The organism is candidate division KSB1 bacterium, assembly GCA_034506255.1.
Classification (GTDB): Bacteria; Zhuqueibacterota; Zhuqueibacteria; order Zhuqueibacterales; family Zhuqueibacteraceae; genus Coneutiohabitans; species Coneutiohabitans thermophilus.
Genome location: JAPDPX010000006.1, coordinates 403,701 through 500,788, shown reverse-complemented (window position 1 = coordinate 500,788; position 97,088 = coordinate 403,701). Strand labels below are relative to the sequence as shown.

The 97,088-nt window shown below is 58.4% G+C and carries 67 protein-coding genes and 1 CRISPR repeat array (1 of these 68 only partly in view); of the genes, 25 read left to right on the top strand and 42 right to left on the bottom strand.

Annotated elements, in window-relative coordinates:
- Positions 1-244 precede the first annotated feature (244 nt).
- Positions 245-6,808: direct repeats of the CRISPR family, unit length 38 nt; unit sequence GTTTCAATCCTTGTTTTGATGGATGGGGCTCACCGACC.
- A 176-nt stretch (positions 6,809-6,984) separates the two neighbouring features.
- The 25 genes from cas4 to ONB52_14875 form a co-directional block, all read right to left on the bottom strand.
- Entirely contained in the window at positions 6,985-7,584 is a 600-nt protein-coding gene (cas4, locus tag ONB52_14995; protein ID MDZ7417444.1) for a CRISPR-associated protein Cas4, read from the bottom strand.
- A 44-nt stretch (positions 7,585-7,628) separates the two neighbouring features.
- The gene (gene cas2 / locus ONB52_14990; GenBank protein ID MDZ7417443.1) at positions 7,629-7,919 is read right to left on the bottom strand and encodes a CRISPR-associated endonuclease Cas2; all 291 of its coding nucleotides are present in this window, start codon (positions 7,917-7,919) and stop codon (positions 7,629-7,631) included.
- 83 nt (positions 7,920-8,002) lie between these two features.
- Positions 8,003-9,067, bottom strand: coding sequence for a CRISPR-associated endonuclease Cas1 (gene cas1, locus ONB52_14985; GenBank protein ID MDZ7417442.1), 1,065 nt, complete (start codon positions 9,065-9,067; stop codon positions 8,003-8,005).
- Positions 9,068-9,313: 246 nt separating this feature from the next.
- Positions 9,314-10,000, bottom strand: coding sequence for a CRISPR-associated endonuclease Cas6 (locus ONB52_14980; protein MDZ7417441.1), 687 nt, complete (start codon positions 9,998-10,000; stop codon positions 9,314-9,316).
- A 10-nt stretch (positions 10,001-10,010) separates the two neighbouring features.
- A complete protein-coding gene (cas3, locus tag ONB52_14975; protein ID MDZ7417440.1) occupies positions 10,011-12,491 on the bottom strand; it encodes a CRISPR-associated helicase Cas3' in 2,481 nt (826 codons plus the stop codon).
- 241 nt (positions 12,492-12,732) lie between these two features.
- A complete protein-coding gene (gene cas5b, locus ONB52_14970) occupies positions 12,733-13,500 on the bottom strand; it encodes a type I-B CRISPR-associated protein Cas5b (GenBank protein MDZ7417439.1) in 768 nt (255 codons plus the stop codon).
- A 15-nt stretch (positions 13,501-13,515) separates the two neighbouring features.
- A complete protein-coding gene (cas7b, locus tag ONB52_14965) occupies positions 13,516-14,427 on the bottom strand; it encodes a type I-B CRISPR-associated protein Cas7/Csh2 (GenBank protein ID MDZ7417438.1) in 912 nt (303 codons plus the stop codon).
- A 206-nt stretch (positions 14,428-14,633) separates the two neighbouring features.
- Positions 14,634-16,595 (bottom strand): TIGR02556 family CRISPR-associated protein, encoded by a 1,962-nt coding sequence (locus ONB52_14960; protein MDZ7417437.1) that lies wholly within the window; start codon positions 16,593-16,595, stop codon positions 14,634-14,636.
- 228 nt (positions 16,596-16,823) lie between these two features.
- Positions 16,824-19,325, bottom strand: coding sequence for a CRISPR-associated helicase Cas3' (cas3, locus tag ONB52_14955; GenBank protein MDZ7417436.1), 2,502 nt, complete (start codon positions 19,323-19,325; stop codon positions 16,824-16,826).
- A 115-nt stretch (positions 19,326-19,440) separates the two neighbouring features.
- Positions 19,441-20,208, bottom strand: coding sequence for a CRISPR-associated protein Cas5 (locus ONB52_14950; GenBank protein ID MDZ7417435.1), 768 nt, complete (start codon positions 20,206-20,208; stop codon positions 19,441-19,443).
- Positions 20,209-20,302: 94 nt separating this feature from the next.
- Positions 20,303-21,205: a type I-B CRISPR-associated protein Cas7/Cst2/DevR gene (gene cas7i, locus ONB52_14945; protein ID MDZ7417434.1), complete on the bottom strand. Its 903-nt coding sequence runs from the start codon at positions 21,203-21,205 to the stop codon at positions 20,303-20,305.
- A 2-nt stretch (positions 21,206-21,207) separates the two neighbouring features.
- Complete coding sequence (locus ONB52_14940) at positions 21,208-23,046, bottom strand: hypothetical protein (GenBank protein MDZ7417433.1); 1,839 nt, start codon at positions 23,044-23,046, stop codon at positions 21,208-21,210.
- Between the two features lie 92 nt (positions 23,047-23,138).
- On the bottom strand, positions 23,139-23,828 hold the full coding sequence (locus ONB52_14935; GenBank protein MDZ7417432.1) for a CRISPR-associated endonuclease Cas6: 690 nt from the start codon (positions 23,826-23,828) through the stop codon (positions 23,139-23,141).
- 467 nt (positions 23,829-24,295) lie between these two features.
- Positions 24,296-25,210, bottom strand: a complete 915-nt coding sequence (locus ONB52_14930) for a WYL domain-containing protein (GenBank protein MDZ7417431.1) — start codon at positions 25,208-25,210, stop codon at positions 24,296-24,298.
- Between the two features lie 350 nt (positions 25,211-25,560).
- Positions 25,561-25,812, bottom strand: a complete 252-nt coding sequence (locus ONB52_14925; GenBank protein ID MDZ7417430.1) for a hypothetical protein — start codon at positions 25,810-25,812, stop codon at positions 25,561-25,563.
- 222 nt (positions 25,813-26,034) lie between these two features.
- Positions 26,035-26,667 (bottom strand): O-methyltransferase, encoded by a 633-nt coding sequence (locus ONB52_14920; protein ID MDZ7417429.1) that lies wholly within the window; start codon positions 26,665-26,667, stop codon positions 26,035-26,037.
- A 325-nt stretch (positions 26,668-26,992) separates the two neighbouring features.
- Positions 26,993-29,077 (bottom strand): carboxy terminal-processing peptidase, encoded by a 2,085-nt coding sequence (locus ONB52_14915; GenBank protein MDZ7417428.1) that lies wholly within the window; start codon positions 29,075-29,077, stop codon positions 26,993-26,995.
- A 73-nt stretch (positions 29,078-29,150) separates the two neighbouring features.
- Entirely contained in the window at positions 29,151-29,453 is a 303-nt protein-coding gene (locus ONB52_14910) for a glutaredoxin family protein (protein ID MDZ7417427.1), read from the bottom strand.
- A 9-nt stretch (positions 29,454-29,462) separates the two neighbouring features.
- On the bottom strand, positions 29,463-30,002 hold the full coding sequence (locus tag ONB52_14905) for a thioredoxin fold domain-containing protein (protein ID MDZ7417426.1): 540 nt from the start codon (positions 30,000-30,002) through the stop codon (positions 29,463-29,465).
- A 118-nt stretch (positions 30,003-30,120) separates the two neighbouring features.
- Positions 30,121-34,143: a type IX secretion system sortase PorU gene (gene porU, locus ONB52_14900; protein MDZ7417425.1), complete on the bottom strand. Its 4,023-nt coding sequence runs from the start codon at positions 34,141-34,143 to the stop codon at positions 30,121-30,123.
- Between the two features lie 43 nt (positions 34,144-34,186).
- A complete protein-coding gene (locus ONB52_14895; GenBank protein ID MDZ7417424.1) occupies positions 34,187-34,378 on the bottom strand; it encodes a hypothetical protein in 192 nt (63 codons plus the stop codon).
- A gap of 1,403 nt (positions 34,379-35,781) precedes the next feature.
- Positions 35,782-36,990, bottom strand: coding sequence for an aspartate aminotransferase family protein (locus tag ONB52_14890; protein MDZ7417423.1), 1,209 nt, complete (start codon positions 36,988-36,990; stop codon positions 35,782-35,784).
- 827 nt (positions 36,991-37,817) lie between these two features.
- Positions 37,818-38,894, bottom strand: a complete 1,077-nt coding sequence (locus ONB52_14885) for a TerC family protein (GenBank protein MDZ7417422.1) — start codon at positions 38,892-38,894, stop codon at positions 37,818-37,820.
- Positions 38,895-39,208: 314 nt separating this feature from the next.
- The gene (locus ONB52_14880; GenBank protein ID MDZ7417421.1) at positions 39,209-40,423 is read right to left on the bottom strand and encodes a phosphoglycerate kinase; all 1,215 of its coding nucleotides are present in this window, start codon (positions 40,421-40,423) and stop codon (positions 39,209-39,211) included.
- A gap of 504 nt (positions 40,424-40,927) precedes the next feature.
- Positions 40,928-41,407 (bottom strand): RNA methyltransferase, encoded by a 480-nt coding sequence (locus ONB52_14875; GenBank protein ID MDZ7417420.1) that lies wholly within the window; start codon positions 41,405-41,407, stop codon positions 40,928-40,930.
- 1,316 nt (positions 41,408-42,723) lie between these two features.
- Here ONB52_14875 and ONB52_14870 point away from each other — a divergent pair.
- Complete coding sequence (locus tag ONB52_14870) at positions 42,724-43,833, top strand: leucine dehydrogenase (protein MDZ7417419.1); 1,110 nt, start codon at positions 42,724-42,726, stop codon at positions 43,831-43,833.
- A gap of 56 nt (positions 43,834-43,889) precedes the next feature.
- Complete coding sequence (locus tag ONB52_14865) at positions 43,890-45,278, top strand: DUF2851 family protein (protein ID MDZ7417418.1); 1,389 nt, start codon at positions 43,890-43,892, stop codon at positions 45,276-45,278.
- On the opposite strand, the gene ONB52_14860 is transcribed toward ONB52_14865, so the two are convergent.
- The 11 genes from ONB52_14860 to ONB52_14810 all read right to left on the bottom strand — a co-directional run bounded on the left by ONB52_14860 (position 45,268) and on the right by ONB52_14810 (position 60,502).
- The gene (locus tag ONB52_14860) at positions 45,268-47,304 is read right to left on the bottom strand and encodes a Type 1 glutamine amidotransferase-like domain-containing protein (protein MDZ7417417.1); all 2,037 of its coding nucleotides are present in this window, start codon (positions 47,302-47,304) and stop codon (positions 45,268-45,270) included. The genes ONB52_14865 and ONB52_14860 overlap by 11 nt on opposite strands.
- 219 nt (positions 47,305-47,523) lie before the next feature.
- A complete protein-coding gene (locus ONB52_14855) occupies positions 47,524-48,519 on the bottom strand; it encodes a PorV/PorQ family protein (GenBank protein ID MDZ7417416.1) in 996 nt (331 codons plus the stop codon).
- 87 nt (positions 48,520-48,606) lie between these two features.
- Positions 48,607-49,008: a four helix bundle protein gene (locus tag ONB52_14850; protein ID MDZ7417415.1), complete on the bottom strand. Its 402-nt coding sequence runs from the start codon at positions 49,006-49,008 to the stop codon at positions 48,607-48,609.
- Between the two features lie 109 nt (positions 49,009-49,117).
- Positions 49,118-51,661 (bottom strand): hypothetical protein, encoded by a 2,544-nt coding sequence (locus ONB52_14845; protein ID MDZ7417414.1) that lies wholly within the window; start codon positions 51,659-51,661, stop codon positions 49,118-49,120.
- 23 nt (positions 51,662-51,684) lie between these two features.
- The gene (locus ONB52_14840; GenBank protein ID MDZ7417413.1) at positions 51,685-54,168 is read right to left on the bottom strand and encodes a TonB-dependent receptor; all 2,484 of its coding nucleotides are present in this window, start codon (positions 54,166-54,168) and stop codon (positions 51,685-51,687) included.
- A 43-nt stretch (positions 54,169-54,211) separates the two neighbouring features.
- Positions 54,212-54,376 (bottom strand): hypothetical protein, encoded by a 165-nt coding sequence (locus ONB52_14835; GenBank protein ID MDZ7417412.1) that lies wholly within the window; start codon positions 54,374-54,376, stop codon positions 54,212-54,214.
- Positions 54,377-54,686: 310 nt separating this feature from the next.
- On the bottom strand, positions 54,687-55,562 hold the full coding sequence (locus tag ONB52_14830) for a MurR/RpiR family transcriptional regulator (protein ID MDZ7417411.1): 876 nt from the start codon (positions 55,560-55,562) through the stop codon (positions 54,687-54,689).
- Between the two features lie 81 nt (positions 55,563-55,643).
- Positions 55,644-56,786 carry a T9SS type A sorting domain-containing protein gene (locus ONB52_14825; GenBank protein MDZ7417410.1) on the bottom strand — a complete coding sequence of 381 codons (1,143 nt, stop codon included), beginning with the start codon at positions 56,784-56,786 and terminating at the stop codon, positions 55,644-55,646.
- 89 nt (positions 56,787-56,875) lie between these two features.
- On the bottom strand, positions 56,876-58,267 hold the full coding sequence (locus tag ONB52_14820) for a TIGR00366 family protein (GenBank protein ID MDZ7417409.1): 1,392 nt from the start codon (positions 58,265-58,267) through the stop codon (positions 56,876-56,878).
- Complete coding sequence (locus ONB52_14815; GenBank protein ID MDZ7417408.1) at positions 58,264-59,139, bottom strand: cyanophycinase; 876 nt, start codon at positions 59,137-59,139, stop codon at positions 58,264-58,266. Before ONB52_14815 ends, ONB52_14820 begins: the two co-directional genes overlap by 4 nt.
- Before the next feature lie 247 nt (positions 59,140-59,386).
- Positions 59,387-60,502, bottom strand: a complete 1,116-nt coding sequence (locus tag ONB52_14810; GenBank protein MDZ7417407.1) for a M20/M25/M40 family metallo-hydrolase — start codon at positions 60,500-60,502, stop codon at positions 59,387-59,389.
- 1,251 nt (positions 60,503-61,753) lie between these two features.
- On the opposite strand from ONB52_14810, the gene ONB52_14805 reads away from it, so the two are divergent.
- The 7 genes from ONB52_14805 to ONB52_14775 all read left to right on the top strand — a co-directional run bounded on the left by ONB52_14805 (position 61,754) and on the right by ONB52_14775 (position 73,953).
- Entirely contained in the window at positions 61,754-66,934 is a 5,181-nt protein-coding gene (locus ONB52_14805; protein ID MDZ7417406.1) for a choice-of-anchor D domain-containing protein, read from the top strand.
- Positions 66,934-68,853, top strand: coding sequence for a type IX secretion system membrane protein PorP/SprF (locus tag ONB52_14800; protein ID MDZ7417405.1), 1,920 nt, complete (start codon positions 66,934-66,936; stop codon positions 68,851-68,853). Before ONB52_14805 ends, ONB52_14800 begins: the two co-directional genes overlap by 1 nt.
- 411 nt (positions 68,854-69,264) lie before the next feature.
- Positions 69,265-70,599: a MotA/TolQ/ExbB proton channel family protein gene (locus ONB52_14795; protein ID MDZ7417404.1), complete on the top strand. Its 1,335-nt coding sequence runs from the start codon at positions 69,265-69,267 to the stop codon at positions 70,597-70,599.
- Between the two features lie 9 nt (positions 70,600-70,608).
- Positions 70,609-71,019 (top strand): biopolymer transporter ExbD, encoded by a 411-nt coding sequence (locus ONB52_14790; GenBank protein MDZ7417403.1) that lies wholly within the window; start codon positions 70,609-70,611, stop codon positions 71,017-71,019.
- Positions 71,020-71,028: 9 nt separating this feature from the next.
- Positions 71,029-71,436 (top strand): biopolymer transporter ExbD, encoded by a 408-nt coding sequence (locus tag ONB52_14785; protein MDZ7417402.1) that lies wholly within the window; start codon positions 71,029-71,031, stop codon positions 71,434-71,436.
- Positions 71,417-72,475 carry a hypothetical protein gene (locus ONB52_14780; protein ID MDZ7417401.1) on the top strand — a complete coding sequence of 353 codons (1,059 nt, stop codon included), beginning with the start codon at positions 71,417-71,419 and terminating at the stop codon, positions 72,473-72,475. The genes ONB52_14785 and ONB52_14780 overlap by 20 nt, the downstream gene beginning before the upstream one ends.
- A complete protein-coding gene (locus ONB52_14775) occupies positions 72,472-73,953 on the top strand; it encodes a hypothetical protein (protein ID MDZ7417400.1) in 1,482 nt (493 codons plus the stop codon). Before ONB52_14780 ends, ONB52_14775 begins: the two co-directional genes overlap by 4 nt.
- Before the next feature lie 1,042 nt (positions 73,954-74,995).
- On the opposite strand, the gene ONB52_14770 is transcribed toward ONB52_14775, so the two are convergent.
- From ONB52_14770 to ONB52_14755, 4 genes are all read right to left on the bottom strand, one after another.
- Positions 74,996-76,036, bottom strand: a complete 1,041-nt coding sequence (locus ONB52_14770; GenBank protein ID MDZ7417399.1) for a proline iminopeptidase-family hydrolase — start codon at positions 76,034-76,036, stop codon at positions 74,996-74,998.
- 89 nt (positions 76,037-76,125) lie between these two features.
- On the bottom strand, positions 76,126-76,290 hold the full coding sequence (locus ONB52_14765) for a hypothetical protein (protein MDZ7417398.1): 165 nt from the start codon (positions 76,288-76,290) through the stop codon (positions 76,126-76,128).
- Positions 76,275-76,526, bottom strand: a complete 252-nt coding sequence (locus ONB52_14760; GenBank protein MDZ7417397.1) for a nuclear transport factor 2 family protein — start codon at positions 76,524-76,526, stop codon at positions 76,275-76,277. The genes ONB52_14765 and ONB52_14760 overlap by 16 nt, the downstream gene beginning before the upstream one ends.
- A gap of 11 nt (positions 76,527-76,537) precedes the next feature.
- Positions 76,538-76,837: an ester cyclase gene (locus ONB52_14755; protein MDZ7417396.1), complete on the bottom strand. Its 300-nt coding sequence runs from the start codon at positions 76,835-76,837 to the stop codon at positions 76,538-76,540.
- Between ONB52_14755 and ONB52_14750 the strand changes: the two genes are divergently transcribed.
- Positions 76,805-77,098, top strand: coding sequence for a hypothetical protein (locus tag ONB52_14750; GenBank protein MDZ7417395.1), 294 nt, complete (start codon positions 76,805-76,807; stop codon positions 77,096-77,098). The genes ONB52_14755 and ONB52_14750 overlap by 33 nt on opposite strands.
- Before the next feature lie 115 nt (positions 77,099-77,213).
- Here the strand turns inward: ONB52_14750 and ONB52_14745 are convergent, their stop codons facing one another.
- The gene (locus tag ONB52_14745) at positions 77,214-78,776 is read right to left on the bottom strand and encodes a hypothetical protein (protein MDZ7417394.1); all 1,563 of its coding nucleotides are present in this window, start codon (positions 78,774-78,776) and stop codon (positions 77,214-77,216) included.
- A 2-nt stretch (positions 78,777-78,778) separates the two neighbouring features.
- On the bottom strand, positions 78,779-79,471 hold the full coding sequence (locus ONB52_14740) for a hypothetical protein (protein ID MDZ7417393.1): 693 nt from the start codon (positions 79,469-79,471) through the stop codon (positions 78,779-78,781).
- Between the two features lie 478 nt (positions 79,472-79,949).
- Between ONB52_14740 and sppA the strand changes: the two genes are divergently transcribed.
- The 15 genes from sppA to ONB52_14665 form a co-directional block, all read left to right on the top strand.
- Entirely contained in the window at positions 79,950-80,768 is an 819-nt protein-coding gene (sppA, locus tag ONB52_14735; protein MDZ7417392.1) for a signal peptide peptidase SppA, read from the top strand.
- Positions 80,769-80,832: 64 nt separating this feature from the next.
- Entirely contained in the window at positions 80,833-81,771 is a 939-nt protein-coding gene (locus ONB52_14730) for a DUF1460 domain-containing protein (protein MDZ7417391.1), read from the top strand.
- Positions 81,755-83,377, top strand: a complete 1,623-nt coding sequence (locus tag ONB52_14725) for a M1 family metallopeptidase (protein ID MDZ7417390.1) — start codon at positions 81,755-81,757, stop codon at positions 83,375-83,377. Before ONB52_14730 ends, ONB52_14725 begins: the two co-directional genes overlap by 17 nt.
- Before the next feature lie 78 nt (positions 83,378-83,455).
- Complete coding sequence (locus ONB52_14720; protein ID MDZ7417389.1) at positions 83,456-84,367, top strand: methylated-DNA--[protein]-cysteine S-methyltransferase; 912 nt, start codon at positions 83,456-83,458, stop codon at positions 84,365-84,367.
- A 46-nt stretch (positions 84,368-84,413) separates the two neighbouring features.
- Positions 84,414-85,715 carry a hypothetical protein gene (locus ONB52_14715; GenBank protein ID MDZ7417388.1) on the top strand — a complete coding sequence of 434 codons (1,302 nt, stop codon included), beginning with the start codon at positions 84,414-84,416 and terminating at the stop codon, positions 85,713-85,715.
- The gene (locus ONB52_14710) at positions 85,716-86,456 is read left to right on the top strand and encodes a hypothetical protein (GenBank protein MDZ7417387.1); all 741 of its coding nucleotides are present in this window, start codon (positions 85,716-85,718) and stop codon (positions 86,454-86,456) included. It abuts the gene before it with no gap.
- A 134-nt stretch (positions 86,457-86,590) separates the two neighbouring features.
- A complete protein-coding gene (gene rpmE / locus ONB52_14705) occupies positions 86,591-86,815 on the top strand; it encodes a 50S ribosomal protein L31 (protein MDZ7417386.1) in 225 nt (74 codons plus the stop codon).
- Positions 86,816-86,990: 175 nt separating this feature from the next.
- On the top strand, positions 86,991-87,956 hold the full coding sequence (locus tag ONB52_14700) for a DUF1385 domain-containing protein (protein MDZ7417385.1): 966 nt from the start codon (positions 86,991-86,993) through the stop codon (positions 87,954-87,956).
- Positions 87,957-88,025: 69 nt separating this feature from the next.
- Positions 88,026-89,093 carry a peptide chain release factor 1 gene (gene prfA, locus ONB52_14695; protein MDZ7417384.1) on the top strand — a complete coding sequence of 356 codons (1,068 nt, stop codon included), beginning with the start codon at positions 88,026-88,028 and terminating at the stop codon, positions 89,091-89,093.
- Entirely contained in the window at positions 89,094-90,068 is a 975-nt protein-coding gene (gene prmC, locus ONB52_14690; protein MDZ7417383.1) for a peptide chain release factor N(5)-glutamine methyltransferase, read from the top strand. It begins immediately after the preceding gene.
- The gene (locus ONB52_14685) at positions 90,068-91,474 is read left to right on the top strand and encodes a phosphomannomutase/phosphoglucomutase (protein ID MDZ7417382.1); all 1,407 of its coding nucleotides are present in this window, start codon (positions 90,068-90,070) and stop codon (positions 91,472-91,474) included. The genes prmC and ONB52_14685 overlap by 1 nt, the downstream gene beginning before the upstream one ends.
- A 271-nt stretch (positions 91,475-91,745) precedes the next feature.
- Positions 91,746-93,095 (top strand): phosphoglucosamine mutase, encoded by a 1,350-nt coding sequence (glmM, locus tag ONB52_14680; GenBank protein MDZ7417381.1) that lies wholly within the window; start codon positions 91,746-91,748, stop codon positions 93,093-93,095.
- A gap of 183 nt (positions 93,096-93,278) precedes the next feature.
- Positions 93,279-95,465: a ribonuclease R gene (gene rnr, locus ONB52_14675; protein ID MDZ7417380.1), complete on the top strand. Its 2,187-nt coding sequence runs from the start codon at positions 93,279-93,281 to the stop codon at positions 95,463-95,465.
- Positions 95,462-95,770 (top strand): hypothetical protein, encoded by a 309-nt coding sequence (locus tag ONB52_14670; GenBank protein MDZ7417379.1) that lies wholly within the window; start codon positions 95,462-95,464, stop codon positions 95,768-95,770. The genes rnr and ONB52_14670 overlap by 4 nt, the downstream gene beginning before the upstream one ends.
- Before the next feature lie 218 nt (positions 95,771-95,988).
- Positions 95,989-97,088, top strand: partial view of a M1 family metallopeptidase gene (locus tag ONB52_14665; protein MDZ7417378.1) — the 5' portion only. The gene runs 820 nt beyond the window's last position; the window shows 1,100 of its 1,920 coding nt (coding positions 1-1,100); it begins with the start codon at positions 95,989-95,991; its stop codon lies beyond the right edge, outside the window.

The following is a 97,088-nucleotide window of genomic DNA, read 5'->3' as shown; positions in this document are numbered from 1 at the left end:
GCGGCGCGGTACTTTCGCAGCCAGGTGAGAAACGTGGGGTAAGCCAGTTTTTCCCGCTGGCAGAATTGTTTCTGAGTCAGACCGCTGGCGAGATACTTTTTGATGAGGGCAAGACGCGCCGCGGGACGCACCCGCCGTCTGCGAGGCCACATGGGACTCCTCCTGGTGAATTTTGCGCAAAGATACGCAGCGATTCACCCAGAGGAAAGATGTGGTTCACCGAGGGGATACACTGCAACGACACGTTTCAATCCTTGTTTTGATGGATGGGGCTCACCGACCGTACGACAGCTGGTTTCTTACCAACGGACAGTGTGTGGGTTTCAATCCTTGTTTTGATGGATGGGGCTCACCGACTACAATTCCGCTCCATCCGTTCGTCCTGTCTCCAAGGTTTCAATCCTTGTTTTGATGGATGGGGCTCACCGACGACGAATTTCGGAGCATCAATCTTCTCCGCCGAAAGTTTCAATCCTTGTTTTGATGGATGGGGCTCACCGACCCTGCCGCTGATGCCGCGCGCGTCCTGCGCGTCCTGGTTTCAATCCTTGTTTTGATGGATGGGGCTCACCGACTCGTGCTGGTCACGAATTTCTCAACGTGACCACACGAGTTTCAATCCTTGTTTTGATGGATGGGGCTCACCGACCCAAAAGCACGGTGAGACTGAAGGGGGACAACGTGGGTTTCAATCCTTGTTTTGATGGATGGGGCTCACCGACTTCCTATCATTCACGCCTCCTTCTCTATCGTCCCGATGTTTCAATCCTTGTTTTGATGGATGGGGCTCACCGACTCCCCGTCAACAACGCGGAACACCTTCCCGAAGAAAGGTTTCAATCCTTGTTTTGATGGATGGGGCTCACCGACCTTCTTCCTGTGTCCCACTCCCGCCAACGCTTGTAGCGAGTTTCAATCCTTGTTTTGATGGATGGGGCTCACCGACAAACACCTATTGTCCTTCCGTACCTATCACGACCTAGTTTCAATCCTTGTTTTGATGGATGGGGCTCACCGACTCCTGCCGACGCCGCTTGCGACGACGCTGCGCGTCGTCGTTTCAATCCTTGTTTTGATGGATGGGGCTCACCGACCCGAATCGCGGGAAAGGTTGTACCGGTAGCACGAAGTTTCAATCCTTGTTTTGATGGATGGGGCTCACCGACATTTTCGAGAAGGTCGCACACAACCCAGGTTCCGTCGTTTCAATCCTTGTTTTGATGGATGGGGCTCACCGACACGAAGTGATGTCCTGAACACCGGGCGTCTCGAGATGTTTCAATCCTTGTTTTGATGGATGGGGCTCACCGACCTTCACATCCCCGCTGAAGGTGTTGTCCCGGCGGAGTTTCAATCCTTGTTTTGATGGATGGGGCTCACCGACTGCAGATCAGGGTCTCATTGTCATCCAGGTACTCGGGAGTTTCAATCCTTGTTTTGATGGATGGGGCTCACCGACAAGCTTCAAAAAGTCGTATATCTCCTTCGCCGCGGTGTTTCAATCCTTGTTTTGATGGATGGGGCTCACCGACCGGGTTCATCTTCGAGAATGTCGAACACAACCCAGGTTCCGTTGTTTCAATCCTTGTTTTGATGGATGGGGCTCACCGACTGAGTGCAAGCTGCGCCGTTCTACTCATCCCGAGTATGTTTCAATCCTTGTTTTGATGGATGGGGCTCACCGACTGATTGCCTGGGATTGCCAGGGAATGCTGTGTATAAGTTTCAATCCTTGTTTTGATGGATGGGGCTCACCGACCCGGTTCAAAGACTGCTTCTGATGTGAATGGCCCGGTTTCAATCCTTGTTTTGATGGATGGGGCTCACCGACTGTCCGCTTCCGCCAGCAGAGTGATTGGAATGCGGAGGTTTCAATCCTTGTTTTGATGGATGGGGCTCACCGACCCTCGTTTGGCCGAAACGTGCGTGACATGATTGAGCGTTTCAATCCTTGTTTTGATGGATGGGGCTCACCGACCCTCCCGCGGTCCGGAGCGGCAACTTCGTTGTTTGAAGTTTCAATCCTTGTTTTGATGGATGGGGCTCACCGACCCTTTGGAAGAAGCGGGACGGAGACGGGAAAAATGGCGTTTCAATCCTTGTTTTGATGGATGGCTGTTCGACATCAGGGAGCGGCAGATTCAGGAGCTGAGAAAAATGGCGTTTCAATCCTTGTTTTGATGGATGGGGCTCACCGACCGGGGGGACAAAATCTTCATCCGCGACTTCAAGACGTGTTTCAATCCTTGTTTTGATGGATGGGGCTCACCGACCTGGCGACTGCGACGAACGGTGCGGGTCTGTCCAGCAGGTTTCAATCCTTGTTTTGATGGATGGGGCTCACCGACCCCAGCCCCAAGTTTTATGTATATATGTTGATGACTGTTTCAATCCTTGTTTTGATGGATGGGGCTCACCGACCGGGAAAAAAGCTGCCGGTCTACAGACCGGAAAACAAGTTTCAATCCTTGTTTTGATGGATGGGGCTCACCGACCTGGAGGGAAATCAGTGAAATTGCGGAACGTGTCGGGGGTTTCAATCCTTGTTTTGATGGATGGGGCTCACCGACCTTCTCCCGCCTGAAAGACATGCTGATATGCGAACTTCTGTTTCAATCCTTGTTTTGATGGATGGGGCTCACCGACCAACTTCTCGCCGCCATGAATGGGAAGCTTTCAGAAAGTTTCAATCCTTGTTTTGATGGATGGGGCTCACCGACCAGTGTCCGGGCAATCGTGTCCGGGGAATCAAACAGGGTTTCAATCCTTGTTTTGATGGATGGGGCTCACCGACCTCCTGCCGACGCCGCTTGCGACGACGCTGCGCGTCGTGTTTCAATCCTTGTTTTGATGGATGGGGCTCACCGACCTGGCGGGAAAGGTTGTTCCGCGCGGAAGGAAGCCGTGTTTCAATCCTTGTTTTGATGGATGGGGCTCACCGACCATGAATACATGCTCAAAACACGGGGTGGATTCTACAGGTTTCAATCCTTGTTTTGATGGATGGGGCTCACCGACCTGGTGAAGTGCTGTGTCTGGCCGGTGCCGGTGCCATGTTTCAATCCTTGTTTTGATGGATGGGGCTCACCGACCAAACAACCACGGGTTTTCCGGTGCGTTTTGCCTCGTGTTTCAATCCTTGTTTTGATGGATGGGGCTCACCGACCAAAGGCAATCGGACCAAAAGAGCTGGCCGAATATCGTTTCAATCCTTGTTTTGATGGATGGGGCTCACCGACCTTAATGTAGCCCTCGAGATCGTTCCAAAAGTCCCGGGTTTCAATCCTTGTTTTGATGGATGGGGCTCACCGACCCACAAGCACCCGGTTGGCATTCGACAGATCGTATGTGTTTCAATCCTTGTTTTGATGGATGGGGCTCACCGACCTTTGTTCCTCCATTCTGTCAATCCGGTTGTTTTAAAGTTTCAATCCTTGTTTTGATGGATGGGGCTCACCGACCATCCTTTTCCTTGTTGCGATGGTGGCCATGATGCTCGTTTCAATCCTTGTTTTGATGGATGGGGCTCACCGACCACCGTGACGGCCGGCAACAAACCGGGCGCCGTGCTGAGTTTCAATCCTTGTTTTGATGGATGGGGCTCACCGACCTTGACGGCCTGCTGTTCCGCCGCCCGCTGAAAAGCGGGTTTCAATCCTTGTTTTGATGGATGGGGCTCACCGACCCCCCTGTCCCGCCACGACTGGCCGGGATGATCAGTTTGTTTCAATCCTTGTTTTGATGGATGGGGCTCACCGACCCCCGCCAGTGGTAGGCTGCACGGTGCGGCTCCGGAAGTTTCAATCCTTGTTTTGATGGATGGGGCTCACCGACCTCAAATCCATCCCGATTCTGGCCGCGGTGGGAGTGCGTTTCAATCCTTGTTTTGATGGATGGGGCTCACCGACTCCGGCGGCAGTTTGGACTTCATGATGATTTCCTCAAGTTTCAATCCTTGTTTTGATGGATGGGGCTCACCGACCCCCCTGTGCTCGCAGCCGGTCTCAAACACACCAGAGGGTTTCAATCCTTGTTTTGATGGATGGGGCTCACCGACCACCCCTGTCCCGCCACGACTGGCCGGGATGATCAGTTTGTTTCAATCCTTGTTTTGATGGATGGGGCTCACCGACCAGGTTCAGGCTTCGGCCCGAACCCGTACATGTCGTAGTTTCAATCCTTGTTTTGATGGATGGGGCTCACCGACCTGGGAAACCGGTTTGTCGTTTGTCAATGCATCAACAAGTTTCAATCCTTGTTTTGATGGATGGGGCTCACCGACCTCCAGGATGAGTGCAAGCTGCGCCGTTCTATTCATTGTTTCAATCCTTGTTTTGATGGATGGGGCTCACCGACCAAGCCTGGAGGAGGTCCGCAGGGGAGTCGAGGAGGGAGTTTCAATCCTTGTTTTGATGGATGGGGCTCACCGACCACAAGCCACACATCCCCGAACAGATTCTGATTGTAAGTTTCAATCCTTGTTTTGATGGATGGGGCTCACCGACCGGCAGGGCATGGTCAGGGTCATCAAGCCGCTCGGGGAGTTTCAATCCTTGTTTTGATGGATGGGGCTCACCGACCCATGACAGCTCCGGCAGGTTTCTGTGGCTGCTACCTGTTTCAATCCTTGTTTTGATGGATGGGGCTCACCGACCAACAATGTGGCGGCGGATGTGCATTTTGTTGAAATGCGGGGTTTCAATCCTTGTTTTGATGGATGGGGCTCACCGACCAAGATGCAACCCGGCATTCTTCCCGAGCTTTTCAAGTTTCAATCCTTGTTTTGATGGATGGGGCTCACCGACCTCGACACCTTGAAGCCCTCGCCGATCTGTCCGAAAAAGTTTCAATCCTTGTTTTGATGGATGGGGCTCACCGACCGCACATGCTTGAAGAAGAAATGCCTGGGACAGCGCAGTTTCAATCCTTGTTTTGATGGATGGGGCTCACCGACCCCAAAGTCAGCGGCCTCCGACATGCTGACCGACTATTGTTTCAATCCTTGTTTTGATGGATGGGGCTCACCGACCGTTCATTAATGCTTCGCGGCGAGAAACTCCTCTGCTTGTTTCAATCCTTGTTTTGATGGATGGGGCTCACCGACCCTCAGTACGGACGGGAGACATGGTGGAAATATCATAGTTTCAATCCTTGTTTTGATGGATGGGGCTCACCGACCTCCGGGAGGAAGTCAGGGAGGGCGAAAAATGACGGTGTTTCAATCCTTGTTTTGATGGATGGGGCTCACCGACCCCGCTGATGCCGCGCGCGTCCTGCGCGCGTCCTGCGTTTCAATCCTTGTTTTGATGGATGGGGCTCACCGACCCTGGCACACGAACTGAAAACTGTTGACACTGAACGGGTTTCAATCCTTGTTTTGATGGATGGGGCTCACCGACCTCCTTGTGTTTGGGGGTTATTCCAATTGGTTTGGGGTTTCAATCCTTGTTTTGATGGATGGGGCTCACCGACCTGAGGATGTGCGCCAAGCCTTTTTCAATCGGACGGAGTTTCAATCCTTGTTTTGATGGATGGGGCTCACCGACCAATGAAAACAATGCGAGTTCCCAAGGGCGCCAAGATGTTTCAATCCTTGTTTTGATGGATGGGGCTCACCGACCTTTGGGGGCCAGGAACAACAGGCCGATGCTGTTTTTGTTTCAATCCTTGTTTTGATGGATGGGGCTCACCGACCAATTCAACCCTGAATCCCGGCGGGGTTCTTTTGATTGTTTCAATCCTTGTTTTGATGGATGGGGCTCACCGACCGTTTTTTGGGTTTTCGCATGCGGCGGGTTTTGCGGGTTTCAATCCTTGTTTTGATGGATGGGGCTCACCGACCCAAAACGTTTGTACTGGCACACGAACTGAAAGTTGTGTTTCAATCCTTGTTTTGATGGATGGGGCTCACCGACCCTATCTCATCATCAGTCAAAACCCGGTTCCACAAAGTTTCAATCCTTGTTTTGATGGATGGGGCTCACCGACCCCACTTCGTTGATTTCCGCCAGGGACAGGCTTTGAGGTTTCAATCCTTGTTTTGATGGATGGGGCTCACCGACCCATGCATCCTGTGTGCATTGTGCATGATGAACGGCCACGTTTCAATCCTTGTTTTGATGGATGGGGCTCACCGACCCACTCGCATTGTCTTCATTGCATTTCTCCTTGTGTTGTTTCAATCCTTGTTTTGATGGATGGGGCTCACCGACCTCCTCCGGAAGATAGGTGACCATCAGTGTCTGCCGGTGTTTCAATCCTTGTTTTGATGGATGGGGCTCACCGACCCAGGACGCCAGAGCACATGCACAAGGAGCATCAGCACGTTTCAATCCTTGTTTTGATGGATGGGGCTCACCGACCTTTATTACGATCCCCTCGCCGGGCCCAATGAGCTGCGTTTCAATCCTTGTTTTGATGGATGGGGCTCACCGACCAATGCAGACTTGGATTCGAACTCATGTTCGAAAGGGGTTTCAATCCTTGTTTTGATGGATGGGGCTCACCGACCGACAACAACAGTTATTTCGCCCACAACCGTGTGGAGTTTCAATCCTTGTTTTGATGGATGGGGCTCACCGACCTGTGGGCCAGAGTCGTCGGGTTCTGGACGAGATTCATGTTTCAATCCTTGTTTTGATGGATGGGGCTCACCGACCCGGTGTGCCGCCAGGATGGCGGCGTCCTTGCGCGCGGTTTCAATCCTTGTTTTGATGGATGGGGCTCACCGACCCGCTGGCGCGAGTGGGATATGCGAAGAAGGAAAGTTGGTTTCAATCCTTGTTTTGATGGATGGGGCTCACCGACCTGCTCTGCTTGAACCAACCCCCGATTTTTCCTGGTTTAATGTCTTGTGTTTTTGCCAAGAAATCCTGCTCTCGTCTCGGCCATTTTGGCAGAATTTTACCCGTCAAAGAGCTTTTGTGCAGCAAATTCATGTGTTGCAATTCTCTTTTCAGCATGGGTTTGAAGCGTGTGTCAGTGTCATACACAGATATTTTTGTAGCAGCAGTCCAGGCAACGGTTCTTTGCAGTGGTGCGGCGCGGCAGAAATCCGTGGCGCGTAATATCGAGAATCGCCCGCAGAATTTCAACAGCTTTTTTGTAGTCCTGCGGGGTGATTTCCACTGCAACGACGTGGTTTTGGCTGCGGGTGTAGACCAGGAAGCCGCGGTTGACGGGCTTGCCATAGTTTTCCTGGATCAGCAGGCCGTAAAGGACGAGCTGGGTGCGATAGCCGCGGTACAGGCGTTCTTTCCATTCGGCAAATTTATAGTCCAGAGGCGCCATGCTGCCGTCGGCGAGGGTGAGTACTTCGTCGATCTGGCCGCGCAAGTGGTGGCGGGGGGCGGAGAGGTAGACATTGAATTCGCGTTTGAGTACGCCCAGTTTTTTGCGCAGGTAGGCGCGGTTGCGGATTTGTTTTTCGCGGTGCACTTCACGGCCGCGCAGGACTTTGTAGCGCTTTTCTTCCCGTTGCGGTATGCCCAGCACATTCATGAAATAGATGTAGCGCGGGCAGAACAGGTATTCCAGCACTTCGGAGGGGGTGAGGGTGACGGGTTCGTGGTTCAGAGATTCCATGTTGTTTTCCTGCCCAGGGTTTTGGCGCGGCAGGGCCGGCGGGGTCAGAGAAAGAGTTCGCGAATTTCGTTGGTGATCAGTTTTTTGTCGAACGCCTGTCCGAGCAGCCGCACTTTGGAAAAATCTTCCTTGCACATCGGAAAGATGTAGACGCGGTCGGTCTCTTCGTTGATGAGCGCTTTGATTTGCAAGCCGAGTTCGTCGATTTCGTTGGCGTTCAAGTCGCCGAGGAAGACCGAGTATTGCACGCGCATGATGCCGGCACGCTGGCAGAGCCTGGCGACTTGGGTGCGCGGCTTGTCTTTGACGATGTCGTAGATGACCCAGGTCAGCATACAAGGGGCAAGGGGCAAGAGACAAGGGGGGGAGTTTTTCTTGCAGCTTGCGGTGCAGCCCTCTTTCCGCCCCTTTTCTTTTTTTATTCGGTTTCCGGTTCGCGTTCCAAATCGATTTTGAGCAGTTCCTGTGCGAAGGCCTGGCAGTCGAGCTGAATGATGTTGCGCCGGGTGAGGTTGCGGCCTTTGTAACGAATCGCGGTATCGAGGCGCTCGTTGAAGGCGGCGATCACCACTTGTTTGCCTTCTTTGTTCAGCGTCATGCCGTTTTGCATTTTATCGAACATTTCTTTTTTCACCTGGCGCTGGCTGAAGAGGTAGACGGTGGTTTCTTCGGCCCAGATGCGATACGGCTCGATGAGGTCGAAGACCAGCGACTTTTTGTTGTAGTTGTCGGCATGAAAGAAGCCGAGATAAGGCTCCAGCCCGGAGAGCAGGCAGGCGCGTTCGACCAGGCCGTAGAGCACACCGTAGCAATAGTTGAGAATGCAATTGAACTCGTCTTTGGCCGGCTGGCGCGAGCGGCCGTGAAAGGGAAATTGTTCCGGCTGGATGAAGCTGAGGGCTTCGAAGTAAATGCGGCCGGCGGTGCCTTCGAGTCCGCGCAGGGCGTCGGGAGCAGAGGGCGGAGGGCCAAGAGTTGAGAGCAAAGAATCGGAAGTGCCCTGAGAGCCGGAGTGGGCGGTGCTTTTAGGTTTAATCTCGAAGTCTCTCAGCTTGTCGCGGATGGCCTGGATTTGGCTAATGTACACGCCGAGCTGCTCCTGCTTGGCCGGGCGTTTGTTGGCGAGGGTGGTGAGAAATTCGATTTGATTGTCGAGTTTTTGCTCGACCCAGCGGAGCACGTAGCCGAGGCCTTCCGCGCTCGTACTTGCCGCCAGTTGGCCGCGGCGGATGCGGGTGGTGGAGCCGAGCTTGGCATGCCAGAGGCGGCCAAAGGGGTTGCCGTGTTTGTCGAGGAAGACGACGTCGATGTTGTGTTCGACGGCCATTTGCAGGGCGGCGGAGCTGAGCTTCACCGCCGAGCTGATGAGAATGCTCTCGACTTTCTTGGGCGAGAGGAGCCTGCTTTCGTCTTCGACTTTGATGTGAAAGCAGCCGTCACGCACGCGCAGATAAGCGCCGGGGGTGTTGAGGACGAGTTGCATGGACAGAGGGCCTGGAGCTTAGAGCAGAGGGCGAAGAGCGTGAAGCGTAAAACGTAAAGCGTAAAATGTGCCCTTTGCTCGGGTTCAATCCTTGTTTTGATACCAGTCAGTTAAAAACATCAAAAACATCTTGAGGTGTAAAAAATGGAACAAGCGATTGTCATTTTGGTTTTGCTTCTATTGTTGATTATCGCAATCAAAGAAAGAAGATGAAAGAGAGCCGCGTACCCGGCACGGTTTATTGAATTACGGCAACAGTTTTTTTACGGTGCCGAAGCCACGCGCTGGCGATTTGCCGAGGCCGATGAAATCCGGCAAATGAAAATTCATCTGAAAGGAGCCTTTGAACGCCAGCATGGGCTGATCTTTGAATTTGACTTCGCACGTCTCAACGGAAATAATGGGGTGATGCCTTTGCCCGATGGTATAGCGAAGCGCCTTGGCCACCGCGATGACGTTGTTGACTAAAATGCTTTGCAGCATGTCCAATTGTATTTCATGTTGAACGGTCGCGTGCTTATCAAGATCAATCCCGAAGCTGCGAAATTTTTGATAGTTTTGCTGGTTGAGTGCCAACCAAGGTGTGACGAATTGATAGGTGACAGGCTCGCCGGCGTCGCCAAATTCGGCCTCATCATAGCTGAGTTCCATCTGAAAATTGTCATAAGACTGGTCGTTAATCTTTAGCTCCCTTAATTCGAGAAAAATCTTTTGCACCATGGGAACTCCTTCGGCCAATCCGATCACATACGGAACGCCACGAAGTACTTTATATTGCACCAACGGATATTTATACAGAACACGTCCGTCTTTGTGATTATGCAGAAGATCGAATTCCTCCCATTGACGCCCAATATAACCACGGATTTTATGCGCATCCCGCTGGGCGAATTCTTGCCCTGCTAAACGTAGAACTCCAAGAAGTACTTTCATGGATGTCTCCTTAAAAGATCATTACTTTGTCATCATCGATGCGTTTGTAGCCCGTTTGCGGGTCGTAATAATCCGCAATGGTCTCGAATTGTATATAACCAGGCTTGCTCTGGTCTCCACGTGCATGGCTCCAGAAAAATTCTTCGGTCGATTTCATTGGCGCGGAAATGATGTATTTTCTGAAATCGCTGCGCAACTGGAGATAATTCTGCTGTCTCTTTTTGAAATCTCGCTCGCGGAGCACGCCGCTCAGGTAATGCTGCCAAACATTCTCGGCTTCCGGATTTACCGCCAGAAAGACGTCCGCATAGCCAAATTTTGCGCTGATGAGCTGAAAGCGCTGCAGTGCCTCATAATCCGAGCATTGCCACCAGTCGTGGTAAATTTTCTCGCCTTCAGACAGGTCTTTGGTCTTCACCAGCTTTTCATAGTTCTCTTGTACGAGTTCGAGGAATTTGTACTCATTGATTTCTTGCTTGTCTTTCAAAAGTTCGGCAGCGATCCACAGATGAGCTTTGCCATAAATCCATCTGGCAAATTCACGATTTTCCGCATCAGCAAGCCGAACAATATGCACATGGCCTTTGCCATGAATGCCGTGGCGATTGGCCCGGCCGGCTGCTTGCACCAGCGAATCGATGGGGGCGAGATCGCGATAAATGAGGTCAAAATCGAGATCGACGCCGGCTTCGATCACTTGTGTCGAAACCAGGATGATCGGCACGCGCTGTTCCAACTTTTGCCGCATGTCCGCAATGCGCTGCCAGCGCTGATCCGGAATGATGTTGGTAGACAGATAAAATAACTCGTGGTTGGCAATGTCCGAAGCTTCCAGAAAATGAAAAAACTCCAGCGAGGATTTGATGGTGTTGAGAATCACGGCATACGACTTGTCGGGCTGCAACTGGCCGGCAAAATGCGCCGCAAACTCGCGCAATTCCTGGCGTTGATGGTGAATGTGAAAATAAATGCGATTCAATGCCTGAAAGCTTTGCTTGGGGTTCGGAACAAGCTCCATGGCTTCATGGCGAGAAAAGATCAACGGCTGAGTGGCGGTCATCATGATGATCGTGCAATTCCCAGCCTCGGCAAGCCAGCGGAGCATGTGACGCGCGAGCGGCCAGTATTCCACCGGCAGATTTTGCACTTCGTCGAGAATGATGAGGCTGCCGGCGAGGTTGTGATATTTTTTCAGCAGCCGATTTTTCGAGCTGAAGATGGTGTGGAAGAATTGTACATAAGTGGTGACGATGATTTCACTTTCCCAGCTTTCAATGAGCAACAGCGACTTGTCCAACGGCAGGCTCTCCGCGGCAGCTTCTTCAGTGACGTAACTGATATCAGCGAGATGGTGATGCTTGAGCATATAGCGCGAGCTGTTCGCGGCAAAGTCGGGCAGGAGTGAAAGCACCTTTTCAAACACGTTGTGATTTTGATCGATAATGCTGGTAAAAGGCAGGGCGTAAATGATTCTGGGCGCGGCACCATGTTCCTGCGCCAGTCGATGACGCAGCTTGAAGGCAAAATTCAGCGCCGCGAGCGTCTTGCCGCTGCCGGTGGGTGAAGTGATGGTGAAAATTTTTTGGGTCAAGGGAACTTCACTTGCCTTTGCATCCAGCGCCATAAAGAGCGCGCTGCGGATTTCGGCTACGACCGGATCGGCGGCGACAAACTGCGCTTGCCGGGTGAACTGCTGCACGAGGTTTTCGGGAATGGGCAGCCGCGTCGCTTCCAGACCAATGCGGGCGGCGTCGCGTTTATCCGAGTCGATGAGCGCCGAAAAGAGCAGGTACAATTCGAAATGCAAGCGTTCGCAGGTCGCGTCTTCCATGTGATCCTGGTAATACCATCGGGCGTTTTCCAATTGCTCGTAGAAGCCGCTTTGCGGATCTGCCAGAGCTTGCTGAAAAGCGTGTAATGGCGGCAGATTGGGAACGAGGGTGCGAAACTCCTCTTCAATGGCGGCGGCGCGCTGCAACAAGTCCGGGAGTTGCTTTTCAAACAGCGCATCAAGCGTCTGTTTGGGTTTCAAATCCAGGCTGTTACGTTTTTGCGGATCGGCATAGGCGCAAATATCTCGCAGCGTGGCGCTGAAGTTGTTCAAGTTGCCGTGGTGATAAAGAATCGCGCCAAAGCAAACCAGCATCTCATGATACTTGTCGTCGTTGGTGCCGTGGGATTGCGAAGCGAGCAGAAACGCGCTCCACACGGCGGAAATGAAGCTGTGATTTTTGGCAATGCCGTGATCCGCGTTTTCCAGCAAATAGCTTTGAAAAAAGCTGGTGTATTTGCCGAAATCATGCGCAACGCCGATGAGGAAGGCAAGCTCCGCCAATCGGTTCTTGCGCGGAATGCCCTCCGGCAGGGCCAAAATGGCTTCCCGCGCCGAGCGCGCCACTTCGGTAATGTGCGTCAACAAAGGCTTTTTGTAAATGATGCGCCCTTGCTCGTCGCGCTCAATGTGCGAGTAAAAGGATGGTTTTGTAATCATTGCCGATGTGCCATTTGAAAGCTCTGCTATAAACATTTCATCCCTAACGGGATTAAAAGCAAGCGCGCTTTGGTCTTACACTTGAGTTCACGAATAAAACGGCGCAGTTCCATGGAAAATGACGTTTGTCGTTTCGCCTTTAGGCGTCGGGCTCTCAACGGACCACGAATGCCTGCCCCGCTCCGCCTTTCCTTAGTTCGCACAAAAGATGCGGGGCGGAGAAGGCATAACTACAAACAGATTACATGAACACGACGTGGCAAACTTGCTGCCCGAGCCGCAGACGATAAACCGGCGCCTTGAATTGCGCCTGGATTTTGCCGCGGTTTTTCTCCCAAACGACGTCGATGACTTCGCCCGGTTCCCGTCCAGGTAGGAAATCACGCCGGACGTGCTCGCGAAAGAAGGCGGGCAAAATGCCATCGAGGGGCTCCATGCGAAGCGAGCGCAACTCCAGCGCGGGAAGCGGGGCAACAGTATCCACAATGACCGGCTCAGTTGAAGCAGCCGGCTCGATGGTCTCCGGCACGCCCAGCCATTCGATCCAGCTCGTGAATGGCGCGCTGCCGAGGTAGGGCAAATACCGAAACTTGGATTGCCGTAGTGCCTCTTCGAGTTCCCCGGCCAGCGCCGCCTCGGCAATTTTGATAAAGATGCGATAATGCAGCGGTGCTCGAGGAAAGGATGGAGCCACGAGTAACTCTGCCGGTATTTGTGTGTGCAAGTTATCTCCGCTCATGTTCAAATCATTGGCGCTTTTCGCAAAGATGTAATTCAGCGTCTGCACCAGCTTGCGCGGCGGCGTCACGATTTGCACGGCGATTTGCAGGTTGCTCCGATTGAAGCGCTCGTAGTATTCGTCCTTTTCAATGCCCAGCACCCCGGCCAGCATGCCGGCCACAACAGTTGGCGGCGGGAAGGAATAGCTCAGCGCGGAGGAGTTGGCGTCGAATTGACGAAAATGCGCCATGAAGCCCTTCCAGTCGAAGGCCAGAAAATGTGAATTCATGATTGACCCTCCAAATTAGAAGGTCAAGAGTGAGCCGTTCGGCAGAGCATCGAGCGCACCAACAAGCGACAGCGCGCCGTCTTTCCAGAATTTCACCTGTTGAATTTTGGCTTTGTGCTCCTGCAATTTTTCGACGAGGGAAGTAATATCGAGCTTCACATTTTGAACGGAAAATACTTCGTCATCTTTATTCGTACCTTGTGGGCTGAATTTCACCCACTTGCGCAAATCGCCGAGAACAAAGCTGTCGCTGTTATACTCGACGCGAATGTACAGACGCGGTTCCTGCCCCACTTTGCTGCGCGTGGCATGCAAGGGAATGGCTTTGACCAACGCTTGATCGAGCAAGGCAACGTCCTCTTTTTTCAGGCCGGTGTTTTTGGCATTGTATCCTGAAATAATGCCGTGAAAGGCAATCAGCGAGTATTTGACGCGGTAATCCTTGCCGATTGTGCCTTGTTCTTTGCCGGCTTCGGAGCTGAAGTGGGAAGTAATCGATTTGGTATCGAGCAGATAAACGCGATTGAGTGAATAGCCCCAGTTGAATTGCACCGGTCCGGTGAAGGCGATGGACTGGCCTTTGCCCTCCAGCTTGATGGGCATGGTGGCGCCAAAGAGGCGCACGTCAATCAGCTTGTTGAGCAGGGTTTGCAAATCTTCATCGCCCAGCTTCGCCGCTTTCTTCTGTCCCAACGCCGCTTGAATCCGTTCCGAAGCGTTGACGGTTTTACCGGCCTCGCCTTTTTGCACGTAAAGCTCATGCCCGTTTTCCTGCAAATAATCGCGAATGTAACGCTTCAACCGCACATCGCTGACCAAATTGGTCTGGGTGGGATTATCCATGCGCGGACGGTTCTCTTCGTCGGGGTCGCCGTTGGGATTGCACATGTGGGCGTCGTAAACGAACAGGATTTCAGAGTTGTTCATTGTAATCCTCCTGAGATTTGAATAGTGAAAACTTTTTGGTTATGTTCAAATGTCTGCGCTGAATGTAAATACTCAGCTATTTAAACCGGATCACGGCCAAGCTAAAGCTTTGCACTCCGATAAACCGGAGGGCGATGATTTATCATCGCAAAGCTAAAGCTTTGCACTCCGAGTTCACGCGGCGAAATGGATGCCATTGAATTTGTTCAATCCACCTCGTCTTCCACCGGTTCGGCTTCTTCTGTTTCTGTTGTTACGGCGGTTGGTTTGGTGCGCAATAAATTCATCGAGTACCCGGAAAGCAGGTAAAACACTCGTGCGTCGGCAGTCAGCTCCTCGCGCGCGCCGGTTTCGTAGAGTTTTTTGCCCAAAGCCAACCAGCGCTCGGCATAGCCGATGTGTCTGCGGTATTGGTGAATTTTCTGCGAAGCTTCGTTGAACAAGCGCATGACTTTTTCCTCACTCATTCCCTGATAGTTGATCTTGTCAAGGATCGGCTTGCTCTTGAGATTTTCTTTTTCCGACTGGACGTAAGCAATCACGCCGATGACATACCCAAGCAGCGCCAGCCCTTGTTGCGCTTCTTTGTAGTTAAGCTCGGCGAAGGCTTCTTTGACGCCATTCGGAAAATAGGCGTCGTATTCGTTTGTGATCATGGTTGATTCTCCTTCAATGATTTTCAACTTTTGCAGGAACAGCAAAAAAAGATTCCATTTCAAAGTGTCAGCCATCAAGGCATAGTCGGGATTGTTTGGCTTTTTGAATAGATAGAGGCCATAGCTTTCAAAATGATGCATGCAAGCCAATTGTTTGTAATAGTTGTAAAGCTGCTCTTTTCGCATGGGCAGCCCGCTGAAAATGCAAGAATACAGTTGGAGCACTTTCTTGTATTCCAGGAATCCTTTTTTCTTGTCCCTGCGCAAGGGGATCAGGCGATAAATCTGATCCAAATCGAAAACGATGTTGTCGGGAATCTCCAGTTTTTTCCTGCTATCGTCGGTTTCATGCGTGCGCCTTGTGATTTCCATGATCCGCGAGGGCGGCACGTCTTTGATGAGGGCCAGAACTTTGAACGCTGATTGCGCCTTGCGAAAGAAGAGAAAATTCCAAATGAAGGCATTCTGTTCGAACACGCCCATGCGTTCGGCGCGTTCTGCGGCTTTGCGCTCGGCTTCGCGCAGCGAGGCGATATTTTTGACTTCATTGAATTCGCGGGTGATCGCCTGCAAATAGCGAAACAGGCGAATGGCTTCCATCTCCGTCCAGATCATTTGCGGCATCACATAAACATCAAAGCCGCCGAGCCGCGTGCGCAGGTTCTGGTCAATCCATTTCTCCGCAATGATAATATTCTGATAGCAGGATTTGCAGGCGGTGACGGCCTTGTAGTAGTTTTTCTCATCAAAGTGAGAAGCGAAGCTCACCTTGTCGGTCATGTAGAATTTCATGACAAAGCGCGTGGTGTCCTGTGTGACCTCGGCCTCAGTTCCGCAGACGGAACAAGTTCCGGAGAAACCTCCCTCGAAGGCGCTTTCCGAATTTTGTTGCCAGAGAAAGCGCTGATAATCCGGATGCGCCGCCACCGGTTCGCCATCAACGCAAACAGTATAAATCGTCTCCTTCGCGGGCGCCGTGGTTTTTTCGGCGATCAAACCCGCCAACTCTTTGGCATAAGCGCCAATGGCGTCCTTCAACTTTTCCGGTTTTTTCGCGAAATGAAAAGAGGCATTGGGAATGAGTTTCTCGTTTAAAATAAAAGTCGATTTGTTCCCGTCTTCCTCTTGAACTTCAACGAAAAAGCGATCGCGAACTTTTTGCAGCAGCTTTTTCAATTCCGAGTCTTCCGGCAGAAAGTCGACCAGGTTTGGGAGCGTCTGAGAGATAAGATAACCCAGGTTGCTGCTGGTAGGTGAAAACTGCGGGCGATTGCCTCTTTCCGAGGCAACAAACAAATATTCTAGCAGCTTTTGCTTCGACAGGCCGTTTTCGCCGCCTTCCGCCAGCAGGTTGAAGGCCAGCGAGTTTTTGGCCATGTCGAAATCGATTCCGACGATGTAGCGCTGCTTCGCTGTTTCCGGAATGAGGAAATCCAGCAATTTGCCTTGTGAATTGCCGGAAGCGATTTTACCGATATCTGCAATCACATTGAGCATTTCGTACTCCTTCATCAGATTGCTGCTTAGTGGAACTTAGTCCAAAGGTTTACATTCTGATTCATCCAATATAGCAGTGGCTTTTTCCCAAAGTAGTCTTCGCACTTGAAAAATGTAATCCTCCCTGACCGCAGTTGTCAGTCAATTTTTTCGGCGTTGCGCCAGGTCGGATTTGCGCGCGGAGACTCTTCAAAACTTTGAAAGCCGTCCATGCGCAAGTCCGACTTCGCTCTGCTACTGATTTCAAAAAATCTCCGTGTGTTTGAGATTTTCGTGGGCCGGTTTGGGCAGTTGCAATCCCCTCTCTTCGTCGTAGGGCAAATCGACCCAGTAGAAAAATTCCAGTTTTTTGCCTTCGAACTCCAGCGGCATGGCGCTGCCCTGGCCGTGCAGGAGCTTGCGGCGCCAAAAGGGAATCTCGACGCTGTACATGGCGCGCTTGAGGGGGCTCGCGAAAAATTCGCGCTGCTCTTTTTGGCTGAAGCCGTACCAGATTTTCTGAGGAATGACTGGCACACGCTCTTCCTTGATCCAGCGGGTTTCGAGTTTTTCGTCGTCGGTGCCGTGGTCGAGCACGTAGCCCAGCCGGTGTTGTTGCTGCTTAAAGTCGCGTTCGGCTTCCTGATATTGCGGTTGGGACGGGAGGTCGGTGGCGGCATAAACTTCATTGACCCAGTCCAGCAAATCTTGCTCTGTCAGTGCGGCGGGCGTCTGCAGGCGGCGGGCCAGGGTTTCGGCGGAGCGGTCGAGAATTTTGTCGATGCCGAATTTTTCCTGATAGACCTTGTGCGAAACTTCGTCGGCGGCCAGCACCGTGATGGTGGCATTTTTCTTTCGGCGGGCGCGATTGCAGCGGCCGGCGCGCTGCACCAGGGCATCCGGCGGGCAGAGCTCGCTGACGAGGTGATCGTAGTCGATGTCGAGGCTGACTTCGACGATTTGGGTGGCGACGAGGCTGGTTTTGCTGCCGCTCTTTTCCGCTTCAAAAATGGCCTTTTCAATCTCGCGGCGATCTTTCTGCATGAAGGCGGAGTGCAGCAGACGCACCGGCGCGTCAAGCTCACGCAATTGGTCAAAAGTTTCCTGCGCGCCACGGACGGTGTTGCGCACGAGGAGAAAGCGCTCGCCCCGCATGCGGCGCGCGATTTTGCGCAGATAGGATTGATCGGCAAAATCGGTGTCACGATGAAACTGCCACTGGCCACGCGCTTCGGCGAGCAGGCTGTGGTCTTGCACCTGCTGCGTTGCCGGAAACCAGCTTTCAAAAAGCCGGCGCAGCGGTTGCGGAAACGTTGCCGAGAGCGCCAGCACCGGCACGTGCAGCAAGCGCAGTTGCGGCGCAAAGGCGCCGAGCAAGCCGAGCGTGTACGGATCGAAGGCGTGCAGCTCATCCAAAATCACCGCCGACTGTGCCAGCGCATGATTGCGAAACACCCAATATTTGCCGTGCAAGCCGGCGAGCAGCAGTTGATCCAAAGTCGCAACCGTGATGGGTGGAAAGAATGCGGCTTCGGACAACACATTTTGACGCACTTCGCCATTATCTTCTTCGGACTCGCCTTCACGATCTTCGCGCAACAACTTGGCTTTGCTGTGGGCCAACCCGACGAGCGCCGTTCCAAAAAGATCGCTCAAACGTTGGTGGATGGCGTTGGCCGTGGTGGTCGTGGGCAGCAGGTAGAGAATTTTTGAGAGGTGGGGATGCGCCCGCATGCGATTGAGCGCCCAGAGTAGTGCGGCTTCGGTTTTGCCGCTGCCGGTGGGGGCAACACAATAAGCGTAATCGCCCAAAGCCGCCACCTGTTGCTGAAAGTGGCGCCAGGAGATGATGACGGGAGCGCCGGCAGCCGCACTGTTTTTGACGGTTTCGAGTTTTTCCCTGAGCCAGTTTTGCGGTTCTTCCTGCGGTTGAATCGGCGAGGCGGGCAGCTTGCCGAGGCCGTAAATTTCGCGGCGTTGCGCCGAGGCCCACCAGTCGCAAATTTGCAAATGCGCTTTGAAACTGGCGCCGAACCAGCGCAGCAGAAAACGCGCTTCGGGTGAATTGCAGTTTTGCAGACTTTCGCGCAGCCGGTCTTTTTGCTCGACAAATCTTCCGGCGCCGCCGCTTTGCACCAGTTGCGCGCCTTCCTGCCAAAATTTGAGCGGCAAATCGCGACACGATTTCATGTCGTCGGTGAGATAAACGCTAACCCAATCCCACGCCTTGTTCTGCAATTGCGCCGGCTGCAACATGGCGAACGCCGGTTTGAACAAGCGCGTGCGTTCGCGCTCAAACAAGGTGTTGTCCAGCCGTTTGTGATGGCCCATTACCGCCACGGCTTCCCAGGGCAAATCATAAGGCAACGGTGCCAGTTCTTTCGAGAGAAGTTGCGCCAGGATTACGGTGAAGGGCAGACTCAACAGCTCGTGGCGAAAATGCCAATCCCGATTGATTGTCACTTTTTTGCCGGCTGCTTTATCGCGTTCGGCACACATGTAAAGGTGAAAGCCTTGATTGAGCTTGCCGAGGTCGTGCGTGGCGCAGGCGAGTCGCAGGCCGGCATCCACGCGTTGCAGGAACACCGTCAAGTTGCCGTTGAACAGACGCTGTGCGATCAGCAAGGTGCCGAGGTGTGACCAATAATCCCGTGTCTGCGGCCACAGTTCGAGGTGTGCCTCCAGCACGGCCTGCACGTGCCGGCGGTAGGTTTGGTGCGGCTTGGCGAGGGGTTCCTCGCTTTCGGGGAGAATCCAGAAATTCATAATTTTTCTGCGGGGTCAATTCCGCAGCTAAGAGATGGAAGCCGCCTAAAGGCGGCTCATCGAATTTGCCAGGCGGCTTGAGCCGCCTGGCGTTTCTCAGCCTGATGATTCATCATCAGGCGATCAGCCATTTGTCAAACGGCCCGAGCCACGGCAAGGCCAGGGTCTCGCCGGAGGGCCCGAGCGTCGTCTGCACACATGGGATTGGCTCTTGTAACTTCACGCCCGTCGTTAAGAAAGTGAACGGCGCGAAGACCGCTGGCAGGCGCTCGCCTTTCTTGCCGATTTGCCAGGCCAGCGGCAGGTTCCAACTGTTGGGGCCGGCCACGGTTTCGAGCAGGGAGGTGTTTTTCAAGGCCTCGGCTTCGATCTTGGCTTTGCCCCAGAGCGAGCCGGGCGCGAGGCAATGATGCAGCCGATTGCTGGGTTGCAGCGGCAGTTGCGCGACAAGGCCGGCGCGCATTGTGGCAAGCAGATCGGCCGGGCCGGCAGAAATCGGGTAGCGCGGTGCATTGACGGCTTCACACAAGGCCTGGTCCTGTTCCGCCATGGCGCATTGCACGACGATGCGGCAGGTGAGATCGACGCGCAATTCGCGCAGCAAAATGGTGGAAAATTCGCCGGCCTTGATCTTGCCGCCGGCACTTACCTTGCGGACGGTCATCAGCTCCTTGCCGCCGCCGTTGTGTTTGCCACCGATGCCGAGCTTGGGCCGGGTCAGCCGCAGCCAACGATCGATGCCGGCTTCGTCCAACCCCATGGCGGCGCCCAGCATGCCGAGCACCGTGGTCGGTGGCGGCAGTGGGAAGCTGCGGTGATAATTGTGATGCAATGGAATGCGGAAGCACGCCAGGGGGGCGGTGAGATCGATGATAACAGGCATAAACCACTCGTGGAATTGTTGTTCGTCCTGACTCCCGCAGGCGTGCAGTGATGTGGAGGAGGGCAGGCCTGAGGGTCTTGCGACGAACGTTGCTTTACTCGAACAATTTTGTCGTGATCCAGCCGGACATTTTCTCAAAAGCTTCGCCAATGGTTACCGGCTCGCATTCCGGTGGAATCAGGGGACGGTATTTTTCCGTGCCGCCAAAAGTTTTGGCCACGATAATGTCCTTGCGGTCCAGCGCAGCCTCGGCCAAGCCGTTGAGATTGAGCTTGCCGTCGCTGCTGATGAAAATTGCTTCGAGAAAGAGCGGCACTTTGGCGGTCATCAGCGCCGCGGCGACGATCTTTGGGGTGAGGTCGCCCAGGAAACGGCTTTGCCGGCCGGAGAGCCAAAGGTCGCGCGTGGCTTTCAACAACTTTTGCACGCGGTCGACGCGCTTGGTCGGCGCATCCGGTTTGTCATAACCCTCGTCGCAGCCGATGCGGTCCAGTTCGACGAGGACGGTGCCGCGATAATAGCCGCCGTCGATTTCGGTTTCAAACAAATTGGGTTTGCCGTCCACGTCCATTTTGGAAAAATTGGCGCCGAAATCGGTTTCACCCTGCCAGGGGGTGAGGCTCATCATGGGCGCGACGCGTACCGGCGCGGTGCGTTTGTTGGCGCTCTCCGCCTGGCCTTTGCGGGCGATCATGAAACCGAAGAGATCGTCATCAATGAACTCGGCCGGTTTGCCCTGGGTGTGCGCGGTTTGTTTGGAGTCCTGGCCCTCTTCCACGTGCACCAGGCTCAATTTTTCGCCCATGTCCTCCAGGCGATCACGCAAAGCGCGGCGCACGGCCTGGCCGGAGATGTAGACGTACTGGCCGTTCTGGCGGGTGATTTTCTTCAAACTTACCAAATTGTCGGCTTCCTTGTCGCCGGCATTGAAGGAGGCGAGACTGGCTTCAGCGAGCCAGGTGATGGTCAGGCAATTGGGTTTTGAGGCGGATTTCATTTTCAAGCTCCTTGTTTGGATTTGGCAAAACTCATTTTGTTGAATTTGTTCAGCGCGCTCAGCAGGCAGAAGCCGCGAAATTCGTCATAGTTTTGCGGCGCCAGCAGGCCGGCGGTCAGCTCATCCGGCACGGTGAGACCGAAACGTTCCTGCAGCGTGTTGAGTTCGCGCAGAAAATCCGGCAGCGTGAGCGCGCGGCGCAGCTTGTAGAGCCGGTTCTTGCGGCCATTGTCGTGTTGGTGCACGACGATGGCGACGTGCTCGCCCAGCTCCTTGGCTGCTTTGAGAAATTGATCACGGTTTGCGATCATGTCTTTGCTCCAAAATAAAGGTTCATAGATTTCGGCGAATTTGAGCAACTCGGAAATGGCGGCGGTTTTGCCAGACTCGCGGTTGATCGAATAGGCATGGGCAACCAGAACTGGCAGCACGCGCTTTTTGCCCAGCATGTGGCGCAGCACCAACCGCCGGGTCAGCAGGGCGGGTGGGGTGCCGTCCTGACCGCCACGCTTGTTGTAGCGCGTGGGGTCCCAAAGTTGTTGCAAGAAGCGGCTAAAGTTTAGCTGAACGTGCTGCCAGTGTTGATCATCGTTTGCGGCTTCGCCTTCTTCCCCGATGCCGGTTTGCCGGGTCTGGGGGGCACGCACATACATGCGGCTGAACAGGCGCAGCAGATAAATGGGGTCTTGGTACACTTCGGCGTGCTTGATATCCCACTTGGCGCTTTTGTGCGCTTCGATCAAAAGAAACGCGGTGGGCGCGCCATTGTTGATTTCCTGCGGCAGAGTGAAAAATTCATACTCACTGAAATCTTCCAGCGGTTCGTCGTGGCGCGTTTGCAGGGTGAGATGAAAGAGACGCTCGAAGAAGGCCACGAAGCGTTCCTCCGGCTCTTTGGAATGGCGCAGGGCTTTGAGTTTGATTTCGAAGTTGCCTTGCAGGCTGGGGTCATCATGAAGCATGCTTTGCAGATAACGCACATTGCGCTGCAGGGTGACGAGATCGCTGGCCACCGGCAGCGCGCCGATCAAATGCGGATCGCCATGGCCGCCCTGCCAGAAACCGATCACCGGCGCGAAGAGCGACAGGTAAGCGGTTTTCCAGCCGATTTTTTCGTTGGCTTGCCAGTCCGGCGTGAAATTCACGTGGCCGCTCTTGCCGACGGTGAAGGGAAAATTTTTGCCGTCGATATCATAGCGCGCACCCACCGGCTCTCCGGAAATGCTGCACACGCCTTTGGTCTTGGCGTCCTCGGCCCACACTTCAACGTCAGGAATGCGCAAATTGGGCCGGCCCCAGAGCATGACTTTGGTCCCACTTTTGGGCCGAGCCTTGCCCTTTTGCCAGAGGCCGGATTCCAGCAAAAATTCATCGAGCATGTCCTGCAAATTGCGCCGCAAGCCGGCTTTCCTGGCCCATTCGCGTGCCTCGCCGGGGTCGAGTCGGGAGGTTTCCTGGCCGCTCTTGCCGTCGCAATCCTTTTTGGGATCCCAGTTCGGGCCTTCATAGTCACGTGCGGCTGCATCAAACAACAATGCCGCCAGCCCCTTGGGCAGGGATTTGCCAAAGCGCTGGAAGCGGAAATGCACCGGGTCAAAGTAGTATCCTGACAACTCTTCTTTTTGCTTGGCGCTCGAGGCATTGTACCATTCCTGCACCAGGCGCTGGAATTGTTTCTCCAAAAAACTTTTCAGCGCCTCTTTCTCACCCTCCAGTTCCAGACGATCGGGCAGCAGGCGCAACGTTACGTCGGCCGGCATATCCAGCTCGACGAATTGCACGAAGCCGACCAGGCCGGCATCAACCCACGGGTTGTGGGTTTGTGGAAATTTGAGAATCATCGCTTTTTCTCCTTGATAAATGCCCGGCGCCTAAAGGCGAAACGACGAACTTTTTTTCAAAATCTCACGGCGCAAGTCCGATTTTGCCCTCTTCACTCCGCTTTCGCGGTCATCATCACCCCATTGCCCCGGCTCGATTGTTTGCCGAAGCCCCAAAACGCCGGGGCGGAAAAGGTGACTTCGCCGCTGGCGGCAAAGCCGGCCAGCAGGCCGCTCTGCCGTTGTTTGGCGCGCACCGGCTCGGCATACCATTGCGCAATGCTGGCCTGCAGCCGGGACAGGATGCTCAGCCCCAGGCCCTTGGCAAAGCTCAGAATGTTGCCGATGAGAATGCGCTCGAGCAGCTCGCGAATGGCCTGGTGGCGCTCATGCAGCTCATGCTCGCGATAGCGGTCGTAATTGTCCTCATTCAGTGCCAGCCAGGGCGTGGCAAAGTAAAAACGGTGCAGCGTGCTGAAATCCGGCTCATAGATGTCGGAAACCAGACGGACCTCGCTGAATTCCACCATCCGCGTGCCCAGCAACAGTCGGCGGGGCGGGTCCAAAGCAGCCAGCAGTTCCGCGCCCACGCCCAGGCCGACGACCATGGGCAGACCGTCGATGACTTTGTATTGCACCAGCGGGTGCCGGTAAAGATACTGGCGGCCATGGTGCTGGTGCATGATCGACCATTCGCGGTAGAGATTGGCAATGGCGCCACGAAGCTGATGCGCCTGAAAGGGTCCGGGCGCGGCGGGCAGCAGTTCCCAGCGCAAGTAGGGAATCACGGGGGCGACCATCATGGCTGAATCCTTTTTTTGGTGGAGAGTTTTTTTGAGAATGTCCCAAGCTGTTTTTTCACGAATCGTGACCGGCGCCAGACGAGCGGTGCCAGTGTCATTTGTCGGGGCAAGATAAGGCAAAAATCGCTGCCATACCCGCCCGGCAAGCTTGTCACAATATAGCCACTCCCCCCTGACAACTGCGGTCAGTCGATTTTGGGTTGGAGTATTGGGTGTAGCATGAAATGCCGGTTACAGGCTGCCAGCCTGCTTCGGTTGCCGGTGGGAATGCTGCGCGACGATCTTCGCCACCGACGCACCTCCCAGGCTGAGTTGCAAGACACAACTATTCTGTTCGAAAAAGTTGACTTTCAACAACGATCCCACCACGGCCTGGCCGTTGCCCCAAACCCATTGAAGTCTTCACGATCTCCGGTTGCGGGAGACCCGGTCTCCGGCCGGTTGGAACGTCTGCGGGCGGATATTGACTATGAGCCATAGCGCGCCAGGCCTGCCCGCAGCATTGCCACCGCCTTTTCGCGCATGGCCACCGGCTCCAGAATTTCGGCTTCGCCGCCAAAGCCGAGCAGCCAGCGCAACCAGAGGATTTCGCCCTGGATGGTTTTGTCCAGAATGAGGGCGTCATTTTCCTCGTGCAGTTCCGCGGGCGGGAAGCGGCCGTCTTTTTTCACGATTTCTTTGGCGAGGCCGGTGAAGCGCACGCGCAGACGCGCGGGTGCATCGACCACCGCACCGAAGGCACCGCGGAAGTATTGGTCGGCATCGAATGGCCGGGGGGTGAAGGTTTCCTTTTCCAGCCGCAGTTTGTCGATGCGGTCGAGGCGGTAGGTTCGGAAGGCGTCGCGCTTGAAGCTCCAGGCGACGAGATACCAGGCGCGATCCATGAAGCGCAGGTGGTAGGGTTCCAGCCGCAGGTTGTGCTCTTCTTCGTCGATGAGTTTGCGGTATTTGATGAAGGTGACCAGCCGGTGCTCATCAATGGCCCGCTGCAAACGGGCGAACACCCCGGGCTTGAGCGGGCCGATTTTCGCGGTTTCCAGGGTGATGCCGTGACTCTCCACCGGCTGGTCGAGCAGTTTGTTGAGCACGTCGCTGGCGATTTTTTCCAGTTCTTTGTCCAGGTTCAGCGGCAGGTTTTTGAGCGCCAAAGTGACCACCAATTGTTCGGGGCGGGTGAGATTGAGCTGCGGCAGCACGTCTTCGTTGATGACGCGATAGCCGCCCTCGCAGGCAATGGCGATGCCCATTTCGGTGAGCGCCTGGATATCGCGATAGATGGTGCGTTCATCCACATTGCACATGCGCGCCAGACGGGGCGCGGTCATCATGCGTTTGTGCCGGCAGAGCTGCCAGATCTTCAGCAGACGAATGGATTTTTTCACGGTGGGCTCCCATTTTTGGAGGAGTGCGCCGATTTGCCCGCCCAGGCTTGGGGAGAAAGTTGCCGGAGAATAGCAGCAGGGAGTCTGAAAGGCAAATGAAATTTTAGCAAGATCGTAAGCCCCGGCAACGTGTGCGGCGCAGCCAAAAACAGCTCACTCTGCCGGAGCTGTCTCCTGGCGCTGTCCCGGGATGAAAGGAAGGATAACCGGCAGTTCCGCGCATGGCAGAGATTCCACCCTCGAGGTCAAGGTCAACCCCCCAAAATCCGCCCACGCAAGCGAAGTCCCGCGGAAGAAGCCATTTCGTGGGAGGGTATTTTCGCGATGGAAAACACGAGGCAGTCACAGCATCAAATCGAAACATTCCGCGCACGAAAGCAGAGCTCCACGGAAAAAGCCATTTCGTGGTAATTTGCCATGTGCCTTTGCACACCCATCACGATGAAAATGAGCTTTCGTAGTAGTGCCTTCAGGCACCGGCACTGAGGGGTCTGCAACAAAAGTATTTTTGTGGTCATTTTTGAACAAGGATGAACGCGGATTCCCGCTGCTTTTTGGTATTTGCTTTCGCCGGAGAAAATCCGGGTTTCGAAAAATTTCACGGGCGGGATTCCTTGGGGCAATTGCCCTTTCCGTTTGCACCCCCCCCACAATGATAACACAGCGCAGACTTCCTGTCCGCCTGCCGCAACGAATTTATTCACCGCAAAGCCGCCAGGAAGCAGGCAGGGTTTTGCTTTGCATACTTGGTGGCTTGGCGCTTCAAAAAAACTTCGCGGGCGGGGAGGCTGTTCGTGGCACAGGGAGGACACCGCCGCGGCGGTTCAGTCAGAGAGTTTGAGGCTGACCGCCAGGCCGTCGCGCACGGGCAGGATGGTGGTCCACAGTTGGGGGGAGTGAAAGGCGGCTTGATTGTAGGCCAGGATGCCTGCGGTGCTGCGATTGGGATTTTCCTGTGTTACGCGGCCGTGGAACAGGGCGTTGTCGCTGATGAGCAGACCGCCGGGCCGCAAACGGGCGAGTGCCAGTTCGAGCACGCGGGGATAGTCTTCCTTGTCGACGTCGTTGAAAATGAGATCGAACGGTCCGGGGTGTTGCTGCAGGATTTTGAGTGCGTCACCTTTCAGCAATTCCACTTTGTGCCGCAGGCCGCCGGCGGCGAGATAGTCTTCAGCGAGATCGAGGTTGTTTTGCGAGGCATCGGTGCAGATGAGTTTGCCGTCTTCCGGCAGGGCAAGTGCCAGCCAAAAGGCGGAATAGCCAAAGCCGGATCCCATTTCAAACACCCGGCGCGCGCCGATGAGTTTGGCATATTGATACAGAACCCTGCCGGCTTGCGGGCCGACGATGGGGAAATTGCGCTCGCGCGCGAGGGCTTCCATCTCCTGCAATTGGGGAGGGCGTGCGGGGAGGAGGGCGTCGAGGTAGCGATGGAGGGCGGCGGAGACGATTTCCATATGTTTCTGTCCGGTTGTCATGCACGGATTTTGGTGAAGCTTTGTCGCAAGCCGGTTTGTACGATAATCCCTGGCCGTGTCCGTCTGCACGCGCCGTGTCAGGCGGCAAGGTTTTGCGTTGCGGCTTGGCAGGCATGTGCTTCAGGAAATCCTTACGATACTGAACGCCCGCTTCTGCAAGAGCAGCGACAAAAGGCAAAAACCAAACACAAAATCGCCGGGACGCCCAGTGGCAAGGCAGCCGGCAGGGTTGTCTCTTGCGGCTTGGCGAACTTGCGCTTCAAACAAGCGTTTGCCAACAGCAAACGCTTGCCGCGGGAGAGATTTATTCTTTGACAACCTTGCCTTGATAATGTGGTTGCGAGAGCAAAACCAGGTCCATCACGATGTGGGCGCATTCTTCGAGCTGGGGGTCCGGCAAATTTTCCATGGTTGGAATTTTTTCGCCTTTCTTCAACGGCGGCAGGTGGTGAATGGCGCGCCGCCGGTTGATCAGCGCCAGCTCTTCTTCTTCGCGCTCGTCCCGCTCGCGCAGGCGCCGGCTTTCCTGCAGGGAGATGGTGGTTTTGGCGTGTTCCTGGCGGTAGCGTTCGAGTTGCTCTTCCATGAGCCGGAATTCGGGATTTTGGGCCATGCGTTGCTGTGCACGGCTGCGTAATTGCGGCAGGAATTGCGCCACCAGGTTCCAGCGGCTGAAAGCGGTGGGCTGAATTTGATCCCAGGGCAGCGCATTGCGTTCCGCACTTTCGCCGGTTTCATTGTCACCCGGTTCGCCCGGGAAGAGGATATCCGGGGTCACGCCCTTGTGCTGGGTGGTGCCGCCGGCGATGCGATAGAATTTGGCGGTGGTGAGTTTGACCTGGCCGAGTTTGGCCTGCGCCGAGGGAATGAAGCGATCCAGGCTGATGAGTTGCTGCACTGTGCCCTTGCCGAAGGTTTGGGTGCCGATCACCAGACCGCGGTCATAATCCTGAATGGCGGCGGCAAAAATTTCGGAGGCGGAGGCACTGCGGCGATTGACCAGCACGGCGAGCGGGCCGTCATACACCACTTCGTTGTCGTGATCCTTCAGCACCTTCACCGAGCCGTCGCTGTTGCGCACCTGCACCACCGGGCCATTGTCGATGAACAGGCCGGTGAGCTCGACCGCTTCCTGCAGGGCGCCGCCGCTGTTGTAGCGCAGGTCGATGATCAAGCCGTCGATGTTGGCTTTTTTCAATTCCTCGATTTTCTGGCGCACGTCGCGGGTGGTGCTTTTGTAATCCTTTTCCTCGCGCGCCTGCGCCGCCATGTCGGAATAGAAGGTGGGCAGGCTGATGACGCCGATGCGATAGGGGCGGCCCTCGTGGGTGATTTCCAGGGTGTCGCTTTTGGCTTCCCGGTCGGTGAGCACGATCTTGTCGCGCACCAGGGTGAGCTTTTTGGGCGGGCTGCCGGGCGGCGCCTCGGCGGGAATGACCTCCAGGCGCACGACCGTGCCTTTTTCGCCGCGAATCATCTGCACCACGTCATCCAGGCGCATGCCGACCACATCGACCATTTTGCCGTCCAGACCCTGGCCCACGCCCACGATTTTGTCATTGGGCCAGAGCCCGCGGCTGCGATCCGCCGGGCCGCCGGGAATGATGCGCACCACCACGGTGTGCTCGCCTTCGGTGGTCAACTGCGCGCCGATGCCCTGCAACGACAGACTCATCTGAATGCCGAAATTTTCGGAGGCGATGGGCGACAGGTAGGAGGTGTGGGGATCGTAGGCCTCGGAGATGGCATTCATGAAAATTTGAAACACGTCTTCCGGCGTGTTTTGTTTGATGCGCTTTTGAAAGTTGGTGTAGCGGCTGGTGAGCGTGCTGGTGATGCCGGCGGCATCCTTGCCGGCAAGTTTCAGGCTCAGGGCTTCGCTCTTCAGACGCAGCCGCCAGATTTCATTCAGTTCGGCCACGCTTCCGGCCCAGGGCGCCCGGCTGCGGTCGGGCTGGTAGGATTCCTCGCTGCTGAAGTCGAATTTCTGATGGGCGGGATCGAGGGCGTAGGCGATGCGTTCATCGACGCGATGGACGAAGGTGTTGTAAATCGCGAAGGCCGGCTCCAGTTGTCCGCTGGTAACCGCGTCATCGAGTTGATAGCGGTATTTCTCGAAGGCGGCGAGATCGGAGGCCAGAAAGAAACTGCGATTGGGGTCGAGGGCCTGCAGATAGTAATCGAAGGAATGACTGGAAGTCGAGTCATCGATCATCATTTGGCGATAATGATGGTAGCTGAACAGACGCGCGATCACTTTGCTGACCACGGGGTGCTGCCGTTCGGGCAGCAGGTCCGCTGCCCAAGCGAGGCTCGCGTAGATGACGGTCCAACCCAGCCAGAAGATCATGTTCATGGTTGCAACCAGTTGTCGGAAAGTTCGGTTCATGCTGCCTTTGTCCTTTCACGTGCAAAGCCGCTGCCGTTGTTGCTGGGAGAGACTTCGACTTCGGGTAAAACGTTCACCGGCCCGCCCTGAGCTTTCTCAGGAAATCCCTGTCCTCCACGTGATACTTGCAGGCGAGACGTCCGTTGATCCAAACCAGGGGAATGCGGGTGCCGTATTCCGCCAGCAACCGCGCATCAGCGCTGATGTCCACCTCGCGCAGCACAAAGCCATGCCGGCGTTGCAGCCGCCGGAGCTGCGCCTTGGCTTCGTCGCAAAGGTGACACTCCGGCCTGCTGTAGACTTCGACCACGATCCCCGCAGCGCTCCGGCCCCCCCGCATCAGGCGTGCCGCCCAGTTTTTGAGAAACGCGAACACGCCCCGCCCTCAGCCCTTGCGCTTGTGCAAAAAGTCCTCATACTTCATGTTCTTGTAATGGCCCTCCGCCAAAAATTCGAGCATCGGCAGAAACTGGTCCGGCGGAATGAAGCCCGAGACCAGTGTGAGAAATTCACCCTCCGGACTGATGAAAATGGTGGCGGGATAGCCGCGCACCCCGAACGCCAGCGCCAGTTGCCGGTAAGTCAGGCTCTGGTCCTTGTAACGCGTGAGCGCACTGGATTCGGCATTGACTTTTGACAGCACCAGCCGCGCCCGGGCATATTTGATCACTTCAGCGTTGCCGTAGGTGTCGCGCTCCATCACCTTGCACCAACCGCACCAGTCCGTGTAGAAATCCACCACCAACAGCCGGCGTTCCTTTTTGGCGGTGGCCATGGCCTGCTCAAACTCCAGCCAGGTGAGACCGTTTTGTTTGCTCTGTTCCCCGGCCGGCACCCGCGCGGCTGTCAGCAGCAACAGGCTGAACGTGAGGGCGGTGCGCAGCCTTTTGCGCCATGCCGGGGTTTTCATTGGATTGAGGGCCATGATGGTCTCCTTCAGTCAGTTTAACGGGGGTGGCACCCCCCCGCGCGCTCCTGTCTGCTGTCAAACAACCGCCGTGCAGTCGGTGGATGTGGCAGGTTTTTGTGAAAATTAAAAAGGTTCAGCGCTGCACCACCAGCTTGCCCCGCTCCTCGGCATTCATGGCCGCGCTGCTGCCATTGCCGGTGTGGGTGGCGATCACTTTGTACAGATAGACGCCGTTGGCCACCTCATCGCCGTCTTGATCGCGGCCGTCCCATTCCACGCGATTGAAACCGGCGATCACTGCCGCGGGGGGCAGCTCCAGCGTGCGGATCAGGCGGCCGGCAAGCGTGTAGATTTTGATTTTTACCTGTGCCGCGGGCTGGTTGATTTCGAAAGTGAACTGCGTTTCGTTGCGGAAGGGATTGGGATAGTTCATGACTGCCCACAAGACCAGACGATCGGCGGGCGCAATGACGAATTCCGTGGTGGCGGTGTTGGAGTTGTTGGAATTGTCCCACGCCTTCACTGCCACGGTGTGGCGGCCTTCGGCCAGGCCGGCAAGGGGATATGAGAGCGTGCCGGCGGTGAAATCACCGGGATTATAATTGAAGAAATCCGTCACGTCGATCCTGTTGTCGTTTCTCCCGTCCAGGGTGAGGGTGATTTTGTGGCCGATGTCGCCGGCGATATTGATGCCAGATATACTGTCTTTCAGGGTCACTTGCAAAACCGGGTCCGGGCCGACATAACCACCGGGAGCAAAATCTGCGACACCCTGAAAGCCCACCTTGATTTCCGGGCCCTGGTTGTCCGTAAAATTCGCGACCGTGCCGCCAATGGCAATGTTGTTGCGATAGCCGTTGCCGTCGGTGGTGTCATTCCAGAAATACACGCTGAAGCGGCCGCGCGTGCCGCCGTAGGTAAGATCCTTGGGGGCGATGAATTGCAGGTCAAACCTGCCATTGGTCATGCGGGCTTCACCGCGGAACAGCGAGTTGCCGGGCAGGGTGTAGTTGATGCTGAAGTTCTGGCCATTGCGGTAGGTGACGAAGCGTTCGGAGTCGAAGGCTTCCACCCGCACCGTGCCGTTGAACTCCTGCCAGGGCTGGCCATTGCGCAAAACCGTTCCGCGCACGGTGGTGCGGGCCAGGGCCTTGATGGTGTCGGGCGTGGTCAACTGTGCACTGTAACGCGGAATCGCCAGCCGCATGCTGGGATCGCCATAGAGATGGAATTTTTCGTCATTGACGGTCTGGCGGGTTTGCACGCGGGCATAGACCAGCGCCGTTCCCAGGGCCTCGGAGGTCTGGCCGGAGCGAAACAGCGCGCCGTAATAGGCCTGGTTGAGGTTGGCATTGGCATTGGCATACACCTGGCGCGCGGTGGCGAGCACGGCAATGGCACCGCGCCCCGGCACCAGCAGCAACTGTTCGCCGAAGCTTTGGCGGTCGATCAAATCGAACTGGCCGAAGGTGCAGGTGGCGGCAATCCAGACCGCCTGCAGATCGCCATTTTGGATGCGGTCGAAATCGGAGGCATACTCCAGCAGGCGCTCATGCGCCCACACGGTGGGGTTGCCATGGCCGGCATAGTTGACGATCAAGGCACCACGGCGCAAGAGCTGCAGGAAGGCGTCGGTGGCGGCGGGTTTGCGGATGCCGGAGATCGCGGCACTTTGCACCGCGGGATATTCCGTCAGGTAGAGCTTGCGAATGTCGAAATAATCCGGCGTGCGCAGATTGATGAGATCCTCCATGTCGTTGATGTGAAACGCCTCCAGGCCGTAGGGCGAGTTCTCATCATCCGCCACCATGAGCAGGGTGTTGCGCCAGGGGCCAAACACCGGGTCGGTTTCATACTTGATCAGCTTGTTGACAAAGGCCTCGGCTTCGGCGAGGGTGCGTGCCGGAATGCGGCCAATGGCGAGATCCATCACCGCATCCGTGCCGCGCACATAGGTGAACCAGGCATCGGTCACCCGGCTGTCATCGATGTTCAGCTCGTCCGTGTGATAGCTCGGGATCCAGTTTTTGTCGCTCTTGTTGCGCAGATTTTTGGGGTCATAATCGCTGTCGCCGAACAACAGCACGTAAGCCGGCGCCTTGCGCCAGTTTTCATAGGCATATTTCAGGAAATCGCGTATTGCCACCGGGTCATACAGGCCGCAGGAAAATTCATCGAACACGTCCTGGATGTTGACGACTTCCACGCTCAGGCGGGCGGTGGCGCTGCCCGGCTGCCAGTTTTCACGCAGGCTTTCCAGCCGCTGTGCCTGCGAGAGAAAATCCGCGTGGGTGATGATGATCATGTCGGCCTCGTGCTCTGGTGAACGCCAGTTGGAAGCGGCATCCTTGACGATCGCCTGCGCTTCGAGGTTGACGAAGCCGGCGGCCGTGCTGGCCACATAGCGCCGCGGCACCGGCGTGGTGGCAAGGTCGGCAAAGGTGAGCTGGCTGCCGCTCACCTGCCAGTTCTCCGAGTTGAGCAGGGTGACGTTGCTGAAGTCGGAAATGTCGAACAGCCACAGGCCGTTGGGGTTGGCGTTCTCCAACCGGTAAGCCACGGGGCCGGCGCTCGGCGTACCCGAAAAGATCAGGCTCGGCCCCGGCAGGCGCAACTGCCGCGGGTAACTCAGCTCGAAAAAGTCGATGTACATGTTGGCGGCTTCGCCGCTGCCGGTGTAGGTGAGCAGCAGCTCGTTTTCGCCGTTCTTCAACACACCGGTGCGTTCCAGCGTGTAGGATTGGCGGCGGCTGTTGTTGCCGGGAATGATGAACTCGGTGATCGGCTGCTGGTTGAAGGTGACCGCCAGGCGGTGGGGAATGCTGGAGAAATATGGCGCATAAAAGCTGAAGGTCATGCGCGCGGTGGCATCGGTGACGGGATCGGGAAGCTGCAGCTTGTAGGTTTTGGTGTTGTTGCCGCGCGTGCTGAAATTGTAGCCGAACCACGATTGCGTGGATTCATAAAGCGGATTCTGCTCCTCTTCGACGAAGAGGTATTGCACAAAGCTGGTGGCAATGGTGGTGGCACTGGCGACCGGCAGCGGGGTGCGCGTGGCCATGCGCTTGCCGGTGCTGCCGTCGGCGGCGGGCGAGAGCGAGAGGAAATAGTAGTTCTCGTAGCCGTATTTGTTGAGATAGTGCGCCGCCGTGCCGTTGGTGGAATCGAAAGTGAAGCCGTCCACCCCGCGGCCATAGAACAAAATGTAGTCGCTCAAATCGAACCGGCCGTCATTGCCGTCGGCGACGTAGATGGCGTTCTCGATCAACCCCTGCGGGCGCGGCGCCGTCAGGCTGCGCGGCAACTCCCGGCCGCCGTTGTTGTAAATGCGGATCTGCGCCGGCTGCACGCTGGCGAGATCAATGCCGGCGCCGGCCAGGGCCTGCCCGGTGATGCGATAAATGCCCTCATTGCGAATGGCAATCTTGTAGAATGGTCCGCCGGCCATGGGCGCGCTGATTTTGCTCAGCGTCTGGCCGGGCCGGGGCGCACGCCAGGGCCGTGCTGCTTCGTAGTTGAAAATCACCCCTTGATAAAAGGACTCCTCCACCGGCGAGGCAAAGGCGCTTGCCGCCGCATTGAACGTTTCGCTGGCTGCGGTTGGAGCCGCGTGCCGCACCACCAGCCGAAGCTCCCGATACCAGCGCAGGGTCTTTTGCACGGGATTGTACTGCACCGGCGCCACTGCCACGCGCACGATGCGCTGCTGGCGCAAATACGCCGGCGGATCGACTGTCACCAAGTCCGCCGGATACCAGGCATCGCGGTCGTAAATCTCTGCTCTGGGCAAATATGCCGCGCCGGTCTCCCCTTCCCGCACTTGCGCGGTCGGAAACGGCGCAACGTTCACCTCCCGTATTTCTTCGAACGCACCGGGCACCGCCGTGGCTTCGACTGTCGCCCCCTCCGGCACCCCGAGCACGAAAATCCGCACCGGCAGGTTGGGTGCGCCCGCTTCCGCCAGGGAGAGACTGTTGGAGAATTTCGGAATGACGCTGTTTGGGCCGGCCGCGATGGTGAGCGTGTCAAATTTCAACCCCATGAGCCGGAACGTAAGGACGGTTTGGCGGGACGTGGCCTGCAGGAGTTGCGCATCGGTTTCGGCGGATAATAGTGAAGAAGCGGCAAACAGCAGAGAGCAGAGAAAGAATCGCATAAGGTAAAAGGTTAGAAAATTGGTTACAGGCTGTGACTCAGAATCATGCTTCATTACGCCGTTGGCGCAGAAGTAACGCGGTGACTGCGATGATTCCAACATAACCGGCAACGAGCGGCCAGCGCACCGGTTCGACTTTCATCAATTCATAGCCAATGCCGAACAAACTGATGGCAATGTACAGCAGTCGCAAAAACGTTCTGGCGGGAAACTTCGCGCGTACTGGATTCAGCATGCCAGTGGGGGAGCTTTTGTTCGTTGCGCCGGTTCGCGACACAGGCTGTGCCGCTGTCGCATCCGGTCATGGCACCCGCCCGCGTGACTGCGAATTGGGGATTTGCAAGCCGCGGCAGAAAACGCTGCGGTGACTTCTCCCCTTCGTAAATTGAAAGGGCGAAGTCCGCCTTGGGCAGCGGATTTTGCGAAATTCGAAAACTCGCCGCGCTCAAGTCGAACTTCACTCATGTTCTTGCGGCAGCGGACCGGTTCAAGCGCGACAGCCTTGCGGACCCTGGGTATCGCCGCGCTCAGATGCAGTTAAGTAAACAAGAATCTAATGTTAAATGTTCCGTTGCCGTTTGAGCGGCCGGGCAATATAGCCAAAATGGAAGGTTTCGGGCAAGCGAAAGTTCAACAGAGGACAACAACTTGTTGTCCTCCCAAAAATCAGGCAACCGCCGTGCACATTGCCACAAAACCGAATACGACTGGGCTGTTCATGAAAAAGCACTTTGGAATGCCTCAGTTGCGTGTGGGGACGCAGCCCGGACATTTTGTCTGCAGGCAGGGATGCCGGCGTTGCTCCAGACGGTGCTGAAGGATTCCGCACTTTGGTTGTGATGTTTCGAGATGAAGGCGGGGGCGTGGGATGCCTTCCTCAGTCCTTTACCCCTCGTGTGGCGGTCACTGGCCACGATCTGCCACAGCCGGAGGTTTTGCACACAAGTTATCCACACTCGCCGGGAAGGAGATTTTTTGCGGAAAGCGTGCTCCTGTCGTTTGCGGAAAACGAAAAGCAGAAAATTTGGACTCAGGATACATTGGGTTGTGTGTCGTTTTTATGCAACCACAACGAATAGATGTAATGCAAATCTATTGCTACAACCTATTGATTTTAAGAAAATAAACCTGTTAAAATATAATTAAAAAATGACTTGCATCATGCTGCTGGTGTTGATCAGATGGTTTTCACGAAAAGAACAGCACAATTAACTTTTCGCAACAAAAGCGATGCTGATTTCAGGAAATCACACCGCTTGAAAGTTATCCACATTCTACTCACATTTTGAATCCCCCCTGTCGTCTCTTTCCGGCTGGCCAAAAACCGAATTCCCCCGCCAGTTTTGTGTCTGTCCGAGATCGCTGGCACTCTCTGAGAAACTGCCCTTGCGATGGCCTGGCCACTGCAAGAGCACTCGGTGAAAGGTCAAGGACTTCGGGAGCCAGGTCTTTCTTGGAAACATTCCCACTCTGACTGCCCCGGGGTGCCCTAAAAGCGAGGCCCGTGAAAAATCCGGGGTATTTGAAGCAACGGCCAGGCTGTTGCAGAATGGTCATTACAAAGTCAGTGATCTCCGACGGACACCATCAAAACCGTTCATGCGGGGTGATGAGCGCGGGTGAAAGGTTTTTGAATTTCTATTTTTGCTCATCGCAGCAGGCTGCAGCTTGCAGCAGGATTTCCAGGCACTCGGCAAGCTCATCAGCAGTCATGCAGAGCGGCGGTGCGGCACGCACGATTGAGGAGTGATGCAGCGTCCAACCTATGATCAGTCCACGGGCGCGGCACTCGGCCACGAACCGTTGGGCATATGCGGCCGTGCGAAATTCGATGGCGAAAAAACTGCCCAAGCCGCGAATGTCGGCGATAAAATCGGCCTGCCGCAATCCGGTCCGCAGCTCCTGCAGGCAGCGGGTGCCAATCTGCGCGCTGTTGGCGACCATGTTTTCAGCAAGCAGGACTTCCAGGGCGGCCAGGCCGGCGGCGCAACTCAACGGATGCCCGCCGAAGGTGGTGACATGTGCCAGCGGCGGATCATGCGAGAGGGTGTGCATGATTTCGCGGCGGCCGATGAAAGCACCAAGCGGCAGGCCGCCGCCCAAAGCCTTGGCGAGACAGAGCAGGTCGGGGCGCACATCCCAATGTTCGCAGGCGAAGAGTTTGCCGGTGCGGCCAAAACCGGTCATCACCTCATCGGCAATCAGCAGGGCACCGGTTTCGGTGCAGCGCTGCCGCAGGCGGGGCAGGAAATCGGGCGCGGGAATGCGCACCCCGGCCTCGCCCTGCACCGGCTCGAACAGCACCGCGGCCGTGTCGTGATCGATGCGGTCGAGGGCGGAGAGATCGTTGAAAGGGAGAAATTCGAAATCGCGCAGCAACGGCTCGAACGGACGGCGATAGTACGGGCTTGCCATGGCTGACAACGCGCCATAGGTATCACCATGATAGCCGCCGGTGAAGGCGAGGTATTTTTTGCGGCCGGTGAATTTGCGCGCGGTTTTGAGTGCGCCTTCGATGGCTTCGGCGCCGCTGTTGCAGAAGAAAACCGTGCCCTCGCTTACCGGTGCCAGACCGGCAAGGCGCCTGGCATAATTGACTTGTGCCGCCTGCACGTATTCGCCATACACCATCACATGCAGGTGCTTTTGCATTTGTGCGGCGATGGCCGCCTGCACTTTGGGATGGCCGTGACCAATGTTGGCCACGCCGATACCGGAGATGAAATCGATGTAGCGCCGGCCCTCGGGGGTGAAGAGGTAGATGCCATGCGCCCGCTCGATCTCCAGAGCCAGCGGTGCGGGTGAAGTTTGGCAGATATAAGTGAAAAAGTCCTGCAGCAGGCTCATGGCGATAATCTGAAAATTTTTCAGGACCCTGTTTCCCGCAGATACACGCAGGTACGAAGAGCAAGCGTCAGTCCGAAGCGTTCCTGCTCCGGCTGAGGCGGAGTTTCCAAAAAGCAAGGCCCGGGAAAGATCCGGGTTGTTTGAAGCCACAGCCCGGCCGCTGCAGGAATAATCGTTGCAAAGCCGGTGGTTTTGGCCAATAATCAGCGTCAATCAGCGCTGATCTGTGTCCCCCCAATATGGGGTTGCGGTTGCTCATGAAAACGACTTTTGCAGCAGGGCCTTCAGGCGCGGTGCCCGAGGGTTCCACGACAAAATCCCGGTTTCAAAACCTCATTTTGATGACTACCGAATGTCCGGCCGGGCGGCAGTTTTTAAAAAGTCGGCATACGATCTGGTGAGAAGCAAGGCACGCCGGCAAGCTAAAAAATTAGATTATCCGACGCAAGCGTACATGGCCACATGGCTGTTCTTTGCATCTGATGAACTCCGATAGGAGTGAGAGGTTTATCGCCAAGTGCCGTTCGCCGAAATGAAACCCCAGCGGGGTGACATGTGTATCGTGCCTCCTCATTGATCTCCTCTTGCATTGAAGGCAAACGCCGTTACATGTCACTCTTAAGGGAGTTTGAAGGCGGAGGTGTTGACAATTACTCTAAACATTTCACCCCGGGCGGGGTTGGGCCGTTCGCTATCACGTTAGGGCAAGTGGCTCTCAGCAGAGAAGGCACGGAACTGATTTTGCGATTCTTTTCATCTTGTTGCCGCAAAATGTACGCAAAATTCGGATGATCCAAAAAATTTCCAGGGAAGAGGCAACGGTGGCATCAAAGCGTGGGCGGAGTGGAGGCCGGGTTGATGAGCGCCTCATCCGGCAGTTGCTGTTCGAGTCCGGCTGGTGGCGCGGACCCCGGCAGTTGGCACCTGCCGTTGAGGAGGGCGGTGTTTTGTGCGGTGGTGATCTCCGCGCTGGCCTGGCTGGTGACGGTGGGGCGGCGGCGCCACAGGGAAGCCGCGATCGCAAGGGCGAGCGTCAGGCCGATGACACTGAGCGAAACCCACTCCGGCACCTTCACCACGTCGGCGAGCAGCATTTTCACGGCGACGAACAGCAGGATGAAAATGATGCCGGGTTTGAGATATTCAAAATGCCGGGCCATGCCGGCGAGCACGAAGTACAGCGCACGCAGGCCCATGATCGCGAAAATGTTGGAGGAGAACACCAGGAAGGGGTCGGTGGTGATCGCGAAAATCGCCGGAATCGAATCCAGCGCAAAGATCACGTCCGAGCTTTCGATCACCAGCACAACCAGCAGCATGGGGGTGGCGTGCAGCACGCCCTTTTCCCGCACAAAAAAGCGGTCGCCGGTGTAGCTGGCTGTGACCGGCAGGAAGCGCCGCAACAGCCGGATGAGCCGGCTGTTGCCGGGGTCGAAGGTTTCCCCGTCGAGAAAGATCATTTTGACGACGGTGTAGAGCAGCAGGCCGCCGAAGACGTACATCATCCAGTGAAACTGGTGCAGCAAGGCCGTGCCGGTGGCAATGAACAGCCCGCGCATCACGATCGCCCCCAAAATGCCCCATTTCAAAATCCGCGGCTGGTGTTCCGGCCTGACGTTGAAATAGGCAAAGATCATGATGAACACGAAAATGTTGTCGGTGCTGAGCGATTTCTCCACCAGATAGCCGGCGAGAAACTCCGCTGCCGGCCCGGGCCCGTGCAGCAAAAAGATGCCGAGATTGAACAACAGCGCCGACGCAATCCAGATCACCGACCAGATCGTCGCCTCCTTCATCGAAGGCGCATGGGATTTGCGATTGACGATGCCGAGATCGATGAGCAGCATGACGGTGATTGCCACGCCAAAGAGCCCCCACATCAAAATGTCGGAATGTGGTGCCATGATACTTTGTTGCAGTGAGTACTCTGTTTTTCACGGTTCCGCTGATTGCAGCGCATTCAGCCCGACGGTTTGCAGCGGAAAATATACCAGCAAACGCACGAGTTGCGCCTGCCGGGCCGGTGACTGAAACTGATCGACTCTTCCGGGGCGAGGGTGCGGCCGGCGGGAAGGAGGCGGTCAGGTGATTTCTATTTTTTGCTCGTATGGAACGCGCTGCGAGAATCTCCGGCAATCCTGAAGAACCCGGTTGGGGAGAGAGCTGTGCAGTTGTTACCGCGGTGCTTGCAAACCACATTGCCTGCCGCGTGCGGCAATCACTTGGCCGGTGCCTTGGTCAATGCCACCACGCCGGGCAGGTCCTTGCCGCCGAGAAATTCCAGGGAGGCGCCGCCCCCGGTGGAAACGTGGGAAATTTTGTCGGTCAAACCGGATTGCGCCAGCGCCGCCACCGAGTCGCCACCGCCGACCACGCTGAACGCACCTTTGCTGGTGGCCTCCGCCACCGCCCGGGCAATGCCCATGGTGCCGGCCGCGAACGCGGCTTTTTCGAACACGCCCATCGGGCCGTTCCAGAGAATGGTCTTTGCCTGCAAAATCAACGTGCGGTAGCGCTCCAGCGTTTTGGGCCCGATGTCACCTGCCAGTTTGCCGGCGGGGATATCGACAGTGGCCAGCGGCGTCGCATCGTCGCCTTCCAGACTGCTGGCGATGATGTGGTCGTCGGGCAGTTCCAGGCGCAGCGGCTTGCGTGGATTGTAATATTCCGCCACCCGCAGCACGTTTTTGGCCACCGCCAGCTTGTCTTCCTCCAGCAAGGAATTGCCGATTTCGTGGCCCTGCGCTTTGAGAAAGGTATAGGCCATGCCCCCGCCAATGAGCAGATGCGAGACTTTGGTGATGAGGGTGTGAATGACGTCGATTTTGTCCGAAACTTTGGCGCCACCCAAAATCGCGACATAGGGCCTGGGGGGATCGCCCAGCATTTTGCCCAACGCGCTGATTTCGGCTTTCATCAGGTATCCGGCGACGGCCGCGTTCTTGAGGATCTTGGCCACGCCTTCGGTGGAGGCATGTGCGCGGTGGGCGGAGCCGAAGGCATCATTGACATAGACCTCCGCGAGCGCCGCGAGTTGTTTGGCAAAGGCGGGATCGTTTTTTTCCTCTTCGGGGTGGAAGCGCACGTTTTCGAGCATCAGGAGGTCGCCCGGCTTCATCGCCGCCACCATTCGCTCCACCTCCGGGCCGACACAATCCGGCGCCATTTCCACATTTCTGCCGAGAAGCTGGGTGAGGCGGTTGGCCGCGGGCATGAGGGAGTATTTCGGGTCCGGCCCGCCCTTGGGCCGGCCGAGATGCGACATCAAAAGCACTTTGGCGTTGGCCTGCAACAACTTCTGAATGGTGGGGAGGGAGGCGCGAATGCGGGTGTCGTCGGTAACCACGCCTTTTTCCAGGGGCACATTGAAATCCACCCGCACCAAAACCCGCTTTTCTCTCAGATCAATGTCATCGATCGTCAACTTGTCCATAACTTGTCCTTCCTTGCATTACCGGGGGAATCCATGCCTGGCGCATGCGCAGCACAGACCTTTTGTCTGCTAGCCAAAGCTGGCAGGGTGCCGGCGCTGTCAAATCTCCGCGGTCGTGATGGTTTTTCAAGAGCAATACTGTAACATGTCATTCGTGTCACAACCAAAATTAGGGGGAAGGCAGAGCACGGCGGTTTGACGCCGATTTTTTCCCGCAGCAGCGTTATTCCGCGAAAATCTTTGCTCTCTCCTAAATCCCTGCGGCAGTGACAGTTTCCTCGAGGTGAAATATATACCCCAGGCTTATCGCGCGATCCAGCCTGCCGGTCTGTTGCGGCAGCAAGCCCCGCGCTACAGGCTTTTGCAAAATAAGTTTTTTGGTCTGAATGTCAAGCCATTCTTCCAGCGCAAGCCGCCTCGAAGGGAGAGTCGCGACCATGCCTCCGCATACAGGTTTTTCTTTGCACTCGGGGACGTTGCAAGAGCCGGCAAGCTGCTGCGCCGTCACTTCACTTCAGGCCACAGCCGGTTGGCGATTTCATAGGCCGCGATGCCGAAGGCCACGGCCACGTTGAGCGAATTTTTTCGGCCGCGCATCGGCAGCGAGATGACACCGTCGCACTGTGCCAGAATTTCGGGGCGGATGCCGTCGAATTCATGACCGACGATCAATGCCAGCGGGGCACGCAGGCGGGCGGCGCGATAGTCAGTGCTGGCGGGCGTGTTTTCCAGCGCCAACAGCAAGTAGCCCTCGCTTTTCAACGCAGCCAGCGCCGCCGCAGTGGTGGGGAAGTATTCCCACGCCACGTATTCCTCCGCCCCCAATGCCGCTTTGCGAATTTCGGCACGCGGCGGCGTGGCGGTCATGCCGCAGAGATAGAGTTTCTGCACACCGGCGCCGTCGGCGGTGCGAAAAATGGCGCCGACGTTGTGCAGGCTGCGAATGTTGTCGAGCACCGCGACGAATTCCGGCAAAGAGTTCATGCGTGTCGGCTCCCGCGGCCGTGAGAGTTTACGGAATTCAATTTGAACAGATCGCGTTTGGTGCTATGCCGCAGAAAGGCGCGGCCATGGCCCGGCCGTGGTTGGCTATCGCCCTGCGTGAAGTCACAAGCAAAGGCCAGGCCGTTGCAGAGCTCATGAAATGAATTGTTCCCACCTGAACTTTGCATAGGTCGTGTTGCCCTTGCCGCCTGCGATGGAAATCCCAGGTGCAAAGCGCGAGCCGGCTAAAGGCTGGCTTGTCAATCAACTGGCGGGCAGCCGCCGGCAGGCGGTTTCAGCTTTGAGTCTGGGAATTTTTTTTCAGGCCAAAGCTGGCAAAAAGAAGATGCAAGATTCAGGTACCAGACGGCAGGGGTCGACGGAAACCCTCCCGCTGGCGGTAAAATAGCACAGCGCGGTCTCTGGTGCAACAAGGGCAATATAGCTGCCGGTGCACCCCGCCGGTAGCCCTGCTGTGGTGTCAGGTGGGTGGCACAGGCGTGCCTTTAGGCAGCAGGTTTGCGCTGTGATCGCGTAGCGCGGCAGTCAGGCCGCAACCAAATCTGTCAACCGCGAAGCCGAAAGCATGCGGAGGATTTCTTTGTGTTCTTCATGCTTTTCCGTGCAATCATGCGTGGCGATGATTCCTCATTCGCCGTATGCCTTCTTTCATTGGTTTGACGTTCCAGTTAAATGAGAACCCCGGGCGGCAGTCGCATCATTGCAAGCAGGTCGGTCGTTGGGCCTCGTGTGTGGGCAGCAGTTGTTGATACAACCTTCGACGAGCCTGTCCATGCGGCAGCCGGCAGCAATCTGCCGGCTGTCACACGGAGTCGGTGGCGATACTTCGCCCTCCACTCGTAAACCGCGCGCAGTTTTCAAACAGAATGCGGTTGGCAGGCCGACCCCAACGCGTGAAGCCAGCCCTGCCATTCTCTTGGTGTGCCTGGCGCGCTTGGCGGTTCAAAAAAATTTTCGCGTATGTGTGCATCCCTGAATTTTGCAGGGGTCGGGTTGTCCTTGCCGCCTGTGAGGGAAATCGCAGGTGCGAAGCGCGAGCCGGCAAGGGCTGGCTTGTCACGCGATTGACGGGCAGCCGCCGGCAGGCGCTTTCAGCTTTAAGTCTGGGAATTTATTCGCAGGCCGAGCCGGGGTGCCAGGCGGAAGCGGTGCACTCCGCAATTCAGATTGCAGGCCTGAACCAGCACCACTGCAGCCTGAGGCTGCAGACAAACCCTGCTTGACCTTTGGGCAAAGATTTTTTACACTTTGGCAAATGGCAGCAGGAAGGTCACATTCTTGAAGGGTGGATGAATATGCGATTATTTGAAAGTATGAGCAGCTACAACCATGAAGAGGTTGTCTTTTGTCACGATCGTGACACGGGTTTGCGGGCCATCATTGCCATTCATGACACCACACTTGGACCTTCACTGGGCGGTACACGCATGTGGCCCTACCAAACCGAGGAAGAGGCATTGCAGGATGTGTTGCGTCTGGCACGCGGCATGACTTACAAGGCCGCGGCGGCAGGTTTGAACCTGGGTGGTGGCAAGGCGGTGATCATCGGCGACCCCTCCACCGACAAACATGAGATGCTGTTTCGCGCTTTTGGCCGTTTCGTCGAGGGGCTGGCCGGCCGCTACATTACCGCCGAGGACGTCGGCACCGATGTGCATGACATGGAATGGGTGCGGATGGAAACGCAATGGGTGACGGGGATTTCCGAAGCATTGGGCGGCAGCGGGGATCCCTCGCCGGTAACCGCGCGCGGCGTGTACCACGGCATGAAGGCGGCCGCTGAGGAAGTGTTCGGCACGCCCTCGCTGTGCGGCCGCAAGGTCGCGATTCAGGGCGCCGGTCATGTCGGTTATTTCCTCGCGGATTTTCTCACCAAGGAGGGCGCCAAAGTTTTCATCTCGGACATCAAGCCGGAGCGCGTCCAGCGTGCCGTCAACGACTTCGGCGCCACCGCCGTGGAGGCGGATAAAATCTATGACACGGACGCCGAAATCTTTGCGCCCTGTGCCCTCGGCGCGATCATCAACGATCAGACCATCCCGCGCTTCAAATTCCGCCTAATTGCCGGCGGCGCCAACAATCAGCTCGAAGACGAAAAGCGCCACGGCAAGATCTTGATGGAGAAGAACATTCTCTACGCCCCCGATTATGTCATCAACGCCGGCGGCCTGATCAATGTCGCCAATGAGATCGAGGGCTATAACCGCGAGAAGGCGCTCAAAGACGCGGAGGGCATTTACCACATCCTGCGTCAGATTTTCGCCATTGCCAGGCGCGAACACGTGCCCACCAACGTCGCCTCCGACCGGCTGGCGGAACGCCGCATCGAACAGGTTGCCAAACTCAAACGCATGCACGTGATCAAACCGCCGCAGAAAATTCGCGGCTGGCGCTACGCCTGGTGAGGCCGGGCACGCGCCCTGTGATCACGCCGTCAAACGCCCGTTCCGGGAGGGGTGCCATGGCTGCCCCGGCAGCATTCTCTGAAGCCGCGCTGCATGCGCTGTGGCAGCGCCAGCGTATTCCAGCAGAATGGCTGAAGACGACCGCAGGCGAGGGGATCGAAGTGGTGACCCCGGGCCGGTACAATCGCGATGCCGGCCCGGATTTTTTACAGGCCACCCTGCGCCTTGCCGGCCGCCTGCTGCAGGGCGATGTCGAGCTCCATCTCGATGCCCGCGATTGGACCAACCACGGCCACCATCAGGATTCCGCCTACAACAACGTCATCCTGCATGTCGCGCTCGCGGAGGAGAACGCCGCGGCGCCGATCATCATGCGGGAAAACGGCCTGCCCGTGCCACAGCTTCTGTTGCCGGCCGCCGTGTTCTCCGCCCCCGCGCCGCCCCCGGCAACTTTGTTGGATTGCCCGCTCCGCCGCACCACCCCCGAAAAAATTCTCGCCACCGTGCGCCACGCCGGCAGTCTGCGTTTTGAGGCCAGGGCCCTGGCTTTTGCCGAACAGCTCAGAGAGCGTTCGTGGGATCAGGCGATTTATCGCGGCCTGGCAGAAGCGCTGGGCTATGATAAAAATCAGGAGCCGTTCCGCCGTCTGGCGGATTTGCTGCCGATCGATCTGATCTTCGCGGAACTGCGCGCCAGTCGCGCCCATCCGCCGGCGGTTTTGGTGGAGGCCCTGATCTTCGGCGCCGCCGGTCTGCTGGCCCGGCCGGCGGCACAGGAGGAGGCGGAAGATGCCGCCGTCACCACTTATCGCGAAACGCGCCGCGAAATTTGGGAGCAGTTGCGCCACAGCCTGCAAATTCGGCCGCTGCCTGCCGCGGGCTGGCGTTACTTTCAACTGCGGCCGCAGAATTTTCCCACCCGCCGCCTCGCCGGTTTGTGCGCGATGCTCCTGAAGTTTTATCGTCACGGCATCGTGGAGCATCTCGCCGGCCTGCTGGAGGCCTCCGGCAGCCGGCCTGCCGCCAAGGCAAAGGAACTCGTGCGCTTTCTGGTTTGTCCGGCGCGCGGCTTCTGGCAACAGCACTACAGTTTTCGCGATCGTGACACCACGCCTGCGGCCCACACAGGCGATTTGATCGGCCGCGACCGTAGCCGCGACATCCTTGTCAATCTCCTGCTGCCGGCGCTCTGGCTCTACTATCGCGAAGCCGGCAACGCCACCCGTCAAAATCAAGTCCTGGAGATTTACAGCCAACTGCCCCGGCTGCAGGAAAACCGCCTCACGCTCGCCATGCAACAGCAACTCAGCGCGATGCCTGCGCTGAGGCGCGCGCTCGCAGCCTCCGCCAGAACACAGCAGGGCTTGTTGCATTTGCAGAAGCTCTACTGCCGGCCGTTGCGCTGCGCCGAATGCCTGGCGCTCGCCGATCCACTCAGCGGATGAGCAACATTTTTCGTGAAGCCATCCGGCCGCGGACTTCCAGACGATACAGGTAGAGGCCGCCCGCAAGTGCCGAACCCTCGAAGGTTACGGCATGCCATCCGGCTGCCTGCGGCGCCTGCACCAGGGTTGCGACCTCCCGGCCCGCGAGATCGAAAACCCGCAGAGTAACGGTCGCCGGCTCGCTCAGGTGATAGCGAATGCTCGTGCGGGGATTGAAAGGGTTGGGATGGTTCTGTTCGAGCTGAAAAAGCCGCGGTGGGTTTGCAACGGCGTGCCTGCTCTCGACCTGCACGACAGCACCGTTGTTGAAATCGAATCGGCTGCCGTTGGGCAAAATGTGCAGACGGGCGCGATCGATCGCCGCTGATTGCCGCGGCCCCGCGCTGTTCGACGCGCGGTACGGTGAAAAGTCCCGCCATTGCGCCGGCCGGCTGTCGATCACCAGCGTGGGGGTGGAGCCGGCAAAACGTGCCACGCCGTTGCTGCAACTCAGATGGCTGCCGGCATCCAGCAACACGCCCAAGGCTGCCTGCGTTTGCGCCATGCCCCACAGCAAGCCGCTCAGCCGGTTTTCATGATAATCCTCCGCCTGCCAGGCGCGCGGCATGACGATCATGCTGCCGAGCAAACTCAATCCCGTGAAAAGCGTGAGGCGGCCGCGATAAGCCGCCGTGGTCGAAACTTCCGTTTGCCCGATGCCGGTGCTGCCCGCGAGTTTGGCATCATTGCCGAGAAACAACATCGCATGTCCCGCCTGCCTCGCTGCGGCGAACGCCTGTCCGGTGGCGGTGGCCGGCGCGAGATGAGGCGCAACACTGTCCGGAAAATTGCCGGCGAAGATGAGACCGGCACTCCGTTGCACCCGCGTGGCAGTAGGCTGGTCATTGCGGGTGCTGGAATCCAGCGACAGCAGGTGGGAGGAAAACCCACGCTGTGCGAGCTGTTGCGCAAGCGCCTGGGCACTCGCGCCCGCCGCCGGTGAGGCAATGATGCCGAGTGTGTCCCGGCCGGCCGTGAAACCGGCAAGAAAACCCGCAAAGCTGCCGCCGGCGGCGAACCAGTCGCCTGGCTGATCACTGCCTTCCAGCCAAATGCCGGTGCCGCTCGCTTGAAAAGGAACCGCGGAAAAATTCATCGCGGCTTCCGGCCGGTTGCGAAGGTCTCCGGATGCCAGTTCGAAGCGAAAGCCCGCGGTGAATTGCTGCAATTCCAGCTCGGAGAGCGCCAGTGGCTGATTCACTTGCACGGTGGCTGTGGTGCGCTCACCGGCGCGCAGCAGCGTCACGGCCCCGGATCCAAAAACTTCGGCGCTGCCATCCGGCGCAATCGCGAGCGCGGTGCGGTCATCGACACCGATGCCGGTGAGCCAGCGGCCGTGTTGTGCCTGATAGACGGCCAGCATCGCCGCCAGCCGGCCGAGACGGCCGCGTTCGTAGAAGTGGGTGTCGATCAGCGCATGCGGCACCAATGCGAGAAAGCCGGCCGTGAAGGTGATGCCGGCGCGCAGGGGATTGCGCAGCGCCTGGCGCGGATCGACCGAAGTCGTGCGCGCGTCGAAGACGATTTCGCTCAATACCATCGCGCCGGCGCTGGTACCGCCGATCGCGCCGCCGGCTTGAAACACCTGCTGAATCGCCTGGCTGGCGAGCGTGCCCTGCCACAACGAGACATACTGCCATTGGTCCCCGCCGCGCAGAAACAATCCACCGGCCCGCAAAATGGCGCGATAGTTGGCCGAGTCATTTGCGCTGCTGCGGCTGTTGATCACCAAATTGGCCGCATTGGCGGCACCCAAAGATTTGAAGTAGTTCGGCAGGAAGGAGGATGGGCTGTCATAATGCAGAATCAAAATTTCGCGATTGGGCGCGTGTTGCACCAGCCAGCGATAGGGTGCATCCGACCAGTCGTTGTAGTTCTCGGAGCCGCCGCCCACCAGCAGCACACTGCCCTGCGCCAACAGGTTGCGCAGCAGCAGGAGTTGAGCAAGCAGCAACCACCGGCCGGTTTGCCAAACTGATTTTAGCATGGATTAGCATCCCTGCGCCGCTTTCGTGATGCCGGCATTCTCGGACAGACACCAAATCTTTCAGGGCACCGGCCACGAGTCCCGGAATTGGTGATGAGCACATTTGGAATTCTACCACGAAACACACGAAGAACTATTTGGTGTATCTCGCATGTTTCGCGGGTTACGCACCCAAGCATAGCCGGGCAGAATGCGCATTGAGTGCCGTCATGCAAAGCCTCAGAACTCCAGCCCCACGGCAAAGCGGTGCACGTCGGGCAGCAGGTCGTGGCGGGTGTAGGCATAATCGACGGCGAGATGGCTGTTGGCCATCGGCCACGACAGGCCCAGGCCGAAGCAGAGATCTTCGTCATCGTAGTTGAAGCGATAGCCGCCGCGCAGGAACAGCCGGTCGAACACGCCCAGCTCGGTGCCGAAGTTCACGCGCTCGCTGTTGTCATTGGGATGGGTGACATCGGAGGCCAGCCGCCACGCGAAGATGCGGGAGCGCAGCAGTTCGAGCGCCAGGCCGACTTGAAAGTGCAGCGGCAGGGGATAGGCTTCGGTTTCGAGCGTGGCGGGCGCCAGGCGGTTGCGCGGCGCGTTCGGGTCGGTGTCGAATTTATACGACAGATCCCGGCCGGCCATGTGCAGGTCGCTGCCAAAGTTGGTCAGGCTCATGCCGATCACCGCTTCTTTGAACCATAGACGGTACTGCGTGCCGACGTCGAAGGCGATGCCGGAGGCCGACTCGTTCCAGATTTTTTGCTGGATATATTTCGCGGTGATGCCGGTGCTAAAGCGGTCGCTGAGCGCGCGGGCATAGCTCAGGCCGATCATCACATCCTGGGCCTCGAAGAATTCGCCGGTGCCGTCCTGGGCATACTCGGTGGTGACTTCCATGCGGTCCATCGACAGCACCGTCACCGCCACGCCGAGACTGCCGAGCTCGCCGAGGCGCAGGGCATAGGCCGCGGAATTCAATTGCATGGTGGCGCGCCAGGGCGTGTGCGCGAAGTAAACCGATTGCCGTTCAAGGCGGGCAATGCCGGCGGGATTCCAAAACAGCGCGGCGGCATTGGCTGCGCTCGCGACATATGCGCCGGCCATGCCCGTTGCCCGCGCGCCCACTGGAATTTGCAGAAATTGCGCGCCTGCCGTGCCAAGATTGGCGTTCTGCGCCTGCACCGCAAATGCGACACACCATCCCAGCAGCGAAAGTAGATGCTTTTTCATATCAACCTCGGGGTTTCGGTCTCCCTGCTCGTTGTCCTCCTCCTCCTCCTCCTGCTCTTACTCTTACTCTTACTCTTACTCTTACTCTTACTCCAGCTCCTCCCCTCCATACATCACGCCCACCTCGGCGATTCGATTCTGAGCATTGGTGCGCAGGCCAATAATAAGGCCGGCGACGCGTTTCAATATGCGTTTGCCTGCAGTGGTGTCTGGCTGTGTCAAGTACCCTTGTGCGCAAAGGACATCGAGTGCCGCGGCGCATTCCATTGTCGAGCCACTGGCGATTTCCAAATAGCGCGCGCGTTCCTTCATCGAAAACCTGGCATTGCCCTCTGCCAGGTTGAGGACAATCGAAGTGCTGGCGCGTTCGAGTTGATCGTGCATGACCCGGCATTTTTTCAAATGCTCGAGACGCGGTGCCAGCCATGCCACAAATTGAATCGCCTCCTGGTATGCCTTGAGCTTCTCGTGATCAAAGAGGTATTCCATGCCTGACCCCCATGCTTAATTGCGTGGTTCCAGTTCAGCTTTTCCTACTCCCACTCCTACTCTTACTCTTACTTTTTTTAAGAGTAAGAGTAAGAGTAAGGGTAAGACCTCACTTCACCACCGCGAAGCGGTCGAGTTTCTCCGCGTTGTCGGTTTTCACGAGATAAAGATAGACACCGGTGGCGATCTCGCGGCCGGAGGCCGAACGCATATCCCAGGTGGCGACGCCGGTGCCGTCATTATGCTCGATGGTCTTGATCAAATCGCCGTCGAGCGTGAACACATGAATCGTGCACACCGGCGGCAAATTGACGAAGCGCAGCACACGCAGCGGCTCGCGCCGCAGTTGCCCGAATTCCTCTTCGAAACTGGAGGCCACCAAGTAGGGATTGGGCACGACGCGCACCCGTCCCAACTCGCTTTTCACCGCGCTGGCATCGACACGCGGCGGTGTGGTGGAGAACTGAAAGCGATCCTTGTAAGTGAGCGGCTGAGGAGCGGTCGCCGGCGGCACGATTGTGAAGATCAGGCCGTTGCTGGTCGCATAGGGTTTGCCCAGCGCCAGGGGCCGCACCGGCAGCACCACCGCGCCTCCGCTGCTGACTTGCACCCCGGGCGCGATCACCACTTCATCGCCGGCCTCGGGAAAAAAGTCGAGCGGCTCGGTGGGGGCGGGATTGGTGATGGTGATCTGCAGACCCTCGAAGGTGAAGGCGGTGCCCGAAACGTAACTCTGGTTGCGCAACAGTGTGTCACCGGAGGCGACATCCAGGAGATGGAAAGCGGTCGCGGAAAGGAAACGCAGCGCATAGCTCCGCGGCACGGTCGCCTCCAGGTCGGCGATGGTCGCCTCGACTCTGGCGGAGAGATTGCCGGTCACCCGCGCGATTGCGGGCAGGAACTCCACGACAAAAGTCTGGCCGGCTGCGCCAGCTTGATCCGTGGCGCTGATGAGGAACTGGTAATTCGAGCTGCCGCTGCCGATCTGCCGCAGGTCGGTCACCCGCGGCGGCATACGACCGATGGCATCCTGGCGCGGCACCACCGCCACGATGTTGGGCTCATCCAAAGTGGCGCCGCGGCTGGACTCCAGGCTCTCGACGGCCTCGCTGCCACGATCGTATGCGGTGAGCGAGTACCAATATTCAAAACCGTTCACCACGTTGGTATCGACGAAACTGTATTGCAAACCGGTGTCGGCGCCGAGACCGTTGAGGACATCGAACTGTGCCAGCGGCACGGGATCCGGGCCGGCGTGGGGAAAGACGTTGCGATCAATTTGATCCCAGGTGATGCCCTTGTCCAGGCTCTTGTAGAGACGATAGCCCTCGAAATCGAAGGCATTCGAAAACTTGTCACGGCTGCGTTCGGAGCGGTCATCCCAATAGAGCGTGACGCGGCGGTTGCCCGGCACGGCACTCAGCTTGGGCGGATCCGGCGGCCGTGCCACCTCGAAATTCAGCGCCACAATGTTGTGCGCGGTGCGGGTGTTGGCGAACAGTTGCTGGCGATCCGGCCCGGCTACGATGGCGGTGATGAACGTCAGCGTGTCTCCCACCGCCAGGGTGTAGGGTCCGGAGGCCGCGATGGCATCAGTGTCGTTGCCGCCGGGATCCTGCGTGCTGAGATCATCGAAATGGAGATTCGGGGCATTGGCGCCGGGATGCAGAAATTTCGGTCCCAAAGGCGAATGGTAGAGACTGGCGGCACTCGACATCAGCCCGTATTGCACCGAGTCGATGTCGGTGACATTCAGGTCGTCGTAGAGGAACCAGTGCATGTCGGTGATGCCCAACTGCCGGCCGTTGACCGCGGGCGTGCGCAAAAACGCCACGCCCATCTCGCCGGGAATGTTGCCCGGCCATTCGCTGGTGTAGTTGTCGGCATCGTAATCGTACAGAAGCTGCAGTTCGCGATCGAAGCCGATCTTCTCGTCCGCCCATTCGGGATCGCCGCCGGAGACGTTGCCGGCATCGATGTCCATGTACATCGCAAAATAGAGACTGTCGAGACGGCGCTTGCCCTTGTTGATAATGTCGAATTTGAAGAAGATCATGTCAGCGGCGAATTTCACACCGTAGGCATACCCGGTTTGATGCACCTCCAACCCCAGAATGCCGGTTTTGCTGGTGTTGTTGGAATCGCTGTAAACGCAGTAGCTGTCCTGATCCGAGCGGATGATGGGGTTGCCCCGGGCATCCTTCACCGGCCAGCCGGTGGCCGGCCAGGTTTCCGGCCGGTCGCTGAAGGCGATCTGCGCCAGCGCCGGGTTGTGATAGCCACCCACCGCCTCCCATTCTTCATTGGTGGTGAAACGGCCCTGCACCACATTGTTGGGCACGCCCACCCAGGGGTTGATGCGGTAGATGTAATGCCGGCCGCTGCCGATGGGATACTCTCCCGACGGGCCCTGACTCAGGCGCCGCGGATAGAGCTTGCCACGGTTTTCGAAAAACAAGCCGATGTTGCTCTTGTTGTGCGTGCCGCCGGCACGATCACGAATACCGGCGGTCGCCGCCGGCGGGTGCAGGAAAAAATTCTCCCCATCGCGCTCGCGCCCCGCCTGGGTTCGCTGGGCCGGCAGGGCGGCGGGCAGCAGTGCGCACAGCAGCAGCAATTTTTTCACGCGGGTCATGCTGGTTTGGCACAACATCGTTCGACCTCCATCCGGCGAAATCACCTCTGCAACCGCAAGCCCAGCCGCACGCGGCGCGGCGGGCCGAAATTGGAAGGATCGCGAATGTACTCCGGCGAGTTGTTGCCCACCCGTGTCACATCCGGCAGGCCGGTGTCGGAATACACGGACAACACGTTTTTGTAGTTGGTGAGATTGAGCGCTTCGGCAAAAACCGTCAGCACGAAGCCGCCCAGCCGCCAGTCTTTGCCGACTTCCGCATCCAGCGAGAGTGTCCACGGCATGCGCTCGGAGTTGCGGATCACGAAGCCGGCGTCACGGCCGCCGGGTGTGTAGGGATAGCCGCTGCTGGTGCGCAGCACGACGTTCCAGTAGGTGCGCGCCAGCGGCTGCATGCCGAACAGCCGCGGCCCCTCCTTCTCTTTGAAACTCAGGCTGGTGTTGAGATTGATGACGTGCGTCTTGTCGAAATCGAGATAGTAGAGCAGCGTCGACTCCTGCGTGCCGGGGTATTGCTCGGTTTCCGAGGAGGCGCTGCCTTTGGCCACCGAGTAGGTGTAGGTCAGGCCGCCGGCAAAGTTTTTCGTGCGGCGCAAGGTCACGTCGACTTCAAAGCCCTTGATGTTGGCATAATCCTCATTGACGTACAGGGTGTAGCCCACGAAGCGGCCATCGAAATAGGGGAAATAGTAATGCGTGCCAATCAAGCCGGTCACATCTTTGTAGTAGGCGGTCAGGCTGGCGGCCAGCGTCGGGGTCAACTGGTGCGCCACCCCGACTTCATAGGCCACGGTTTTCTGCGCCTCGAGGTCGGGCTGGCCGAAGAGCGGCTCGCGCACATTCAAATCGTACTGGCTGTTTTCGTAGAGAAATTGATACTCGGGGTTCTGGAAGAAATGGCCGTAGGAAAAATGAAAGTTGGTGCGCTCGGTGATGGGGTGGGCGATGCCCAGGCGCGGACTGATCTGCCATTTCTTCGAAGCGGCCACCACCGCCTGCGGGTCGAGCGGGTTGGCGCGAAAGGGGGCGCGCTGATCGGCGAAATCCAGGCGCAGGCCGGCATTCAGGATCAACGAGGCAAACTCCATCTTGTCCTGCACGTAGGCCGCGGCCTCCACCGGCTTGCGCGTGTAATCGTTGATGTAGGGGAAATTGCGCCTGGGGTCGTAGATGCTGTACAGCCGCAGATCGTGGCGCTTCAGCTCCAGCCCGGCCTTCAACTCATGTGAGGGATGCGCCTGCCACACCCAATCGGCTCGGGCATTGAGGGTTTTGGTGTGGCTGTCGAGGTAGTCCAGCGGATGGGCGCGCGCATAGAATTCGAAGCCATTGCCGGCCGTTGGGAGGTAGACGCGATCACCGGTGGCGAGATATTGCGAAGGCGGCAGGAAGTTGTCGTTCGCATCCATCACGCCCAGGCGGTAACTTTGCCGGAAAGAGGAGAGCTTCAGGTCGTAGAAGGCCTTGTTGCTGAGCACGTGTTTGAGGGTGAGCACGGCGTGATCGCTGTGCGTGCGCGAGTGGGCGTATTGTTCAGGAATGTATTTCCAGGCGTGACTGTAGCTCTGGCGGCCGCCGCGCGTCAGACGGTAGCTCAGAGTGGCTTTCAACGCGCTGGAAAATTTTTGCGACAGCTTGCCGAGCGTGGAAAACTCACGATTATAGCCGAACGGCAGCCAACTGCCGCGCCGGTCGCTTTCCCCGCTAACGAAGAAAGTGAGATTGGGCAGCAGGGGCAGCGGCCCGCCCAGCGAGATGATGACGCGGTTTTCATCGTAGTGCGAATAGGGCGCGGCAAACTCGCTGGTGCGGCCGTCGAGCTTGGCGGTGAATTGCCCGCCGCCCTCGCGGGTGACGATGTTGACCACGCCGCTCAGCGCGTCGCCGAATTCCGCGCTGAACGTGCCGGAGAGAAACTCAAGCTGCTCGATGGCATCGTTGTGCACGCGCGTGCCCAGGCCGCCGAAGAGCGGATCTTCGATGTACACGCCATCGACGAGGTAGGCCACTTCATTGCTGCGGCCGCCGCGAATGTTGATGTTGTTGCCCTCGCCCACCACCCCGGCACGAAGCTGCAGTACCTCCACGAAATCGCGCACCGGCAGCGCCTGAATGTCATCGCGGCCGACGATGGCCACCGTGCCGGTGGCATCCTGACGCACCAGCGGCCGCTCCGCCACCACCACGACCTCCTCGCCCTCCAGCAGGCTTTCGTTCAGTTCCACGTGGAGTGTCGTGGTTTGGTTGATTGCCACCCGGACGTTGGCGATCGTCACCGGGTCATAGCCGATGAAATTGACGCGCGCGCTGTAGGTGCCCGGCGGAATGTTCAAAATGACGAACGCGCCGTTGTGATCGGCGGCCGCGCCCAGGGTCGTGCCCTCCAATTGGACGCTGGCGCCGGGCAGCGGCGCTTTGCTGGTCTTGTCGACCACCCGCCCGGCGATTTTGCCGGTGGTGCCGGCCTGCGCCGGGGCGAAGGCGAGCCACACCAGCAGGCCCGTGCTCAGGATTCTTTTGATCATGTCGTCACCCTGCATTGTGGTTTGCCCCTGCTCCACCAATCACTCAGGCATGCCATGCCGATACCGGCGGGCAGGCTTCTAGCCCAATGCTGCCAACTTTTGCGAAGCGATAAAAAAACGAAAACAAAACCCATGCAAAGCCGCAAAGAGTTTTTCTGCTGAAATTGCCAAACACCAGTCTCCTCACCGCAAAGATCACCGCGGCCATGAAGTTTGCCCTCGTGCATCGTGGTTCAAAAATCTTGCGGTGACAGTTCCGTTCTCTTTTTGATCGGTCACGGCCCGGCCGTGGCATTTCTGCCAGGCGCCTCCGCAGGATCGCAGGACAATGCCACGGTCAAACCGTGGCGGAACAACTACTCTTGGCGAAGCCTCGGCGGCTGCGCGTCCTTGCGTGCCCCGGCTTTGGATTTTATCACCTCAAAAAAACAGGTGTGAACAAGCTGTTACTCCCGGGCAGCAGCAAGCCAGCATGCAAAATGCAGGTACTGATGATGCGGGGATTCGCTTTTGCCCGGCTAGTCGTCCAGGAATTCCTGCGTCTGCTGCATGATGCGTGATGATTCCTGGAAGACTCTGCTGACCTCCTGCTTGTTGTGCAGCGCGATCTCGGTGACCAGGGCGTTGATCACCACGGAGATCGCCGAAATCGAATTGGTGTAAAGCATGTTTTTGGTGCGCACCGCCAGCACACGCGTGGCATGAAAAGTGACCGGCGCCGCCGGCTTGTCGGTGATGGCCACCAGCGCGAGGCCTTTCTCGGCGGCGTATGTCGCGGCAGCCACCGTCTCCCGGGAATAGGGCGGGAAGGAGAACGCCACCACCACATCCTCCTTTTTCGCCAGCACCAACTGTTCGACAAAGCGCATGGTGCCGCTGGCCAGCGGCCGGGCATCGATGGCAACTTGATGCAATTCATAAGCCAGAAGCTGTGCCAGCAGCTTGGAAATGCCCAGCCCCATGGTGTAGACGCGCGCCGCGCCCCGCAGCATCTGCACCACCTCGTGAAACACCTGGCGGTCGAGATGCAAAAGCGTCTGATTGATGTTCTGCACCTCGTGCCCGGCCACCAGGGTGAGCGCTTCCTCCGGCGAATGCTTTGCGAAGGCGAGCATGAAGCGGTCGGCAGGCGCCAGATTGGCCTGCAGCGTCTGCAGCACCTCGTTGCGCAGCGCCGGGAAGCCGTCATAACCGAGCTTTTGCGCAAAACGCACAATGGTGGCCTTGCTCACGTGCAGGGCCTCGGCCATGGCGTCGGTGGTGAGAAAGGAAAAATCATTGGGCTGCTGCAAAAAATAGTCGGCGACTTTTCTTTGATTCGCCGGCAGGCGCTGGTAAAGCGCCAGAATTTTTTGCGTGAGCACCGGCGCATTTTGGGGCTTGCGACTGGGCATGTGGTTTGACCAAAGCCTTCCCGGGGCGGAGCACAACGCCGGCTGGCGCTGCGCTCCGCGGTCGGGTGGTTGCCTCCTCAGTTATCGCAGCAACAGCATCTTGCGGATGGCGGTGAATTTCTCCGTGTGCAGCTTGTAGAAATAAACCCCGCTGCTCAAACCACGGGCAGTGAAGGTGATCACGTGCTCGCCCGCAGGTTTGAAGCCGTCGAGCAGGCGGCTGACTTCACGGCCGCCGGCGTCATAGACCGTCAACTGCACGCTGGCAGGCCGGGCCAGACGGAAGCGGATCTGCGTCGCGGGGTTGAAGGGGTTGGGATAGTTTTGCTGCAGGGAGAAGCCTGAAGGGACAGCGGGAGAGGAGGCCGCGACCGAAGTGAAGATGTCCTCATAGCGGGTTTGCGCCGCGGCACTGGCTTCTCTTAATTCGCCCAGAGAATTGCCATACACCACCGCATACACCAGCTCCGCCGTGTCCCCCGGCGCGAGGGTCACCAGGCCGCCGTTGTGATGATAGATGCTGCCGTTGGGCCCGGCAATCAGGGCGTTGTCGAAGCCACTGGCCGCGGTCATCGCATGGCGGGTGGAATCTGTTGCCTCATCCGAGTCAGGATTGGGGGAGTAAGCATCCCAATCCCGAATTTTCACCGAATACACCGGTTTGTTGAGCAGCCGCGTGCCCCAATAGGGTTGTTCGCCGGTGCGGAAATAGTAGGCCGTCTGGTTGGTGGAGTCGTAGGCCACGGTCTCTCCGCCATAGGTGAGGGATGGTCGCGGAATGACGGCGGCTCCCAAATGGAGATCGAGTGGACCGGCACTGGTGTTCACCGCCTGGAATCGAATAAAGACATAGGGCGTATTGCTCCAGGACATCACGGTATGCACCACGCGAATGTCCGGCGGCTCACCGGAATATTCGTTGTCGGTGATGCACTGGTAGGCGGCATCGACCCCGGGGAGGGTGATCCCGGCGGCGGTCACGCTGGTGCTGTCGCCATCTTCGTTGTAGTCGTAGACGTCCTCTTTGCCGAGGGCGGCAATGAAACTCATGCGATCGACTTCCCGCGCGCTGCTGGAGTAGGGCGATTTGCTGACGCGCAGGCGGCCATAACTGTTGAGATTGAAACCAAGCACACCGTTGTCGCCGGTGACGCTGGGCTGGGCGCCGGCGTATTCAACCCCGACAAAGGCAGCGAGGCAAACCAGTAGCGATGATTTTTTCATACGTCCTCCCGTGCGAGTGAGGGTGAAAAAGAAGAATGGATTCGTGACGATCGCAGTTTCAGACCTCGCGCCGGCGTCTTCCGCAGCTTTCAGTGCGGCCCCCACTGCAGCATCACTGCCAGCGCGATAAAAATCATCCCCACCGCGAAAAACAGCCCCTCCAGCGGCAGAATCCAGCGCACCCATTTTTCAAATGGAATTTTGGCGATGCCGAGCATCCCCATGGTCACGCCGGAAGTGGGAATGATGAGATTGTTAAAGCCGTCGCCTAATTGAAAAATGAGCACGGCGGTCTGCCGTGTCAGACCGAGCAGATCGCTGAGCGGCGCCATGATCGGCATGGTGAGCGCGGCCTGGCCGCTGCCCGAGGGCACGAAAAAATTGATGCCGGCCTGCACCGCCAGCATGAGATAACCCGCCAGCACGGGATGCGACGGCGCCGTCAGGCCGGCCAGGGCATTGAGGATGGTGTCGATGATTTTGCCGTCAGTGGCAATCACCAGAATGCCGCGCGAGAACGCGACCACCAGCGCCGCAGTCATCATCTCTCTGGCACCGGCGATGAACGCCTCCGCGGTTTGATTCAAACTCATGCCCGCCACCAGCCCGCTGAGTATCCCCATGGCGAGGAACAGCGCGCCAATTTCGGTGATGTACCAGTTGAACTCGAGCGCACCCAGCATCAAGCCCAACAGCGCGAGCACAAACACCGCCAGCACCGATTTCTGCCGCCCGCCCAGCGGCGCAGGTGCTTCGCCCATCTGCTCCTGCCGGCGCCGGCGGTCGAGTTCATACACCGGACTGGTGCGCGGGTCGCGTTTGACTTTGGCGGCGTAATGCATGATGAAAATCACGGTCAGCAGCGTGACCACCGCCCATACCGCCAGGCGAAACGGCCAACCGGAGAACAGCGGCAATTCTGCAATACCCTGCGCGATCCCGACCGTAAAGGGATTGAGAAAGGCGGCAGCGAAGCCCGCTCCCGCACCGACGAACGGAATCGCGACGCCGACGAGGGAATCATAGCCGAGCGCCAGCGCAAAGGGAATAAAGATGAGCACGAACACCAGCACTTCTTCACTCATGCCAAAGGTCGCGCCCGCCAGCGAGAACAAGGTGGTCAGCAGGGGAATGATGAGCAGGCGCAGGGAGGGACGGCGTTCGAGCGCGCGGGTGCTGGCCGCAATCGCGCTGTTGATCGCGCCGGTTGCGGCCACCACACCGAATGCACCACCGGCGATGAAGATGAAGGCAATGATATTGGCCGCTTCCACGAAGCCACGAATGGGCGCGGCCAGCATGTCCGCCAGGTCTTGCTGCTGGGGTGTCGTGCGCTGATAGGTGCCGGGCACGACCACGGTGCGGCCCTGCTTTTCGGCGCGCGCAAATTCACCCGCCGGCACCACCCAGGTGAGGGCGCCCATCAGCACGATGATGCTGAAGATCAAAACCAGCGTGTGGGGAATGGGGAGCACTTTCATCGCGGCATCAAGTGCAGGACTTTTTTGGCTTTCAAGTCATACTGCGCGCCGTGGCGCAGCACGTGCATCTGCACTCCGCTGGCGCGCAGGCCATGGTTTGCACGATCGTGCTGCAAGCGTGCCTTGCTCGCGTCATAAACGATGACGCAATGATCGCCGATCACTTCGAAGGTTTGATCCGGTTTCACCCAGATCGCGGTGCCCTCGTCGATGCCGAGACCGGCAAGCTGTGGCTGTTCCAGCACCAGGCTGATCAGGCGGTTGTGGCGCCGGCGCCGCACGAAATGTTGATCCACGATTGCGGTTTTGAGGAAGCCGAAGCCGCGCGCCGTCACGATGTTGTCCGCCTCGATTTGATTGAAGGTGGAATCTGCCACCGGCCGGCGTTCCTCGCCGGTGATCATCACCGCGCTCATCACTGCGGCGCCGGCGCTCGTGCCGCCGAGCACTGCACCCCCGGCATAAAGCTCATGCAGGCGGGCCTCGACTTTCGTTCCCTGCAGCACCGCCGTCAGGCGCGATTGATCGCCGCCGGAGAAAAACACGCCGGTAACGCCCTGCAACAGCGCCAGGACGGAGTCGGTATCTGCCTGACGGCGGTCGATATTCAGCGCGCTCACTTCACCACAGCCGAGCCGGCGCAGCTCTTCGGCCTGCTCCGGACCGACCTCATGCGCATAGCTGCTGGCCATGGCAAACACCACCACCTTTGCCCGGTCGCCGCCCGCCAGCTCCACGAACTTCTCCATGATCGCAGCCCCGCGTTTGCCGCCGCCGATGATGAGCAGATGGCCCTTCGGCCGGCCGGCGGCATCAAACGCGCTCAGCAACACCATGATGACAAGCGCGCCGCCACCCAGGCGGTGCTTCATAAGCCGAGCCTTCCCTCGTCAGGATGAGACACAGCGGTCATGCGCCGGCTTTTTGTCGAAGACGCTGACTTTTGAGAATGGCAAGCCATGCGGGTGAAACGCTCCCAAGGCAATAACAGAATGAGTCCGGGGAAAAACGTGAATCGGTTTTTCAAAAGATTCTCATGGTCGCCCGGCAAACACCAAACCTCTTTCTGCCGCGCAGCTTCCGGTCATGACTCTCTGGAAAAGTTGGCGCGGTCGGGCTTCATGTCACCAGCGCGAAGGCAATTTCAGCGGTTTTGAACAAGTCTTCCAGCAGTACGAATTCTTCGAAGCTGTGCGGCTTTTGCGCGCCGATGCCGAGGTTGACAGCCGGAATGCCCTTGGCGTTCCATACGTTGGCGTCGCTGCCGCCCATGTAACGAATCGGCTGCGGGGTAAGTTGTACCTTCTTCAAGGCCCGTTCCAGATGCTGCACCACAGGCGCCTCCGGTGTCAAAACATAGGGGGCGAAATCCGTCTGGCTTTCGAAAGGCAAGGCTTGGGGATGGGGCAGCGCCTGTTCGCAGGTTTGCCGCAGGCTGGCGAGGTGCCGGCGCAGGCGTTCGGCAGAAAAGGAGCGTATTTCCCCCTCAACCGTGACGCGATCGGGCACGACATTGGTGGCTGAGCCGCCATTGATCCTGCCGAGATTGAGCACCAGGTCGTCCTCGATGCGGCCACTGGCTACACCCGCCAGCGCACGGCAGGCCAGCGAAATCGCGTTGATGCCTTCTTCCGGTGCCACGCCGGCATGTGCCGCCTTGCCGAGAAAGGTCATTTTGAACACCGTTGATCCGGCCGCTTCACGAATGTAGATGCCCGGCCGCTTGGAGCAGTCGAATACGAAGCCGCCGCTGATGTGGTAGGGCGAGAGATCGAGTTGCGCCGCGCCCAGCATGCCCAATTCTTCGGCGACGGTGAAAGCCACCATGAAGTTTTGGTGGGGCACATTGCCGGAGGCTGTGGTCCGCAGCAAATGAACCAGTACCGCCAGGCCGAGGCGATTATCCGCGCCCAAAATGCTGTCGCCACGGGAGCGAATCTCTCGCGCTGTAACGACCGGCTGCAATTCGGCGGTCGACTGCACTGTGTCCAGATGCGCGCTCAACAGCAGGGTGGGGGAGTTCTCGTGGAAATCAGGGGGGAAACAGAGGAGGTTGCCGGCGTTGCCTTGCAAACGTCCGCCGGCGTCATCTTCGCGCACACGCACGCCCGCAGCCTGCAGCAGAGCCGTGACTTCATCGGCAATCCGGCGCTCGGAGAGCGAGACGCCGGGAATCCCGGCGAGATGCAGAAACAAATCCCGCAGGTCTCCGGCTTGTGCGCCAATGAATGACATGGAAAATTTCGTTTCGTTTTTATTTTATAAAGAAATTTTTGTTTCGTAGAAAGTAAGAAATTTTACCATTCTGTCAAGAGATTTTTTGCCAGAGGGCATTTTTCTTTCGACTCTCATGAGCACCACTGCAGCGGCCAGGTTATTAGACTCTGGCAAATTACTTTAGACTCTGGCAAATTACTGGAGAGCAAATCTGTCACTTTTTGCTTTGCATGAGTTTTTCTCTGGCTGTCCCACACTGGCTCAAAGTTTGCAAAGTGAACAGGCAGATAAAGTTGTCAGATTGAACAGACAGTAATGAGCCCAGTGAGCATTGACCTTGAGTTTATTGATTTATAAACAGACGGTTCAATCAATAAGAAACTTCCTTTCCAAGTTGTTGGTTGAAACTATCAAATGAACTCCACAAGCGGGATAAGGTGAAAATTTTTCGTGCAAGCTAGAATGTGGTGAACTTTTCACATCCTCTCATGATGAAGCGATAGACCATTTTTTTGCACCGGTTTTGATAAAAAACCGGACAAAGAGCACTGATCCTTAAAGAAAATGAAAATGTTCTTGCATTTCTCTGCAAACCAGTTAAATTTCAGGCCAGCGTTGGGTTTGACTTTCTTCTCGCCAATCATCCCCACCCAACCATGCATGACCACGCCTTTCGCATCCGTTACAATTGCCCGTCTTCTTACGGTTCAAGAGGGCGGTCATCGGTGATGGCTGCACTGCACGAGTTCCCATTTACACAACTGCCCCACACCCTCACTAAAGCTGGCTTGCTTGGGCGGCATCGGCATTGCGGGGAGCGGCTTTGATCCTTGACAGAGGGGTTTCGCACTTTTGCATTTGACTGAGAGTCGCTGCGGAAATTCTCATTCGCGAATTTTCCAGCATAGGGAGTTCATTTTCACATAATTACTGCCACCATATCGAGCGTTGCAGCCTGCGCGGCATTTTGGAAACCCGAGTTCTCAGACGTGCACGCCATTATTAAAAGAATGGGGAGAGGAATTTCCTATGGACGACATTTCGAGATCCTCGCTTACCAGCCGGAAAAACAGGTGTAATCCAACTCCGACCGCACGCCGCCCTCATAATCATTGGCTAACAACAAAGAGATTTGTTGCCAGCCTGTTCGCCCTGGCATGGTTCAATCAAGCGGCGGCGCAATCCGGTTTGGCCAGCAGCTCCTGGCCGATTGCCCGCCATGACAGTCAATTGCGTGGCCGGGCTGCGATCAAGGGGCCGTCTGCGCCCGTGATTCGTTTCGCAACTCCGGTCGGCGCGGGAGAGTTGAGTGATCCGGTAGTGGGGGAAGACGGCACGATTTACGTTGCGGGCCGTGTCGACAACAAGCTCTACGCTCTCACACCGGCGGGCGGGTTGAAATGGACCTTCACAGGTCATATTCCCCCTCCAAAAAAGGAATTCTTCATGGCGCCTCCTGCGCTCATGCGGGACGGCACCCTGCTGATCAGTTCGACCGACACCATCTGCACCAAGAACAAGCCGGGCGAATTTTTCTATGCCATCAATCCCGACGGCACTCTGCGCTGGAAAAAAGAGCTGGAAGGCGGGTCGGTGTTTGCCGCCAATGTTGGCAGCAATGACAGCATCTATGTCGTCACCGATTTTTGCTGGCTCTACTCACTCGATCCGCGCGGTTATCTCGCCTCGCCGGACACCATCGTCAACTGGCGCACCAACTTGCGCGCCCTGCCGGAAAATGCGCCAGCCATCAACCTCAGCGATCTGCCGGTGGTGGTTGCCGCCGACACCGTGATGACAATCCTGCGTTATGGCTCGTTTCGCTTCAAGCGCAACTACACCCCGGGCGACACGCTGCAAGGCCTGGTCGTGGATGAAGCCGGGAATATCTATCTGACGACGCGTGATCACGGCCGCATCCTGAGCGTGAGTGCCACCGGCGCTTTGCGCTGGCTGCGCGAGCCGGATGCGAGTTTCGGCATTCCCGCGCTGCCGGCATTGGGCAGCGACGGCACGCTTTATCTCACCAGCGTGCGGGGTGGCTGGTTGCTCGCTCTTGACACCGCCACCGGCGCAGAACGCTGGCGCAGAGAACTGCCGGGCGGTGATTTCATCTCCCCCGTCGTGATCGATGCCGCCGGCCACCTCTACGCCCTGCACAGCACCGCGGGTTTGGTTTGCTTTGCCGCGGACGGCACCCTGCGCTGGTCGCGGCCGGAAGTCCGCGGCAGCCGTGGCACCTCCCCGGCATTCGGCGCAGAGGGCACGATCTACGTCAGTGGCGACCGCATGCTTTATGCCGTTGCTCAGGGGAACACCATTCGTCTCCAGCCATCGTCGCTCGATTTCGGGCAGGTTTGTCTCAACACCGAAGCGACTGCAACGTTTACCATCGAAAACATCAGCAGCGATCCCGTGGTCCTCTCCGCGATCACCAGCGATGATTCCGCTTTGCGGGTGACCGCGCTGCTGCCGTTCACTCTGCCGCCCGGTGGCAAAGATACCGTCGCGGTGGCACTGTTGCTAGCGCAAACCGGTACTTTCACTGCGAACCTGACTGTTGCCACCGCTGACGGTGAGCAGGTCAGTCTGCCGGTCACGGCCGAAAGCGTCGCGCCGCAAATCCTGCTGGAGGCTCATCCCTCGACTTTCGGTGAAATCTGCCCGGGTGATACGGTCTTTGCCAATGTTTTGATCATCAACCCCAGCGCCACCTGCACCCTGCACGTCAATTCCTATGCCGTGTCGTTTTCCAAAGTGCCGAACTCGGGACAGGCGCCCGAGCTGCCCACGGGAGCAACGGCCACCGCCTTCTCTCTGGCACCAGGCGATACCTTCAAGCTCATCGTCCGTACGCGGCAAAACATTGTGGGCCGGTTTGAAGCGAAAGTGACGGTTTGGTCGAATGCCGGCGGGCCGGTGGAAATCACGATTCCAGGCACAGTGTTGTCGCCCCAAATTGCAGGAACCGACACGCTCGCTTTCGGCAAGGTGACACTGGCACAAACCGATACGCTTGCCGCGCAGGTTTGGAATGCTGGGACGTGTGAGTTGCAAATCAGCGAATTCCTGCTGCGCGGAGCACAGGCCGCCAGCTTCGCGCTGCTCGGTGCGACCGTGCCCCGGACGCTGTCTGCTGATGACACTCTGGGGCTGGCCGTCACCTTCACCCCTGACCGGTTGGGTTTGCACACGGCGCAACTGTTGATCATCAGCAATGCCCAGCCCGATACGCTGGTGATCGAATTGCGCGGCACGGGTGTGCCGCCCGAGCCGGACATGGCCCTCGTCCCAGCCGATTCGCTCGTGCTCACCACCTGCCTGACAGATACCGCCACAGCCGATCTCGTGATTCGCAATCAGGGTGCGGCGGTGTTGCGCCTCGATGGCGTTGTCATCGACAACCCGGTTTTTGCGCTGGTCGTGTCACCTCACTTTCCAGTTGAGATCCCGGGCGGCGGAGAATATCGTCTGGCCATCCATTTTGCGGGACCCAGCGTGGGTGAGTATCGTGGCCTGCTCACCGTGCGCAGTAATGACAGAAGAAGCGACTCCACTGTTGTGTTGCTCGGCCGGGTGGATGGGCCTGCAATCGCGCTTTCTGCCAACCCGCCGGATTATGGCGAAGTGTGTGTGGGCACAACCGGCACTACGCACGTCTGCATCAAAAATCCCAGCGACTGCCCGTTGCTGGTCGAGAGCACTGAGATCTTTGCGGTCGAGGGCGGCGTGACGCGGCCGCTCCGACCCGAGTTGCCGGTGGCCGCCGCGTTGCGCTTCGAGATAGCACCGCATGATTCGTTTTGCCTGTCGGTGAATTTCATGCCGGGAGCAGCCGGGCCTTTCAAAGTGATAGTCCTGGTCACATCCAACGCGGTCAATGCTGACAGCAGCATCGTCATTCCTGGCCAGGCCGTCTCTCCGCTCATCGCCGGGGAACAAGAGGTGAACTTTGATTCCGTCGCGGTGGGCGATTCGAAACAAAAAGACGCACGGGTTTGGAACGCGGACGCGTGCACGGTTAAAATCGACCGGTTGAGGATAACCGGCACCGACTCCAGTTTCTTTGCGGTCGGGCCGGCCAGCCTGCCGCTTGCTCTGCTGCAGGGTGACAGCGCGGCAATTCCCGTTATCTTCTCACCCACAAATATCCGGGAATACGTCGCGACTTTGCTGGTTTACAGCAACGCCCAGCCCAACCCGCTGCCCCTCGCGCTGCGCGGGAGGGGCGTGCCGCGGCCGCCGGTTCCCGATGTCAAAGTTGAACCGCTGGCGCTGGATTTTGGTGAGGTTTTTCTCACGAATGATTCCACCTTGCTCGTGACGGTGACGAATGAAGGCGGGGTGGCGCTGCCGATCAATCGCCTCACGCTTTCCGGAGACAGCGCCTTTGCTGCGCCGCTGGACACCTTCACGCTGCAACCCAATGAGAGCCGCGCCCTGCCGGTCACCTTCGCACCGGGTGATACGGGTGCTTTTTCTGCGCAGTTATGGATTGTGAGCAGCGATCCGGATGCGGAGGAAGACACCGTTGTGGTGCCGATGAAAGGCCGGGGCGTCTCGCCGGTTACAGCTCCGCCGGCGGTGCAATTTGAAAAAATCTGTCTGGGTGAGAGTGCCAGATTGACCGTCACGATCACCAATCACGGCAGCCGTGAAATTGCCGCCGATTTCTTGTCCTTTGTGCCAGGCCGGCCGGAATTCCGGGTGGAACCCGACAACGATTTCCGCGTGCCTGCCGGCGGCTCGAATACCGTCGAAATCGCCTTCACTCCGCGCACCGTGGAAGTGGTGTACGATACGCTGCGCATTCCGTGGCGCCCGGAAGCGGGGATCAGCCCCCCTGTCACGCTAATCGCAGTCTCGGGCAGCGGTTGGGCCGGTCAATTGATCGCGGGCGACAGCCTGGTGGTCTTCGCTGACACAAAAATCGGCGAGACGTCTGGCATCACCTATGTGATTCGCAACCCCGGCACCTGCGCGCTGCGGGTGGATTCTCTTGCGGTTTCCGGCGCGGGCTTCGCACTCGATTCGAGTCCCACGGTGCCCTTTGTCATTGCCGCGGGCGACAGCCACCTCCTCAAACTCGAGTTCAGTCCCGATACCACCGGCTTGCAGGATGGCGTTTTGTACATCGCTCACAACGATCTGCCGCGCCACCCCAAGCTGGTCAAATTGCAGGGCAACGGCATTTCGTTGGTTGTCAATTTCGCGCCGAATCCCAACGATTTTGGCGAAGTGGAGGTCGGCGTCTCCCGCTGTGAGTCGATCGAGGTGAGCAACCAGGGTACGGTGAGCCTGGTTATTGATTCGGTCACGACGCTGGCTTCGCCGCCGGCAACTTTCGTGGTCGAAAACGACGAGTTTGTTCTCAACCCCGGTGAGCGCCGGCAAATTGAAGTCTGCTTCACACCGCCGGATACCGGCAGGTTCGAGGGCCGTTTGCGTTTGCACAGCCGCACGGGTGAAATTCTCTCGGGAGCATTGCTCGGCAGCGGCACCGCGGTGCGAATTTCCCTCCTGCCGGCCAGGCTGGATTTCGGAAGTGTCGCGCTCAACACGACTGCTTCGCGCTCACTGACGATCAGCAACCGGGGTAACAAGACGCTTGTGATCAACGACCTCAAACTGCCAGCGCCTTACCGCATGCGGCAGACCGGTGTTCCGATCACGATTCCAGCGGTGGATGCCCGGGAAATTACGTTGGAGTTCATGCCCACGGAAGTGCGTGATTATCCGGCAGAGCTGGTGCTTTACAGCAATGCCCGCAATCAGAGGGAAGTGCGTGTTCCGGTCACCGGCCGCGGCTTCAGGGAGCAACTGCCGAGGATCAGCCTGTGCCCGTCGGATGAAGCGCTCGATTTTGGCCGGGTTCGGGTTCGCCGTGACAGTATTCGCACCATGGAACTGGTCAATTGCGGCGAAGTGCCTCTGGAGGTGGCCCGTCCCGCCGTTGCCAGCGAGCATTTCGAAATCTTGGAACCGGTGGAAGCCTTCATCATGCAGCCCAATGAAGTCAAAACCGTGCGCGTGAGATTCCACCCGCGCATCGCAGGGCCCAAGGGCGACGAACTGGTGATCCAAGCACACGAAGCCGGAAACCGTGAGCGCAGCGTGCAAGCAGACGTTGACCTCAGCGGTGAGGGCCGGCCCAATCCCAACGTGGCAGTGCGCGTGACCCCGGCGATCTTTACCCCCAATGATGACAGCTACAACGACCGCGTCAGGTTCGATTACAAGGATTTTGAAGTGACAGAGCCGGTCTTGCACCTTTTCAACATTCGCGGGGCCGTGGTGGCAACCTTCCAGTTGAAGGATAGTGGCGAATATTACTGGGATGGCCGTGATCGGGAAAGCAATGGCAAGTCACTTCCCGCCGGCATTTACCTGTGGCTGATCGAAGACGGCGGCAGGAAGTTGGGCAGTGGTTATATCAGCTTGGTACGCTAATGAAAGGTCACATTGGTCTGAACCGCCTGCTTGCTGGTTTGAGTGTCCTGCTGTGTGCCGGAGGGTCCGCAGTATTTGCCCAGCAACGGGTCACCACACCCAATCCTGCGGACCTGGGCGATGCCCGCGTGAATCTCATGAACCCGGCTGTGTTGCCGTGGCAGGATCCGATGTTTTTCGTCGGCACGAGTTTCCTGCATGCCGGGGTGGTGGACAATCTCTTTGCCGCACGCAACAACATGTTCAGTCTCACCACCACCGACAGGCGCCTGGGCGTCATGGGTGATTTAGCCTTCGGGGTGACCGGTGAATACTTGAATATCCGGTCTCTGCAAAACAATCTCACCCTGAACGGCGTGGTCAGCAGGAAATTCAGTGACTGGCTGAGCCTGGGTTTCAGCCTCGGGGTGTTGAATCAGGCGCTCGATGTTTCCGGCGTTGAGGGGCTGACGCCGGGGGACCCGGCGTTGCAGCATTCTTCCAATTGGACCTTTTTCAATCTGGGTGCGGGCGCCCTGGTCATGCCCGGTCGTCATTTGACCCTGGCATTTGCCGTCAACAACCTCAATCGCCCCGACATTTCATTCTTCAGAAACGGCAACGAGCGGTTGAAGCGTTTTTATTCCGCCGGCGCCACGGTGGGCATGAGCACTTTCCGCGGCGGTCTGGCGATGGCACAGGAAGGCGATGATTTCATCTCGCAGCTTTTTCTCGAAGCCTTCCTGGAGGAGCGCGGCTTCGTCAAACTCGCCTACGGCACCGAAGCCATCACCTTCGAAGGCCAGTGGCATGTGGGCGGTGGCGTGAGTTTGAATGCACGCTATGCCTATCCCGTCACCCAGCTCAGTCAGGCGAGCAGCGGCACACCGGAAATCAGTCTGTTGTTCAATTTCCGCAGGCACGGTTCATTGTACGCCGCGCGCTGGCTGGAAACCGACATGCCGATGGCGCCCGCCTTCAGCCTGTCGAACGCGTTTCAAGTGCAATCCCGGCTCGATACGCTGTTCATTCTTGACAAACACATCCACCGCAAAGTGGAAGCGAATGTCTCCCCCAAGGAACTGGCGGAGCTGCCCAAAGAGTTGTTCTTCTCCGCCGACAGCCTGGAGCCGGAACTGCCGGAGCGGATTTTCTCGGCACACCAGAACGGGGCACCGCCCGCCGGCCCCCACATGGGCGCCGCGCGCCTGTTGGAACGGCTGCGCAGCGAAAATACCAGCTCCGGCCGCTTCCGCATTCCCGAGGACAGCACCGGCATAGTCAAGGAAATGGAAAAGAATCACACCAAAGCCTACCTGGCTTCCTTTCGACAACTCGCGCGCCGCATGCAGGAACCCAATTTTCGCAGCAGTATCGTCATCCCCGCGGATGGCCAGCGCGCCTACCTGGTTTTACGCTATCTGGAATTGCACGGCGCGGTCAATGACCGGCTGCAGGTGATCGTCGATTCAACACGCAGCCAGGAGCACCAGAATTTGCTGGGCGCCGCCAGGATTCCGGAAAAAGTCTTTCACCGCACGCTGAGCGCGGCCGCCGACACCTTCTTTTTCAGCCTGAATATGGAAGAGACCAGACGGTGGGGACCGGTATCCGGCAGCTTTGTCATCGAAGATGCGCAGGGCAACATCGTTTTTGCAGACAGCAACATAGTCGGTCGTTCGCCGACCAACAATCAAATTCTCAGGAAACTCGCCTGGAATTGGAAAGTGCAGCGGGGGGAACACGCCGGCCGCCTGGCCCCGCACGGCAATTACTACTACTATCTCGTTTGGAAATCCGCCGACAACAATGTCTATCACTCACCCAAGAAAAGACTGACCATCGATCACAAAACCATGCCGATCGTCATCCGGGTGAGCAGGGACGGCCACGAGGCGGCGAGCGATGCCCGCTATCGCGCGACGATTCTCGTGCATTGAAGCCTGGTGTAACCGGCAGCGGCCGGTGGGCGCAGGGTGCCGCCCGGCTTGGGCGGTCCCCCCGTGTGGAAGCAGGCTTTTCACCCTGACCATTTTCACACCGGTCGCACCCAAACTCGTAAATCATCGCCGCGATCTGGAGCTATTCTTTGTGAGGAGGTTGTCATTATGTTTCGCGTCAGCATCACGAACCTTTGCCAGTGCCTGCTGGTTTGTAGCATGCTGCTGACTGCCGGATCGGGGTTTGCGCTGCAGGTCTCTGCCACGCCCCCGGCAGCGTCGTCCGCTGTCCATCCCTCGCAAACGGTCACGCCGCCGGGCAACCCGGCATCTGCGGGACTGCAAACTGAAGCGCCGCGTAGTGGCGTTGCCCGCAATTTCTCCGAGTTGACGAAGCAGGGTGGCGGGCTCATGTATCCCATCTTCCTGGTGTTCATTCTGGGCGTGAGCGTCATCATTTATCAGCTCGTGCGCGTCTATTTCGATAAACGCCATGCCAAACCGATTCAAGCCGCAGTTGACCGGCAGCTCCGGGAAGTCACTGATGAGACCAGACATGCCGCACAGGTGCGGGAAATTTGGGAGACAGTGGCGCAACATCCACGTTCGGAATTGAGCCGGCTGCTCACCCGCTTGTGCGATCTTTGGCAGCGGGACTCCGGTGCCCCGATGCTTCAGCTCGAAATCGACGGCCATATCAACGGTATGAAGGAAAAATATGAGATCGGCCGCGGCTTTGCCACTCTGCTTTCCGACACCGCCGGTGCCCTCGGCCTGCTCGGCACGGTGTTGGGCATGTATGAGACCTTTATGCCCGGCAAACTGGAATCCTCCCAAATCATCACCGGCATGGGCGTGGCGCTGGTGACCACCATCGGCGGTTTGGTGGTCAGCATCTTTTTGAACTTTGCGATTTCATGGGTACACTCGATTTTTTACCGCCATCTGGAAGGTATCGTCGAGCGGGCGGACTTGTTCCGCAACCGCTTTGGTCGCGGTCAGACGGTCTCGCTGACGCCCCCCGCACAGGCCGTCCCCGCCGGAGCGGTGATCAGTGAAGTGTCACCGGTGACTCCCATCGCGGCACCCGCAGCGAGTCGCCGCATTCCAACCACCCTGCGGCTGCTGTCGGCCAGGCGCCAGGCTGCGGAGGCCGGCGCCAATTTGTCCAAACCGCTGGAAGTGGCGGTGGAAGATCAACACGGCCGGCCCATAGAAAATCTCGTCGTCACCTTCGAAAGCAACGGCAGTCCGGTCACTTTTGACAACGGCACCAACGTCAAGGAAGTGAGCACCGACTTTCTTGGTCGTGCCAAAACTGCGGTCAAGTTGGGCACACTGGTGGGCAGGCACAAGGTGCTGGCGCGCGTCAACGGGGAAGCCAATTTGATGGAAGAGTTCGAGATCGAAACCCAGCCCGGTCCACCCGAGCGCCTGCAGATCCTCTCGGGCAACTTGTTGATCCAACCGGCGGGCACGCAACTGCCTGAGCCGCTCAGTCTGCAGCTCCTGGATGCCCACGGCAACCCCGTCCCCGAGCAGGCTGTGATGTTCGAAGTCGTGCACAACAACGGCAGCCTCGACCAGAACAAAGCGCGCGTGGAAGTGCACACCGATCAGGAGGGCATTGCGCGCGTGAACTTCCGTCTGGGCGAGATGCCCGGCGCCAACATCGTGCGGGCCTGGGTGAAAAGTAAAAATGCACGCCGCCTGGAGGCTTCTTTTGAGTCATTGGGAAAGGAGTGAGCCTCGCCCATGAGCGGCAGCGGCATGATCGTGCGCTACATCGACATTGTGATGATCCTGCTGTTCGGGTTCATCTGCAGTGCCGAATTGAGTGAAACCAGCCATATCGAACTGGCCAAAACGGTGGAATTGCCGCCCGGCAATCCCGATCCCGAAATGGTGATTTTTGTCGGCATTCTGCCGGACGGCTCCTATCTGTTCGACAACGAAAAATATCGCACCGCCGATCTGGCCGTGCTCGAACAGTATCTCCAGCAGACCAGGGTCAACCTGGAAAAAGCGCGCTACAAAATGCGCGTGCGGCTGCGCGCCAACCATGACACCCCCATCCGGTTTTTGATGAAAGCCGCCGAAGTGTGTGACCGCCTGGAGGTGTTGAAAACCTTCGACGTCCGCATCGGATCGAAAGTGAAAAGCTGAGGAACGACCATGGGCAAAGGCGGCATGATCATTCGCTACATCGACATCGCGCTCACGGTGTTGTTCGGCTTCATCGCGATCAGCGACATCGAGCAAAAGACCCAGGTGCGGCTGCCGCGCAGCGTCTCGGCGGTGAGCACACCCACCGCGATCAACACGGTCACGCTCGCGGTTTTACCCGGGCCGGTTTATACGCTGCTGGAGGGTCCCACCGAGCTGATCCGTGACGCCGAGCTGGAGCGCGTCGAACAGGAACTCCTCACGGTGCGGCAAAAGTACCTGGAGCGGCAGCAGGACATCATCGTGTTGATTCAGCCCGACCCCAACTCCCCCGTGCAGTTGACCGTCAACGTGTTGGACGTTTGCGAACGCAATCAAATTCAGCGAAACATAAATTATGTCGAGCCTGGTGTATAGCCTGCGCGGCCGTCTGCGGCGCGTCGAGCCGGAAAAGCTGTGGACCTACGGCCTGACGACGTTTTTCGTGCTTGGGATCTACCTGCTGCTCTTGCAGGTGAGCTTGCCCGAGCCGCGCTTCGACGTGGAAAAATTCCGCGAAATCGACTTCTCCCGCTTCGAGCCGCCCAAACCCAAAGCCCCGGCCGCTGCCAGGAAAACGCCGGCGGAAATGCCCAGGGAGGCAGTGGCCAATCGCACCGCGCCTGCCAATATCGAAGAAATCGATTTGTCGAATCTGCAAGATTTGACCAAAATGACCCAGATCGTGCCGCAGGATTTGTCCGCCCTCAGCCGCATCGCCTCGGTGTCGCAAGCGCTGCTACTGCCGGAAATCAGCGTCGGCACCACCACGCTGCCGCCGGTGAATGCGCCGGTGGTTGCCAATGTCAAGGATGGCCTGCCGGTATTGGGCACGCCCAGCAACGTCTATAATCCCAATCTCGCCAGCGCACGCGTCGGCTATGGCGGCACACCCGGCGGCACCGGCTACGCCACCGGCCGCACCGGCCCCCTGATCGGCACCAAGCGCAACGCCGATATCGTCCACAAGATCGACGAGCGCAGTTTCGACGAGAAAAAACGCCAGGAGATAGATTTCGACAAGCTCTTTCGCGAGCTGCTGGAGTGGCTGAAGAAAAACCAATCCGAGCTCTCCCCCTCGCTCAAACATTACATGCGCTATCGCAACGGCGACCTCACCGCCAAGGTCCGCATCGCAACCGCCACCAGCAGCTACGATCTGTTTTTTCTGTGCAACGAGACCTCCCAGGATATCGGCCTGCTGATGGTGGAAGTCGGTGACAGCTCCACCGCCATCATGCTGCGCGACACCGGTTTCCGCAAAAAAAGCTTCTCCCTCAGCAAGGGCATTGCCAGCCGCGGCGAGGAAAACAATGTCACCTCAGTCAGCATGCTGGCCACCGACCCGACCCGCAGCGAAACCTCGAAGTTCTACAACATCTTTCTTTCCTGGTGGGAGAATAACAAATCAAAATGAGACGGGGCACTACAACCACACGCGTTTGGCCGATGGTGCTCTGGCTTGCGACGGCGGCGGCGTTGTCCGGCTGCGCCGCTGGCGGACGCACAGCCAGGGTGCCGCAGGGCGTCTCCCCGCATATTGCCGCACGCGCCGACAGCATCGGCACACGCTTGTTCGTCGCAAGGGAGCGCGAGCGCAAGGCGGACTGGCATCGCCGCGAAGGCATCCGCCACTATCATCTAAGTGACTCGCTTTGGACCCTGGTTGATGCCCGCCGCGACGCCGTTGCCGAGACACTCACAACTGCCGCAGCCGCCCTAAACGGCACGCCGTCGCCAGCCGGCCGAACCGGCACCGATCCCGAGTTGCGCAAGAACACCATCCTGGCCACCTATCATTTGATGGAAGCGCAGCGCAACCTCAGCAAGGCTCTGCAATACCACGGCTTCAATCCCCAGGCGCAACACTATCTTGCCCTGGCCTACAAACTCTTGAGCGAACGCTATCCCAGTCAGAACTCGTTCGACAAGGCCATCGAACTCTGGGAGTCGCTCGCCCGTCTCGAGCCCGGCGAATATCTGCACCGGTACAATCTGGGCGCAACCTATTTTGCCAAGCACGATTGGCAGCGCGCCCTGCACAACTATGCCAGCGCCGAAGATCTGCTCCTGCGCTCCGCAGCGGTCAGCCCGCGCCGCCTGGAAAATCCTGCTTTGAGTGCGGCGGCGGCAATCGACAGCCTCCGCCTGCTTTCCAGTGTTTTCTACCAGGCGCAAAGTGCCATCAAGCTGGAAGACGCGCCCCGGGCGCTGCATCATCTCGAGCGCGCCAAATCCCTCACCACCGATCCCGCCGTGCTCGCCGCGATTGCTCAGGATATCCACTGGATCAATTGGGATGACGGCAACATTCGCGCCTCGGTACTGCGCGACTCCGCAACCACCCTGGTCAACCAGGGCAAATATGCCGAAGCCGGAAAAATTTACAATCTGCTGCTCGACAAACTGTTGCGCACGCCTCGCGCACGACACGATGTGACCTGGGATTTTGCCACCATCGAATATGTCCGCCTCGGCCGCCGGGCCAGTGCCATCGCCCGCCTCGATGAGGTGATGAAGAGCATTCCCACCGATGCCGCCGGTGCGCCGCTGGATACCACCTATCGCAGGAATTTCGACACCTACGGCCGGATGTGTCTGCGCCTCGCCACCGACACCGCGCGCGTCAACCGCCGCGTGGGATATGAATACCTCGAACGCGCCGCGCGCATCGCATGCAAAGACCGCGGCCGCATCTTCCTCGAAATGGCCGACCTCTCCAAACCCAACCCCGAAATCTCCATCGCCAACGCCGAGCGCGCGCTGGAGTGGGAGCAAAGCTTCGACACCCGGGAGTTGAGAAGACTTTACGATTTGCTGGTGGAGGGCTACCGCCACAAAAACAAACCCGACGAGGCCCGCAAGTATTTCAAGAAACGCCAGGCACTGCCCTGAGCCGGGCGGAGCAAAGTCCGGCCGTGCCATGGAGAAGCCCCCGCCTTCGCCTGCCCTCCCCCCTGCCGCTTTGCCTCCGATGTGGGAACCCAACTTGAATTTTTCGCGGCGTCACCGTGGGTTGCACCTGCAGCACCAATCGCCTGAAAGAAAAACCTGGATTTTGCCCCCGGATTGCTCCCCTTCGCGAGAAACGCCGGTTTGATCGCGACACCCTGTTCAGCGCACAGGAGAGATTCAACCCTCGATGTCAAGATCAACCCCCAAAATCCGTCCACGAAAACAGAACTCCCACGAAAAAAACATTTCGTGGGAGTGCCTGTTGTGGGAAAAACATGAGTCGCTCTCAACATCAAACAACAACAATCCGACCACGAAAGCAAAACTCCCGCGGAAATGGTTGGGGCTGTTTTCCTGGGAGCTTCATTTTTGTGGGAGGAAAACCGTGACGCCTTCGGCAAACGGGGGAATTTCCCGGTCAGCGCTGCTCCACAGTCGACAAAAGCCTCGCTTGATTTCGCAAGGAATAACTGACGGTGTTTTTTGAACACGCCATTCATTCCAGGGAACAAGCAAACCAGCACGCAAAATTCGGGGAAAATTGTTTTCTCCCGGGCCGCGCGCGAGGCCCCGCCCGGTTTGGCTTGGCAGCGGATCATATCTGCCCGGTCTGTGCAGCGGAATTCACCCTCCCGCCGGACAACCGCGATGCCCTGGCGCACCGAACCGGCGGCAGAGAGCCGAGTCGAACCGCTCATAGCTTTTTGCCTGCGGAGGCGGAAGCCGTGTTGAGGTTGAAGACGAGAGGGAGAATCTCTGTTTCTTTTGTGCACGACGACAGCGGGAACGAACCTGCCCAAGTGCGGCGGATTTCTATTCGCAGGAGGGCAAAAACTATTTGCTGATCGGCATGCCCTGGCAGCGGGTGGAGAGCGCCGCGCGCGGCCGTCGCCGGCTTTCCGATGAAGATGCAGTTTTGAAGGTTTTCATGTGGATCATAAGCTTTTTCGCGCCGATTCTTGATCCGTGTGCCGTCATAGAGTTAAAGAGCCACTTTTTTCTCGCCGCGATCCACCGCTTTGAGAAATTTGATCAGGCCGTTCATGTAAGTTTGCTGGTCGTCCCACATGCACATGTGGCTGCCGTTTTCGCACAGCAGAAAGCTGCCATTCTGCACTTGTTCCGCCATCCATTTCATGTGGGCGGGATCCATGGTGTCATGCCGCGCACCGATCACCAGCGTTGGCACCGTGATTTTGCGCAGCTCCGCGCTGACGTCCCACTGCTCGAGCTTGCCGGAAATGCCGAACTCGCTCGGACCCTGCATCATCACGTAGATGGTGTGATTGATCTTGTTGAACGCCCGCATCATCGGATCGGGCCATTCTGCCAGCGGCAGGCGGCAGATGAATTGGTTGTAAAAATTGGGCAGCAATAATTCCATGTAGCGGGGATTTTGAAAATCGCCTTTGGCTTCAATGCCCCTGACCTCGGCGAGCACCGCCGGATCCATTTTTTTCGCCAAAACTTCCTCGGCGTAGGCGTCATACTTCGGGGCGCTGGCCATCATGTTGGAGATGATCAGCCCCTTCAAATGCTGCTGATGTTTCAGCGCATATTCCATCGCCAGAATGCCGCCCCAGGAATGGCCGAGCAGGTAAAAATTGTCTTGCTTCAGCCCCAGTGCCGTCCGCACCTGCTCCAGCTCATCGACAAAGCGCGCGGTATTCCACAAGCTGGTGTCCTGTGGTTGATCCGAATACGCCGAGCCAAGCTGGTCATAATAGATGAACTCAATTCCCTCTTTGGGCAGAAAGCTTTCCATGCACTCCCAATACTCGTGCGTGGCCCCCGGACCGCCATGCAGCAGCAACAGCTTGAGGCGAGGATTGTGGCCGATCCGTTTCGTCCAAACTTTGAACGTTCCCGCCGGCGTGTTGATCGGAATGATTTTGACGCCGCCGGTGAGCACGCCGGTTTCCGTCGTCGCGAAGTAGGTGTTTTGCTCCACTTGTTGGCCGGTGCAGGACAAGAGCAGCGCCGCGGCGAGGAATGCCGTGGCGGCCGGTGAGAATGTTTTCATGCCTTCCTCCGTAGTTTGAAGAAATGGACAGTTTCGCTTCCGCCGGCCGGCTGGCTCACCTGCTCCGGCCGGAGAAGCATGACGCAAAATCATTCCCGAAGCCCCGGCACATGCTGGTGGGTATCGGCACAATGGCGGAAGCTCACCACCCTGCCGGCCTCGTTGAAACGCCAGACATGGGGCTCATCCCGCTCCACCACCTGCCTGCCGGTCCTTTTCACGGTAAAGGAGAAATCGGTCAGCGCAACGACCACGCCCTCGCCCTCCAAAATCTCCCGGGGACGAAATGGTGAAACTCAATCTCGCCGAGGCTTTGAAAAAACTCCGCGGCGCCGTTGCGGCCGCGGCGCGGTGCCAGCCACGGCACTTCGTGCGGCGTGGTGCCATATTCCCACTCCACGTCGTCATCCAGCTTGGCGAGAATGGCCGGAATGTCGCCACGTCCAAATGCGGCATGAATGTCACGGACAGTGTCTGCATTGGTGCTCACGACAGCCTCCTTTACCATTGCTTTTTCCCTTCCTGGCCCGGCGCCGGCAGCATGCCGAGCTGCATCATCATCGTGTAGTCGTCATTCCAGCCCCAATGTTCGACCGCCTTGCCGTTGGCGAAACGCACGATATCGACGCCCTTGACTTCGATCTTTTTGCCGCTGGCCGCCAGGCCCATGAAATCGCCCCGGTGCGTACCCCGCATGGTGGTGTAAGCCCACTGCGCCTCCTGTGAGAGGGAGTCCATCTCCACCAGCCTGCCCTGGGGAAAATTGCTTTGACCGCGGCAGGGCGGTTCAACGTAACACAACGTCAACAATCAGCGGATGAATACCGGGAAAAGCAGGATTGCACAGGGCATGCTGCGACGGCAAAAACGACCACCGGCCTGCCGTTCACGAATATCCACTTGAAGATACACGAAGACCGTGCTTTTGTCGGGGAGGGCTTCAATTTTTCATTTTCAAAGGAAAATACGCCGCAGGAATCAAATCGGATTGCCGGCAGACAGGCAATCCGGCCGGGGGAGAAAGCAACAAATTGCGATACCGCGGATCACATTTGTGCCTGACGTACGGGTGTTCATTGGCTGCCGCGGCTGGAAACCATGTGCTTTTGCGGGTATTTGCCACGGCGGCCAACGAGGCGAGCATACCACCAAGTAGGTTGAAGGAAAGTGGTCATACTCACAAGCCGGGGGGAGAACCGGAGTTGCCGGCAAGCAAGCGCTGCAGCTCTTCAAAATGCTGTCTGGCCTTGTCGAACTGCTGCAGCCGGCGATAGCCGCGAATGAGCAACTTGTGCAGGTTGATCACTTCCTCGGCGTCGAGCTGGTGCCGCAGGGCGTAGGCCCTCTCGGCGTCTGCCACCGCCAGGCGGGGGTCGGCATCCGCCAGCGTGGCCAGGGCAAAATAACTCTTGCCACGCCCCGACCAATTGAAGGAGGCAGCCTGAAGATAGTAGGTGTAGGCGAGCTGGCGATCGACTGCGATCTTCTCATTGCCCAGGCTCAGGCACATGGTGCCGTAGTTGTCGAAATAGAGCCGGCTGAGGGAATCCGGCGGTGCGCCCTGGACATCGGTGGGGATGCTCGTCACAATGTTGAGCAACCGCTCGGCCGCGGCCTCCTTTTGGTTGAGATTGGTGAACTCGATGAGCGCGAGGCGCCAGCCGATTTCATTGCGTGCACGGCTGGTGCGCAGCCTGGGCAGCAGCCCGGCAAAGGTTTTTGCGGCCGCCGGAAAATCGCCGCGGCCGGCATACGCCAGGGCACTGTCGCGCTGCATGGTGGCGGGGATGTTGCCGTCATCCCAATCCATCCACTTGAGATATTCCGTGACCGTGCGCTGTTGCGCCGGCGTGGTGGCCAGGGTCAGGGCGCGGCGCAATGAGGCGTAGGTTTTCTCTTCATTCACCAGCCGGATCGCACTCAGCGATTGATAAAGCACTGACAGGAACAGGACATTCGAATCAATGGCGGCGGCCACCGGCTGGGCGGGATTCGCGATGCGGCTGTCTGCCACGGCTGCCGAGGCCAGCAAGCGCTGCTCACAGGCCTCGAAATTCTCCAGGGATTTTTGCCAGGCTTGCACGGCGAAGTAAGTTTGCGCCAGATTGAAGTAATGCGAATAGACGCCGGGCTCCAGGCGCACGAGCGTCTCCCAAATGTTGATCGCACGGCCATAATCCTCGCGATCCTTGAAACGGTCGCCCAGCAAGCGGTAAACCGTCGCCAGCCAGGTGCGCGCCTGTGTGGCAAAGGGATTGAGTTGCAGCGCCTGCACGAACGCCTTTTCCGCCGCCTGCAAATACGCGATGGCCTGCTGTCGCACTGTCTCCTGCTGCGTCTGCAGATACTTCTGAATGAGCGGCACGCTTTTCTGCAGTTTTTGCCCGCCCTCGAAAGTCGCGCGCACTGCCGCCAGCGAATCCTCCAGCGTCACCTGCGGCGGATGCTCGGCGGCGCGCTGCAGGATCGCCCAAACCGAGTCGGCCCGGCTGAGCGCCAGTTGCGCCGTGGCAACGAGCCGCTCGGCTTCCTGCGCCTGCGGCCAGGGCACGAACAACTGGCGCGCGAGTGAATCCGCCTGTGCGGCGGTCAGCGGCGTCACGCCCGGCGGAATGCGAATGGCGCTGAGCTTGCGGCCACTGCTTTGCGACAGGGCCAGCGCCGGCAGCAGCGCCAGCATGACCGCTGCCGTAACAAATGGCGGCAGCAAACGGCGGCCGGCAGACAACTTCCTGTGCATTCTCATTCTCCCCCCCGGTTCACGTACACCGTGTCGGTCACTGATTGTTCGATGTAAATGACGTCATAAACCGGTTTGTCGACGTAAATGGTGTCGGTGCGCGTGTAGAACACGAGATCATGCGCAAACTGCTTCCAGTCCTTCGGCTCCTTTTCCATCTCCTTGGGATCGCGAAAGCCCCACACTTTCAGTGCCGCGGTCCCGGCAACATCGTCGAAATCAAAGTACAGCCGCAGGCGCTGCCCCTGATAGGTGCTTTGCACCAGACGCACCAGGCTGGCAAACATGGCGGAGACGGTGAGATAATTCGAGCGGGCTTCGATCTGTTTGCTCTTTTTGTTGCGTTCACCCACAATGTCGATGGCGCCGGCGCGCTTCCAGCTTTGCATGACTGCCAGCGCGGTGTCGGACTGGCTGAGGTTGATCAGCCGCTTGGAGGGATAGATCTGCATGACGTCGGTCTCATTGAAGCCGTCGCCGCGAATGTCGATCACTTCCAGGCTGTCGATTTTCTCATCGATAAAATACTGATCGGCGAAGAAGCGGATGTCCGCCGGATCGCGAATCACGGCGGCATCGACGGTCTTGAGATTGACAATCACCTGCTCGGGCTGCGTCCAACCGGCCGCCGGCCACATCGCCGGCAGCGCAGCACCAAGCACGTAAAACAAGCCGGCAGAAATTTTTCGTCTCATGGTCGTCCCTGCACCCTGATAAGAACCCCGGTTTTAATAAATTGTACTGTCAAGATAACTGTCATCCCGTTAAATTTCAACAACAGATTTTGAACCTGCTTCCTCCACTCTTCTTCGCCCGCGACTGCAGCCGCTCTTCGCGCTCTTGCACTGAGGGGCAACCACGGCCTGCGAACGAAGCCACCCTCGCCAGGGCGCACCGTTTGCCCGAATCCCCGAGAGTTGTGTGTGCTTGCAATTTTTCGATCACCGGCCGGAAGGCTGCCCTCCACCTGCCGGTGCAATTGCTTACCGGCTTTTTCAAATTTGCCGCGGTCTCTTTCCACCATGCTTGCTTTCTGCCTGCTTGCCATTCGTGCACTTGTTTTTTTGAACAGGTTTCTTTAGTTTGACGGCCACCGGCGACCGGTTTGCGGAAATCCCGGCCGGTTTGCTGACATCATGGGGTTGAAGGTGATGGCATGCAGAAAGCGAGAGCATGAAGATACGATTGCGCCGGCATAAACGGCCGCGTCTGGCTGTGCTTCATCTCGAGGGTGTGATGAGTGAAGAGGGCGATGAGCCCCTGCCGCAGCGTGTGCATGCGGCGCTGGAGGACGCGCGCCATCTGCGGCCGCGCGGCCTGCTGGTGCGCATCAACTCGCCCGGGGGCACGGTGGGCGCAACCCAGGAGATTTACGAAGCGCTGTTGCGTTTCCGCGAAGAGACCAAAGTGCCGGTGATCGCCTCGCTCGGTGAAGTGGCGGCCTCCGGTGGCATCTATGTGGCGATGGCCGCCGAGCGCGTGGTCGCCAATGCCGGCACCATTACCGGCTCGATCGGAGTCATCATTCAAGCGCGCAACCTCAGCCAGCTTCTCGGCAAGGTGGGTGTCGAGATGGAAGTGGTGAAGTCGGGAGCATTCAAAGACACGCTGGCCATTTTTCGCGGCATCACCGCGGAGGAGCGCCAGATGCTGCAGGATTTGATCAATGACAGCCATGAACAGTTCGTCGAAACCGTTGTACGCGGCCGCAAGCTGGCGCCGGAGAAAGTGCGGGAATTTGCGGATGGCCGGGTGATGACCGGCCGTCAGGCGCTGCGCTGCGGTCTGGTGGATGAACTGGGCGGCTTCGCCGCCGCGGTGGAAGCGGCGCGGCATTTGGCGCAGCTCACCGAGAAGCCGCACCTGGTGGAGGTCGGGCGGACCCGCAAACCCTGGTATGAGCGCCTGACGCGCCGTTTTCTCCACCAACTCGACTGGGAGGGCGTCAGTCCCCGGCTGCGTGGCATCCCGCTTTACTTGATGCCGCGCTGACGCCGCTGTCATCGGCAGGCAAAGCCAATCGCCTTTACGAACAAGCCAAAGCAAGGAGACCACTTTGTTCCGACGAGTGACGGTGCTGTTGAGCAGTGTCCTGTGGGTTGTGCCGGCTGGCGCGCAGCCGGTGTCCAATGGCCGCTTTGTCATCCCGGACGAGGTGCGGCTGGCACCCAGGGCATTATTTGTGATGTCGACTGCTGAAATCGATACTTTGATTCGGGAAGTGGCGGCGCGTGAAACCAGCCTGACGCAGCGCCTGGCTTTCTTCTCGGAACGGGCCAAGGGCACGCCTTATGCCCTCTTTTGCCTGGGCGAGGGCCCGGACGCCAAGTATGATCGTGATCCGCTGATCGACTTCACCCGCGCGGATTGCGTCACCTTCACCGAGCAGATGCTGGCCCTGGCCATCTCGCGGAATTACGTGGAGATGTTTCACAACCTGCAGCGCATTCGCTATCGCAACGGCGAGATCGATTTGCGCCGCCGCAATCATTTCACCCATGCTGACTGGGTGCCCAACAATGCCTGGCTGCTGCACGACGTCACCGCGGCGGTGGGCGGCAAGTACTGCCGCACGATGACCAAAACCATCAACCGGCGCCAACTCCTGCGCCATCTCGGCGTGCCCGACAGCGAGCTGGTTGACGTGCCGCCGCCCGAAACCATGACCATCAAATACGTTCCCGAGCAATACCTGCTCGCGATTCAGGACAGCCTGCGCACCGGCGACATCTTCAGCATCATCCAAAAAGCACCAGGCATTTTTTCGGCCCATGTGGGCTTTCTCATTCGCACGGACCATGGCGGGCTGGTGGCCCGGCATGCCTCCTCCCGGCCGCGCAACCGCCAGGTGGTGGATGAGCCCTTTGCCGCGATGGTGCAGCAACTCAAGGCGAATCGCAAGCGCGTGGGGATGGCTTTTCTGCGTGTCCATTCCGGATTGCAATTTGTCGAGCCGCCGGCAACAGCAGTCGAAAAAGATGAAAGCCAGCCTTGAATTCCGCCGCGGCCGGGTGGCGGTGCTTTTCGGCCTCGCCCTCTCTGCCGTGGCGCGGCCGGCGGTGGATGGATACCCGCGCCAGCCGGCCTTCGATGTTTGGCATTACCGCCTGCGCTTGGAGTTCGCCGAGGCCAGTGATCACATTCAGGGTGAGGCCACGCTCGCCGTCATCGTACGTGATGCCGGTGATTCGACCCTGCACCTGAATTTGAAAAGCATGACAGTCACGCAAGTGCTCAGTGGCAGGCAGAGGCTGGCATTCACACCCGATGCGGAGGGCCTCACGGTGACGCTGCCGCCCCACCGCCGGAGGGGCGACACGCTGGCGGTGACGATTGCCTATCACGGCGTGCCGCAGGAAGGTCTGGTGATGCGGAAGAACAAATTCGGCCGCCGGGTTATCTTTGCCGACAACTGGCCGGATTACAGCCGCCACTGGTTTCCGGGCATCGATCATCCTTCGGACAAGGCCGCGGTGGACTTTCACCTCACGCTGCCGGCGCATTACACAGTGGTGGCGAACGGCCGGCTGGTGGCGGTCACAGATGCCGCGCCCGGCATGAAAGTCTGGCACTGGCGCGAGCGCGCACCGATTCCAACTTATTGCATGGTGTTCGGCGCCGCGGCGTTTGCAGTGACGCATCTCCCCACCACCACCGGCGTGCCGGTGGCCATTTATGCCTATCCGGAAGACGCGGCTGACGTCAACCTTCAGCTCAGCCGGACAGCAGCGATGCTCGAGTTTTTCACCAACCGGTTCGGAGTTTTTCCCTATGAGAAGCTGGCGCTGGTGCAGGCCGCCACGCGCTACGGCGGCATGGAAAATGCCGGTGCCATTTTCCTCGCCGAGCAAAGTTTTGGCAAAGACCGCGAGGTGGAACACACCGCAGCCCATGAGATCGCCCATCAATGGTTCGGCGATGCCGTCACCCCGGGAGACTGGCATCATCTCTGGCTGAGTGAAGGGTTTGCCACCTACGGTACGGCTTTGTTCTATGAGCACATTGCCGGGCCGGCGGAATACCGTGCTGTCCTGCGGGATCAACGCGCCGGCTATTTGCAGGCCGCCTCACGCAACCCGGCACCCATACTCGATACTACCATCACGGATTACCGCCGCTTGCTCAGTGCAAACAACTACGCCAAAGCCGCGTGGGTGTTGCACATGCTGCGCGGCGTGGTGGGAGAGTCGCATTTTGGGGAGGGAATGCGACGCTATTATTCACAGTTCAAACATGGCACGGCGTTGTCCAGCGATTTTCAGGCGGTGATGGAGAAGGTCTCCGGCATGGACCTGGCGTGGTTCTTTGCACAGTGGCTGCAGCAGCCCGGCCACCCCGAGTTGCAGGTCGATTGGCAGTGGCAGCCGGCGCGGCGGCAGGTGCAAGTACGGATTCGGCAGACGCAAAGCGGTGCCCTGTTCCGCCTGCCGCTGCAGGTGGCGCTGCAGGTGAAGGGCCGGGAAGCACGTCATGAACAGTGGATCGCGGAACGGGAGGTGACCTTTGCGCTGCCCGCGCAAGCAGCGCCCGAGGCTCTGGTCATCGACCCGGAGGAAAAGATTCTGATGCAGGTGCAGGTGAGGAAAACCGGCCAACTGTGAGCTGGCAGGATCAGCCGCTGCCGGCAATGCCGGCACGGTCGCACAGATAAGGAACCTCCACAACACCGGGGAGGGGTTATGCAGCTTGTCGGCCATATCAGTGAAGACGTGGTGATGGCGTTGTATCTCGGCAATCTCACCGCCGAGGATGAACAGCGCCTGCACCGGCACGTGGCGGAGTGCGCCGATTGCGGGCGTGAGTTTGCGCTCTATCGCGAAGTGCTGACCGGGCTGGAGAAGCTGGTGCAGGAGATGGGAGGGCGGCAACGGGCGCCGTTGTTGCGCGCGGCCATCAAGCAAACGATGCGGCAGCGGCAGATTTACTATGATCTCGTGCCTCATCCGCTGACGGGCCCTCTGTGGTTCGCCAGCACGGCCGCGGGCGTGTGTCTGGCGGCGTTCTCCGAGGCCACCCCCTTCGAGATTGAAGAAACCTTGAAGGCGAAACAGCCCGAGGCCTGGATCATCCGCGACAAAAAGGCCACGGCTCCCATCGTCGCCGAGTTGCGCGATTATTTCCAGCGCCGCTTGACGAGCTTTTCCGCGCCGATCGACTGGCGTTTTGTGCCGGGTGGCTTTACCGGCCGGGTGTTGCGGCTGGTGAGCAAAATTCCCTACGGCCAGGTTTACACTTATGGCGAGGTGGCGGCGCGCCTGGGCAATCCCAGAGCCGTGCGCGCCGTGGGCCAGGCTTTGGGCGCGAATCCCATTCCGATCTTTATTCCCTGTCATCGCGTCGTGGCGAGCGATGGCAAACTCGGCGGTTTTTCCGCAGGCACGACAATCAAACGCCGGCTGCTGGAGTTGGAAGGAGTACGCTGGCCCGCTTTGACGCGGCAATTGGATCTTTTTTTGCCAAATGAGAACGTCAAGTCCACCCCGTTTTTGGGGCCTGATCGTTGCCGAACTCAACGCCCACGCTTTCGGCAGGCGGGGGCGGTTGCCCCGCGTCCAGTTTTTTTCCTGGTAAATCCAGACCTCCTTCAATAATTTTGCCGCAACCTTTCAATCTGAATTCCTTCAACAGGAGACAAATATGCAAGCGCAACGTTGGTGGATCATCCCGGTGTTGTTGGCGGCCGCAAGTGTGTGCCCGCTGCGCAACGGCAGGGCACAGACTTCCATGTATGAGCATGTGCTGCAGAATCAAGGCGTGGTGACGGGCGGCGTTGGCGTTTCGGTAATCGACGGCAAATCATATTTCACCATGAACATGCGCCCGGATCTGGCCTTCGGCAAATGGGGAATCGGGCTGGATATTCCGCTGCGTTTCGATGTGGAAACCGGCAATCTGCGCGATGAAGATTGGGATCAGGGCTATGACTTTTTGCGTCTCTTCCGCTATGTGCGCTACAGCCGCAAACGCCATCCCGATCCCGTTTATGCGCGCGTGGGCAGTCTGGATGCCGCCCGTCTGGGACACGGCTTCATCATGAATTACTACAACAACTCGCTGATCATCGACCAGCGCAAAGTCGGCATGGAATTCGATTTTGATTTCGGCATTGGCGGCTTCGAGAGCATGACCAGCAATTTTGGCCGCGGCGAGATTTTTGGCGGCCGCCTCTACTACCGGCCGCTGCAACTCGCCACCAACGCCCCCATTCTGCGCAATTTTGCCATCGGCGCAACCTATGTCACCGACATCGATCCCGACGAATATCGCGGCACCGACGACGGCATCGCGGAATTCGGCTTCGATGTCGAGCTGCCCATCATCAAGACCGCTCTCGTGAACTACGTCCTGTATGGCGAGGCCGCCAAGATCGTGGATTACGGCAGCGGCCAGGCGCTCGGCATGGAGTTGCATCTCGGCGGGCTGGCCGGCCTTTTGGATGTCGGCGCGCAACTGGAACGCCGCTTCCTCGATCGCCAGTTCCTGCCGGGCTATTTCGGCCCAATCTATGAACTCGAGCGCCGCAACAAGCAAGAGTCGCTGAAAGCGCAGCGCAGAAATCTGCGCGGCACCTACGGCCTGCTTTACGGTCAGGTGTTGAACACGCTGCGTTTGCTCGGCAGCTTCGAGCGCCTGGACGGCGTGCCGAACAGCGGCCGGCTGCACCTGGAAGCCACCATCCCGGAAGCCGTGCCCAACATCGCGGCGCGCGGCCTGTATGACGACACCCGCATCGACAAACTCTCCGACGTCTTCCGCATGGACGAGAATTCAGCGGCGCGCATCGGCATCGGCTACAAACTCAATCAATTTCTGATCCTCTACTTGGATTATGCCTGGACTTTCAGGTACGATCAGACGGCTCAGAAATACAAAGTTCAGCGCCGTTTTGAACCACAGTTGGCGTTTGCCTACACCTTTCCGCTGGGCGGTGGCCGCTGAATGCGACAAGGGGGGAGCATGGTCGGGGCGATTCAAAATTTGTGGCGGGACTTCCTTGATCTCATTTACCCGCCGAGTTGTCTGATCTGTGCCGGCCTCGAGGTGTGCAGCGGAAATCCCTTCTGCTGCCCGCGCTGTTGGCATGAAGTGGAACAGGCCGAGATTCCGGCCGCCCGGTACTGGCAGCCTGAGACAGGCGGCACCGCCGGCATTCATGGCGATTTTGCCGCCTGGTTTTATCGTGACGCAATGGTTGCTTTGATTCCGAGTGTGAAGTATCACGGCCGGCCGGCGTTGGCGGGTGTGCTGGGCAGTCTCGCTGCGATGCGGCTGCGCGCCACGCTGTCCACGCATCTCCTCCTGCCGGTGCAGGCGGAAAGCACGGCCCTGGTGCCGGTGCCCTTGCATCCCCGCCGGCAGCGGGAGCGAGGCTTCAACCAAAGCTTGTTGATCGCGCAGGCGCTGGGCAGGAGTTGGGGACTGCCGGTGTTGTCCGGGGCATTGCAACGCATCCGCTTCACCACCCCGCAAGTCGGGCTGAGCGCGGAGCAACGGGCACACAATCTCGCCGGCGCTTTCGCCCCGGGCAGGCCTGTGCCGCCGTCCGTGCGCCGGGTTTTTGTGGTGGATGATGTGCTCACCACCGGCGCCACCGTGAAGGAGTGTGCGGCGGCTTTGCACCTGGCAGGGATTGAACAAGTGTTTGCGATCGTGCTGGCACGCGTGGCGCCGGAACACTGAGCCGGCCGGCCTTCGCACTCGGCGTGCGCAATCGGCAGGCCACAAGGGCCGAGAATGCGCTTGCATTTACGGCGGGGTGGTTGTATATTGCGCACCGCGCAAAAACAAGAGCTAGGTTTGGAGATCAAATCACGATGAAAGCAAACATCCATCCCAATTATCGTTTGGGTACGGTCACCTGTGCATGCGGCAATACCTTTCGGGTGCGCAGCACCGTCGGTGATCAGCGCATTGAAATCTGCTCGCAATGCCATCCTTTCTTCACCGGCAAACAGAAGTTGGTCGACTCCGCCGGCCGCGTCGAGAAATTCATGAAGAAATACCAGAGCTCATCCAAAGGCGCGGCAACCCCGGCATAGCAACCTTTTTTGGAGATGAACGGAATGCATCCTCGCGCGCGTGACGGGCATGTATTCCGTTTTTTTGTTTGTGACGGGACGGCTGCGGGCAAGAGCGCGTCTCGCGGGTCAGGCAGGAGGGCGGCCACAGGCCGCCGGCCTTCAAATTACAAGACAGGAAAGTATTCACGACGCCATGGCGGACAGTCAACTCATGGTCGGGGGGCAGGCGGTCATCGAGGGGGTGATGATGCGCACGCCGGAGATGGTGAGCGTTGCATGCCGCCGTGCGGATGGCGCAATCATGGTTTGGAAAAAGCCCTACCGCTCGCTGCTGGCACGTTACAAAATTCTCGCCTGGCCGATTTTTCGTGGTGCCGTGGTGTTGTTGGAAGCGCTGGTGCTCGGCCTGCAAGCTTTGACCTATTCCGGCGATCTCGCCGAGCTGGATGCCCAGCCCGCGCGCAACAACAAGCGCCTGCGACCCGGCCAACCCCGGCCCGGCTTGCAAAAACTCAAAATGGGGCTGACGCTGGCGGTGACCCTCGCGCTGGGGCTGGCGCTTTTCTTTTATCTGCCGCTGGTGCTGACCGATCTGACCGGCGCGCGTTCCGGCTTCTGGTTCAACCTCATCGATGGCCTGATTCGCATGGCTTTCTTTTTGGGGTATGTGGTTTTGATAGCGCGTCTGCGGGAAATCCAGCGGGTCTTCCAGTATCATGGCGCCGAACATAAAAGCATCTTCAACCATGAAGCGAATCTCGAACTGACCCCGGCCAATGCCGCACGCTTCTCACGTTTTCATCCCCGCTGTGGCACCAGCTTTCTGTTGCTCGTGATGATCGTGAGCATTCTGGTGTTCATGCTGCTCGGCCGCCCCGAAACCGTGGGTGAGCGGCTGGTGCGGCTGCTGTTCATCCCTGTAATCGGCGGGATTTCCTACGAGTTGATTCGCCTGTCTGCCGTGGGTTATCACCATTCCTGCTGGCGCGCCCTGATTGCGCCCGGATTGTGGTTGCAGCGCCTGACCACTCGCGAGCCGGATGCCGCCCAGTTGGAAGTCGCGATCGTTGCGCTGCAAGCCGCGCTCGGCCGGGATGTCACGGCGTTGCCAAACGTCGTCGTTGACAGCGGGCAGGCGTTGTCCGCCAAACCGGCCTGACCGGGATAATGGTGGCGGGCGCGACCCTCCCCGCCGCCCTGCCTGCAAAGAACACTGGGAAGGGAAGCGATGCTGGCCCGACTTGATAAATTGGAAAGCCGATTTGCCGAATTGAATGAACTGCTGAGCCGCCCCGAGGTGGTTGCCAACCCCAGGCGTTTGCGGGAAGTGGCGAAGGAGCGCACCGAACTCGAAGCCATTGTCGCGAAATATCACGCCTACAAGGCGCTGCAGCACAGCATTGCCGACAACCGCCGGTTGCTGGAAGAAAGTGACGATCGTGAACTGCGTGAGCTGGCGGCGGCAGAATTGCAGGAGCTGGAGGCCCGGCTGCCGGCACTGGAGGAAGAGCTCAAACTTCTGCTCGTGCCGCGTGACCCGGCTGATGCGCGCAACGCCATCATGGAAATCCGCGCCGGCACCGGCGGGGACGAGGCCGGCTTGTTTGCCGGTGATCTCTATCGCATGTACACCCGTTTCGCCGAACGCCAGGGCTGGCAGGTGGAGGTGCTTTCCAGCAATGCCCAGGGCATCGGCGGCTTCAAGGAAATCATCTTTCAGATCACCGGCACGGGGGCCTACGGCAAGCTGAAATATGAAGGCGGCGTGCATCGCGTCCAGCGGGTGCCCATCACCGAGCAGAGCGGCCGCATTCACACCTCCGCCGCCAGTGTGGCGGTTCTGCCGGAGGCCGAGGAGGTTGACATCGCGATCAACCCGAACGATTTGCGCATCGATGTCTTCCGTTCCTCCGGGCCGGGCGGGCAGAGCGTGAACACCACCGATTCCGCGGTGCGCATCACCCATCTTCCCAGCGGGCTGGTGGTGCAATGCCAGGACGAAAAGTCACAGCTCAAGAACAAGAACAAGGCGCTGCGGGTGTTGCGCTCGCGGCTTTTGGAAATGAAACAAAGCGAAGAGCGGGCGCGCATCGACAGTGCACGGAAACAAATGGTGGGCAGCGGTGACCGCAGTGACAAGATTCGCACGTACAATTTCCCGCAAAATCGCGTCACCGATCACCGCATCGGTTTGACGGTCTACCGCCTCGAGGAGGTGCTCGACGGCAACCTCGAGGAATTCATCGAACAGCTCGCGCTCGCCGAGCGTTCGGAAAAGCTCAAGCAGGAAGTGTGAGTGCGGGTGTCGCTCGCCAACACGAACAAGAAGGCCGGTGCGCCAGCGCGCGACCGGCAGCACGCAGTGGCCGCTGCCGCCGCGTTTCCCTGTCCCCTGCAGTTGGATTTGCCCCTGCCCCAACTCATTCGTCACCTCACCACGGTCTTCCAGCATGAAGGGTTGCCCGCACCACAGTCCGAAGCGGAATGGCTGCTGGCGGGCCTGCTCAAAATCAAGCGCTCCGCTCTTTATGAAGATCACGACCGCTGTCTCACGCTGCCGCAGCAGCAGACGGCGCGTGAGTTTGTGCACCGCCGGCTGCAGCGTGAACCGCTGCCGTACATTTTGCGGTCGTGGGAATTCTACGGCCTAAAGTTCGAGGTCAATCCCGCGGTTTTGATCCCGCGGCCGGAGACCGAGCTGTTGGTGGAAAAAGTCATCGCACTGGCGCGGCCGCGGGCCGGCGCGCGCATCCTCGACCTCGGAACCGGCTCGGGTTGCATCGCCATCACGCTGGCGGCGCATCTGCCACAAGCGCAAATCGTTGCCCTCGACAACTCGGCGGCGGCGCTCGCCACCGCCCGGCGCAACGCGCAGCGCCATCAGATGGCGGCACGCCTCGACTTCCGCCTGGCGGACATGTGTGATCCCGGCGCGTTTTCCGCCGGCGAGCAGTTCGATTTTGTCGTTTCCAATCCGCCCTACATCCTCTGGAAGGAGCGTGACACACTGCAACCGGAAATCCGGGAGTATGAACCGGCCACCGCACTGTTTGTGCAGGAGGGATTGGAATACTACCGTTGTATTGTGACGTTTTGCCAGACGCACCTGGCGGCCGGCGGCTGGGTGGCCTGTGAAATGGCCAGCCCACGCCACGCCCAAATTGCAGCACTCTTTCGGGAAGGTCACTTCGCGAAGCTGGAGATTCTCACGGATTATGCCGGGAGGCCCCGCCACGTCATCGCGCAAACACAGAATGGAGGTTCAGGGTGATCAGCAGCACGATCTTCCGCGAATACGATATTCGCGGCATTGCAGCAACCGATCTCATCGACGAAAACGTGACACTCATTGGCAAAGCCTTCGCCACCTGGATGCTGGCACAGGGGCGCAAGCGGCTGGTGGTCGGCCGCGATCTGCGCCTGTCTTCCGGGCGGTTGCGTGATGCGCTGGTGCCGGCCATGCTGGGCTGCGGCGCCGACATCATCGACATTGGCGTCGTGCCCACGCCCACGCAGTACTTCGCCATCATTCATTGCCAGGCGGACGGCGGGGTCATGATTACCGGCAGCCACAATCCCCGCGAGTACAACGGCTTCAAAATGTCCAAAGGCCTGCGCGCGGACGACGGCGCCATCAGCGTCGGCGCGGTGTATGGCCAGGATATTCAGCAACTCTATCAGATTATCCGCTCCGGGCAATTCGCCTCGGGCCGCGGCCGGCTGGAGACCAGCGATCTCACGCCGGCGTACATTGCCGCCATCAAACAGCGTGTCACGCTCCACAAGCCGCTCAAGATTGTGGTGGATCCCGGCAACGGCTGCGGCGCCCTGTTTGCCCCGCAACTGTGGGAAGATCTGGGGTGTGAGGTGGTGCGGCTTTATTGCGAGCCGGACGGCAATTTCCCCAATCACCTGCCTGATCCCACAGTGATGAAGTACATCAAAGATCTGCGTGAAAAAGTCGTCGCCGAAAAAGCCGACCTCGGCATCGGCTATGACGGCGACGCCGATCGCATGGGCATCATCGACAATCTCGGCCGTCCCATTTTCGCGGACAAGCTCCTCGCCCTGTTTGCGCGCGACACTCTCACCCGCCATCCCGGCGCGACCATCGTGTTCGATGTCAAATGCAGCCAGGCGCTGCCGGAAATGATCGAGAAAGCCGGCGGCAAACCGCTGATGTGGAAGACCGGCCACTCGCTGCTGAAGGCCAAAATGAAGGAAGTGCATTCCCCGCTGGCCGGCGAAATGAGCGGCCACATCTTCTTTGGCGACGGCTATTATGGCTTCGACGACGCCATCTTCGGCAGCGGCCGCCTGATGCAAATTCTCACGCGCGACGGCCGCACCATGGCGGAGCTGCACGACGAGGTGCCGGCGTTCGTCTCCACCCCGGAGATTCGCATCGAAGCCTCCGATGAAGACAAATTCTACATCGTTGCCGACCTGGTCGCGCATTTCAAAAAGAGTTATCCCGTCATTGACATCGACGGCGCGCGCGTGCTGTTCGGCGACGGCTGGGGGCTGGTGCGTGCCTCCAACACCCAGCCGGTGCTGGTCATGCGCTTCGAAGCGAAGACGCAGGAGCGTCTGGCGGAAATCGCCGACATTTTCAAAAGGAAATTGCGCGAATATCCGGCGGTGAAATTTTCCGGGGAGGATTTTCAAGTCGCGTGAGCACAAGCCTGCCCGCAAGGTCGGATGGCGATAAAATGCCGGGTGCCATGGCGTCGCGGCAGGAATCCGGCATTTGCGCCGGCATTTCGCCGGCCCTCCTGGATTTTCGGGGCGAAGCCCCGCTTGGTTGCTAGCACGCGACCTGCGTTGCACCGGCGCAGCACACCCGGCGCGCGGCGCCCGCTGTCGCCTGCAGGGGCACGCAGGCGCGGCTTTCATTGCCATCTGTCACACAAAACAATTCATCTTGTCTGCACTGCAAGGAGCTCCCGTGTCTCAACTGATGATCAGCATCTCCGGCGTACGCGGGGTGATCGGCGAAGGATTGACCCCCGAAATTGTGATTGCCTTTGCGCAGGCCTTTGGAACTTATTGCAATGGCGGCCGTGTGGTTATCGGCCGTGATTCCCGCGTCTCCGGGCCCATGCTGCATGGCTTGGTTACCGGCAGCCTGCTCGCCACTGGCTGCGAAGTGGTCGACCTCGGTATTGCGCCCACGCCCACCACGCAATTCGCCACCGAGAAGCAGCACAGCGCGGGCGGCATCATTCTCACCGCCAGCCACAACCCGGTGATGTGGAACGGCCTCAAGCTGCTTGCGCCCGACGGCCTGTTTCTCGATGAAGCGGAGGGCGCGAAAGTCAACACTCTGCGCGTCAACGGCAGCTACGCGCGCAAAAGCTGGGAACAACTCGGCCGGCTGACCAGCTACAGCAATGCCGTGGGGGATCATTTGCAGGCCGTGCTCAGCCTGCCGGAGATCAATGTCGAACAAATCCGCCGCCGCCGGTTTAAAGTGGTGGCGGATTGCGTGAATGGCGCCGGTGGTGTCATTGTGCCGCAACTGCTGGAACAGCTTGGCTGCGAGGCGGTGTATCTCAATCTCGAGCCGCATGGCCGCTTTCCGCGCAATCCCGAACCGATGCCGGAAAATCTCGGGCAGCTTGGCCGTGCCGTTACGGCGCATCATGCCGATCTCGGTCTGGCGGTGGATCCCGATGCCGATCGCCTGGCCCTGGTCTCCGAAAAGGGTGTGCCGCTGGGGGAGGAATACACCCTGGCGCTCGCGGTCGATTTCATGCTGCGCCGCAAGCGCGGCAAAGTGGTGGCCAATGTTTCCACCTCGCGCGTGCTGGATGATCTGGCGGCGAAATACGGCTGCCCGCTGGAGCGCACCAAAGTGGGCGAGATCAACGTTGCCAGGCGCATGCGCGAAGTGGGTGCCGTGATCGGCGGCGAGGGCAACGGCGGCGTGATTTTGCCGGAGGTGCATCTCGGCCGCGATGCAGTGGTGGGCATTGCGCTCATCCTGCAACATCTCAGCGACGCCGGGATGCCGCTTAGTGAGCTCAACCGCACCCTGCCGCAATATACCATGTGCCGCAGGAAGCTGGCGTTGCCCGACAAGCAGAAGGCCGCGGCTGTTCTGCAAAAGCTCGAGGAGATTTATGCCCACGAGCAAATGGACCGGCTCGACGGCATCAAGATCCTGCGGGACCGCTCCTGGGTGCAGGTGCGCGCCTCGAACACCGAACCGATTTTGCGCGTGATGTCGGAGGCGCCAACGGCGGAGGCCGCCGGGCATTTGTGTGATGAGATCATGCAGGCCCTGCAGCAGTGACCGGCAAACCGCAATACCGCACAACGCTGTCATCGCGCACGGGCGAGGCCGCGCCTGCCGGTGCACGACGGTGGCACGCCCCCATTTGCCGCACTTGTGCGAAGTGCGCGACAACCTCTCCCGTCCGTCAAGCCGCCTGCCTGCGTGACCTGGCCGGGGGGACATTGCAATGAGTGCAACACGATGAAAGATTTGATTGAGCGCACACTGGAAGTGCTGGCGCAACAACCCGCCCGCCAATTCAAAGCCAAGGAGCTGGCCCGTCTGCTGCATGTTCCGCCGGCAAGATACGCGGAATATCGCAACCTGCTCCGCTCCCTGGCGCAACAGGGTCTGGTGGCCAAGTTGCGCCGTAATCATTTTGCGCACGTGCAGCCGTCCTCGACGCTCACCGGCAAATTGCATGTGAAAACCCAGGGCTATGGCTTTTTGCTGGCGGGCGATGGCCAGGAGGAGGTGTTCATCTCCCAGAAGAATATGCGCACCGCGCTCAACGGCGATCTGGTCAAAGTCGAGTTGTTCGCCCGCCCCTCGGGCCGCCGGCCGGAGGGCCGGGTGGTGGCGATTCTGCAGCGCAGCCGCAACAACATTGTGGGCCTGCTGCAACGCGGCCGGCATTTTTATTATGTCAAGCCGGATGACATCAAGCTGTTGCATGACATCTACATTCCGGAGGAAAACCTCAATGACGCCCGGCCCGGGCAAAAAGTCGCGGTCACCATTGAATCCTGGGAGGATGAGCTGCAAAATCCCGAAGGCCGCGTGGTCAAGGTGCTGGGCTTTCCCGGTGAGCCGGGTGTCGATGTCTTGTCTGTCGCCTATGCCTTTGACCTGCCAGCCGCATTTCCGCCCGAGGTTGAACGCGAGGCGGAGAATCTGCGCATGGAACCCACCCCCGAGCTGCTGGCGCGACGACTGGACCTGCGCACGCTGCTGACTTTCACCATCGACCCCGAAGATGCCAAGGATTTCGATGACGCCGTCAGCCTGCGGGAGCTGGACAATGGCCATTACGAACTGGGCGTCCACATTGCGGATGTCAGCCATTTTGTGAAGGAGAATTCCGCACTCGATCGCGAAGCCCTGAACCGCGGCACCTCGGTTTACCTCGTCGATCGTGTCGTGCCGATGCTGCCCGAGCGCCTGAGCAACGATCTCTGCAGCCTGAAACCGGATTGCGACCGGCTGACGTTTTCCTGCCTGATGGAGATCACACCGCGCGGCCGGTTGGTAAACTATCAGATTGTTGAAACAATTATCCACAGCAAAAAGCGCTTGAATTATGAGCAGGCGCAGCGTATTATCGACGGCAAAGAGTCAGTATCGCCGGAAATAGATGAAACGTTGCGACGCATGAACCGGCTGGCCAGGACGCTCACCCGGCGCCGCCTGCGCAACGGCAGCCTCGATTTCGACATGCCGGAAGTGAAAGTCATTCTCGACGAGCAGGGCCATCCGGTTGAAATCCGGCGCAAGGTGCGGCAGGATTCCAACCGCCTGATCGAGGAATTCATGCTGCTCGCCAACCAAACCGTGGCGCAGCACATTGACCTCACCCTGCGCAGGCAATCCAAGCACAAGCCGCCGTTCATCTATCGCATCCACGAAGCGCCCGATCCGCTCAAGATGAAGGATTTCGCCCTGTTCGTCAAAGCGCTGGGCTTCACGTTCGATCATCAGCAGCAGGTGACCAGCAAGCTGCTCAGCGATTTTCTCGAACAGGTGGCCAAAACCCCCGAGGCGGACCTCATCGAGAACGTGATGCTGCGTTCGCTCATGAAGGCGAAATATTCGGTCACCAACAAGGGCCACTTCGGTCTGGCTTTTCAGCATTATTCCCATTTTACCTCGCCGATTCGCCGCTATCCGGATTTGATCGCGCATCGCATGTTGAAGGAATATGCCCGCGGCTACCGCCCGGAACTGCACGACTGGTACGAGCGTAAACTCGATTACGCCGCGCAAAAAGCCTCGGAGCGTGAACTGGTGGCGCTGGAAGCCGAGCGCGCCTCGATCAAAATGAAGCAGGTCGAGTTCATGGCCTCCTTCCTCGGCGAAGAATTCGACGGCTTGATCTCCGGCGTGGTCGCCTTCGGCATTTTTGTGGAGATTCCGCAGTTCATGGTGGAGGGGCTGGTGCACATCAGCGACCTGGAGGATGATTATTATGTCTTCGAAGAGAAGGCGTATCGCCTGAAAGGCCAGAACAGCGGGCGGGTTTACCGGCTGGGAGACCCCGTGCGCGTGAAAGTGGTGAAGGTGGATGTCAGCGAGCGGCTGCTCGATTTCGTGCTGGTGGAGAAAAAGCCGCGTGCCGCCCGCAGGCAACGCCCGCAGGAAAAGCCGCCGCGCAAACGGAGGAAAAAATGACCTATACGGAAAACTTTTTCGATGAGGCAGTGATGACTGATCGCAAACCGGCGCTGGCGCGGCCCGGGTCGCAGCCCGCCCCGGCACCAAGCAAGGAGGCCGCTATGGCGAAGCAACCCTTTTCCGATGGTAGTGAAGAATTCCTGGAAGAATTCACGCCGGCGGAGAAAAGCCATGCCAATCGGCAGCACAAGAACATGTGGATCGGCTTGGGTATCACCCTCGGCGTCATGGCCGGCGTGGGACTTGCGCTCTGGCTGATCAAAGGCCGGCGCAAAAGCTGGCTCAAAAAGCTGTTCGAGTGAGTTACCGGGCTGACCCGTTGCCGACGACCACGGAACGGCAGGCGCAGGCACGCCTGGCGGCACGCAGTCCCGGGCTCCGGCCGGTGATGCTCCCGGCGCGGCTGCAGTCTCCTGGTGATTTTGTCCTGCCTCTTTCGGCCGCGTGCCTCCAGGCGTCACCCGCACGGGCCTGTTGCATGGAGGCCGTTTCCTCATATCTCATGTGGAGAGCCCTGGTTATGAAACGCCTGACCGGCCTGCTCGTTCTCCTGCTGATCTCCACGACCCTGGCACAAACCCCTCCACCTTCCCGTCCCCGTCCCTATCCCGTTTTCGAAAGCGTGCAGTTCAGCCGCGCCGTGGCACGCGGCACACGCACCCGCAGCGGCCGTCCGGGACCGCATTACTGGCAGCAATACGCGAAATATCAGTTGCAGGCGATGCTCGATCCGGTTGCCAACCACCTGAGTGGCAGCGCGACGATTCACTATTTCAATCATTCGCCGGACACCCTGCACACGCTCGCGTTTCACCTGCGACAAAACGTGTTTCGCGCCGGCGCTCTGCGCAACACCCAACTTCCCCTCACGGAGGGCATGTCGCTTCAGCACGTGGCCGTCAATGGCATGCCGCTCTTTTTTTCAAGCCGGAACAATTTTGAAGCGGGCTACACCATCACGGGCACGCTGCTGCGGCTGCGCCTGCCCGCAAAACTGCTGCCCCACGACAGCGTGACGATTGCCATGGCATGGTCCTTTGCGCCGCCACCGGCGCCGGGCGACGGCCGCCAGGGCCAGGATGGCGAAGTCTTTATCCTCGGCTACTGGTATCCCCAGCTTGCCGTTTATGATGATGTCTCGGGCTGGGTTGCCGATCCCTATCTCGGGCAGTCGGAATTCTACATGGGCTATGCCGACTACGATGTTCGCCTCACCGTGCCGCAGGGCTGGCTGGTGGCTGCCACCGGCACGCTGCAGAATGCCCGCGAAATTTTTTCCGCCACCACCCTGGCCAGGCTCGAGCAGGCGGCCAGCAGCGATGCGATCGTCACCGTCACCACGCCCGCCGAACGCGCCCACGCTTTTCGTCAGAACGACAAGCACAGCCAGCTCTGGCATTTTCGTGCCCGCCAGGTGCGTGATTTCGCCTGGGCCACCAGCGCACGCTTCCGCTGGGACGCCACCCGCGCGCGGACCGGCTCCGCCGGGTCCTCTCAAACAGTTGCCATTCACTGCTTCTACCGCGAAAGCCCTGCCGCAAGCGCCTGGGTTCATGGGGCACGCTACAGCCGGCTGGCGACCGAATTTCTCTCCCGCTTGTTGTGGCCCTATCCCTATCC

Excerpts from the sequence above, each read along its gene's own strand:
- ONB52_14815 (MDZ7417408.1), bottom strand. The coding sequence starts at position 59,139 with ATGAAGCACCGCCTGGGTGGCGGCGCGCTTGTCATCATGGTGTTGCTG.
- ONB52_14725 (MDZ7417390.1), top strand. The coding sequence starts at position 81,755 with ATGAAAGCCAGCCTTGAATTCCGCCGCGGCCGGGTGGCGGTGCTTTTC.
- prfA (MDZ7417384.1), top strand. The coding sequence starts at position 88,026 with ATGCTGGCCCGACTTGATAAATTGGAAAGCCGATTTGCCGAATTGAAT.
- ONB52_14795 (MDZ7417404.1), top strand. The coding sequence starts at position 69,265 with ATGTATCCCATCTTCCTGGTGTTCATTCTGGGCGTGAGCGTCATCATT.
- rnr (MDZ7417380.1), top strand. The coding sequence starts at position 93,279 with ATGAAAGATTTGATTGAGCGCACACTGGAAGTGCTGGCGCAACAACCC.
- ONB52_14835 (MDZ7417412.1), bottom strand. The coding sequence starts at position 54,376 with ATGGCCGCGGTGATCTTTGCGGTGAGGAGACTGGTGTTTGGCAATTTC.
- porU (MDZ7417425.1), bottom strand. The coding sequence starts at position 34,143 with ATGCGATTCTTTCTCTGCTCTCTGCTGTTTGCCGCTTCTTCACTATTA.
- ONB52_14770 (MDZ7417399.1), bottom strand. The coding sequence starts at position 76,036 with ATGAAAACATTCTCACCGGCCGCCACGGCATTCCTCGCCGCGGCGCTG.
- cas7i (MDZ7417434.1), bottom strand. The coding sequence starts at position 21,205 with ATGAAATCCGCCTCAAAACCCAATTGCCTGACCATCACCTGGCTCGCT.
- ONB52_14710 (MDZ7417387.1), top strand. The coding sequence starts at position 85,716 with ATGCGACAAGGGGGGAGCATGGTCGGGGCGATTCAAAATTTGTGGCGG.
- ONB52_14905 (MDZ7417426.1), bottom strand. The coding sequence starts at position 30,002 with ATGGCCCTCAATCCAATGAAAACCCCGGCATGGCGCAAAAGGCTGCGC.
- sppA (MDZ7417392.1), top strand. The coding sequence starts at position 79,950 with ATGAAGATACGATTGCGCCGGCATAAACGGCCGCGTCTGGCTGTGCTT.
- cas3 (MDZ7417440.1), bottom strand. The coding sequence starts at position 12,491 with ATGATTACAAAACCATCCTTTTACTCGCACATTGAGCGCGACGAGCAA.
- ONB52_14840 (MDZ7417413.1), bottom strand. The coding sequence starts at position 54,168 with ATGATCAAAAGAATCCTGAGCACGGGCCTGCTGGTGTGGCTCGCCTTC.
- cas1 (MDZ7417442.1), bottom strand. The coding sequence starts at position 9,067 with ATGCAACTCGTCCTCAACACCCCCGGCGCTTATCTGCGCGTGCGTGAC.
- ONB52_14785 (MDZ7417402.1), top strand. The coding sequence starts at position 71,029 with ATGGGCAAAGGCGGCATGATCATTCGCTACATCGACATCGCGCTCACG.
- ONB52_14885 (MDZ7417422.1), bottom strand. The coding sequence starts at position 38,894 with ATGGCACCACATTCCGACATTTTGATGTGGGGGCTCTTTGGCGTGGCA.
- ONB52_14825 (MDZ7417410.1), bottom strand. The coding sequence starts at position 56,786 with ATGAAAAAATCATCGCTACTGGTTTGCCTCGCTGCCTTTGTCGGGGTT.
- ONB52_14700 (MDZ7417385.1), top strand. The coding sequence starts at position 86,991 with ATGGCGGACAGTCAACTCATGGTCGGGGGGCAGGCGGTCATCGAGGGG.
- ONB52_14810 (MDZ7417407.1), bottom strand. The coding sequence starts at position 60,502 with ATGTCATTCATTGGCGCACAAGCCGGAGACCTGCGGGATTTGTTTCTG.
- ONB52_14715 (MDZ7417388.1), top strand. The coding sequence starts at position 84,414 with ATGCAAGCGCAACGTTGGTGGATCATCCCGGTGTTGTTGGCGGCCGCA.
- ONB52_14880 (MDZ7417421.1), bottom strand. The coding sequence starts at position 40,423 with ATGGACAAGTTGACGATCGATGACATTGATCTGAGAGAAAAGCGGGTT.
- cas4 (MDZ7417444.1), bottom strand. The coding sequence starts at position 7,584 with ATGGAATCTCTGAACCACGAACCCGTCACCCTCACCCCCTCCGAAGTG.
- ONB52_14745 (MDZ7417394.1), bottom strand. The coding sequence starts at position 78,776 with ATGCACAGGAAGTTGTCTGCCGGCCGCCGTTTGCTGCCGCCATTTGTT.
- ONB52_14790 (MDZ7417403.1), top strand. The coding sequence starts at position 70,609 with ATGAGCGGCAGCGGCATGATCGTGCGCTACATCGACATTGTGATGATC.
- rpmE (MDZ7417386.1), top strand. The coding sequence starts at position 86,591 with ATGAAAGCAAACATCCATCCCAATTATCGTTTGGGTACGGTCACCTGT.
- ONB52_14950 (MDZ7417435.1), bottom strand. The coding sequence starts at position 20,208 with ATGCCTGTTATCATCGATCTCACCGCCCCCCTGGCGTGCTTCCGCATT.
- cas2 (MDZ7417443.1), bottom strand. The coding sequence starts at position 7,919 with ATGCTGACCTGGGTCATCTACGACATCGTCAAAGACAAGCCGCGCACC.
- ONB52_14720 (MDZ7417389.1), top strand. The coding sequence starts at position 83,456 with ATGCAGCTTGTCGGCCATATCAGTGAAGACGTGGTGATGGCGTTGTAT.
- ONB52_14890 (MDZ7417423.1), bottom strand. The coding sequence starts at position 36,990 with ATGAGCCTGCTGCAGGACTTTTTCACTTATATCTGCCAAACTTCACCC.
- ONB52_14830 (MDZ7417411.1), bottom strand. The coding sequence starts at position 55,562 with ATGCCCAGTCGCAAGCCCCAAAATGCGCCGGTGCTCACGCAAAAAATT.
- ONB52_14850 (MDZ7417415.1), bottom strand. The coding sequence starts at position 49,008 with ATGGAATACCTCTTTGATCACGAGAAGCTCAAGGCATACCAGGAGGCG.
- ONB52_14775 (MDZ7417400.1), top strand. The coding sequence starts at position 72,472 with ATGAGACGGGGCACTACAACCACACGCGTTTGGCCGATGGTGCTCTGG.
- cas3 (MDZ7417436.1), bottom strand. The coding sequence starts at position 19,325 with ATGAATTTCTGGATTCTCCCCGAAAGCGAGGAACCCCTCGCCAAGCCG.
- ONB52_14860 (MDZ7417417.1), bottom strand. The coding sequence starts at position 47,304 with ATGCTAAAATCAGTTTGGCAAACCGGCCGGTGGTTGCTGCTTGCTCAA.
- ONB52_14960 (MDZ7417437.1), bottom strand. The coding sequence starts at position 16,595 with ATGAAGGAGTACGAAATGCTCAATGTGATTGCAGATATCGGTAAAATC.
- ONB52_14780 (MDZ7417401.1), top strand. The coding sequence starts at position 71,417 with ATGTCGAGCCTGGTGTATAGCCTGCGCGGCCGTCTGCGGCGCGTCGAG.
- ONB52_14845 (MDZ7417414.1), bottom strand. The coding sequence starts at position 51,661 with ATGTTGTGCCAAACCAGCATGACCCGCGTGAAAAAATTGCTGCTGCTG.
- ONB52_14820 (MDZ7417409.1), bottom strand. The coding sequence starts at position 58,267 with ATGAAAGTGCTCCCCATTCCCCACACGCTGGTTTTGATCTTCAGCATC.
- ONB52_14875 (MDZ7417420.1), bottom strand. The coding sequence starts at position 41,407 with ATGAACTCTTTGCCGGAATTCGTCGCGGTGCTCGACAACATTCGCAGC.
- ONB52_14895 (MDZ7417424.1), bottom strand. The coding sequence starts at position 34,378 with ATGCTGAATCCAGTACGCGCGAAGTTTCCCGCCAGAACGTTTTTGCGA.
- ONB52_14915 (MDZ7417428.1), bottom strand. The coding sequence starts at position 29,077 with ATGAACCGAACTTTCCGACAACTGGTTGCAACCATGAACATGATCTTC.
- cas7b (MDZ7417438.1), bottom strand. The coding sequence starts at position 14,427 with ATGAACAACTCTGAAATCCTGTTCGTTTACGACGCCCACATGTGCAAT.
- ONB52_14870 (MDZ7417419.1), top strand. The coding sequence starts at position 42,724 with ATGCGATTATTTGAAAGTATGAGCAGCTACAACCATGAAGAGGTTGTC.
- ONB52_14920 (MDZ7417429.1), bottom strand. The coding sequence starts at position 26,667 with ATGGAAATCGTCTCCGCCGCCCTCCATCGCTACCTCGACGCCCTCCTC.
- ONB52_14980 (MDZ7417441.1), bottom strand. The coding sequence starts at position 10,000 with ATGAAAGTACTTCTTGGAGTTCTACGTTTAGCAGGGCAAGAATTCGCC.
- ONB52_14670 (MDZ7417379.1), top strand. The coding sequence starts at position 95,462 with ATGACCTATACGGAAAACTTTTTCGATGAGGCAGTGATGACTGATCGC.
- ONB52_14935 (MDZ7417432.1), bottom strand. The coding sequence starts at position 23,828 with ATGATGGTCGCCCCCGTGATTCCCTACTTGCGCTGGGAACTGCTGCCC.
- ONB52_14865 (MDZ7417418.1), top strand. The coding sequence starts at position 43,890 with ATGGCTGCCCCGGCAGCATTCTCTGAAGCCGCGCTGCATGCGCTGTGG.
- ONB52_14740 (MDZ7417393.1), bottom strand. The coding sequence starts at position 79,471 with ATGAGACGAAAAATTTCTGCCGGCTTGTTTTACGTGCTTGGTGCTGCG.
- ONB52_14855 (MDZ7417416.1), bottom strand. The coding sequence starts at position 48,519 with ATGAAAAAGCATCTACTTTCGCTGCTGGGATGGTGTGTCGCATTTGCG.
- ONB52_14940 (MDZ7417433.1), bottom strand. The coding sequence starts at position 23,046 with ATGATTCTCAAATTTCCACAAACCCACAACCCGTGGGTTGATGCCGGC.
- ONB52_14800 (MDZ7417405.1), top strand. The coding sequence starts at position 66,934 with ATGAAAGGTCACATTGGTCTGAACCGCCTGCTTGCTGGTTTGAGTGTC.
- cas5b (MDZ7417439.1), bottom strand. The coding sequence starts at position 13,500 with ATGAATTCACATTTTCTGGCCTTCGACTGGAAGGGCTTCATGGCGCAT.